The 114,570-nt window shown below is 68.0% G+C and carries 104 protein-coding genes, 1 tRNA gene and 1 other RNA gene (2 of these 106 running past the window's edge); 47 read left to right on the top strand and 59 right to left on the bottom strand.

Translation table 11 applies throughout. The features are described from left to right. From dxs to LKO27_RS05285, 5 genes are all read right to left on the bottom strand, one after another. Positions 1-1,024: the 5' portion of a 1-deoxy-D-xylulose-5-phosphate synthase gene (gene dxs / locus LKO27_RS05305; RefSeq protein WP_227735882.1), read on the bottom strand. Its footprint begins 938 nt before the window's first position; the window shows 1,024 of its 1,962 coding nt (coding positions 1-1,024); its start codon is at positions 1,022-1,024; its stop codon lies beyond the left edge, outside the window. Positions 1,025-1,057: 33 nt separating this feature from the next. Beyond that, on the bottom strand, positions 1,058-1,363 hold the full coding sequence (locus LKO27_RS05300; protein WP_227735880.1) for a hypothetical protein: 306 nt from the start codon (positions 1,361-1,363) through the stop codon (positions 1,058-1,060). A 169-nt stretch (positions 1,364-1,532) separates the two neighbouring features. Continuing rightward, complete coding sequence (locus LKO27_RS05295) at positions 1,533-4,361, bottom strand: aconitate hydratase (RefSeq protein ID WP_227735877.1); 2,829 nt, start codon at positions 4,359-4,361, stop codon at positions 1,533-1,535. Positions 4,362-4,452: 91 nt separating this feature from the next. Continuing rightward, positions 4,453-5,580, bottom strand: coding sequence for a class I SAM-dependent RNA methyltransferase (locus LKO27_RS05290; protein WP_227735875.1), 1,128 nt, complete (start codon positions 5,578-5,580; stop codon positions 4,453-4,455). Further along, a complete protein-coding gene (locus LKO27_RS05285) occupies positions 5,577-7,580 on the bottom strand; it encodes an APC family permease (RefSeq protein WP_227735874.1) in 2,004 nt (667 codons plus the stop codon). The genes LKO27_RS05290 and LKO27_RS05285 overlap by 4 nt, the downstream gene beginning before the upstream one ends. Before the next feature lie 169 nt (positions 7,581-7,749). Between LKO27_RS05285 and LKO27_RS05280 the strand changes: the two genes are divergently transcribed. Next, positions 7,750-8,397, top strand: coding sequence for a TrkA family potassium uptake protein (locus LKO27_RS05280; RefSeq protein ID WP_227737221.1), 648 nt, complete (start codon positions 7,750-7,752; stop codon positions 8,395-8,397). 8 nt (positions 8,398-8,405) lie between these two features. Then, positions 8,406-9,107 (top strand): TrkA family potassium uptake protein, encoded by a 702-nt coding sequence (locus LKO27_RS05275; protein WP_227735872.1) that lies wholly within the window; start codon positions 8,406-8,408, stop codon positions 9,105-9,107. Here the strand turns inward: LKO27_RS05275 and LKO27_RS05270 are convergent. From LKO27_RS05270 to LKO27_RS05255, 4 genes are read right to left on the bottom strand one after another with little or no spacing between them, the layout of a single operon-like run. Next, a complete protein-coding gene (locus LKO27_RS05270) occupies positions 9,077-9,448 on the bottom strand; it encodes a DNA-binding protein (RefSeq protein WP_227735870.1) in 372 nt (123 codons plus the stop codon). The two genes, LKO27_RS05275 and LKO27_RS05270, sit on opposite strands and share 31 nt — an antisense overlap. Then, positions 9,448-10,194: a DUF3710 domain-containing protein gene (locus LKO27_RS05265; protein ID WP_227735869.1), complete on the bottom strand. Its 747-nt coding sequence runs from the start codon at positions 10,192-10,194 to the stop codon at positions 9,448-9,450. Before LKO27_RS05265 ends, LKO27_RS05270 begins: the two co-directional genes overlap by 1 nt. Next, a complete protein-coding gene (dut, locus tag LKO27_RS05260; RefSeq protein WP_370629945.1) occupies positions 10,191-10,658 on the bottom strand; it encodes a dUTP diphosphatase in 468 nt (155 codons plus the stop codon). Before dut ends, LKO27_RS05265 begins: the two co-directional genes overlap by 4 nt. Beyond that, on the bottom strand, positions 10,655-11,110 hold the full coding sequence (locus tag LKO27_RS05255; RefSeq protein ID WP_227735867.1) for a DUF3093 domain-containing protein: 456 nt from the start codon (positions 11,108-11,110) through the stop codon (positions 10,655-10,657). Before LKO27_RS05255 ends, dut begins: the two co-directional genes overlap by 4 nt. A gap of 63 nt (positions 11,111-11,173) precedes the next feature. On the opposite strand from LKO27_RS05255, the gene LKO27_RS05250 reads away from it, so the two are divergent. Next, on the top strand, positions 11,174-11,476 hold the full coding sequence (locus tag LKO27_RS05250) for a DUF4235 domain-containing protein (protein ID WP_227735865.1): 303 nt from the start codon (positions 11,174-11,176) through the stop codon (positions 11,474-11,476). Positions 11,477-11,479: 3 nt separating this feature from the next. Here the strand turns inward: LKO27_RS05250 and LKO27_RS05245 are convergent, their stop codons facing one another. Then, entirely contained in the window at positions 11,480-11,776 is a 297-nt protein-coding gene (locus tag LKO27_RS05245) for a DUF4193 domain-containing protein (RefSeq protein WP_227735863.1), read from the bottom strand. A 76-nt stretch (positions 11,777-11,852) separates the two neighbouring features. Between LKO27_RS05245 and sepH the strand changes: the two genes are divergently transcribed. After that, positions 11,853-12,905, top strand: coding sequence for a septation protein SepH (gene sepH / locus LKO27_RS05240; RefSeq protein ID WP_227735861.1), 1,053 nt, complete (start codon positions 11,853-11,855; stop codon positions 12,903-12,905). 27 nt (positions 12,906-12,932) lie between these two features. On the opposite strand, the gene LKO27_RS05235 is transcribed toward sepH, so the two are convergent. From LKO27_RS05235 to LKO27_RS05220, 4 genes are read right to left on the bottom strand one after another with little or no spacing between them, the layout of a single operon-like run. Next, a complete protein-coding gene (locus LKO27_RS05235; protein ID WP_227735859.1) occupies positions 12,933-13,571 on the bottom strand; it encodes a thymidine kinase in 639 nt (212 codons plus the stop codon). Beyond that, the gene (locus LKO27_RS05230; protein ID WP_227735856.1) at positions 13,564-14,805 is read right to left on the bottom strand and encodes a glycosyltransferase; all 1,242 of its coding nucleotides are present in this window, start codon (positions 14,803-14,805) and stop codon (positions 13,564-13,566) included. Before LKO27_RS05230 ends, LKO27_RS05235 begins: the two co-directional genes overlap by 8 nt. Beyond that, positions 14,805-15,923, bottom strand: a complete 1,119-nt coding sequence (locus tag LKO27_RS05225) for an alkaline phosphatase family protein (RefSeq protein WP_227735854.1) — start codon at positions 15,921-15,923, stop codon at positions 14,805-14,807. Before LKO27_RS05225 ends, LKO27_RS05230 begins: the two co-directional genes overlap by 1 nt. Beyond that, on the bottom strand, positions 15,923-16,543 hold the full coding sequence (locus LKO27_RS05220) for a DUF5998 family protein (RefSeq protein WP_227735851.1): 621 nt from the start codon (positions 16,541-16,543) through the stop codon (positions 15,923-15,925). Before LKO27_RS05220 ends, LKO27_RS05225 begins: the two co-directional genes overlap by 1 nt. Here LKO27_RS05220 and LKO27_RS05215 point away from each other — a divergent pair. The 3 genes from LKO27_RS05215 to LKO27_RS05205 are packed head-to-tail and all read left to right on the top strand — an operon-like array spanning position 16,542 to position 20,582. After that, positions 16,542-17,570, top strand: coding sequence for an App1 family protein (locus tag LKO27_RS05215; RefSeq protein WP_227735849.1), 1,029 nt, complete (start codon positions 16,542-16,544; stop codon positions 17,568-17,570). The two genes, LKO27_RS05220 and LKO27_RS05215, sit on opposite strands and share 2 nt — an antisense overlap. Before the next feature lie 17 nt (positions 17,571-17,587). Then, a complete protein-coding gene (locus LKO27_RS05210) occupies positions 17,588-20,038 on the top strand; it encodes a DNA topoisomerase (ATP-hydrolyzing) subunit A (RefSeq protein ID WP_227735847.1) in 2,451 nt (816 codons plus the stop codon). A 52-nt stretch (positions 20,039-20,090) separates the two neighbouring features. Continuing rightward, a complete protein-coding gene (locus tag LKO27_RS05205) occupies positions 20,091-20,582 on the top strand; it encodes a carbonic anhydrase (protein WP_227735845.1) in 492 nt (163 codons plus the stop codon). Between the two features lie 19 nt (positions 20,583-20,601). On the opposite strand, the gene LKO27_RS05200 is transcribed toward LKO27_RS05205, so the two are convergent. Next, positions 20,602-22,692 carry a type IIA DNA topoisomerase subunit B gene (locus LKO27_RS05200; RefSeq protein ID WP_370629944.1) on the bottom strand — a complete coding sequence of 697 codons (2,091 nt, stop codon included), beginning with the start codon at positions 22,690-22,692 and terminating at the stop codon, positions 20,602-20,604. 165 nt (positions 22,693-22,857) lie between these two features. Between LKO27_RS05200 and LKO27_RS05195 the strand changes: the two genes are divergently transcribed. Next, positions 22,858-23,055, top strand: coding sequence for a hypothetical protein (locus LKO27_RS05195; RefSeq protein ID WP_227735842.1), 198 nt, complete (start codon positions 22,858-22,860; stop codon positions 23,053-23,055). 61 nt (positions 23,056-23,116) lie between these two features. Here the strand turns inward: LKO27_RS05195 and LKO27_RS15400 are convergent, their stop codons facing one another. The 7 genes from LKO27_RS15400 to LKO27_RS05155 form a co-directional block, all read right to left on the bottom strand. After that, entirely contained in the window at positions 23,117-24,649 is a 1,533-nt protein-coding gene (locus LKO27_RS15400) for a molybdopterin-dependent oxidoreductase (RefSeq protein WP_304650886.1), read from the bottom strand. A gap of 52 nt (positions 24,650-24,701) precedes the next feature. Continuing rightward, positions 24,702-25,493, bottom strand: coding sequence for an NAD(+) diphosphatase (gene nudC / locus LKO27_RS05180; protein WP_227735840.1), 792 nt, complete (start codon positions 25,491-25,493; stop codon positions 24,702-24,704). A 142-nt stretch (positions 25,494-25,635) separates the two neighbouring features. After that, positions 25,636-26,334 carry a DUF6320 domain-containing protein gene (locus tag LKO27_RS05175; protein WP_227735838.1) on the bottom strand — a complete coding sequence of 233 codons (699 nt, stop codon included), beginning with the start codon at positions 26,332-26,334 and terminating at the stop codon, positions 25,636-25,638. After that, entirely contained in the window at positions 26,331-27,716 is a 1,386-nt protein-coding gene (locus LKO27_RS05170; protein ID WP_227735836.1) for an alcohol acetyltransferase, read from the bottom strand. Before LKO27_RS05170 ends, LKO27_RS05175 begins: the two co-directional genes overlap by 4 nt. Then, positions 27,713-28,720 (bottom strand): alpha/beta hydrolase, encoded by a 1,008-nt coding sequence (locus tag LKO27_RS05165; RefSeq protein WP_227735835.1) that lies wholly within the window; start codon positions 28,718-28,720, stop codon positions 27,713-27,715. The genes LKO27_RS05170 and LKO27_RS05165 overlap by 4 nt, the downstream gene beginning before the upstream one ends. Positions 28,721-28,754: 34 nt before the next feature. Further along, a complete protein-coding gene (locus tag LKO27_RS05160; protein ID WP_227735833.1) occupies positions 28,755-31,901 on the bottom strand; it encodes an ATP-dependent DNA helicase in 3,147 nt (1,048 codons plus the stop codon). Further along, positions 31,898-35,011, bottom strand: a complete 3,114-nt coding sequence (locus LKO27_RS05155; protein WP_227735831.1) for an ATP-dependent DNA helicase — start codon at positions 35,009-35,011, stop codon at positions 31,898-31,900. Before LKO27_RS05155 ends, LKO27_RS05160 begins: the two co-directional genes overlap by 4 nt. Before the next feature lie 174 nt (positions 35,012-35,185). Between LKO27_RS05155 and LKO27_RS05150 the strand changes: the two genes are divergently transcribed. The 4 genes from LKO27_RS05150 (at position 35,186) to LKO27_RS05135 (ending at position 38,172) form a co-directional block, all read left to right on the top strand. Continuing rightward, a complete protein-coding gene (locus LKO27_RS05150; protein WP_227735829.1) occupies positions 35,186-35,392 on the top strand; it encodes a cold-shock protein in 207 nt (68 codons plus the stop codon). Between the two features lie 116 nt (positions 35,393-35,508). Next, positions 35,509-36,312, top strand: a complete 804-nt coding sequence (locus tag LKO27_RS05145) for a PP2C family serine/threonine-protein phosphatase (RefSeq protein ID WP_227735827.1) — start codon at positions 35,509-35,511, stop codon at positions 36,310-36,312. Positions 36,313-36,366: 54 nt separating this feature from the next. Beyond that, entirely contained in the window at positions 36,367-36,591 is a 225-nt protein-coding gene (locus LKO27_RS05140) for a DUF3107 domain-containing protein (protein WP_227735825.1), read from the top strand. Between the two features lie 207 nt (positions 36,592-36,798). Continuing rightward, positions 36,799-38,172, top strand: a complete 1,374-nt coding sequence (locus LKO27_RS05135; RefSeq protein ID WP_370629943.1) for a DEAD/DEAH box helicase — start codon at positions 36,799-36,801, stop codon at positions 38,170-38,172. Between the two features lie 31 nt (positions 38,173-38,203). Here the strand turns inward: LKO27_RS05135 and trpS are convergent, their stop codons facing one another. Continuing rightward, the gene (gene trpS / locus LKO27_RS05130) at positions 38,204-39,283 is read right to left on the bottom strand and encodes a tryptophan--tRNA ligase (RefSeq protein WP_227735824.1); all 1,080 of its coding nucleotides are present in this window, start codon (positions 39,281-39,283) and stop codon (positions 38,204-38,206) included. 32 nt (positions 39,284-39,315) lie between these two features. Beyond that, positions 39,316-40,170, bottom strand: a complete 855-nt coding sequence (locus tag LKO27_RS05125) for a PHP domain-containing protein (protein WP_227735822.1) — start codon at positions 40,168-40,170, stop codon at positions 39,316-39,318. Between the two features lie 28 nt (positions 40,171-40,198). Between LKO27_RS05125 and LKO27_RS05120 the strand changes: the two genes are divergently transcribed. Beyond that, on the top strand, positions 40,199-40,681 hold the full coding sequence (locus LKO27_RS05120) for a DUF2505 domain-containing protein (protein WP_227735820.1): 483 nt from the start codon (positions 40,199-40,201) through the stop codon (positions 40,679-40,681). Positions 40,682-40,728: 47 nt separating this feature from the next. Here LKO27_RS05120 and LKO27_RS05115 read toward each other — a convergent pair whose 3' ends face one another. Both LKO27_RS05115 and LKO27_RS05110 read right to left on the bottom strand, forming a co-directional pair. Next, a complete protein-coding gene (locus LKO27_RS05115; RefSeq protein WP_227735818.1) occupies positions 40,729-41,535 on the bottom strand; it encodes a Ku protein in 807 nt (268 codons plus the stop codon). Between the two features lie 93 nt (positions 41,536-41,628). After that, positions 41,629-42,111, bottom strand: a complete 483-nt coding sequence (locus tag LKO27_RS05110) for a hypothetical protein (RefSeq protein ID WP_227735816.1) — start codon at positions 42,109-42,111, stop codon at positions 41,629-41,631. 86 nt (positions 42,112-42,197) lie between these two features. On the opposite strand from LKO27_RS05110, the gene LKO27_RS05105 reads away from it, so the two are divergent. From LKO27_RS05105 to LKO27_RS05095, 3 genes are all read left to right on the top strand, one after another. Next, a complete protein-coding gene (locus tag LKO27_RS05105) occupies positions 42,198-42,539 on the top strand; it encodes a hypothetical protein (RefSeq protein WP_227735814.1) in 342 nt (113 codons plus the stop codon). Then, complete coding sequence (locus LKO27_RS05100; RefSeq protein WP_227735812.1) at positions 42,536-43,822, top strand: hypothetical protein; 1,287 nt, start codon at positions 42,536-42,538, stop codon at positions 43,820-43,822. The genes LKO27_RS05105 and LKO27_RS05100 overlap by 4 nt, the downstream gene beginning before the upstream one ends. 136 nt (positions 43,823-43,958) lie before the next feature. Next, on the top strand, positions 43,959-44,318 hold the full coding sequence (locus LKO27_RS05095; RefSeq protein WP_227735811.1) for an Rv3235 family protein: 360 nt from the start codon (positions 43,959-43,961) through the stop codon (positions 44,316-44,318). Here LKO27_RS05095 and secA read toward each other — a convergent pair whose 3' ends face one another. The 6 genes from secA to mtrA all read right to left on the bottom strand — a co-directional run bounded on the left by secA (position 44,319) and on the right by mtrA (position 52,613). Beyond that, positions 44,319-47,108, bottom strand: coding sequence for a preprotein translocase subunit SecA (gene secA / locus LKO27_RS05090; RefSeq protein WP_227737218.1), 2,790 nt, complete (start codon positions 47,106-47,108; stop codon positions 44,319-44,321). It lies immediately after the preceding gene. A gap of 128 nt (positions 47,109-47,236) precedes the next feature. Then, complete coding sequence (gene hpf, locus LKO27_RS05085; protein WP_227735809.1) at positions 47,237-47,842, bottom strand: ribosome hibernation-promoting factor, HPF/YfiA family; 606 nt, start codon at positions 47,840-47,842, stop codon at positions 47,237-47,239. A 117-nt stretch (positions 47,843-47,959) separates the two neighbouring features. Next, complete coding sequence (locus LKO27_RS15525) at positions 47,960-48,625, bottom strand: phosphoribosyltransferase family protein (protein WP_227735807.1); 666 nt, start codon at positions 48,623-48,625, stop codon at positions 47,960-47,962. A gap of 49 nt (positions 48,626-48,674) precedes the next feature. After that, on the bottom strand, positions 48,675-50,372 hold the full coding sequence (locus LKO27_RS05075; protein WP_227735805.1) for an LpqB family beta-propeller domain-containing protein: 1,698 nt from the start codon (positions 50,370-50,372) through the stop codon (positions 48,675-48,677). After that, on the bottom strand, positions 50,369-51,883 hold the full coding sequence (gene mtrB / locus LKO27_RS05070) for an MtrAB system histidine kinase MtrB (RefSeq protein ID WP_255622129.1): 1,515 nt from the start codon (positions 51,881-51,883) through the stop codon (positions 50,369-50,371). Before mtrB ends, LKO27_RS05075 begins: the two co-directional genes overlap by 4 nt. 25 nt (positions 51,884-51,908) lie before the next feature. After that, positions 51,909-52,613, bottom strand: a complete 705-nt coding sequence (gene mtrA / locus LKO27_RS05065; protein ID WP_227735802.1) for an MtrAB system response regulator MtrA — start codon at positions 52,611-52,613, stop codon at positions 51,909-51,911. An 82-nt stretch (positions 52,614-52,695) separates the two neighbouring features. Here mtrA and LKO27_RS05060 point away from each other — a divergent pair, with 82 nt between their 5' ends. The 4 genes from LKO27_RS05060 to LKO27_RS05045 are packed head-to-tail and all read left to right on the top strand — an operon-like array spanning position 52,696 to position 60,102. Then, positions 52,696-55,797 (top strand): ABC transporter permease, encoded by a 3,102-nt coding sequence (locus LKO27_RS05060; RefSeq protein ID WP_227735801.1) that lies wholly within the window; start codon positions 52,696-52,698, stop codon positions 55,795-55,797. Continuing rightward, the gene (locus LKO27_RS05055; RefSeq protein ID WP_227735798.1) at positions 55,794-58,469 is read left to right on the top strand and encodes an FtsX-like permease family protein; all 2,676 of its coding nucleotides are present in this window, start codon (positions 55,794-55,796) and stop codon (positions 58,467-58,469) included. Before LKO27_RS05060 ends, LKO27_RS05055 begins: the two co-directional genes overlap by 4 nt. Next, on the top strand, positions 58,466-59,416 hold the full coding sequence (locus LKO27_RS05050) for an ABC transporter ATP-binding protein (RefSeq protein WP_227735796.1): 951 nt from the start codon (positions 58,466-58,468) through the stop codon (positions 59,414-59,416). The genes LKO27_RS05055 and LKO27_RS05050 overlap by 4 nt, the downstream gene beginning before the upstream one ends. Further along, the gene (locus tag LKO27_RS05045) at positions 59,413-60,102 is read left to right on the top strand and encodes an ABC transporter ATP-binding protein (RefSeq protein WP_227735795.1); all 690 of its coding nucleotides are present in this window, start codon (positions 59,413-59,415) and stop codon (positions 60,100-60,102) included. Before LKO27_RS05050 ends, LKO27_RS05045 begins: the two co-directional genes overlap by 4 nt. Before the next feature lie 11 nt (positions 60,103-60,113). On the opposite strand, the gene LKO27_RS05040 is transcribed toward LKO27_RS05045, so the two are convergent. The 3 genes from LKO27_RS05040 to LKO27_RS05030 all read right to left on the bottom strand — a co-directional run bounded on the left by LKO27_RS05040 (position 60,114) and on the right by LKO27_RS05030 (position 61,890). After that, positions 60,114-60,677: a YqgE/AlgH family protein gene (locus LKO27_RS05040; RefSeq protein WP_227735793.1), complete on the bottom strand. Its 564-nt coding sequence runs from the start codon at positions 60,675-60,677 to the stop codon at positions 60,114-60,116. Between the two features lie 210 nt (positions 60,678-60,887). Next, positions 60,888-61,256, bottom strand: a transfer-messenger RNA (tmRNA) gene (ssrA, locus tag LKO27_RS05035). Between the two features lie 49 nt (positions 61,257-61,305). Then, on the bottom strand, positions 61,306-61,890 hold the full coding sequence (locus LKO27_RS05030) for a DUF1707 domain-containing protein (RefSeq protein WP_227735791.1): 585 nt from the start codon (positions 61,888-61,890) through the stop codon (positions 61,306-61,308). Positions 61,891-61,999: 109 nt separating this feature from the next. Between LKO27_RS05030 and LKO27_RS05025 the strand changes: the two genes are divergently transcribed. Continuing rightward, complete coding sequence (locus LKO27_RS05025) at positions 62,000-62,365, top strand: FKBP-type peptidyl-prolyl cis-trans isomerase (protein WP_227735789.1); 366 nt, start codon at positions 62,000-62,002, stop codon at positions 62,363-62,365. A 32-nt stretch (positions 62,366-62,397) separates the two neighbouring features. Here LKO27_RS05025 and smpB read toward each other — a convergent pair whose 3' ends face one another. The 5 genes from smpB to prfB all read right to left on the bottom strand — a co-directional run bounded on the left by smpB (position 62,398) and on the right by prfB (position 67,216). Further along, positions 62,398-62,874 carry an SsrA-binding protein SmpB gene (smpB, locus tag LKO27_RS05020; protein WP_227735788.1) on the bottom strand — a complete coding sequence of 159 codons (477 nt, stop codon included), beginning with the start codon at positions 62,872-62,874 and terminating at the stop codon, positions 62,398-62,400. Positions 62,875-62,894: 20 nt separating this feature from the next. Then, entirely contained in the window at positions 62,895-64,364 is a 1,470-nt protein-coding gene (locus LKO27_RS05015; RefSeq protein ID WP_227735785.1) for a M23 family metallopeptidase, read from the bottom strand. A gap of 21 nt (positions 64,365-64,385) precedes the next feature. Continuing rightward, complete coding sequence (ftsX, locus tag LKO27_RS05010; protein ID WP_227735783.1) at positions 64,386-65,288, bottom strand: permease-like cell division protein FtsX; 903 nt, start codon at positions 65,286-65,288, stop codon at positions 64,386-64,388. 15 nt (positions 65,289-65,303) lie between these two features. Continuing rightward, positions 65,304-65,990, bottom strand: a complete 687-nt coding sequence (ftsE, locus tag LKO27_RS05005) for a cell division ATP-binding protein FtsE (protein ID WP_227735781.1) — start codon at positions 65,988-65,990, stop codon at positions 65,304-65,306. 107 nt (positions 65,991-66,097) lie between these two features. Further along, positions 66,098-67,216, bottom strand: coding sequence for a peptide chain release factor 2 (gene prfB / locus LKO27_RS05000; RefSeq protein ID WP_227735779.1), 1,119 nt, complete (start codon positions 67,214-67,216; stop codon positions 66,098-66,100). A gap of 20 nt (positions 67,217-67,236) precedes the next feature. On the opposite strand from prfB, the gene LKO27_RS04995 reads away from it, so the two are divergent. From LKO27_RS04995 to LKO27_RS04985, 3 genes are all read left to right on the top strand, one after another. Beyond that, entirely contained in the window at positions 67,237-67,704 is a 468-nt protein-coding gene (locus tag LKO27_RS04995) for a GatB/YqeY domain-containing protein (protein WP_227735764.1), read from the top strand. 106 nt (positions 67,705-67,810) lie between these two features. Next, the gene (locus LKO27_RS04990) at positions 67,811-68,635 is read left to right on the top strand and encodes a hypothetical protein (RefSeq protein WP_227735763.1); all 825 of its coding nucleotides are present in this window, start codon (positions 67,811-67,813) and stop codon (positions 68,633-68,635) included. A gap of 21 nt (positions 68,636-68,656) precedes the next feature. Continuing rightward, positions 68,657-68,733, top strand: a tRNA-Val gene (locus LKO27_RS04985). A gap of 129 nt (positions 68,734-68,862) precedes the next feature. On the opposite strand, the gene LKO27_RS04980 is transcribed toward LKO27_RS04985, so the two are convergent. Beyond that, positions 68,863-69,402 carry a DUF1697 domain-containing protein gene (locus tag LKO27_RS04980; protein ID WP_227735762.1) on the bottom strand — a complete coding sequence of 180 codons (540 nt, stop codon included), beginning with the start codon at positions 69,400-69,402 and terminating at the stop codon, positions 68,863-68,865. Between the two features lie 86 nt (positions 69,403-69,488). Here LKO27_RS04980 and LKO27_RS04975 point away from each other — a divergent pair, with 86 nt between their 5' ends. The 3 genes from LKO27_RS04975 (at position 69,489) to LKO27_RS04965 (ending at position 72,686) form a co-directional block, all read left to right on the top strand. Continuing rightward, positions 69,489-69,749 carry a hypothetical protein gene (locus tag LKO27_RS04975; protein ID WP_227735761.1) on the top strand — a complete coding sequence of 87 codons (261 nt, stop codon included), beginning with the start codon at positions 69,489-69,491 and terminating at the stop codon, positions 69,747-69,749. A 247-nt stretch (positions 69,750-69,996) separates the two neighbouring features. Beyond that, positions 69,997-70,446, top strand: coding sequence for a hypothetical protein (locus LKO27_RS04970; protein ID WP_227735760.1), 450 nt, complete (start codon positions 69,997-69,999; stop codon positions 70,444-70,446). Beyond that, positions 70,443-72,686, top strand: a complete 2,244-nt coding sequence (locus LKO27_RS04965) for an MMPL family transporter (protein WP_227735759.1) — start codon at positions 70,443-70,445, stop codon at positions 72,684-72,686. Before LKO27_RS04970 ends, LKO27_RS04965 begins: the two co-directional genes overlap by 4 nt. A gap of 67 nt (positions 72,687-72,753) precedes the next feature. Here the strand turns inward: LKO27_RS04965 and LKO27_RS04960 are convergent, their stop codons facing one another. Further along, on the bottom strand, positions 72,754-73,641 hold the full coding sequence (locus tag LKO27_RS04960; RefSeq protein WP_227735758.1) for a trypsin-like serine protease: 888 nt from the start codon (positions 73,639-73,641) through the stop codon (positions 72,754-72,756). A 220-nt stretch (positions 73,642-73,861) separates the two neighbouring features. On the opposite strand from LKO27_RS04960, the gene LKO27_RS04955 reads away from it, so the two are divergent. The 3 genes from LKO27_RS04955 to LKO27_RS04945 all read left to right on the top strand — a co-directional run bounded on the left by LKO27_RS04955 (position 73,862) and on the right by LKO27_RS04945 (position 77,042). Further along, positions 73,862-74,866, top strand: coding sequence for a hypothetical protein (locus LKO27_RS04955; RefSeq protein WP_227735757.1), 1,005 nt, complete (start codon positions 73,862-73,864; stop codon positions 74,864-74,866). A 61-nt stretch (positions 74,867-74,927) separates the two neighbouring features. Next, positions 74,928-76,217, top strand: coding sequence for a sodium:proton antiporter (locus LKO27_RS04950; protein ID WP_227735756.1), 1,290 nt, complete (start codon positions 74,928-74,930; stop codon positions 76,215-76,217). A gap of 18 nt (positions 76,218-76,235) precedes the next feature. Next, on the top strand, positions 76,236-77,042 hold the full coding sequence (locus LKO27_RS04945) for a sugar phosphate nucleotidyltransferase (RefSeq protein ID WP_227735755.1): 807 nt from the start codon (positions 76,236-76,238) through the stop codon (positions 77,040-77,042). On the opposite strand, the gene LKO27_RS04940 is transcribed toward LKO27_RS04945, so the two are convergent. Continuing rightward, positions 76,996-78,171: an NAD(P)/FAD-dependent oxidoreductase gene (locus LKO27_RS04940; RefSeq protein WP_227735754.1), complete on the bottom strand. Its 1,176-nt coding sequence runs from the start codon at positions 78,169-78,171 to the stop codon at positions 76,996-76,998. The genes LKO27_RS04945 and LKO27_RS04940 overlap by 47 nt on opposite strands. 106 nt (positions 78,172-78,277) lie before the next feature. Between LKO27_RS04940 and LKO27_RS04935 the strand changes: the two genes are divergently transcribed. Further along, the gene (locus tag LKO27_RS04935) at positions 78,278-79,144 is read left to right on the top strand and encodes a hypothetical protein (protein ID WP_227735753.1); all 867 of its coding nucleotides are present in this window, start codon (positions 78,278-78,280) and stop codon (positions 79,142-79,144) included. Positions 79,145-79,201: 57 nt separating this feature from the next. Continuing rightward, positions 79,202-80,194, top strand: a complete 993-nt coding sequence (locus LKO27_RS04930) for a beta-propeller fold lactonase family protein (protein ID WP_227735752.1) — start codon at positions 79,202-79,204, stop codon at positions 80,192-80,194. On the opposite strand, the gene LKO27_RS04925 is transcribed toward LKO27_RS04930, so the two are convergent. From LKO27_RS04925 to aceE, 3 genes are all read right to left on the bottom strand, one after another. Further along, complete coding sequence (locus LKO27_RS04925) at positions 80,195-82,402, bottom strand: 6-phosphofructokinase (protein WP_227735751.1); 2,208 nt, start codon at positions 82,400-82,402, stop codon at positions 80,195-80,197. It abuts the gene before it with no gap. Positions 82,403-82,439: 37 nt separating this feature from the next. Next, positions 82,440-82,847, bottom strand: a complete 408-nt coding sequence (locus LKO27_RS04920; protein ID WP_370629985.1) for a DUF3052 family protein — start codon at positions 82,845-82,847, stop codon at positions 82,440-82,442. 163 nt (positions 82,848-83,010) lie between these two features. After that, complete coding sequence (aceE, locus tag LKO27_RS04915; protein WP_227735749.1) at positions 83,011-85,767, bottom strand: pyruvate dehydrogenase (acetyl-transferring), homodimeric type; 2,757 nt, start codon at positions 85,765-85,767, stop codon at positions 83,011-83,013. Between the two features lie 231 nt (positions 85,768-85,998). Between aceE and LKO27_RS04910 the strand changes: the two genes are divergently transcribed. The 10 genes from LKO27_RS04910 (at position 85,999) to LKO27_RS04865 (ending at position 95,273) form a co-directional block, all read left to right on the top strand. Next, positions 85,999-87,366 carry an ABC transporter substrate-binding protein gene (locus LKO27_RS04910; protein ID WP_227735748.1) on the top strand — a complete coding sequence of 456 codons (1,368 nt, stop codon included), beginning with the start codon at positions 85,999-86,001 and terminating at the stop codon, positions 87,364-87,366. A gap of 24 nt (positions 87,367-87,390) precedes the next feature. Next, complete coding sequence (locus LKO27_RS04905; protein ID WP_227735747.1) at positions 87,391-88,365, top strand: carbohydrate ABC transporter permease; 975 nt, start codon at positions 87,391-87,393, stop codon at positions 88,363-88,365. Next, positions 88,362-89,270 (top strand): carbohydrate ABC transporter permease, encoded by a 909-nt coding sequence (locus tag LKO27_RS04900; RefSeq protein ID WP_227735746.1) that lies wholly within the window; start codon positions 88,362-88,364, stop codon positions 89,268-89,270. The genes LKO27_RS04905 and LKO27_RS04900 overlap by 4 nt, the downstream gene beginning before the upstream one ends. After that, positions 89,271-89,780: a GNAT family N-acetyltransferase gene (locus tag LKO27_RS04895; RefSeq protein ID WP_227735745.1), complete on the top strand. Its 510-nt coding sequence runs from the start codon at positions 89,271-89,273 to the stop codon at positions 89,778-89,780. Between the two features lie 70 nt (positions 89,781-89,850). Further along, complete coding sequence (locus tag LKO27_RS04890) at positions 89,851-90,462, top strand: DUF1707 and DUF4870 domain-containing protein (RefSeq protein ID WP_227735744.1); 612 nt, start codon at positions 89,851-89,853, stop codon at positions 90,460-90,462. Positions 90,463-90,485: 23 nt separating this feature from the next. Beyond that, a complete protein-coding gene (locus LKO27_RS04885; protein ID WP_227735743.1) occupies positions 90,486-91,697 on the top strand; it encodes a CdaR family transcriptional regulator in 1,212 nt (403 codons plus the stop codon). 56 nt (positions 91,698-91,753) lie between these two features. Further along, a complete protein-coding gene (locus LKO27_RS04880) occupies positions 91,754-92,695 on the top strand; it encodes an ACP S-malonyltransferase (protein WP_227735742.1) in 942 nt (313 codons plus the stop codon). A gap of 10 nt (positions 92,696-92,705) precedes the next feature. Further along, entirely contained in the window at positions 92,706-93,695 is a 990-nt protein-coding gene (locus LKO27_RS04875; RefSeq protein WP_255621782.1) for a beta-ketoacyl-ACP synthase III, read from the top strand. A 33-nt stretch (positions 93,696-93,728) separates the two neighbouring features. Further along, positions 93,729-93,974 carry an acyl carrier protein gene (locus LKO27_RS04870; RefSeq protein ID WP_227735741.1) on the top strand — a complete coding sequence of 82 codons (246 nt, stop codon included), beginning with the start codon at positions 93,729-93,731 and terminating at the stop codon, positions 93,972-93,974. A 39-nt stretch (positions 93,975-94,013) separates the two neighbouring features. Further along, complete coding sequence (locus LKO27_RS04865; RefSeq protein ID WP_227735740.1) at positions 94,014-95,273, top strand: beta-ketoacyl synthase; 1,260 nt, start codon at positions 94,014-94,016, stop codon at positions 95,271-95,273. Between the two features lie 94 nt (positions 95,274-95,367). Here LKO27_RS04865 and LKO27_RS04860 read toward each other — a convergent pair whose 3' ends face one another. Together LKO27_RS04860 and LKO27_RS04855 are read right to left on the bottom strand one after the other, a co-directional pair. Further along, positions 95,368-95,562 carry a hypothetical protein gene (locus LKO27_RS04860; RefSeq protein ID WP_227735739.1) on the bottom strand — a complete coding sequence of 65 codons (195 nt, stop codon included), beginning with the start codon at positions 95,560-95,562 and terminating at the stop codon, positions 95,368-95,370. Between the two features lie 49 nt (positions 95,563-95,611). Then, positions 95,612-96,091: a DUF3145 domain-containing protein gene (locus tag LKO27_RS04855; RefSeq protein WP_255621781.1), complete on the bottom strand. Its 480-nt coding sequence runs from the start codon at positions 96,089-96,091 to the stop codon at positions 95,612-95,614. A 191-nt stretch (positions 96,092-96,282) separates the two neighbouring features. On the opposite strand from LKO27_RS04855, the gene LKO27_RS04850 reads away from it, so the two are divergent. Further along, the gene (locus LKO27_RS04850; RefSeq protein ID WP_227735738.1) at positions 96,283-98,130 is read left to right on the top strand and encodes a S9 family peptidase; all 1,848 of its coding nucleotides are present in this window, start codon (positions 96,283-96,285) and stop codon (positions 98,128-98,130) included. 13 nt (positions 98,131-98,143) lie between these two features. Here LKO27_RS04850 and LKO27_RS04845 read toward each other — a convergent pair whose 3' ends face one another. From LKO27_RS04845 to LKO27_RS04830, 4 genes are read right to left on the bottom strand one after another with little or no spacing between them, the layout of a single operon-like run. Next, the gene (locus tag LKO27_RS04845) at positions 98,144-99,103 is read right to left on the bottom strand and encodes a VWA domain-containing protein (RefSeq protein ID WP_370629942.1); all 960 of its coding nucleotides are present in this window, start codon (positions 99,101-99,103) and stop codon (positions 98,144-98,146) included. Then, positions 99,100-100,068 carry a VWA domain-containing protein gene (locus LKO27_RS04840; protein ID WP_370629984.1) on the bottom strand — a complete coding sequence of 323 codons (969 nt, stop codon included), beginning with the start codon at positions 100,066-100,068 and terminating at the stop codon, positions 99,100-99,102. The genes LKO27_RS04845 and LKO27_RS04840 overlap by 4 nt, the downstream gene beginning before the upstream one ends. Before the next feature lie 8 nt (positions 100,069-100,076). Then, positions 100,077-101,114 carry a DUF58 domain-containing protein gene (locus LKO27_RS04835; protein WP_227737213.1) on the bottom strand — a complete coding sequence of 346 codons (1,038 nt, stop codon included), beginning with the start codon at positions 101,112-101,114 and terminating at the stop codon, positions 100,077-100,079. 49 nt (positions 101,115-101,163) lie between these two features. Next, positions 101,164-102,225: a MoxR family ATPase gene (locus tag LKO27_RS04830; protein WP_227735736.1), complete on the bottom strand. Its 1,062-nt coding sequence runs from the start codon at positions 102,223-102,225 to the stop codon at positions 101,164-101,166. 103 nt (positions 102,226-102,328) lie between these two features. Between LKO27_RS04830 and LKO27_RS04825 the strand changes: the two genes are divergently transcribed. From LKO27_RS04825 to LKO27_RS04815, 3 genes are all read left to right on the top strand, one after another. Then, complete coding sequence (locus LKO27_RS04825; protein ID WP_227735735.1) at positions 102,329-103,204, top strand: hypothetical protein; 876 nt, start codon at positions 102,329-102,331, stop codon at positions 103,202-103,204. A 14-nt stretch (positions 103,205-103,218) separates the two neighbouring features. After that, positions 103,219-104,007, top strand: a complete 789-nt coding sequence (locus tag LKO27_RS04820; protein ID WP_227735734.1) for an HAD-IIB family hydrolase — start codon at positions 103,219-103,221, stop codon at positions 104,005-104,007. 146 nt (positions 104,008-104,153) lie between these two features. Beyond that, on the top strand, positions 104,154-104,876 hold the full coding sequence (locus LKO27_RS04815) for a hemerythrin domain-containing protein (RefSeq protein ID WP_227735733.1): 723 nt from the start codon (positions 104,154-104,156) through the stop codon (positions 104,874-104,876). Between the two features lie 7 nt (positions 104,877-104,883). On the opposite strand, the gene LKO27_RS04810 is transcribed toward LKO27_RS04815, so the two are convergent. From LKO27_RS04810 to eda, 7 genes are all read right to left on the bottom strand, one after another. Next, complete coding sequence (locus tag LKO27_RS04810) at positions 104,884-105,195, bottom strand: antibiotic biosynthesis monooxygenase (RefSeq protein ID WP_227735732.1); 312 nt, start codon at positions 105,193-105,195, stop codon at positions 104,884-104,886. A 16-nt stretch (positions 105,196-105,211) separates the two neighbouring features. Further along, positions 105,212-108,253 (bottom strand): glycine--tRNA ligase, encoded by a 3,042-nt coding sequence (locus LKO27_RS04805; RefSeq protein WP_227737212.1) that lies wholly within the window; start codon positions 108,251-108,253, stop codon positions 105,212-105,214. A gap of 39 nt (positions 108,254-108,292) precedes the next feature. Then, positions 108,293-109,870 carry an aspartate:alanine exchanger family transporter gene (locus LKO27_RS04800; protein WP_227735731.1) on the bottom strand — a complete coding sequence of 526 codons (1,578 nt, stop codon included), beginning with the start codon at positions 109,868-109,870 and terminating at the stop codon, positions 108,293-108,295. A 110-nt stretch (positions 109,871-109,980) separates the two neighbouring features. Next, complete coding sequence (locus LKO27_RS04795) at positions 109,981-111,171, bottom strand: TIGR04053 family radical SAM/SPASM domain-containing protein (RefSeq protein WP_227735730.1); 1,191 nt, start codon at positions 111,169-111,171, stop codon at positions 109,981-109,983. Between the two features lie 48 nt (positions 111,172-111,219). Next, complete coding sequence (locus LKO27_RS04790) at positions 111,220-112,719, bottom strand: altronate dehydratase family protein (protein WP_227735729.1); 1,500 nt, start codon at positions 112,717-112,719, stop codon at positions 111,220-111,222. Positions 112,720-112,736: 17 nt separating this feature from the next. Continuing rightward, positions 112,737-113,837 (bottom strand): sugar kinase, encoded by a 1,101-nt coding sequence (locus tag LKO27_RS04785; RefSeq protein WP_227735728.1) that lies wholly within the window; start codon positions 113,835-113,837, stop codon positions 112,737-112,739. Beyond that, positions 113,837-114,472: a bifunctional 4-hydroxy-2-oxoglutarate aldolase/2-dehydro-3-deoxy-phosphogluconate aldolase gene (gene eda, locus LKO27_RS04780; RefSeq protein ID WP_227735727.1), complete on the bottom strand. Its 636-nt coding sequence runs from the start codon at positions 114,470-114,472 to the stop codon at positions 113,837-113,839. The genes LKO27_RS04785 and eda overlap by 1 nt, the downstream gene beginning before the upstream one ends. 86 nt (positions 114,473-114,558) lie before the next feature. On the opposite strand from eda, the gene LKO27_RS04775 reads away from it, so the two are divergent. Then, positions 114,559-114,570, top strand: the 5' end (the start) of a protein-coding gene (locus LKO27_RS04775) for an IclR family transcriptional regulator (RefSeq protein WP_227735726.1). 762 nt of this gene lie beyond the right edge of the window; 12 of the gene's 774 nt are visible here — the first part of the coding sequence; it begins with the start codon at positions 114,559-114,561; its stop codon lies beyond the right edge, outside the window.

Here is a 114,570-nt window from a genome sequence, read left to right as displayed (position 1 = left end):
CGGTGATGGCCACGACGTCGGGGCGGCGCCGCCCGATCTGCACCATGGCCTCGGCGAAGGCGTCGGTCCAGGTGGCCTGTACCGCGGCCGACAGCGGCTCGCCCGTGAACTCGTTGATCTTGCCGACGGCGTGGAACCGGTCCTCCTCGTTCTCCTCGGCCGCCCGGAACCCCTTGCCCTTGCGCGTCATGGCATGGACGATCACTGGACCGCCGTACTGGCGCGCCGCCTCGAGATGGGAGATCACCGCGCCGATGTCGTGGCCGTCGATCGGTCCGGTGTACTTGATACCCAGGTCGGAGAACATGCCCTGCGGGGCGAGGACGTCCTTCACCCCTGTCTTGAAGCCGTGCAGCAGGTCATATACGGGGCGGCCCATCACCGGCATCCCGGTCACGCGCCGCTTGATGAAGCTGAGGGTGCGCTCGTAGCGCTTGTCGGTGCGCAACGCTGCGAGGTGCTTGGCCAGGCCGCCGACGGTTGGGGTGTAGGAGCGTCCGTTGTCGTTGACGACGATGACGATGCGCAGGTCGTCGCGGGTGGCGATGTTGTTGAGCGCCTCCCAGGCCATGCCGCCGGTCAGGGCGCCGTCACCCACCACCACGACGACCGTGCGGTCCTCGCCGCGGAGCTTGAACCCCTTGGCCAGTCCCTCTCCCCAGGAAAGCGAGGTGGAGGCATGGGAGTTCTCCACCCAGTCGTGCTCCGACTCCGCGCGGCTGGGGTATCCCGACAGACCGCCGCTCTGACGGAGACCGTCGAATCCACCGCTGCGGCCGGTGAGCAGCTTGTGGACGTAGCTCTGGTGACCGGTGTCGAAGATGATCGGGTCCTTGGGCGAATCGAAGACCCGGTGCAGGCCGATGGTGAGTTCCACGACGCCCAGATTGGGGCCCAGGTGGCCGCCGGTGCGGCTGACCTTGGTGACCAGGAATCCCCGGATCTCGTCCGCCAGAAGGATCAGCTGGCGCTTGGTCAGCGCTCGCAGGTCCTTCGGCGTGCGGATGGATTCCAGGAGTGACATGGACTCAATACTAGGGCGTCACCCACGAATGGCTCACAGCTTGGGCACGAAACGCACGTCCCGGAGGGCCTGCTCCACCAGTTCCACCGCCCGGGCGACACGCACCAGCCGAGCCTCCTCCTGCTGCAGCACCCCCACCACGGCGTCGGCTGTGGACGTGTCGACCAGCCCTGAGAGATCCGGACGGGACCCGGCGAGGTTGTCGCGCGTCGACGCCAATTGACCGGCCACGAACTGGCGGGCGAAGCGGGCCAGGACGACGGGGTGGCGCAGGACCACCGGGTAGCCGCGGTACTCGGCGGGACAGCAGTCGAGCAGGAATGCAGTGGCAGACTTCAACCATCCCGGAGCCCCCGGTGGCCGAACCGATGCAGGCCAGCCCGGTGGCACGTAGACGCGAATCACTTCATCTTCATCGAACATGTGTTCGATTAAACACCCGACGCTGGAAAGAGTCCAGCCCTGCGGCGGTTCGCCGCAGGGGCTGGTACTTCTCAAAGCGGAAGCGTCAGGCAGCCGCTGCGAGGTTGCGCAGGACGTACTGCATGATGCCGCCGTTGAGGTAGTAGTTCCGCTCCCCCGGCGTGTCGATCCGGACGACGGCGTCGAAGGAGACCTCGCTGCCGTCCTCCTTCCGAGCCGTCACCTTGACGGTCTTGGGCGTGCGGCCCTCATTCAGCTCGGAGATCCCGGATACCGAGAAAACCTCCTCGCCAGTGAGGCCGAGCGAGTCAGCGCTCTCCCCCTCGGGGAACTGCACCGGCAGGACGCCCATCCCGATGAGGTTGGAGCGGTGGATCCGCTCGTAGCTCTCTGCGATGACGAGCCGGACCCCGAGCAGCGAGGTGCCCTTGGCCGCCCAGTCGCGCGACGAGCCGGAGCCGTACTCCTTGCCCGCCAGGACCACCAGCGGCGTGCCCTGCCCGGCGTAGTTCATCGCCGCGTCGTAGACAGTGGTGACGGGTGCGTCGGCGACGGTGAAGTCCCGGGTGAAGCCGCCTTCGGTGCCCGGCGCCAGCTGGTTGCGCAGCCGGATGTTGGCGAACGTGCCGCGGATCATGACCTCGTGGTTGCCGCGCCGGGAGCCGTAGGAGTTGAAGTCCTTGCGCTCCACGCCGTGCTCGGTGAGGTACTTGCCTGCCGGCGAGTCGGCCTTGATGGCACCGGCCGGCGAGATGTGGTCGGTGGTCACGGAGTCCCCGAGCTTGAGGAGGACGCGCGCGCCGTCGATGTCACCGACGGGCTCCGGCTGGGCGGGCATGCCGTCGAAGTACGGAGGCTTGCGGACGTAGGTGGAGTCCTCCTCCCACTCGAAGGTGTCGCCCTCCGGCGTCGGCAGGGTCTGCCACCGCTCGTCCCCGGCAAACACGTCGGCGTACCGGGAGGTGAACATATCGGCGTTGATCGACGATGCCACGACCTCCTCGATCTCGGCCTGGGTGGGCCAGATGTCGCGCATGTAGACGTCGTTGCCCTCCTGGTCCTGCCCGATCGGGTCGTTGAAGAGATCGATGTCCATGGTCCCGGCCAGTGCGTAGACGATGACGAGCATCGGCGAGGCGAGGTAGTTCATCTTGACGTCGGGGTTGATGCGGCCCTCGAAGTTGCGGTTCCCGGACAGGACGGCCGAAACGGCCAGGTCGTTGTCATTGATCGCCTTGGAGACCTGCGGGATCAGCGGCCCGGAGTTGCCGATGCACGTGGTGCAGCCGTACCCGACGAGGTTGAAACCGATGGCGTCGAGGTACTCGGTGAGCCCGGCCTTCTCGTAGTAGTCGGTGACCACCTGGGAGCCCGGCGCGAGCGAGGTCTTGACCCACGGCTTGCGGTTCAGGCCCTTCTCGACCGCCTTCTTGGCCACGAGCGCGGCGCCGATCATGACGCTCGGGTTGGAGGTGTTGGTGCACGAGGTGATCGAGGCGATGGTGACGGCCCCGTGGTCCAGCTCGAACTTGCTGCCGTCGGGGAGCTCGACCGGCACGAGGTTGTGCACTCGGGACTTGAGTCCCGAGTGGCCCTGGTCCGCGGGTGCGGGCGAGTCGTCGCGCAGGTGCGGGTCCGGCCCCGTGGGATCGGAGGCAGGCATGGTGTCCTCGACGGCGGCGTCGTAGCCGTTGTACTCGCGCAGGTGGTGGTGGTCGGGCTCGCCGCAGTAGTCCGCGACGGCCTCCCGGAAGGCAACCCGGGACTCGTCGAGCCGGATGCGGTCCTGGGGACGCTTGGGGCCTGCGATGGAAGGCACGACGGTGGACAGGTCCAGTTCGATGTACTCGGAGTAGACCGGCTCCGTGCTCGGGTCGTGCCAGAGACCCTGCTCCTTGGCGTAAGCCTCGACGAGAGCCAGCTGGTCCTCGTCGCGGCCGGTGAGGCGCATGTAGTCGATGGTCAGCTGGTCGATCGGGAAGATGGCGATGGTGGAGCCGTACTCGGGGCTCATGTTGCCGATGGTGGCGCGGTTGGCCAGCGGCACCTGGGTGACGCCGTCGCCGTAGAACTCGACGAACTTGCCGACGACCTTGTGCTCTCGCAGCATCTCGGTGATGGTGAGGACCAGGTCCGTGGCCGTGGTGCCCTCGTTGAGCTTGCCGGTGAGCTTGAAGCCCACGACTCGCGGCAGGAGCATGGAGACGGGCTGGCCCAGCATGGCCGCCTCGGCCTCGATGCCGCCGACGCCCCACCCCACGACACCGAGGCCGTTGACCATGGTGGTGTGCGAGTCGGTGCCCACGCAGGTGTCCGGGTAGGCCTGCAGAGCGCCGTCGACCGTGCGCGTGTAGACCACGCGTGCGAGGTGCTCGATGTTGACCTGGTGCACGATGCCGGTGCCCGGGGGGACCACCTTGAAGTCGTCGAAGGCGGTCTGGCCCCAGCGCAGGAACTGGTAGCGCTCGCGGTTGCGCTCGTACTCGATATCCACGTTGGCCTCGAACGCGCCAGCGATGCCGAACACCTCGGTGATGACGGAGTGGTCGATCACCATCTCCGCCGGGGACAGCGGGTTGATCTTCGCCGGGTCTCCGCCCAGGTCGGCCATGGCCTCACGCATCGTCGCGAGGTCCACCACACAGGGCACGCCGGTGAAGTCCTGCATGATGACGCGCGCGGGGGTGAACTGGATCTCGTGGTCGGAGTCTCCCGTCGGGTCCCAGTTGCCGATGGCCGAGATGTCATCCGCGGTGATGTTGGAGCCATCCTCCGTTCGGAGCAGGTTCTCGAGGAGCACCTTCATACTGAAGGGCAACTTCTCGTGGCCGGGCACCGCGTCCACCCGGAAGATCTCGTAGGACGTGCCGTTGACGTCCAGGCCTGCTTTGGCTCCGAAGCTGTTGACGCTCATCGCTCTCCTCTGCTCACTTGTCTTGATATCAAGATATCACTAGTCCACCGTTACTGCCACCGTTGTCAAGCAGTCTAGGACCGCAGGCCCTTCAGCGTCGCAGGATGGCCACGCACTCGACGTGGTGCGTCATCGGGAAGAGGTCCCAGGCCTCGATGCTGTCGGGGTGATACCCCAACGCCGCGAACGTTGCGAGGTCGCGTGCCAGCGCGGCGGGGTCGCACGCGACGTAGGCGACCGCCCGCGCGCCGAGGCCGGCGATCGCCGTCACCACCTCCGAACCCGCTCCCTTGCGGGGCGGATCCAGGACGACGAGATCTGCCGCAGCCGGGAAGGCGTCGAGCGCCCCCGCGAGCGGGGCCGCCAGGAACCGGGCCTCGGGAACGTTGCGGCGGGCGTGGTTGATCGCCTCGCGGCTCAGTTCGATGCCCAGGACGTCGCAGCCGCGGTCGGCCAGGGCACCCGCGAACGGGCCCACTCCGCAGTAGAGGTCGAGCGCGGTCTCCCCCGGCCTCGGCCCAAGGCCTTCCAGGACGGCGCCGGTCAGCAGCTCCGCCGCGCTGGGATGGACCTGCCAGAAGCCCGACGCCGAGACCCGGTAGTCGCGCCCGCGTACCCGCTGGGTAACCGTCCGCGAGCCGACCACCGGCCGGCCGTCGGCCAGCACCGTCAGGCGGCCGTCGGCGTTCACCACCTGCAGTTCGCTCCTGCCAGCCCCGAGCCGGCGCAACTCTGCCGTGCGGGGTCCGTCGGCGGCCACCAGGCACCCCTGCTCGGGCAGCGCGACGACGTCATGACTGCGGCGGCCTCGCAGTCCCACCCGACCCTCTTCGTCGACGGCGTAGCGCATCCGCGTCCTGGAACCGACGGCGCTGCCGACCGACTGCACGCTTCCGTCCCAGGCGATTCCGGCCAGCCGCTCCAGTTGCTCGGCGACTACGGCCGTCTTGAGCTCGAGCTGGAGTTCGGGAGAGGCGTGCTGCCAGTCGCAGCCCCCGCATTCCTCGGCGATCGGGCAGGGCGGCACCACCCTCCCCGGAGACGGCCGCAGCACCTCGACCACGCGGGCACGGTCGAACCGCTTGGCGCGCGAGACCACCTCGGCGCGCACGAATTCACCAGGTAGGCCACCGGTTACGAAGACCACCTTCTCGTCGGCGCGCGCCACGACGAAGCCCCCATGGGCGACGCGTTCGAGTTCCAGTTCCAGCACGGTCAAGACGTGATCCCCCGGTTGCGCGGACGCGAGGCCTTGTTGACCCGCTCCTTCGCCAGCCCGGACGAGCGCAACTGGTAGGGGACGCTGATGACCATGACGCCCGGCATGAAGTGCAGCCTCGTCCGTATGAAGAAGGCCGTCTGGTTGTGCAGGATGGTCTCCCACCAGTGCCCCACGACGTACTCGGGGATGTAGACCGCCACGACGTCGCGGGGGTTGGAGGTGCGCAGGTCCGACACGTAGCGGATGAACGGGCCGGTGATCTCACGGTAGGGCGATGCAACCACCGTGAGCGGGATCCCGAAGTCCTCCGCATGCCAGGCATCGAGGATCCGCTGGGTCTCCTCCGGGTCGACGGCGACCATCACCGCCGCGATCGAGTTGTTCCGCCCGGCCTTGGCGAAGTTGACGGCCTTCATCGTCGGCAGGTTGACCTCCTGCACGAGGACGACGGCCCGCACGCGGCTGGGCAGGGCGCGGTCGGAGTCGTCGGTGAGCGCGACCTCACGCTCCACCGCCCGGTAGTGGCGGCTGATGAACGTCATCAGCAGGTACATGACGGCCATCGCCACCAGCGCCAGGTAGGCGCCGTGGGTGAACTTCGAAATCAGCACGATGACGAGCACGACGCCGGTGATGGCGGCGCCGACGGCGTTGACCAGCCGTGAGCGCTGCATCCGGCGACGTTCGCCACCGTCGGTGACCCCCACCAGTTCCCGGTTCCAGTGCCGGACCATCCCGGCCTGCCCGACGGTGAAGGAGATGAACACGCCGACGACGTAGAGCTGGATCAGCGCGGTGACCGAGGCGTCGAAGATCCACACCAGCGCGATCGCGCTGATCGAGAGGGTCACGATGCCGTTGGAGTAGGCGAGCCGGTCGCCACGGGAGTGGAGCTGGCGGGGCAGGAAGCCGTCCTTGGCCAGGATCGACGCCAGGCTGGGGAAGCCGTTGAACGCGGTGTTGGCGGCCAGGAAGAGGATCACCATCGTCGCGGTCAGCACGACGTAGAACGCCACGGGCAGCCAGTCTCCGAAGACCACGCGGGCAAGCTGGGCGATGACGGTCACCGCGGCGGTGTGGATCTCGTTGCCGGCCGGATCCACGTAGTGGGCGCCCGTCAGTTCATCGATCAGGTGCACGTTGGTCAGCTTGGCCAGCGCCATGATGCCGAGGATCATCGTGACCGCGAGGCCGCCGAGCAGGGCGAGCACCGTCGCGGCGTTGCGGCTCTTCGGGGGCCGGAAGGCGGGCACACCGTTGCTGATGGCCTCCACACCCGTCAGCGCTGCGCAACCGGAGGAGAAGGCCCGGGCCAGCACGGCCACCAGCACCCAGCCCACGGCTTCCCCGGACCCCTCGGGCGCAACCACTATCAGGTGGGCCGTCTCGCTCACGAGGTCGTGCCCGAGTACGAGGATGCGGAACAGGCCGATGCCGAGCATCAACAGCATCGAGGCCATGAACACATAGGTGGGGACGGCGAAGAACGTTCCCGACTCGCGGACGCCACGCAGGTTCATGACGGTGATCACGATGATCACGACAGCCGCCACCAGTGCCTCGCGCCCCTCGATCCAGCCGATCATCGCCTGCGCGTTGATGACCCCGGCGGACACCGAGACCGCAACGGTGAGGACGTAGTCCACCATCAGCGCGGATGCGACGGTCAGGGCCGCCGGGCGGCCGAGGTTGGCCGCGGCCACCTCGTAGTCGCCGCCCCCGGTGGGGTAGGCGCGCACCGTCTGCCGGTAGGACCACACGACCACGGCGACCACCACGGCAACCGCCACACCGATCTGCCACGAGAACAGGTAGCCCGCCATGCCCGCCAGCGAGAGGGTGATCAGGATCTCGTCCGGGGCATAGGCGACGGAACTGAGCGCGTCTGAGGCGAAGACCGGCAGCGCCAGTCGTTTCGGCAAGAGGGTCTCACCCAGTTGTTCGTTGGGAAGCCTGCGTCCGACGACAACGCGCTTGAACCCGGAGAGGATGGTCACTGACAAAAGGTAGTCCCGTCGCCAGTCCTGCGGAAATCCCCCGCTCACTGGCCGATCACCGCCGCGCCGGCGTCCTCCTCGGTCAACTTCGGTGGCCGGGGGCCCGGCTGGCTAGGATGGCGGCACGAACTGGTCGAACCCGGAGGAGACGGCAGTGCACATCGTCATCATGGGGTGCGGACGCGTGGGGGCGGGCCTGGCCCGCGGACTCGAGAAGCGCGGCCACAGCGTCGCCGTGATCGACGTCAACGTCGAGGCCTTCCGAAGGCTCGGCAGCGACTTCCAGGGAACCACCGTCAAGGGCGTCGGCTTCGACCGCGAGGTCCTTGAGGCCGCCGGGATCAGGCAGGCCGACGGTTTCGCCGCCGTCTCCAGCGGTGACAACTCCAACATCCTGGCCGCACGCGTGGTGCGGGAGGGTTACGCGATCGACAACGTCGTCGCGCGCATCTACGACCAAGGGCGGGCCCTGGTCTACGAACGGCTCGGGATCCCCACCGTCGCGACCGTGCGCTGGACCGTCGGGCAGGTGCTGCGCCGACTGCTGCCGGAGGGAAGCGAGCCGGTGTGGCGGGACCCGTCCGGTCAGGTCAGGCTCATCCAGGTCTTCGTCCACAGTGGCTGGGTGGGCAAACGGATTCGGGATCTCTCGGCGGCCGTGCACGCCCCCATCCCGTTCATCTCCCGCGTCGGGCGGGGCATGGTGCCGGACAGCGAGACGGTCTACCAGGACGGGGACATCATCTTCGTCGGGTGCGAGACCGAACGCACCTCCGACATCGAGACCACCTTCGCCGTTCCTCCCACGAAGCACTAGGAGTCCACATGCGCGTCGCAATCGCAGGGGCCGGCAACGTCGGGCGTTCCATCGCCCGGGAGCTAATCTCCAACGGCCATCAGGTCCTGCTCATCGACAGGGACCCGCACGCCATCAAGCCGGACTCGGTCCCCGGTGCGGAGTGGTTCCAGGCCGATGCCTGTGAGTTGCAGAGCCTGGAGGAGGCGGAACTGGAGAACTGCGACGTCGCGATCGCCGCAACCGGGGATGACAAGGCCAACCTGGTGCACTCCCTGCTCGCCAAGACCGAGTTCGGCGTACCCCGCACCGTCGGCCGGGTCAACCATCCCGGCAACGAGTGGATGTTCGACGAGGTCTGGGGGGTCGACGTCGCAGTCTCCACACCCCGCATCATGTCCGCCCTCGTGGAGGAGGCCGTCTCCACCGGTGACCTGGTGCGGCTGTTCACGTTCAACCAGTCGACGACGAACCTGTCCGAGATCAGACTGCCGGAGGGCAGCCCCTTCGTCGGCCGCCGTATCGGAGATCTCGACCTGCCCCGCGACGTCGCCCTCGTGGCCATCATTCGTGACGGCCTGCCGATGGTTCCCGAGCGCGAGGGTGCCCTCGAAGCCGCCGACGAGATGCTGTTCGTCGTCTCCCAGGACTCACAGGCCAGACTTGCCGCGATGTTCGAGCAGGGCGGGCCCGGCCACGACTACGACACCACCTCGAACTCCGGGTTGTAGATCACCCCGGCACCAGCGTCGCCCGCCAGCCTGCCGGAGACCAGCAGGTCCGAGCCTGGCACGACGCATTCGAGCCGGTGGTGACCCATCCAGACAAGCTTCACCGTGCCGGTCCCGTCGTTCAGGACCGCCTCCAGCCAGCCCGAGTCCGGCGCCGTCGTGATCGACGTGACCGTGCCCCGGAACTTCACCCTGGAGCGCGGAGCAGCGCCGGCGATGTGCTCGGCGCCGCTTTCCAGCGAGCGCTCCTCCAGGTCTTCCGCCTCCAGTTGCTCGGCGGTGGAGAAGAGCCTGCGCACCCGGTCACCGAAGGACCGATGGGCAGCGGATCTCTGAGACATCACTCCTCCGTCTGGTTCTCCGCAGTGGGCACCGACATGGGCAACAGGCTTCCGGGTGCGGCGGGCTTCGTGCCGCGTCGCACCACGAGGTTGCTGAAGAACTCGAACAAGGTGAGCTGGGCCTCCTCGTCCTTGGGGTTCAGGGCCGCTTTGCCCATCAGCACGCCACGCAGCACCCACCCGGGTCCGTCGACGAGCCAGGTGCGGGAGACGTGGATGGCCGGGTTGCCCTTCGGGTCCGTCACTGGGAGCCGTCGGCGCAGTTCCGCACCGAAGGGTCCCCTGACCACCTGGACCTGACCCTTCTCCCGCTCGGTGGCGGCGATGATCTCCTCGCGGATCTCCGGCAGCAGCGACGTCCGCACGGGACCGGCGAACACGGCCACCTCCAGCGCGGAGGCGCCATCGGCGACGAGGATGGCCTGGACCCTCTCCTTGGCCTTGTCCACCTGGAGCTGCATCGTCATCTTCTCGAAGGGGGTGACCACGAGGGTCCCGAGGTCCAGGCGCTTGACGTCGTCGGCCTCCAGGTCGACCTCCTCGAAGTCGAAGGGGCCCCACTCCCGATCGAAGGCGGCATCCATCTCGGCCCACGCGGAGGCATCATCCGACTCGCCGGAGTCCGCCACGGTCTGGCTGTCCGAGTCGTCGGCCTCGAGGGCCTCCTCCAGCACCGTGAGGTCCTCGGAGGCGTCCGCCTCGACGTCCGCTTCGACGGCCTCGTCGTTCTTGCGTCCGAAAATCACTGTTGCAGCCTCCCTGGCTTGACGGGGATTTGTCGCCCCACTCCTGTTGAACCATAACCACCCGCACCGCGCTCCGTCTCGTCGAGGCTGGCCACGGGTGAAAAGCTAGCGCTCACGAAGGGCACCACCACCAGTTGGGCGATCCGGTCCCCTGCCCGCAGTGTGATCGGCTCGCGCGGGTCGTGGTTGACCAGGCAGACCATCACCTCGCCGCGATACCCGGAGTCGATGACTCCCGGCGAGTTGACGATCCCCAACCCCTGGCGCGCCGCAAGACCTGATCTGGGTGTCACCAGCCCCACCGTGCCCTCCGGCAGCGCCAGTCGGACGCCGGTGCCCACGAGAACCCGCTCACCGGGCCCCAGCACGACGTCGGTGGTGCTTCGCAGGTCGGCTCCCGCATCCCCCGGACGGGCGTAGGCGGGCATCAGGTCAGGGGCATCAACCACCACCGGGATGTTCACGGACGCCCACCTCCAGCGATGGCACGGATGGCGCTGGCGAGTTCGTCGGGGTTGCGGGAGCTGACCAGCCAGTGCGGGTGCGGGTCCGCCGGATCCGCCAGGTCCACCCTGACCAGGTCCCGGACGTAGGGTCGGGTCTGGAGGAAGTCCCTCGTGTCCGCCTCGGGCCCCAGGGCTGCGACGGCCGCGTCGCCCTGGAGTGCCTCCGCACCCCGGATCCACTTCCCCTCCACGCTGAAGCGTCCGACACTGAGCCGGTCACCCGAGACGCTGACCGCGGCGTTGCCGTAGGAGTACGCCACCGCGCCCACCGCGAACGCGAACAGCACAACCACCGCGGTGGCCAACGGGACGGTCAGGTAGGCGAACAGGGCGACGGCGAGGCTGCCGACCGCTAGGAGGGCTACGAACCACCACCACCAGGGGACCCGCAGACGTTCTTGATAAGCCACACCCCAAATCTAGCCCGCGTTCTGCACCATAATGAACTGCAGTCAGGCTACGAAAGGAACACCATGGCCGTGTCCGAGAAGATCTTCTGGAAGATCTACGCCGGCGTGCTGGGGGCGACCACCACCCTCGTCGCGCAGAAGCTGGTCACCAAGATCTGGGAAGCCACCACGGGCGACGAGCCACCGGACCCCAACGATCCCGAGACCCCGCTGAGCAGCGCCCTGATCTGGGCGATCTCGAGCGGTCTGGGCGTCGGAGTCTCCCAGCTGGTGATGAACCGGTTCATCCAGCGCCGTTGGCTCCGCAACATGGGCCACAACGCACCGGGCCGGCTCATCAACAAGCTGGACCTTCCGAGGAGGTAGGACTCAGACGCAGTCGACGCAGTAAGGCAGGCCGTCCTTGGTCTCGGCGAGCTGACTCTGGGACTTCACCAGGAAGCAGGATGCGCACGTGAACTCGTTGGCCTGCCGGGGCAGGACCTTGACGGTCAGTTCTTCGTGCGACAGGTCCGCGCCGGGGAGTTCGAAGGACTCAGCGGCCTCCACCTCGTCCTCGTCGACCTTGCCGGAGTTCTTGTCGTTGCGTCGGGACTTCAGCTCCTCGATGGAGTCCTCGTTGAGTTCTTCGTCCGTCTTGCGAGGGGCGTCGTAATCTGTGGCCATTTGTCAGGTCCTTTCCCTGCGACGTCGGACCCAGCCGACGCGTAACGGCGACATGTGTACCACAAGTTCGCCCTGAATGGCGAAGAACGGCCCGCGCGGTTTCAGTTGGGCCGCCGTCCACGCTGATAGGTTGTCAGCCAACACACGTACAGGAGAGCCAATGGAGAGTGCACTCAGCCCACGCGAGATCCAGGCGCGCATCCGCAGCGGAGCCTCGATCGCCGAGGTGGCGGAGGCGGCTGGCGTGGACGTCGATCGCGTCGAGGGGTTCGCGGGCCCCGTCCTCGCCGAGCGGGAGCACATGGCCCGCACGGCGCTCGTCGCGACGGTGCGCCGTCGCGGGGACGGGACGGGGCATCGCAAGCTCGGCGACATCATCCGCGAGCGACTCCAGGCCCGCGGCATCGACGCGGACCTGGTCTCCTGGGACGCCTGGCGCCTGCCGGACCTGCGCTGGGCACTGATCGGCAGGCTTGAGGATGACGACGAAGCGGCCTCCCGCGAGGCGGAGTTCCTGTTCGACCCGAAGGGACGCTTCAACGTCGCGGTCAACGCCGATGCCCGCTGGATGATCGGCGAGCAGCTGCCCGGCGTCGAGAGCCCCGACAACGAGAACACCGTCGACTTCCAGGACGAGCTTGCGCTGGTGCGTGCAACGCAGGACCAGGCGAGCGTGCCCGGCGACGACGTCCCCAACCGCGACCCGCTCTACGACGACGCCAGGCAGACCTCCGAGCTCGACGACCTCTACGACATGATGAGCGGCATCAGCGAGGACTCGGTCCGCATCTACGTGGGCCTCTCGGAGGACTCCGATGCCGAAGGGGCTGGAGGATCCGAGAGCGGGGACACCCCGGCGCAGCAGCCGGCCGATCACCCGTCGGAAGGGGCCGCCGCCGGGGAGACCGGGGAGTCCGAGGAGGAGCCCGACGCTGGTGCCTACGAGATCCAGGAATCCCAGGTGACCCCCGATCCCGAGCCCGAGGTGCTGGAGCCGGAGCAGGACGCGCTCGTGGAGGTTCCCGAGGAGACCGCCCCGGAGTCCAGGCCGAAGAGCAGGCGGCGTAGCCGTGCGAAGATCCCCAGCTGGGACGAGATAATGTTCGGCGGCCCCACCAAGGAGACCTGAGCCGCCCCGCGCCGGCTGCGCGAACCGTCAGCCGAACGGCAGCGGGTCTGGTGACAGGGTCGCCTTCGCGCGCGTGGCCGTGACCCTCCGACGGTGGTGAGCCCTGCAGAGCACTTCGTAGCGCACCTCGGCGTCGCCCACGGTGTCACCCACCACCACCTGGGAGCCCTCGGTGACCATCTCGCCACCGACGGTGCGGGCGTTGTGGGTGCCCTTCTTGCCGCACCAGCACAGCGGCCCGATGGGCAGGGTCTCGACCCGGTCGGCCAGTTCCACCATCCGCTTGGAGCCGGGGAACAGCTGGGTCCGGAAGTCGGCCAGAATGCCGAACCCGTAGACGTCGAGTTGCAGTTCGTCGACCACCCGGGCCAGCTGGTCGATGTGCTCGGCGGTGTAGAACTGCACCTCGTCGCAGACCAGGTAGTCGACCCGCTTGCCAGTGGTGAGTTCGGAGATGATGTAGCGCCAGAAGTCGAAGTCGGCCACCACCTCGATTGCGTCGACCTCCAGACCAAGCCTCGAGGTGATGCGCGGGGTACCGGAGCGGTCCCTGCTCGTGAACACCCTGCCCGCCCGGCCATGGGTGGACTGGGTGTGGTTGAGCTGCAACGCAAGGGTCGACTTGCCGCAGTCCATCGGGCCCGTGTGGAACACCAGTTCAGCCAACGCTTCCAACCTCTCCTGCCAGCAGCGCCTCGTAGGCTGCCTCGTACGCCTCCCCCGTCCTGCGTGGCGCGAGCGCCGGGAGCAGGTCCGCGGTGGCCGCCGACATCCGGCGGCGCAGGTCCGGATCCATCATGCGGCGCATTCCAGCGGCCATCGCGGCCGCGCCCGGGCCGGTCAGCAGCGAAGTCTCCTCCGACAGGCCGACGGTCAGCCGGTCGTCACACAGGAGTACCGGCAGCCCCGCTGCCACCCCTTCGGCGATGACCAGCGCCTGGGAGTCGAAACGATAACTGCTGAGGGCCAGCACGTCGGCGTTGACGAGCTCATAGGCGATCGCGTCGAGCGAACTGAGGTGGCCACGCATGTCGATGTTGTCCGCCCCACGTGCAAGTGAGCGCAGGAGGTCGCGCTGGTCGCCGTCGCCGACGATGACGAGCTCCGCGTTGGGCAGGTCCGCCTGCCGGAAGGCGCGGATGAGGACGTCGAGCCGCTTCTCCTTCGCAAGGCGCCCCACGGAGAGGAACCGGACCACGTCGTCGGTGCGCTCCCGCTTGGCGTGCCTGATGGCCTCCAGCATGCCCCGGTTGACGCCGGTGGGCACCACGAATCCGCGCAGCTGCCTGCCTGCTGCCTCCGTGATGAGGTCATGCATGAAAGGCGACGGTACGGTGTAGCCGTCCACCTTGGCGGCGATGTCGGCGAAGGAAGCCCAATCCATCCTGGCCGCAACCCCGCCGGTCTCCCGATTGCGGTGCGGGAGCCTGGAGCGCGGCGTCGCCTTCCTGCTCGCGCGGGTCAGGAACGGGTTGATCAGCACCTGGTAGGACAGGGTCCCGAACACCGAGGCCACCGGGACGCTCTGGTGCGTGCCCGCGATGTTGGCGTGGAACGTGTGCAGGTGCGGGACGCCCTGCAGCCGTGCCAGCCGCGAGCCCAGCACGAGCGCACCCCTGTCGGTCTGGGTGTGGATGATGTCGAACTCGGCCTGACCCGCGATCAGTTGTGCGCGCCGCTCGGTGCAGTGCAGGACGCTCAGATGCGCCGGCAAGCCCTCCAGGTAGATGGTGGGACACTCGATGATGCGGCAGTGCCTGGGCTTCTCAAGGTGCCGGTCCGGTGCGATCAGGGTCACCTCGTGGCCCAGCGCGGTGAGTTCCTCCAACTGGGTCTGGACCGACCGCGAGATCCCGCCCGAGGACGGGAAGAAGTCGTCGATGAGGATGCCGATCCGCATCATCGGGGTCCGATCGCGAACAGGGGCACCAGCATCTCGGCGGCAGTCAGGGACCCGTGCATGCCGACCAGGCCGAACTCGCCCGGGTAGTCGGTGCTCATGATTGCCCAGTCGTCGTGCATCGCGACGAGGACGTCGCCGATGCGCGGCACGGCCACCGGGTCCGGGTCGGGACCGAACCAGCCCGCGGCGAGGGCATCCTCGCGGAGGACGACGCTCGCGCGGTCGCCGAGGAACCGCGACCACCCGGCGGCCACACGCGCCGCGTCGTCGGTGTACAGCTGCCGGAACCGCCCCTCCCCCGCGATGTGGCGGAACCCGGCGAGTTCCGGATGGTTCTCGGCGATGATCTTGCGCTCGACCGGTACGTTGACCATGCCGTGGTCTCCCGTGACGAGCAGGCAGACCCCGTCCGGCAGCTCTGCAGCGAGGTCCTTGACGAGGTCGTCGATACGGGCGAGCTCGTCCAGCCACTGCCAGGACCCGACGCCGTGCCCGTGACCATGGTGGTCCAGCAGCCTCTCGTAGCAGTAGATGACGTCGCTGTCCTCGAGGGCGCGTCCCACCAGTTCGACGAAGTGCTCCGGGTCCGACTCGAACTCCACCCCGTGGTGGTCCGTCCCCCCGAAAGCCATTCGCGTCAGCGCGCTCTCGGAGAAGCGCGTCAGGCTGACAGCCGCCGCCCCGTGCCCCTGTCTGCCGAGGCGCTCGAAGACGGTCTCGGTCAGGGTGAACGCGGCGACGTCGTCGGGACCGCCCTCCCAGCTCAGCGCGTTCAGCACGGAATCGGCCGCCGGATCCAGGAAGGTGTAGCCGACGACGCCGTGCCGGCCCGGCGGGACGCCGCAGCCCAGGCTGGTGAGCGAGGTGGCCGTCGTGGAGGGCACCGAGCAGGTCAGGCGACGCGCGCCGGGGAGCAGCCCGGAGAGGTACTCCGCGTGGTCTGCATGTGCGGCGAGCGGATGCCAGCCGAGGCCATCGACGAGGAAGACGACGTACTTGTGCGCCCTCGGGAGATCGAGCACCGGGTCCCCGCCGACCAGCCTGGCCTCGATGCTGGGCAGCAGGTTGGCCAGCGTCGCCCCGGCGTAGTCAGGCAGGATGAACTCCGCGCTCATCATCCGATCCGACGCTGCAACAGAGCCCCGAACTCGAGCAGGCGTCTGGTGTTGCTGTCACCGTCGCCGGCCGGGCTCATCCGCAGGGTCAGGTCGTTGGGGACGTCCATGCCGGTGAAACCGTGTTCCGCCTCGCACTCCGGGTCCTCACACGCGGCGGGACCCAGGTCCAGCCGCCTGGTGCCGCCCCACACCAACGTCAGCCAGGTCTCCACCAGCTGCGCCTCGGGTGCGGGGAAGACCTCCGGATGGGCGATCGAGCGCGTCACCACGACCGAGTCGATTGCGCGCAGTGCCACCACCTCGGAGGTGGTCAGGGCCCTTCCGGGGACGCCGTTGTCGCCGTCGTCGGTGTGGCAGATCAGCAACTGGTTGTGGGTCAGCACCAGCACCGTCATGTGCCGCTGCACCTCATGGCCGGCGAACGTGGCCTCGTGGTGCACCAAGTGGCCCTGCACCTGGGCGTCACCCAGGCCGCCGGCGATGGTGTCTGCCACCAACTGGGGGTAGAACCCGCACTCCGCGATCTCGGCCACCAGGTCCGCTGGCAGAGGGGTTCGGGTCAGGCTGGAGCGGGTCACCCGGCCATTGTTCCATGCCTTCGCTAAGTTGTGGTCCATGAAGTCCCGACCCTTCCTGGCCGCCCGGATCGAGGATCGCCTCAACCGGATGCTCAACAGACTGCTGATCCGGCTCGGCTGGCAGGAGTCGGTCGTCGCCTACACCGGATTCGGCACGCAGGAGCAGATCCGCGTCCTGGGCCGGGTGGTGCTGCGCCCACCGAGCCAGCTCGGCATCGTCCAGGCCGCCACCGAGATCATCAACCGGAGGGGCTGGCGCAACTTCATCGCCGCCCCCAAGGTCAACGCGGCGGCCACCGTCGTGATCGGCGAGGAACGGATCGGGATCGTCGCCGACCGGGGCGGCTACGTCGACGTGCGACTCCGCAACCCCGGTCTGCGTCCCGGCTGGCACAGCATCCAGATCGACGGTGCCGCCGGCGCGTCCACGCTCGCACCGGTCCAGGTCATCGACTCCGAGGAGACCTTCGGAATCGTCAGCGACATCGACGACACCATCATCTCGACGTGGCTGCCGCGGCCAATGGTGGCGGCGTGGAACTCCTTCGTGCTCACCGAGCAGGCCAGGCAGGCGGTTCCGGGCATGGCCCGGCTGTACCAGCAGTTGCTGGCAGAACACCCGGGCGCCCCCATCATCTTCGTCTCCACCGGCGCCTGGAACACCTACCCGATGGTGAGGCGGTTCTGCGCCCGTCACGGCATCCCCGACGGCGCCATGCTCCTGACGGACTGGGGCCCAACCAACACCGGCTGGTTCCGCAAGGGCCCGGAGCACAAGCGCACCTGCCTGCGGGAACTCGCCCGTGACCTGCCCAACATCAGATGGCTGCTGGTGGGTGACGACGGCCAGCACGACCCGAGCCTGTACGCCGAGTTCGCAACCCTTCAGCCCGACCACGTCCGCGCCCGGGCCATCCGCGAACTCAGCCCAGCGGAGCACGCACTGGCCCACGGCACGCTCACCGAGCAGGCCAGCGATGACCAGACGTGGAACCCCGACACGGCGCCGGAGGTTCGTGCACCCGACGGAGACGGTCTGGCCGATAAGCTGCGCAGGATCATCTGAAAGGAAACCCCTGCCACATGGCGACCAAGACGCCCGAGGACGACACCTTCACAGAGCACATCCTGGATGTGAACGTCACCGAGGAGATGGAGACGAGCTTCCTGGAGTACGCCTACTCCGTCATCTACTCCAGGGCGCTTCCCGACGCCCGCGACGGGCTGAAGCCCGTCCAGCGGCGCATCCTGTTCTCGATGGACGAGATGGGCATCCGCCCGGACCGCGGCCACGTGAAGTGTGCCCGCGTCGTAGGCCAGGTGATGGGTGTCCTCCACCCACACGGCGACACCGCCATCTACGACGCCCTCGTGCGGCTCGCCCAGCCCTGGGCCATGCGCCTGCCGCTGATCGACGGGCACGGCAACTTCGGCTCCCTCGACGCCGGCCCGGCCGCCATGCGCTACACCGAGTGCCGGATGGGCGCCGCGGCGCTGGCCATGACCCGCGGCCTGGACCAGGACACCGTCGACTTCAAGCCGAACTACGACGGCCGCGAGTCCGAGCCCTCCGTCCTGCCCGCAGCCTTCCCGAACCTGCTGGTCAACGGGGCCACCGGCATCGCCGTCGGCATGGCCACCAACATCGCACCGCACAACCTCGTCGAAGTGGTCGGGGCCCTCAAGCAACTGCTCAAGAAGCCCGACATCGGGCTCGACGAGCTGATGCGCTACATCCCCGGCCCCGACTTCCCCGGCGGCGGCAAGATCATCGGACTCGACGGCATCCGCGACGCCTACGAGACCGGCCGCGGCACCTTCCGGGTCCGCGCCACCGCTCGCATCGAGAAGGTCAGCGCCCGTCGGCAGGGCATCGTCGTCACCGAACTGCCCTACATGGTCGGGCCCGAGAAGATCATCGAGCAGATCCGCAAGGGCGTGCAGGACAAGAAGCTCACAGGAATCGCCGACGTCAAGGACCTCACGGACCTGGCCCACGGCACGCGGCTGCTGGTGGAGGTCAAGAACGGCATCAACCCCGAAGCGCTGCTGGAACAGCTCTACAAGCAGACCAAGCTCGAGGACACCTTCGCCATCAACGCCGTCGCGCTGGTCGAGGGCGAGCCCAGGACGCTGTCGCTGAAGGACCTGCTGCAGGTCTACCTGGCCCACCGCCTGGACGTCGTCCTGCGCCGCAGCCGTTTCCAGCTCGGCAAGGCCGCCGACAGGCTCCACCTGGTCCGGGGCCTGATCACGGCCATCGCCGACATCGACGACGTGATCGCCATCATCCGCACCTCCGACGACGCCGCCCAGGCTCGCACCCGCCTCATCGCCGCCTTCGACCTCGACGAGGTCCAGGCCAACTACATCCTCGACATGCAGCTGCGGCGGCTCACCAAGTACTCCACCATCGAGCTGGAGAAGGAGTCCGACGAGCTGGCCCAGACCATCGCGGGGCTGAAGGAGATCATCGAGGACCCGGCCGTCCTGCACCGGGTCGTCGGCTCCGAACTCGACGCCGTGGCCAAGGAGTTCGGCACTCCCCGGCGGACAGTCCTGCTGGCCTCGAGTGGCCAGGTCAGCGCCGTGTCGGCCCCGCTCGAGGTGCCTGACGAACCCTGCTGGGTGCTGTTGTCCGGCACCGGCCTCGTGGCCCGCACCGACGTCGCCACCCCGCTCCCCACGGGCGGCCGGGCCGCGCACGACGTCATCGTCTCGGCCACCCGCACCACGGCCCACTCGGAGTTCGGCATCATCACCAACCGTGGCCGGGTGGTCAAGGCTCGCGCCATCGAATTGCCGACGGTGCCGCTGACCGCCAGTGCCCCCTCGCTGCAGGGCGGCTCGCTGGCCAGCGAGCTGTGGCCGCTGGAACCCGGCGAGCGTCCCCTTTGCGTCACCACCCTGGACCCGTCCTCACCCGGCCTGGCGGTGGGGACCAGGGACGGCATCGTCAAGCGGGTGAAGGCCGAGATCATCTCCAAGGACTCCTGGGACGTCATCCGGCTCGACGACGGGGACGAGCTCGTCGGCGCCGTGGAGTTGTTCGACGAGGCCAGCCACCTTGCCTTCATCACCTCCGACGCCCAGCTCCTCCACTTCCCCGCCGCCGCGGTCAGGCCGCAGGGACGCACGGGCGGTGGTGTCGCCGGCGTCAAGCTGGCACCAGGCGCGAAGGTGGTCTGGTTCGGCACCGCCACGCCGGCCCACGACGAGGTGGTCACCATCTCCGGCAGCTCCTCGGCCCTGCCCGGGACCGAGCCCGGCTCGGTGAAGGTCACGCCGATGAGCGAGTACCCCGCCAAGGGCAGGGCCACCGGCGGCGTGCGCTGCCACCGCTTCCTGAAGGGCGAGGACACCCTGCTGCTGGCGGCCATCGGCAGGGCCCCGGTCGTGGCCTCGGCTGCCAGTGGTTCGCCCGTCGCGCTCCCTGAGCCCACCGGACGGCGGGACGGCTCGGGGGCCGCACTCCCCCAGCCGGTCACCTCCCTCGCGGGACGCCATGACGGTGGGGCGGCGGCGGGCAGCTGAGGTGGGGGCTCGGAACACTGCTGTAGCATCACGCCTCGAAGGAGAGTGATACATGAGCTTCGACGACCTGATTGCAGCCAACCGCGCCTACGCCGAGAACTTCCCACACGGGGGCTTCGACGGCATCGCCCACGCAGGGGTGCTGATCATCACCTGCATGGACTCCCGGATCGACCCGCTGGACATGGTAGGGCTGGGACACGGGGACGCGAAGATCCTGCGGACACCCGGAGGCGCGGTCTCCAGCACCACCCTCACCGGGTGCGTGCTGAGCGTTCAGCTGCTGAACGTCAAGCGAATCATGATCGTGCCGCACACCAAGTGTGCGATGGCGTCGGGAACCGACGCGGACATCCGCCAGGTCATCAACGAACGCAGCGGCCTGGACACCAGCTGGGTCAACTTCGGTGCGTCCCCTGACCAGCTGCAGCGCCTCAGGCGGGACTACGAGATGGTCACCAACCATCCGCTGATCAAGGACCGCGCGGAAGTGGGCGGATTCATGTACGACGTGGACACCGGCATGCTGGAGCAGCTCATCTGAGCGCTCCCGTCCCGGACTGCTACGCGTCGATCCGGTCGGCTTCCAGCGAGTAGGCACCGCGCACGATGAACTCCTTGCGCGGGGCCACGTCGTTGCCCATCAGCATCTCGAAGACGCCCTCGGCCTCCGCGGCGTCGTCGACGGTGAGCCTGCGCAAGGTACGGTGCCGCGGGTCCATCGTCGTCTCAGCCAACTGGTGGGCGTCCATCTCACCCAGGCCCTTGTAGCGCTGGGGTTCCTTGAAGTTGATGCCCTTCTTGGTGAGCTCGGCCGCCTTCCGCTGGTACTCGGCATCGGTGTAGGTGTAGATGTACTTCTCCATGCCGCGCTTCGGGTTGGTGAGCTCGAAGCGGTGCAGCGGCGGCACGGCGGAGAAGACCCGGCCCGCCTCCACCATCGGCCGCATGTAGCGGAAGAAGAGGGTGGCCAGCAGGCAACGGATGTGGGCGCCGTCTGAGTCCGCGTCGGCCATGAAGATGATCTTGCCGTAGCGGGCGTTGTCGACGTCGAACGTGCGGCCGGACCCCGCCCCAAGCACCTGGATGATGTTCGCGCATTCGACGTTCTTGAGCATGTCCCCGACGGAGGCTTTCTGCACGTTGAGGATCTTGCCGCGGATGGGCAGCAGCGCCTGGAACTCGGAGTTGCGTGCCACGTTGGCGGTGCCGAGTGCGGAGTCGCCCTCGACGATGAACAGTTCGGTGAGCTCACCGTCGGTGGAACGGCAGTCCTTCAGCTTGGCAGGCAGCGTCGAGGACTCCAGGGCGTTCTTGCGACGCTGGTTCTCCTTGTGGGCGCGGGCCTGCATACGGGTGCGGCCCGCGGCGACGACCTTCTCCATCAGCGTGCGGGCCACCGGCTTGATGGCGGCCTTGGAACTGGTCAGCCAGGCACCCAGTTCCTCCTCGACGATGCGCGTGACGAGTCGCTGCACCGGCGGGGTGCCGAGGACCTCCTTGGTCTGGCCCTCGAACTGCGGTTCCGCGAGCCGAACCGTCACGACGGCGGTCAGGCCCTCCATGCAGTCGTCGCGGATGACCTCGTCGCCGTTCTTCAGGATGCCCCGCGTGCCCTCCAGCGACTTGATGAAGGCCTTGGTCAGGCCACGCTCGAAGCCAGAGACGTGGGTGCCACCCTTCGGGGTGGCGATGATGTTGACGAACGACTTCAGGACAGTGTCGTACCCGGTGCCCCACCGTACGGCGATGTCCACCTCGAGCTCGCGCTCGACGTCGGTTGCCGTCATGGACCCGGATGAGTCGAGCATCGGGACCGTCTCGGTGAACTTGTCGCGCCCCTGCAGCCGGATGACGTCGGTCAGGGGGGCGTCAGGTGCCAGGTAGTCGGCGAACTCGGTGATGCCGCCGATGTGGAGGAACTCCTCCGAGGTCTCCTGCGCTGTGCGGCGGTCATGGACGACGATCTTCAGACCCGGGACGAGGAACGAGGTCTGCCGCGCCCGGTCGAGCAGGTGGGTGAGGGAGAGCTCGGCGTCCTTCAGGAAGATCTGGTCATCGGTCCAGTAGCGGACGCGCGTGCCCGTCCGCCCCTTGGGGACCTTGGCAACCTTGCGCAGGCCACTGGTCGGTGTGAAGGTCGCTGCGGGGCCGTCGCCGTCGAACACTCCGGGCACGCCGCGCTTGAAGCTCATCGCCCAAGTCGCGCCGTTGCGGTCCACCTCGACGTCGAGCCGGACCGAGAGGGCGTTCACCACCGAAGCGCCGACGCCATGGAGGCCACCGGTGGCGTTGTAGGAGGAGTTCCCGAACTTCCCGCCGGCGTGCAGCTTGGTGTAGACCACCTCGACGCCGCTCAGCCCGGTGCGTGGTTCCTTGTCGACGGGAATGCCACGGGCCTTGTCCACCACCAGCACCGAGCCGTCGCGGCCCAGAGTGATCTCGATCTCCTCACCGAAGCCGGAGAGGGCCTCGTCGACGGAGTTGTCGATGATCTCCCAGAGGCAGTGCATGAGTCCCCGGGTGTCCGTGGAACCGATGTACATCGCGGGGCGCTTGCGAACCGCCTCGAGGCCTTCGAGCACCAGCAGGTTCTTGGCCTCGTAGTCGCGTGGGGTGTGGGAGATGTTCTTCTGGGACTGCACCCGCCCCACGTTACCCGCAGCCGCCCCCGCAACCGTGCAGCGGCGCGGGTCCGGAGCGCAACCTGAGCGCGTTCGCCGCCCGCGAATAACACACCTGTCATCCAAGGCTTGGAACAATCCGGGAACCCGGTACGTTGTTAACTATCAAGAAGCATCCAAGAGAGCGAGGCGAGCATGACCGAGACCGCAATTGACCCCGCCCTGACCGCCCTGGACCGTTGTGACCGGTGCGGCGCCCAGGCGTACCTGCGAGTAATCCTTCCCAGCGGTGGCGAGCTCATGTTCTGCGCTCACCACGCCAACGCGCACCGGGACAAGCTGACCCAGGTCGCGGCACGGATCCAGGACGAGACCAACAAGCTGCAGGCCTGAGGGCCAGTAATAAACAGCGCAACAGGCCCCGGGGAAACCCGGGGCCCTGTCGTGCCCCGGCTCAATCCGTGACGGTCACCCTGATGGTGTGCCAGCCGGTGGCGCCGTCCGGGGCGGGGTCGGCAAGGGCCTCGGTCTGCACCTCGCCGAAACCGTCGGTGGCACGGACCGCGATCTCGTACTCGCCAGGGTCGGCCTGCCAGGTGAACATCCACTGCCGCCACGAGTCGATGGACGGCTCCGCCGCCAGCGTCGTCTCCTGCCACTGGCCCTCGCCGATGCGCACCTCCACGCGGCTGATGCCTCGGTGCTGCGCCCACGCCACTCCTGCCAGCACCACGGAACCGGCGCTCACGTTGCCGGACTTGGGAACGTCGATCCTGGCTGCCGTCTTCACCGGCCCCAGCGCCGACCAGCCGCGCGGTGTCCAGTAGCCCTCGTCTGCAGCAAAGGTGGTCACCTTCAGCTCGGTGACCCACTTGGTGGCCGAGACATACCCATAGAGTCCGGGCACCACGAGCCGTACCGGGAAGCCGTGCTGGGCAGGGAGTGCCTCGCCGTTCATGGCGACGGCCAGCAGCGCGTTGCGGTCATCCGTCATCGCCACCAGAGGCGTGCCGGCGGTGAATCCGTCGACGCTGGTGGAAAGCACCATGTCTGCCCCGTCCTCCACCCCCGCCCGGGCCAGCAGTTCGCGAACGGGTAGCCCAGTCCAGACGGCGTTGCCAACAAGGTCCCCTCCGACGTAGTTGGAGACGCAGGCGAGCGTCACGAGCGCTTCCACGAGTTCCTCGCCCAGCAGTTCGTCGAACGTGAACTCGATCTCACGCTCCACCATCCCGGTCACCCTCAGGCGCCAGGAGTCCGGATCCACTTGGGGCACCACGACCGCGGTGTCGATGCGGTAGAACGAGTCGTTCGGCGTGATGAAGTCCGCCTGTCCCGGGACCCCTTGAATGGCCGCAGCGGGAACGACCACAGGCTTGAGCACCCGCAGTCCCGTCAGTCGATCCCGGGCGGCCTCGACCACTTCCCGAGCCTGGCTGAGCGCCCGGCCGGCAAGGACGGCGGCCAGCCCGGCAACGGTCACCCCGCCGGCCCAGAGCAGTGCCGAGCGGCGGCTCACCCCGTCGGCCTGGTCCCGGACGGCCATTGCCGCGACGCCGCCCAGGCGAGCCAGGGCCCAGAGGCCGGCCAGCAGACCGGCCGCGGTCGGGACCGCTGCACCCCAACCGGTGTCAGGGCGGGTCAGGACGGCCGCCGTCCCCACCAGACCACCCAGGAGGAAGAGTCCGATCCCCATTGGCCGCGACTGGTGGTACAGCGTCCCCACCAGTGCGCAGCCGAGGACCAGCACCACGGCCATCCCGACGCCGAGCGCCAGCTTGTCGGCCGTGCCGAACGCTGCCACCGCGAAGTCCTTCAGCCAAGGCGGGGTCAGGTCGATGAAGGCGCTCGCCACCGCAACCAGAGGGGAAGCGCTCGTGGAGACGAGCCCCGCTCGGGCGAGGAGCGCTGCTCCCAGTTCTGCGACGCCCAGGGTCACGGCCCCGGCTGCGACGCCGGTGAGCGCTCCGGGCAGGCGGCTCGTCATCCACCAAGTCTGCCACCTGATGCCGAGCCACCCGTTCGGCGTGTCAGTGCTTTCAGCCGGCCTCTGGCCGCTGGAGTTCGCCTGAGAGCCAAGCGTCCACAAGCTGCCTGGCTATCGAAGCCCCGCCGGGCAGGGTCAGCTCCCCGGCTGCGACGGCTCGGGTGAGCTCGTCCCGCTCCCAGTAACGTGCCTCCACGATCTCGTCGCCGTCCGGCTGGAGCCGGGCGTCGGAAGCTGCCGCGACGAAGCCCAGCATGAGCGAGCGCGGCATCGGCCACGGCTGGGATGACACGTAACGCACCGCGGACAGTGCGACGCCCACCTCCTCAGCCACCTCACGCCACACCGCCTGTTCGAGCGACTCCCCCGCCTCCACGAACCCCGCGATCACCGAGACCCGGCTTTCGGGCCAGATCGACTGGCGGGCGAGGAGCAGCCGGTCGGAGGGGTCGAGGATGGCGACGATGACGGCGGGATCCTGCCGGGCGAAGGCCAGCGCCCCACACTCCGGGCACCGCCGTCTGGCGCCTCCCGAGTCCGGGATCGTCGGCTCGCCGCAGCGGTCGCAACGCGGCCGGGTGCCGTGCCAGCGGACGAGGGCGACGGCGGCCGCCGTCAGGTCCCAGTACCCGGGCCGGGTCTCACGCCACGGCGTCGGATCGCCTGCCGTCAGCTCCGTCGTCGGCCGGGCGAACCACGTCCGCCCACCGTGGTTGCCGAGCAGGATGTCGTCGGGCTGCAGCTCGCCGGGTTCCCGGAGAGGCACGGGTGCTCCCTGGTCGCCGGAGAACCGCCCGTCGCGGTCCACCTCGAGGACGAGCGCCTGCTGCCAGCTGGTAGCCACTGCTTCCCCGGACCGGGACAGCGCGACACGGTCCAGCGTTGAGGGTGCCGACCAATGGTTCAAGTTCTTCCTCCCGTGACAGCCCGCCCGAGGACGCCTGGAGCGAGGTGCCCGTCCTGACGCTACACGCTCTCCCGCCCGCTCAGACGTGCAGCCGACGGTGGAGGGCCTCGCCCAGTTCGCGTCGCTTGAGCCCCACCATCAGGCTCAGCAGCACCAGGCTGAAGCCAACGCAGACCACGGACGGCAGGACGGTGGTGACCCACCCCAGCGCCACGAAGAGGCCCGGCACCAGCCCGAACACCAGCACCAGCAACGCCTTGCCGAGGTGCTCCAGCGGCTCGAGGCGCACCACCCAGACCACGATCCCGAGCGCGACGTTGGCGAAGGTGCAGATGGCAGGGATGGCCCAGGTGGTGGCCCAGGACCCGCCACCGGAGACCTGCGCCCACGCGGCAGCCGCGGCGGACAGCAGCACCACGAGCCAGATGACAAGGCTCCCCACGTTGCGTCTGCGATACGCGGCGGCCAGCACCACCAGCCAGAGGGTGGCTACAGAGAGCCACACGGTGCGCACAGGGGCCATCAAGTTCGGCACCAGCAGCTGCGCGGCGAACGAGAGCACGACAGCCACCACTGACAGCGCGACCAGGACCCTCCTGACCTGACGCCTGTCGAACCGCAACGGTGGCGCCGGGTAGAGCTCCGCCTCCCCGGAGGCTGCTTCGGCTCGCTGCAGTGGGACCCGGCAGAGCGGGCAGTCCTCCCATCGACCCAGCACCTGGGCCCCGCAAGAGGGGCAGCGGCCGATGTGGTCCGTCGGGCCCGACGGCGCGGTCACGCGAGTTCCTCTGGCGTCACCCTGCTGACGTTGAGGGTCACCGGCACGCCCCGCTCGGTGAGGTGGCGGACGAACGCGGCGTGGTAGTCGGTCTCCACGAACGGGCTGGTGAAGGAGATCGTGAGTACGCCGTCGTGGCTCATCATGCAGAACTGGGGCCGGGCCGCAGAGACGTGGAACAGCAGTTCCCGCACGTGGGCCGCGACGGCGCCCGGCAGGTCCACCCGACCCAGGTTCGAGATCGCCGCCGTCAGGCCGCGGTTGTTGACCCAGTTCACGACGGCCAGTACCCGGTCCTTCAACGGGCGCGGGAACACCCGCAGCAGCGGGTTCCGCTCGAAGCGGACCAGCCTGTGGATCTTGCGAGCGAGGCGCTCGCGGGTGATCTGGGCGCCGAACTGCGCTGCGAGGTCGAGGCAGACGGCCTCCAGGGTGTCGCCCTCCGGGTTGTCCCCATAGCGGTGTGCCAGGCGGGTGGTGGCGAAGAAGTTGCGGCCCGACCCAGTCGGGAAGAACTGCCGGAGGTTGACCGGCACGGAGACTGTCATGATCCTGGCCCGGTGCGGGGTGGGCCGCACGGTCCTGACCGACTGGAAGAACAACGCGGTCATGAAGATCGTCAAGGACACGCCGGCGGCACGCGCCAGGGCCAGCGCTGGGCCCACGGGCATCGAGAGTTCCACCACCCGGGTGCGCAGGTCGGGAGTGGGGGTGCCAGAGATCTGCACGACGTCGCGGCCGGCGATGCGACGCGGACGGATCTCGGGGCGGTCATCGCTTCCGACGGAGGCCGGCAGCGCGGTGGACTCGACTGCGGAAGCGGCCTCGTCCTCGAACGGCACACGGCGCGTGCCCGCCCGGAACCAGTGGGTGAACGCGTCGATGTCAAGTGCCTGCTTCACTCCGCCCGTGGCGGGCGCCGGGGCGCTGAAGTCCTCGGGGTGCCGGAGCCCGACGTACTCGGTGAGGAGGTCCTGGAAGAACCAGAGGGCGCCGGTGCCGTCGGTGAGTGCATGGAAGATCTCCAGCGAGATGCGACGACCCCGGTGCAGAACCCGGAACAGCAGTTCCCGGCTGTCGTCGCGGTAGAGGTGCGTCACCGAGGGCGCATCGTCGGTGGTGACGGATGGGTGCAGCGCCGACTGCTGCAGGTAGTACCAGAACACCCCCCGCCGCAGGACCGCGCTGAACAGCGGGTACTGGGCGTAGACGCGGTCCAGTGCCTCCTGCAGCACCGCCGGATCGATCGTCTCGTCCAGGTCGGCCGAAAGCCTGAACACCTTGCTGTCCACCTCGTTGCGGGCGGCCAGGAAGATGCTCGCCGAATTGTCCAGCCGCACCCAACTGCGCCCCGTCGTCGGTTGCGGGTTCGCGAGCTTCACGACGGGCCCTCCATGGCGGGTCCCGCGGTCAGGTCACGGCTGTCTGTGAGGTCGCCGTCGAGGAAGGAACAGATGTGCTCATAGCCCCTGGTGGGTGCCCTCAGGAACCGTGGCAGGGCGATGAAGCCGTGCAGGGCCCCGTCCACGCGCTCAAGCCGGGTGGGGGTGCCAGCGGCGCGCAGGGCATGGGCGAAGGCCTCGCCCTCGTCGCGCAAGAGGTCGTACTCGGCCGTGACGACGAGGGTCCGGGGAAGCCCGGACAGATCGTCTGCGGCCAGTGGCGACACCAGCGGGGAGTCCCGCTGGGCGGGGTCCGGCTGGTACATGGAAAGGTAATCGCGGACCTCGCGCGCCGTCAGGCGCAGACCGGTGCCGTACTGCGCGACCGAGGCGAACGGTGAGGTTTCCGGGTCGTGGTCCCATTGGGTAACCGGATAAAGAAGTGTTTGTGTCCGTGGGAGAGGCCCGCCCTCCTCACGCAGCACCAGACACACCGCCGCCGCGAGGTTGGCACCCGCGGAGTCCCCGATCAGGTGGATGTCCGCCGCGGTCTCGAGTCCTACGAGCGACGGTTGCTCGAGCACGAGCTGCGCCACCCGTAGGCAGTCCCTCAGTCCCGCTGGGTACGGGTTCTCGGGGGCGAGCCGGTAGTCCACCGAGCACACCACCCGCCCCGTGACGTCAGCCATCGTCAGGCAGGTGCTGGTGTAGGTGTCGATGTCTCCTGTCACCCAGCCGCCCCCGTGGAAGAACAGCAGCACACCGGGACGCTCACCGGAGCGTGGCAGGAAGAGCCGGACCGGAATCCGCGTGCCGTCCTCTCCGAGTACGGTCTGGTCCAGGAGCCTGCTGGGGTCGTGCGGAGTCCAGGCCAGCGCCCGCTGCGCGCGACGAACCAGCTGGTAGTCGTCGCGCATGTTGATGCGAGGGGCGGCGAACAGGCTGAGGACGGCCTGGGCCAGCCGCCCTATCGGCGGACCCTCGGAGGCCTGGCTTCCCGTCATGGTCCCACCCTACGGGGAACAACCAGCCGCCCGATCAGCTGTCCCCCGCCGTCGCGAGCGCGTCGTCGATCAGCTTCGCGGGGGCATCGGAGACAACCAGGGTGTCGGAGAGCACATGGTAGAACGCCGCCCCGACGCGCTCGGGATCCAGCCCCTTGGAGCGGGCCCAGGCCTGCCGGTAGATGGCGAGTTGGAGTGGGTCGGCGGGACTGTTGGAGGTCTTCCAGTCCACGACGAGGTGGTCGTAGGCGTCCCCGTCCCACTGGTGCACGGCGTCGATCCGGCCACGCAGCACATGCCCACCCCATCGCAGCAGGAACGGCACCTCCACCTCCAGGGGCTGGCGGTGGGCGAACTGCCCCCGCTCGAAGGCTGCGACGAGCGCGTCGAACCCCGGCGGCTCGGCCCCCCGGGGGGCCTCCAATTCCTCGAAGGTCGGTGCGGAGGTGGCGAACCGCCGCTGGATCCAGTCGTGGAACCGCGTTCCCAGAGTGGCGGCAGCCGATGGTGGCCGGGGCATGGGCCGCAGCAGCCTCTCCGCGAATTCCTCGGGATCGGTGGCCATCGCCATCACGGCGGTTGCCGAGAGTCCCTCCGGGATGGCGACGTCGCGCGCCCGGCGCCTTCGATGCTGCTCCACCAGCAGCCGGGCATCCGAGTCCCAACCCGCAAGACGCTCGGCAGCTCCGACCTCCATGGTCCCGGAGGCCCACACCCACTCCTCGAGCGTCGCGTCGTCCGCGCCCGCCGCGACCAGCCGGGCAGCGTCTGCGACGAGACGGGCCGCGTCCCGGCGCGCGGAGAGCTCCGTTTCGTCCTGCGCTGCCGGCCAAGCGGCCACTACGTCGTCGTGCGGGTGTGGGTTCTCGGCGGAGGCCACCATCCCTGCCGCGTCGGCGCCTGCGGCCTCGGCGATCTGTTCGAAGTAGTCGGACACCCCTCGTGGGCGTTTCAAGCCAGGGGTCCACACGTGGCCGCTGGCCACCAGCAACTGCTTTGCCCGCGTGGCGGCGACGTAGGCCAGGCGGTCCTCGGATTTGCGGTGTTCCGCCTTCGTCTCGGCCTTGAAGGCTTCCATCCCCTTCTTCGAGTAGTCGCGCAGTTGCGGAATGCCGGACGCGTCGCCCCGCAGCGGCGAGGGCAGGCTGGCGGCCCTCGTCGGCCAGATGCCGCCGCGGTCCTCGGAGGGGAACGTGCGATCTGCCAGAGCCGGGATGAACACCGTGTGCCATTCCAACCCCTTGGCCCGGTGCATCGTCAGGAGCTTGACCGAGTCCGCCTCGCTGGGGACGGCCTGCTCAAGGCCCACCCCATGTCTGTCCTCTGCGTCCAGGTAGGCGAGGAAACCACCGAGGCTGCCGTCGCCGTCGACGTCCACGTACTCGCTGACCGCTGCGAGGAACCTGGAAAGCTGGGACGAGTCTCCGCCCGGCCTGGCCAACAGCTCGACCTCCAGGCCCAGCCTGCTGATCACCCGCCGCACCAGGTCGACCACCGGTTCGGCCACATGACGTCGTAGGTCGGCAAGTTCGGCCGCGAACTGCGCCACCCTGGACCTGCCCTCGTCGCTCAACGGTGCGTCCCCCGGATCCGTGACCGCATCCAGGAGGGAGACCACCTCGCCCGGGTCCGCATCCGTCACTACGTCCTCGAGCTGCTCCGACAACGTCGGGGGGGCCCCGCGGGGGTCCGACGCGGCACTGAGTTCTCGAGCCCGACGTCCGAGCACCTCGAGGTCCCGCAGCCCGACGCGCCACCTGCTGCTGGTGAGCAACGTGGCGACGTCCGGGTTGGCCGAGATGTCGTCCAGAACCCGCAGGGTGGCCACCACCGGCACCACTTCCGGCAGATGGATCAGCCCCCCGAGCCCGACGATCTCGGTCGGGACGTCACGGTCGCGCAGCACCTCGTAGACCTGGGCAAGGGTCGCGTTGCGGCGCACCAGCACGGCGATCTCCGGCCAGGGGGTTCCCCCCTCATGCTCCGCCACCACCCGCTCCGCCAGCGCGTCCAGTTCCTCGGCCAAGGTGTCGAACAGGGCGGCATCCACCGTGCCGGGCGGAGTCCCTTCCGGGGCGACCAGACGCACCCCCTCCACCTGCCGGGGAGTGGTCAGCGATTCGGCCAGCCTGTTTCCCACGTCCAGGATGCGCTGCCCGCTGCGACGGTTGATACGCAACGTGAGCTGGGGCGAGTCCGCGCCGTCGGGGCCCGGAAACAGCCGGGGGAAGTCAAGGATGTTGTTGGCCGCGGCGCCACGCCATCCGTAGATCGCCTGGTTCGGGTCGCCGACGGCGGTCACGGGAAACCCCTCCCCGAACAGGGTCCGCAGGAGGACTGCCTGCGCTGCGGAGGTGTCCTGGTACTCGTCGAGCAGGACCACCCGGAAGCGACGGCGCAGCGCGGCCGCCACGTCGGGGACGGCGCAGGCCAGTTGCACCGCGCGACGCAACTGGTCTGCGTACTCAACCAGTCCTAGACCGGCCTTGAGCCGCTGGTAGTCCCCGACGAGCTGCAGCAGCTCCAGCCGTTCGTCGAGGGCCGCCAGTGCGGCGGCCACGTCCTTCGTCGGCCCGCCACGGTACAAGGGCGCGTTCTCGAACCGCTCCCGCGCGGTGTGCGTCAGTTCGACCACCTGTTCCGGATCCACAAGATGGCTCTGCAACTGGGAGTCCAGTTCCAGCACCCGTTCGGGAATGGTCTGGTGAGACAACCGGCTGATGCTGGTGAAAGGGCCCGGTGCCGCGGCGACGGCTCGCGCGGCGAGCCTGAATCGCGACGCTCCCGTCAGCATGACCGGGTCCGAGTCGAGGCCGAGCAGCAGGCCGAACTCGGCGACCAGCCGGGCCGCGAAGGAATCGTAGGTCTGGATGACTTCGGCGCCCTCGGAATCGTCACCCGTGAGGACTCCCGCCCTCTCGAGGGCCGTAGCGACCCGCCCGGCGAGTTCCTGCGCGGCTTTCCGTGTGAAGGTGAGGCCCAGCACTTCCTCGGGACGCACCTGGCCGGTGCCTACGAGCCAGACCACTCGCGCAGCCATGACGGTCGTCTTGCCGGTGCCCGCCCCGGCGATGATCACGGCGGGAGCCAGCGGAGCTGTGATGGCCTCCAGTTGCTCCTCCGAGAACGGGACGCCCAGCGCGTCACACAGGTCCTGGCGAGTACGCAGCGCGGGACTCATGCGCCGATCTCCTTTCCGCTTGTGTGGAGGGCGGGACACGAGGCCGCGAACTGGCAGTAGTTGCAGGCGCTGCACTGGGTGGCGGGAAACTCCCCCGAGTCGATGATCGTGACGGCCCGCGCCAGCCTGTCGTGCACCCACGTCGGTCCGACCTGAAGCTCCTCGCCCTCGAGTGCGGCCTGGTCCTGGATGGATGGTTGTTCCACCAGTTCCGGCCAGACCTCACCGTGGCGCAGGAACAGCAGAGCCGGGGCAGCCACCTGGCGCACTCCGGGTGCGAACTCCTCGAACGCTCCCAGCGTGGCTGCGAGCTGGTACACGCCGAGTTGCGCGTGGTCGGCAACGTCTCGTTGCCGCAGCAGGCTCCTGCCGGTCTTGAGATCAACCACTTTCAACCGCCCTCCACTCAGTTGCAGGCGGTCCACGGTGCCGGAGAGCTCCACGCTGCGGCCCGCGACGTCCAGCGTCACCCTGAAGGGCACCTCGACCGCCACCACGTCGTCGACGGAGGCGTCGTGCCAGGCCGAGAAACGCTCGACGGCGGCCTCGATCTCGGCGCGCTCGGAGACCGACAGCCATTCCGCCTCGAACGGGATCCGATCCCAGACCCGCGCCAGCTCTTCCTTGAGTCGCTCGGCGTCCAGCCCGTCGGTCACTGCCCGCTGGGCGAGCAGGTGGACGACGTCGCCCACCGAGGCCCGCGACCTCCGGCCGGCTTCCGCCCCTGCCCGGCGGGAGAGGAACCACCGTCGCGGACAGCTCAGCAGCGTTTCCAGTTGCGAGCCGCTGATCCGGACGGTCCGGGGAGCCTCAGGCGGCCCGGAGGAGTCCTCACGCACCCCCCACCAGGTTCGCGGGTCCGCGGCGGAGAACGGCTGGTGCCCGTCCGCGTCGGTGACCGCGGCGAACTGCGCCAGGCGGAGAGCCGCGGCGCGGCGCAGACCCGCACCCACACCGGGATCACCGGCGACCGTGCGCAGCTCAGCCACCAGAGCAGCGGCGGTCAGCCGCTGGGCCGGCCTGCCGTGCACCCGCTCAGCCGGGACCCCCAGCTCGTCGAGGAACCGGGAGGGTCTTCCGGCCTCACCTTCGACACCCTGGGAGGCAGAGACGTGCAGTTCCTCAGCCGCCCGCCCGATGGCGACGTGGAAGAGCCGTCGCTCGTCCCCCAGCACCGTGGCAGGGCTGACGGCGTCGAGGTGGTCCGGCGCGAGCCGGTCAGGATCCAGCAGGAGACTGCGTCGGGCGAGCTGCGGCCACCGGCCCTCCTGCACCCCCACCACCCAGATGCGCCGCCACTGGTCGCTGGCTGCCCGGTGCGCCGTCAGCAGCCTGACCCCGCGTCCCACGAGTTCCAGTTCGCGTCCGGTGTCGGCCGGGATCTCCTGGCCAGAGACCTCGGTGATGAACGTCCGCGCCCCAGCGACCCCGACGAGGTCCTCACGACGTGCGGCGAGCTCGAAGAGCTCCACGATGGCGTCGAGATCATGGTTGGCGCGCCGCGACCCGGCCAGCGCCGCCTGCCTGAGGCTCCGCGGCCAGTTGGTTGCGTCCCACACCTGCCAGAGAGCCTCCCGCACGCTGCGCCCCTTGGCCAGCGCGTCCGCGGCGTCGTGGAGCAGCAGGGCCAGCCGTCTTGCCAGGTCAGCCTCCTCGCCGACCACCCCCTCCAGGAGGTCCGGCTCCACCAGACAGCGACCCAGCAGCTGTACTGAGTTGCCCGCCCCCGGGTGGGACTCGAGCAACTTGCGACCGAGCCTGCGTTGTCCGATGCTGTCGAGTCCGCTGAGCGGCGACGTGAACAGCCTGTTGGTCTCGTCCGCGTCGGGGCGACCGCCCCTGGCCGCCACGCCCAGAGCCAGGAGGAGCACCTGGACCGCCAACTGACCTGCCAGCGCGATCTCGTCGCCGGCCACCTCAACGGGAACCCCGTAGCGGCTGAGCTCGCGCGCCAGTGGCCCCAGCTGTGACCTGCCCGCGCGCACCACCACTGCCAGGTCCGACCACTGCAGCCCGTCACGCAGGACAGCCTGTCGCAGAAGCTGTGCCAGGTGGGCCTGCTCGGCTGCCTCGTCGTCGTAGACGCGCACGCTCACCCTGCCCACGGGCCCCGGGGCCGGCGACGGGGAGGGTGCGGCTCCCAGCGGCGATAGCCGCCGCCGCAGGCTGTCAAGGGAGGAGGCGACCGCGGCCGAGTTGCGGAAGCCTTCCGTCAGGTCGAACCGGAGCGCGTTCTGCTCGGCCAGCAACGTGGGAACTGCCTGGGCCGTGGCGCCCCTGAAACCGTGGATGCGTTGCTGCGGATCTCCGAAGGCGTGCAGGGCGATGCCCGAGCGGGCGCAGTCAACCAGAAGCGCGAGCTGTGCGGCGTCGAGGGACTGCACATCGTCGACGATGATCGCGTCAATCCGGGACGACAGACTGGCCGCGACCGCGGTGTCAGTCAACAGCAGCCTTGCCCGATAGACCAGCTCCGCGTAGTCGAGGGAGCCGTCGAAGTCACAGATGGTCAGGTACTCCTCGAAGAACTCGGCCACCCGCTCGAACAGCCGGTCCTGACCGTCCCCGGCGATCCGTGCCACGTCGGAAGGGTCCAACGAGAGTTGCCTCGCGCGCGCCAGGACCTCGCGCACCTGCCGTGCGAACGCCCGCGTGGGGACGGCCTCCCGAAGGTCCTCGGGCCAGAAGGCTGGGCCCAGCTGGTCCAGCAGCTCCCGGATCCGCAGTTCCTGCTCCGGTGCCCGCAGGAGCCGCCACGGCACGTCGCTGTCCCCCAGCTCCCGCAACCAGCCCAACGCGAGGCCATGCACCGTCGTGACACGGGCGGACACCTGGGCACCGCCGGTGCGCCGGACGATCTCCCGGCGGAGGCGCTGTGCGTCCGCACGGGAGGAGGCCAGGACCGCCATCCGCTCCAGCGATCCGCCGGTCTCGATCCGCGCCGCCACGCTCGAGACCAGCGCCAGCGTCTTGCCCGTTCCCGGCCCCCCGACGACCACCCGGATGCCGGGCCCGGGACTCGCCGCCAACTCTTGGGCAGGGGTCAGCGGAGGCACAGGGGGCGGGCTCTGGCGCACGAGGCGCCAGCCAGTCTCGGGTCGGGAGGTCACGTCACCATGCAAGCAGGTGCCTCCGACAAGTTCATCTCAGCGGGAGGATTTCTCGCGTTTCATTAGACCTGAACCCGATGCTGTGAAAGAGTGGACCCACCCAGCCGGTGGAGAACAGGCTGAGGGCCTGGGGCACGAGGTGTGCAACGGGAGTTTCAAAAGGAGAAGGCAGTAATGGCACAGGGAACCGTCAAGTGGTTCAACGCCGAGAAGGGCTACGGCTTCATCGCCGTCGATGGTGGCGAGAGCGAAGACGTATTCGTGCACTGGAAGTCCATTGAGGCAAGCGGCTTCCGCTCGCTGGAAGAGAACCAGCGCGTGGAGTTCGACATTGTCCAGGGTCAGAAGGGCATGCAGGCGGATCACGTTCAGGTGATCTGACCAAGTAACCAGACCAAACTTCAAGCACCACAGGGGCACCAGAGACCATCTGGCTGCCCCTGTGGCTTGTCCGGGGGTGCTTAATATGAGTCACAACCCGTACAGACGAGGAGAACATGACCCAGCCCACTCAGCCCACGAAGGGTGAGCGCAGTCACTACGTGCGCGTCCCTGCACCTTGGATCGCGGGATGCAGCGACGTCGGGTTGAAGCACAGGAGCAACCAGGACGCGTTCTGCCTCGCCGCGCGGCCGGGCGATGAGCGCACCGCCGTACTCGCCGTGGCCGACGGCGTGAGCACCGCCGCCGGATCCGAGCTGGCCTCCCTGGTGGCTTCTGAAGCTGCTTGCATGCACCTGGCCAATCGCATCGAGGAGGGCACCGCACCCAACCTCGCGTTCGTACAGGCCTTCGCGGAGGCGCAGGATGCCGTGCTTTCCGCCAGGCAGGGTGACGACGCCGCGGCCTGCACGCTGGTGGCCGGAATCATGACGCCCGACAGCATCGCGGTGGGCAACGTCGGTGACTCGCGGGCCTACTGGCTGGGAGACGACGGCCTCTGCCTCCTGCTCAGCACGGATGACTCCATGGCACAGGCCCGGATCATGCTCGGGATGTCGCGCGCGGAGGCGGAACAGTCGAACCAGGCCCACTCGATCACGAAGTGGCTCGGTCGGGACGCCGCGAACGTCACCCCATCGGTCATCACCCACCAGCCCACGACGAACGGCTGGCTCCTGCTGTGCACCGACGGATTGTGGAACTACGCCAGTTCTCCCGAGGAGATGCACCACCTGGTGAAGGGATTCGTGGAGCGTACCGCTTCCCCCGGGGCGATCGCCGAAGGACTCGTTGACTGGGCAAACAGCAAGGGCGGCCGGGACAACATCACGGTAGCGGTCGCCCGTTACGAGGCCTGATCCGGTTCTCCTGCCCGGGTAGGGTGGGAAACAACCAACGAATCTGGAGATCAAATGGAAGTGAAGATCGGCATCGCCGACGTACCCCGCGAACTCACCGTCCGGACCGAATCGGGGGCGGACGAACTCGTCGCCGCGCTGAGCAGCGCCGTGGCCGACAGCGGACTGTTCGAGCTGACCGACACCAAGGGCCGTCGCGTGGTGGTACCCGCGGCGAAGGTCGCCTACCTCGATCTCGGTGCCGTCGAGGAGCGCCCCGTCGGTTTCGGCGCCGTCTGAGCGCGCGGGTGGCGGTGCAGTAGAGTGGGGCTGGTAAATCCCCCACGGCGCTTGCGCGCCGCTCCCCGCCGCCTGCGAGGCCTCCGCCCCGGGCCGGCCCGAATGTAAGGTCTTACGCTGAGCGAACAAGAGCAGCCGGGCGAACAGACGTTCGCCGATCTGGGCATCAAGGAAGAAATCACCTCCGCACTCGCCGCCTCCGGCATCGTGCACCCGTTCCCCATCCAAACGCTGGCGGTCCCGCTGGCCATCGGCGGTGCTGACCTCATCGGTCAGGCCCGCACCGGCACCGGCAAGACGCTGGCTTTCGGCGTCAGCCTCCTGCACCGCCTGGAGATCCTGGCAGAAGCCGAAGGACAGCAACCGACCCACGGCAAACCCCGCGCCCTGGTCATCGCCCCCACCCGCGAACTCGCACTGCAGGTGGCCCGGGACCTTGCGCTGGCCGGGACCAACCTCAAGACCCGGGTCCTCACCATCTACGGCGGAACCAGCTACGACGAGCAACTCTCGTCCCTGGAGGAGGGCATCGACGTCGCCGTCGGCACCCCGGGCCGTCTGCTCGACCTGGCGAACCGCCGCGCCCTGGACCTCTCCGAGGTCCAGGTTCTCGTACTCGACGAGGCCGACGAGATGCTCGACCTCGGGTTCCTGCCTGACATCGAGCGAATCCTGGCCAAGGTCCCCAAGGGTCGGCAGACACTGCTGTTCTCAGCCACGATGCCGGCCCCCATCCTGGCACTGGCGCGGGCGACGCTGAACCGCCCGATCAACATCCGGGCCGAGGGTCACGACGCCAAGGCGACGGTTCCTGACATCGACCAGTTCGTCTACCAGGCGCACGACCTGGACAAGCCGGAGATGGTCGCACGCATCCTCCAGTCCACCGACGCCACGAAGGTCATGATCTTCTGCCGCACCAAGCGAGCGGCGCAACGGCTGGCCGACGAGCTGGTGGATCGTGGCTTCGCTGCCGCCCCCATCCACGGCGACCTGAACCAGGCGGCCCGCGAGCGTGCCCTCAAGAAGTTCCGGGCCGGCACGATCAACACCCTCGTGGCCACCGACGTCGCCGCCCGCGGCATCGACATCTCCGGTATCAGCCACGTCATCAACTACGAGTGCCCCGACACCGACGCCACCTACGTCCACCGCATCGGACGCACCGGTCGTGCCGGCAACGCCGGCGTGTCGGTGACCCTCGTGGACTGGGCCGACGTCACCCGCTGGAAGGTCATCGACAAGGAACTCGAGCTTGAGCTGGGCGTCCCGGCCGAGACCTACTCGTCGTCCCCCCACTTCTATGAAGAGCTGAACATCCCGGCGGGCACCAAGGGACGGCTCCCCGGGGCGAAGCCGGTGGAGCGGGAGCGTCCGAAGCGAACCGAATCCCATCGCGAACGCGACTCCGGAGACGCCTCACACCGTCGCCGTCGTCGCACGACCGAACCCGCGGGAGACCGGCCCCCGAAGGACGAGGCCGTCGCCTCCAAGCCGCGCAGGCGCAGGACGCGGCGCCGCGGTGGTGTCGAGCTGACCGGCGGCGGTTCCCAGACGGCCGCGGAGCCGGCGTCGGAGTAGGCTTCCACACCCCGGCGCCCGGGGCGAGCTCTCAGTAGGCCATGTTCATGGCCCGACGCACCTCGTCCAGGGTGGCCTCGGCCACCTCGCTGGCGCGGCGGTTTCCGTCGGCGAGGATCTGGCTGAGCGCGCCCGGGTCCGACATCAGCTCCGCCCTGCGTGCGCGGTGTCCGGCGAAGTGATCGTTGACGGCCTCAGTGACCAGCTTCTTCAAGCCGCCGCCGCCGGCGTCGCCCAGTTCGTCGGCGACGTCGACCGGGTCCCGGTCAAGGCACAAGGCGGCGATGTTGACCAGGTTGGAAACCTCGGGCCGGTTCACCGGGTCATAGGTGATGTGGCGCTCCGAGTCCGTCACCGCGCGCTTCAGCAGTTTCGCGGTCTCGTCCGCGGTCATGCCAAGTTCGATCGTGTTGTTCTTCGACTTGCTCATCTTCGTCCCGTCCAGGCCCAGGATGATGCCGCTGCGGCTCAACAGCGCGTCGGGCTCGGGAAACACCGGCCGCTCAGCGTCGGCACGTCCGTAGCGCTCGTCGAAGCGACGCGCGATCACGCGGGCCTGTTCGATGTGGGGCAGCTGGTCCTTGCCGACGGGCACGAGGTTGGCCTTGCAGAACAGGATGTCGGCGGCCTGGTGGACGGGGAAGGTCAGCATCAGTCCCGACATGGGGCGGCTGGAACCGGCGAGTTCGTCCTTGACCGTCGGGTTCCTGCGCAACTCGGCGTCAGTGACCAGCGCCAGGAACGGGAGCATCAGCTGGTTCAAGGCGGTCACCGTCGAGTGGGTGAAGATGACGGTGCGCTCGGGATCAATGCCGGCCGCCACGTAGTCGGCCAGCGCGTTGCGGACGTTGTCGGCCAGGTCGTCGAGCCCGTCACGGTCGTAGATGACCTGGTAGTCGGCGATCAGCAGGAACGTCTCGATCCCCAGGTTCTGCAAACGCACGCGGTTGGCAAGCGACCCGAAGTGATGGCCGATGTGGAGACGCCCCGTGGGCCGGTCCCCCGTCAGCATCCGGAATTGGGTCGGGTCCTTCGCCAGCTGGCTCTCGATCTCCTGGCTGCGGGCCGTGGCGGCGCGCAGTGAAGCGTCGGTGTCTGTGGTGGGTTCCATGCGGTTGCTCCTGATCTCGTGCGCCACCAACCCTATCGTCCGGCGCTCCGACGGGCACCCATGCGCCTCACCAGCTCGTTGAACGCCGATTCCCGGGTCAGGTTGGCGGCCAAGGGATTGTCCTTCTTCCCCGAGCCGTGGTAATCGCTCGACCCCGTGCGTACCAGGCCGAGCCGCGCTCCGAGTTCCGAGAGGAGTCCCCTGGTGTGCTGGTCGTGGTCGGGGTGCAGGACCTCGATGCCGTCGAGCCCGTGCTCGCGCACCAGTGACTCGATCACCTCCGCGGTGGCGACCCGCGCGTTGCCGCGACCCCACGGGTGGGCCAGGACCGCCACCCCCCGGGCGCCGTGCACCAGGTCGATTGCCCTTCCGACCTCAGTTGCGTACCGCCCGACGTACCCCGGACGATCCTCGGCGAGGTAGCGGCTGAACGCCTCGTCGCGGTCCTTCACGTAACCCTTCGCCACCATCGCATCGGCGAAATGCGGTCTACCGATGGACGGCGCGCCCTTCGCGGCAGCGAGTACCTCGTCCATCGTCACGCCCACCCCGGCCGCCTCCAGCCGGGCGCACATCTGCGGCAACCGTTCCGTGCGTCCCACGCGAACCCGGGTCAGTTCGGCCAGCAGGTCGTGGTCATGGGTGTCGCACCCGTACCCCAGCAGATGGACCGACCTCCCGTTCAGTTCGGTGGAGATCTCGATTCCCGCCACGACGCGGATCCCGAGCCTGCGTCCCGCCTCCTGCGCCTCGGCGACGCCGTCGAAGGTGTCATGGTCGGTCAGCGCGATGACGTCGAGTCCTGCCTCCGCCGCCTTCATCACCAGACCCGTCGGGGTGTCGGTTCCGTCGCTCACCCTGGAGTGGGTGTGGAGATCAATCCTCATGGCCGCAATCCTAGGTACATTGGGGGACATGCAGCTGACCTACCACCACACTTACAACGGCACGCCCGAGCAGGTCGTCGCCCTGATGCGCAACAAGGACTTCATCGCGGATGTGGCCAAGCACGCCGGGGCGACCAGCCACGAGGTCACAGTCGAGGGCACTGTGGTGACCTTGCGGATGTCGCTTCCGGTCCCGGGAGAAGTAGCCCGGTTCGTCGGCAAGGACGTCAACATGGTGCAGCGGTTCGAGTGGGGTTCGCCCCAGGCCGACGGGACGAGCCGCGGGAACGTGGACGTCGACGTCAAGGGGATGCCCATCAACGTCGCAGCCGTGGCGGTGCTCAAGCCGCTGGGCGAGGCCACGGCCGGGGACTACTCCGGGGACCTCAATGTCAAGCTCCCGCTCGTCGGAGGCAAGGTCGAGAAGATGGTGGCTCCCTTCATCGAGAAGGCCTTCGCAGGCATCGAGCGGCGCGCCCAGGAGTGGCTCGCGCGCGACCAGCAGGGCTGACCGGCCAGTACCCAGAGCGCCTCCTGACGGCTTCCGGATCGGAAGGGTCAGGAGGCCTTCTTCTTGCCCTCCGCACGTCGCTTCTTCGCGGCCTCGACCGACGCCTTGAGCGTTGCCATGAGGTCCACCACCTCACCGCTGGGCTCCTGGTCCCCGGACGGCTCCGGAAGGGGCGTGCCCGCCAGTTTCGCCTCCACAACCTCGGTGACCGCTTCCCGATAGGAGTCCGTGAAGGCCTCCGGGTCGAAGCTTCCCTCGAGTTGCGCGATCAGGAGGTTCGCCATCTCCAGTTCCGCCGTGGAGACCTTCACTTCCTCGGAGGGGCGCGCGAACTCTCCGTCGCGCAGTTCGTCCGGCCAGAACATCGTGTGCATCACCAGCAGGTCGTCCTTGGGCCGGATCAGGGCCAGCGACTCCCGATTGCGCAGCGCCACCTTCACCACCGCCACCTTGTCCTGCTTGGCCAGCGCGTCCCGGAGCAGGACGTATGGCTTCTGCCCCATGTTCTGGGGCTCAAGGAAGTAGGACTTCTGCAGGTAGGACTCGTCGATCTCGGACTCGTCGACGAACTGCACCACGTCGACGGTCTTGAGCGTGCTCAGCGGCAGGGCGTTGAAGTCCTCGTCGGTCAGGATGGCCATGCGGCCGTCGGACGACTCGAAGCCCTTGGCGATGTCGCCCCATTGCAGCACCTCGCCGCACTTCTCGCACACGCGCTGGTAACGCACGCGGCCACCATCTGCTGCATGGACCTGGCGGAAGCTCACGTCCTTGTCCTCGGTGGCCCCGTACAGCTTCACCGGGATGGTCACCAGCCCGAATGAGATCGAGCCGTTCCAGATCGCTCTGGGCATGGCGTTCCTCCTTGCTCACCACGACGTGGGCGACAGCCGCACCAGACAATGATTACACCCGGGAGCCGACCGGGACGTCCATCGATGAAGTTCCTAGTGGCCGGAGGCCGCTTGTCTGCGGTACTCCTCGACGTCGTTCCAGAGCAGATCGTGGTCGTGCAGCAGGTCCTGAACCTCAGTGAAGTCCCAGGCGGTGTCGATGTCGAGGCCAGAGGCTGCCGCGGCCGCATCAGCGACGTCAACGCCGTCGGCCTCCGAGAACCAGCAGGTCATGGAGGTGGGCGGCACCTCGGCCACGACGCAGCCCCCGTTGGCCGGATCCTCACCCGGCAGGATGGATGAGGCGTCCAGCTCGGCCACCAGTACGAGCCTTCGGCCGTATCGCGCCAGCGCCGCAACCGAGGCGATGACCAGTGCCGCGTACTCCGCGTCCTCCAGCTGCTCCGACGTGTACCCGAGGGCCGCGAGCAGCTCAGGGGTGACCGTGTGCGCTTCCCGCCCTGCCAGGCTCGTCCCGCCTTCGATGGCGTCGAGTTCGTTGCTGGGCACGGGGATGAATACGAGTTGGCGTTCCACGCCCCCAGCCTAGGGCTGCGGCCCGGCCGTTGGCGGTAGGTTGACTGGGGAGTCCCACAGGCCAACCGGAAGGAACAGATACCGCGATGTACACCGCCGCCCGATGCCTGGCACTGGCCGTGTTCGCCCTGATGGCCCTGGTCGGTTGCGGCACGGCCGCCGAAGCCGAACCAGTGAGCCTGCGACTGGTCGTCACCTCTGCCGTCCCCGACGACGTCCTCAGGTGGGAGGTGCCCTTGGGGTCGGAGGTGACGATCGAGATCTCATCCGAGGTCAGTGAGGAACTGCACCTGCACGGCTACGAACTGACCGCCGACCTGCAGCCTGGCAGCACCACGACCATGGAGTTCACCACGGACATGACGGGCGCGTTCGAGATCGAAACCCATGGCGACCAGGTCATCTGGGCGAAGCTGGTGGTGCAATGATCCCGCTGCACGGGATCGCCACCCGGGAAGACCTGCCCCTTCCATTCCCCCTCGTGGTCGCCGCGGCCGCCGCAGTTCTGGTCGTCACGTTCTGGATCCTCCTGTTCGCCTGGCGGGAGCCCCGCTACCGGAGGAGAACCGGTCGGGAACTGCCTCGGCTCGGGAAGTTCATCGACTCCCCCGCGTTCTCCCGGCCGCTGCGGATGGCGGCCGGAGCGGTCTGGCTCGTGGCCGCCGTCGCGCTGGCGCTCGGAGCGGACAGGATCGACAATCCCGTGTTCGGTTTCGTCTTCGTATGGCTTTGGGTGGGGCTGGTGCCCGTCGCCTTGCTGTTCGGCGCCGTCTACCGGCGCACGAACCCCGCGCGACTCCTCCTGAGGCTCACGGGCACCACCGACGCCCCAGCAAGGCAGAACCTAGATTCAAGGCTCCCGGCTGCTCTGGCATTGCTCGTGTTCCTCTACGCGGAACTTGTGGAGCCCCTCTCCCTGACCCTGCCGGTGCTGCGCGGCTTTGCCGCATTGTGGCTCGCGTGGGCGCTCCTGGGCACAATGGCCACCTCACGTGAATGGATCGAGCGGGCGGATCCCTTCGAGAGCTTCGCCACCACCGTGGCGCAGCTGTCACCGTGGAGTCGGTCGGCCTCGGGCACCCTCATGATCATCAATCCGTTGCGCAATCTGGCCGCCTGGCAGGCCCCGAAGCATCAGACGGCCTTGGCGGTGGTCCTGCTGTCTGGAACCCTGTTCGACGCCGTGGCCGCCTCTGCGTGGTGGGTGAAGTTGACCCAGGCAAGTGACATCTCACCGCGCGTCCTCGGCAGCCTCGGGCTCTTGGGGACGGTGGCGGTGATCGGAGGGCTGTTCCTCCTCTGCGCTCTCCCCCTGCGCCCGCCGGAGCGTGGCCTGCTGCCGACGGCGGACAGGCTGGCACCCAGCCTGGTGCCGCTGATCGCTGGTTACTTCCTGGCCCACTACGCCACGATGCTCTACCTGGAGGGGCAGCGCACTGCCATCAGGTTCGCGGACCCGCTCGGTCTGGGATGGGACCTGTTCGGTCTGGCCGAGTCTGGCCCCGACACGACGCTGCTGGCCTACCCGATGCTGGTCGCCGTGGTGCAGGTGCTCCTGATCGTCGGTGGTCACGTGGCAGCGGCGCTGGTGTGCCACGACATCGCGCTGAGGGGAGCCCACGCGGCCAGCGCCGTGCTTCGGCAGACCCCGATGTTGGTCTTCATGGTGGGGCTAACCATTGCGGGCATGCTGCTGATGTTCGGGCAGTGAGCCGATCCCGACTTGTTGTCCGGGCCGGGGGCGGTGTTGTCACCCGAACCGAATGTGTTGTCACTCCCCTGATCGGTGTTGCCGCGAACCGAGGCTTTGGCCGGTTGTGCGCCGTGAAGACCATAGCGTCCACGTCATGACCGCCACGCAGATCAGATTCTCTCGCAGCAACGCGCCAACCCAGCGAGTCCCCCAGCAAGCGCTCGGGATAGTGATCGCCACCATGGAAGCCCTTCGCGGGCGCCGGGCGCTCCACCAGGTTCGCCCCCGGATGACCCGTCCGGCCTTTGAATCGCTCGTGGCGGCACTGGACGACGCTCGACTCGCAATCGCGTCAGTCGGGCGCATCACCACCCAGATGCCCACGCCCTACGCCGTGGAGGCCACCGTCAGTATCCACGTCCGCGGCCGCTGGCTGGCCTGCGCCTTGCGCGTCGACGGCACCCGGTCGGGACATTGGACGTGCTCAGAGGTTGCCGTCGTTGGCCTGAGTTGATCAGGAAGCAGTCACGGCCTTGCCGTGGCAGGCCTTGTACTTCTTTCCGGAGCCGCAGTAGCAGGGCTGGTTGCGGCCAGGCCGCTGCGGAGCCGCCGCCTGTGCCGTGGCCGTGGACTGCGCCTCGCCAGTCTCGTCGGGCGCCGTGTAGGAGAGGTTCTCCTGCTCGCGCGCCTCGAGCCCCTTCGCGAGGGGGGTGCGCGGCGTCGGCTCGTCAGCAGGGGCGCCGTCGACATCCTCGCCCGCGCCTCGGGACACCTTGCCCAGCACGTCCACCGGCGCGCCCTCGCCATCGGTCACGAGCCCGACGCTGACCGCCGGTTCCGGCTTGTTGACCTCGAGGTTGAACAGCAGCCCCACAACCTGCTCGAAGGAGGCTTCACGCATGGCGATGAACATGTCGCCGCCCTCGCGCTGGTACTCCACCAGCGGGTCTCGTTGCGCCATGGCGCGCAGGCCGATGCCCTCGCGGAGATAGTCCATCTCGTAGAGGTGTTCCCGCCAGTTACGGTCAACCACCGACAGCAGCACCTGACGCTCGAGCTCGCGCATGGTCTCGGCGCCGAGCTCTTCCTCGCGCTGGTCGTAGGCGCGCTTGACGTCCTCGGTGAACAGTTCGATGAGTTCGGACTGGCTCGGCAGATCCTCGGGCAGGTCCTCGTGGGCGATCCCGACGGGGTAGAGCGTGCGCAGTTCGTTCAGGAGCATGTCGATGTCCCAGTCCTCCGGAACCCCTACCGTGTGGGTGCGTACCACCTGGGCCACCACGGACTCGGCCCGTTCGCGCAACTGTTCCTCCAGATCGGCGCCGTCCAGGACGCGACGGCGGTCACGGTAGACGACGTGCCGCTGACGGTTCATGACGTCGTCGTACTTCAGGACGTTCTTGCGCATCTCGAAGTTGCGGGCTTCCATCTCCTTCTGCGCGGACTCGATGGTGTTGCTCACGGACTTGTTGTCTATCGGCACGTCATCCGGGACCTTCAGCATCAGCAGCGCACGCTCGAGCAACTCGGGTCGGAACAACCGCATCAGGTCGTCGGACAGGGAGAGATAGAAGCGGCTCTCCCCCGGGTCGCCCTGACGACCGGAACGGCCTCGCAACTGATTGTCGATACGGCGCGACTCATGGCGCTCGGACCCGACGACGTACAGGCCGCCGGCGGCCACGACCTCCTCGTGCTCGGCCTTGACCTGGTCCTCCAGCGTACGCAGCGTGTCAGGCCACTGCGCCTCGTACTCCTCGGGGGTCTCCACCGGATCGAGTCCCTGCTTGCGCAACTGGAGGTCGGCGAGGAACTCGGGGTTGCCGCCGAGCATGATGTCGGTGCCACGACCCGCCATGTTCGTGGAAACTGTGACCGCGCCCTTCCGGCCGGCCTGCGCCACTATCTCGGCTTCCTTCTGGTGCTGCTTGGCGTTCAGCACATTGTGCGGGATGCCTGCCTGCTTCAGGAGCTTTGAGAGGATCTCGGACTTGGCCACCGAAGCGGTTCCGATGAGGACCGGCTGACCGGCGGCGTGCCGCTCCACGACGTCGGCGATGATGGCCTGGTACTTGGCTTCCTCAGTCCGGTAGATCAGGTCCCGCTGGTCGATGCGGATCATCGGACGGTTCGTGGGGATCGAGATCACGCCGAGCCCGTAGATCTTCTGGAACTCCGACTCCTCGGTCTTGGCCGTGCCCGTCATGCCCGCGAGCTTCTCGTACATGCGGAAGTAGTTCTGCAGCGTGACGGTGGCCAAGGTCTGGTACTCGTCGCGGATCTGGACGCCCTCCTTGGCCTCCAGCGCCTGGTGCAGCCCCTCGTTGTAGCGGCGTCCGGCCAGGGATCGGCCGGTGTGCTCGTCGACGATCAGGATCTCGCCGTCGATGACGACGTAGTCCTTGTCCTTCTTGAACAGTTCCTTGGCCTTGATGGCGTTGTTCAGGTAGCTGATCAACGGAGTGTTGGCCGACTCATACAAATTGTCGATCCCGAGGCGGTCCTCGACGTGCTCGATGCCCGAGGCGTTGATGGCCACGGTGCGCTTCTTCTCGTCGACCTCGTAGTCCTCGTCCCGGGCGAGCTGGCGAACCAGCTTGGCGAAGACCGGGTACCACTCGTGGGTGTCCTGGGCCGGCCCGGAGATGATCAAGGGGGTGCGGGCCTCGTCGACGAGGATGGAGTCCACCTCGTCGACAATCGCGAAGTGGTGTCCCCGCTGGACGAGGTCCTCCTTCTTGAGCGCCATGTTGTCGCGCAGGTAGTCGAACCCGAACTCGTTGTTGGTGCCGTAGGTGATGTCGGCGTTGTAGGCCACGCGGCGCTCCGCCGGGGTCATCTTGGACAGGATGACCCCCACGTCCAGTCCGAGGAAGTGGTGGATGCGGCCCATCTGCTCGGACTGGTACTGCGCGAGGTAGTCGTTGGTGGTGACGACGTGTACGCCCTTGCCAGTCAGCGCATTCAGGTACGACGGCAGGGTGGCGACGTGGGTCTTGCCCTCACCGGTCTTCATCTCGGCGATGTTGCCCCAGTGCAGCGCGGCCCCGCCCATGAGCTGGACGTCGAAGAGGCGCTTGTTGACGACCCGGACCGTGGCCTCCCGGACGACGGCGAAGGCCTCCGGCATGATCTTGTCGAGGTCCTCACCGTCAGCGAGCCGCTGCCTGAACTCGTCGGTCATGGCACGCAGTTCGGCGTCCGACATCGCCTGGAAGTCCTCCTCGATGAGGTTGACCTGGTTGGCGATCTTCTCAAGCTTCTTCAACTGCGATCCTGAACCAATGTTGGTCAGGAAGTCCATGAATCCCACGTCGTCGGTCCTTTGGTTGACGTCATCTCAGCGCATGAAAGCACCAAGGGTGGCCGCGCGCCGCTGACCATCCTAGCCAGCAGCGGCGAACCACCCAAGGTGCGTGTCGAGGTTGCGCGTCAGTCTTCGACGTCCAGATGGATCACACCGTAGTTGTAGGCCTTTCGCCGGTAGACCACCGACGGTCTGCCGGTGGCCGCGTCCTGGTACAGGAAGAAGTCATGGCCGACGAGTTCCATCTCGTCAAGGGCCTGTGCGAGGGTCAGCGGTGCGGCTTGGAAGACCTTCTCGCGCACTACGAGAGGACCGTCCCCGGTGACAACCAGACCGGCCACCTCGTGGGTCTGGTCGTCGGAGGTCTCCTGTTCCACCGGCGGCATGAGTCCGGCGTCCTGGCTCGTGTTCGAGGACCTGAGTCCACGATGGGTCTTGCGTCGATCAGCCGCCTTTCGCAGTTGTGCCTTCAACCGGTCGAAGGCGGATTCGAAGGCGAGCGTCTTGTCGTTGGCCCTGGCCTCGGCACGGATCACGGGACCTTTGCTCCGCAAGGTGATCTGCACGGCGATGGCGTCTGAGGGGTTCTTGGTGCCGTCGGTGGCGGAGAACTCCACCTCACCACGAATGACACGATCCTTCAGCTTCTCCACAGACGTCAGACGGTCATTCACCAAGCCCTTCAGCTCGGGTCCGACCGTGCAGTGCCTGCCGGTGACGACGATGTCCATCGTTCCTCCTATCGGCGCCGAAGCGCTTTGTCCAGAAACACAAGCGCCCCCGAACCGGCCTGGAATCCAGGGCCTGCGTTCGAAGGCGTCTCCATTCCCCAACGTTACCCACTCCAGTCAACCATTGGGGGATTTGGTACCAGCCGATTTTCGTGGCCGGTCCGCGTCCCCCACCACGGCTGCACCCAGCACCTCATTGCCTGCAGCGCGGAGCGCCCGCACTGCCTCCGCAAGCGACGAACCGGTTGTCACCACGTCGTCGCACACCACCACGGGACCTGCCAATGAACGGGCCCGCATCGAGCCTGCTACGTTGCGGCGCCTGTCGCCCCGAGACAGCACTCGCTGGTCACCGCCCGGTCCAGTCCTCGTCAGAATTGGCCGCCAACCCAGCCCCAGCCGTCGTGCCGTGGCTGCAGCCAGACGACGCCCATGGTCATACCCACGGGCCCTGACCGCCGACCGGAGCGACGGCACTGGCACCAGCACCACATCCGGCTCCGGGAGCAGTTCGGCGACGGAGACCGCAAGTCTTGCAGCGAGATCGTCCACGAGGTGCAGGGCCCCGTCATCCTTCATCGCCGGCACCAGCCGCTCCAGCAGCGGACGGTAATCGTTCGCGGCCACGAGCGGCACGTCGAGCATCGGGCGCGACGCGATGTGTGGGGCTTCCTGGGACAGCGCCAGCCTGCAGGACGTGCACAATGCCAGGGCTGGCGAGTGACAGCCCGGACACGCGGCCCCCAGGAACAGGTGTGCCGCCGCGTCGATGAGGTTCTTCACGCACCTCCACTCTGGTCGCCTGCCAGGCTCGACCACCAGATTCCACAGGTCAGCCGGGATAGCTCACCGACGACAACTCGATCCCCAGCGGGGACCACCGCGTACGGACCTCGTAGCGCCGGACGGCGTCGGCCTCACTGCGGATGGTGACGGCGTCACCTCCGATGCGCGGCAGCGCGGTGATCTGTACCGGAACCTCGCCCACGGGACCCAGATGCTCCACGAGCGAGCCGTCGACGTGTACGAGGTAGACCGAAGGGTTCTCCTCCGCCCTGGCAATCAGGGCGATCTCCGTCTCACCGCTCCAGCTCAGATCCTCGAACCCGCTCAGGACGACGTTCGACTCGTCGGCCAGCAGCAGTTCGGAGTAGCTCTCGATCCTGGGCTGGGGACCGGTGGCCAGCGCCGCCATCCCGAAGGTCCGACCGCCACCACGAGTTGTGACGAGCGCGATCCGGGCACCGACCTGCGAGATCGAGAACTCGACGATGGGTCCGCCTGCGCCCGAGGTGTCGACGATCGTGATACGCCCCTGGGAGTCGATCTGCATCAACTGGGTTGCGCCCTGCGGCGAGTCGGCAAGCACCCAGAGGCTTCCGAGGACGAACTGGGCCGAACGGATGTTGCCGGACTCCGGGACGACTGCGGTCAGTTGACCCCCCATGGGGCCTATCAGCACCAGGCTGCGGGACTCGTCGACGAACGCCACGAGAGAGGCGTCGATGGAGACCGCCACCTCCGCCACCCGCTCGCTGGCGGACTCCATGGCCACGAAGGCGCCCGTGGTGGACAATCGCCCCGCCACTCCCCTGCGCACCCCGAACAGGTCAGGAGTGGTTGCCCGCGAGAGCACCTGGTAGCCCTGCTGGGATGCCAGCTCCAGCACACCGTCGGCCCCCTGTCCCGGAAGAGCCAGCGGTGTCGAGCCGTTCAAGACCTGGAGGCCGCTCATACGCGGGATCGCCGTCAGCGACCAGACCAGTTGCGCCCCCAGCTCGCGCCTTCGGTGTTCGCTGAGCTCCTGCGGCAGCCCGACGAGCGAGACCCGCGCGGTACCATCGGCGTCCAGACTCGCTCCCTCGGGGCCAAGACGGGTACCGGCCGGGATCGCGTTGCGGACCACCCTCGCCACTGCGGGGCTCGGGCCGGCCAGCTGCGCCTCCACCACACGGCTGGGCGTGAGCTGGGCCTCGGGCAGGTGGATCACGTCGGGCACCACGTGGTTTCCGGAGCGGGCCATGAAGTAGGTGGTCACGTGTGCGTAGTAGCGCTCGAAGATGAACCTTGAGATCAGCAGCCCCTGAGGGGGGCGGCTGATTCGCCATTCGCCGCCTTCCTGGACCAACTGGAACGGGAAGCTCAGCGGAGTCCTGGTCGGGGTGAATCGTCCCAGCTCGTCGAGGGTCCCCGTTGCGGTGCCCACCGCAGCAAAGGCGCCATCGGCCTCGCTGACGAATCCGTCGTAGACCACGGCCCCGGACTCCGGCTGCCAGGACTCTGCCGCGTCCACCGACAGGTACTGGCGGGCCACCTCGTAGTCCGCCTCAGGGTCCGCCATAGCTTGCAGGAAGCCGTCGATGAGTCTGGCTCGGCTGACACCCGGCTGTGGCGGTTCCGGTGCGATCTCGACGCCGCGTGGTGGCGCGCTGACCGGGACGCTCTCCACCGGACCAGCCGTGGGAACCGTCGTGCAGCCGACGCACAACAGAATGAGGCCGATCACGGCTAGGCGGAGTCGAGAACTCACTGGGTCCTCCTCGCGGTGATGTCGGTCGGGATCACGGGCAGCGGCGAGCTGGTCAACTGGTGGTCCGGTTCCCTGGGCAGGGTCAGACGGAACTGGGCGCCGCGTCCCGGGCGGCCCCAAGCGCTCAGCCAGCCCTTGTGCAGGCGGGCGTCCTCCATGGAGATCGCCAGCCCAAGACCGGTCCCGCCCACCACGCGAGTCCTTGAAGGATCCGCCCGCCAGAACCGCTCGAACACGTGTGAGGCGTGCGCAGCGGGGAATCCGACCCCCCGGTCACGGACGGTCACAGCCACGGCGTCGTCGTCGGCGGCCACTGTGACGTCGACGGGCCTGCCCTCGCCGTGCTCGATGGCATTCACGAGCAGGTTACGCAGGATGCGCCGGATCCTGCGGGAGTCCATCATGGCTGTTTCATCACCGGCGGTGCTGAACCGGATGGTGGTGCCCTCCCTCTCGGCCAGTGCCTTGTGTGCCTCCACCTCTGACCTGACCAGTTCTGAGAAGTTCACTTCGTCCAGGGTGAGCACCGCCGCGCCGGCATCGAAGCGAGATATCTCGAGCAGGTCCTGCAGCATGGAGTCGAAGCGCTCGATCTCGGAGTACATCAGTTCGGCAGCACGTGCCGGCTGCGGCGGGAACGCCCCCCTGGCGTCGTGAATCACCTCGGCGGCCATCCGCATGGTGGTCAGCGGTGTTCGGAGCTCGTGGGAGACGTCGCTGACGAACCGGCGCTGCACTGCGGAGAGGGTCTCCAGTTCGCGGATGCGCTGCTGCAGGTCGTCGGCCATCTCGTTCATCGACTCGGCCAGGGAAGCGATGTCGTCGGTGCCCCGGACCACCATGCGTTCGTCCAGATTCCCCGATGCCAGCCGCAGGGCCGTCTGACTGGCCTTGCGCACCGGCCTCACGACGGTGACCGTCACCAGGTACGCGATGCCCGCGAGCGCCCCGAGGAGCGCCAGTCCAGTGCTGACCACCGCCCCCTGCAGCGCCTGGATCGTGGAGACCTCGCTGGTCATCGGGAAGATGTAGTAGACCGGGAACCGTTCCCCGCTGCTGTCCACCAGGACGGTGCCGACGGCCCAGCCCGGCTCGGAGGGCCTTGCCTCATCGGTGAAGACCACCCGGGTGGGTGTGACGAACATGCCGGTTCCAGCCTCCACAGCGGACACCAGCGAGGGCGGCACCGATTCCGAGCGGATGTCGGCCGACACGAGCACCGACGCAGGTCCCTGGATGACCACCTTGTAGCGGCCTGATTGTGCGCCGGCGAGATCCGCGAGCCGGCTCAGTTGCTCGTAGACGGCGACATTGCGGGACTCAGGGAGCCGGAGTTGCTGCTGCATGAAGGCGTGGATGCCGGTGGCCTCCGCGACCGATGCGTCCTTCTTCGTCTCCACGATGCCCGCCGTGGCCTGGTTCAGCAGTAGCAGGCCGGCCAGGACGAGCACGATGAAGGAGGACCCGAGAGTGAGGAACAGGACCCGCAGCGGGAGGGAACTGCCCCACAGGTTTCGGATACCTGAGTGGCTGCGTTCAGGACGCCTGTGTCGCTTCACCGGCTCGATACCCGATCCCCCGGACTGTCACGATGATCTCCGGATGTTCGGGGTCCTTCTCCACCTTGGAGCGGAGCCGTTGGACGTGCACGTTCACCAGTCTGGTGTCGGCCGCATTCCGGTAGCCCCACACCTCGTCGAGGAGAGCTTCCCTGCTGAAAACGGTGGTCGGGCGCTTGGCCAGCGCCAGTAGGAGGTCGAACTCAAGTGGCGTCAACTGCAACTGGGTGGTGCCCCGCTTGACGGTGTGGGCCGCGACCGAGATGCTCAGGTCCCCGATGCTCAGTTCGTCGGCGCCCGGGTCCGCACTGATGCGCCGCAGTCGGGTCCGGATCCTGGCCACCAGTTCCTTGGACTTGAACGGCTTGGCGATGTAGTCGTCGGCCCCCGCTTCGAGTCCGGCCACCACGTCGGAGGTGTCCGACTTGGCGGTCAGCATCACGATTGGTACGTCGGACTCGGCCCGGATGTCCTTGCACACGGAGACGCCGTCGCGGCCCGGGAGCATGAGGTCCAGTAGGACGAGGTCGGGCCTGCTCTCCCTGAGGACACCCAGCGCGCTGCTGCCTGAGGCGCAGTGCACGGTCTCGAAGCCCTCCTGACCCAGCACTATCTGCAGCATTTCAGACAGCGCCGCATCGTCGTCGACGATCAGGATGCGGCCGCGGGTCCTTTCCGTCACAGTCCCTCCCTGGTTCACCTGTGGCCACACTCTAGCCCCTCGCCCGAACAGGACGTATCCAGCTGGGATAGGCTCACGGGCCATGACGACGTGGTCCCGGTGGTTGACACGTCGTGCGCGCGCCTCCGGAGTACTGATCCTCACCCAGCTGGTGCTCGTGGTGGTCACGACCGCCCTCGTGGCCGGAGCCATGGGCTGGTCTGATGCGACGGCTACCACGGCGGCTCGCTCCGCCCTGGCCGCCGGAAGTGACTCCGAGGCCACGGTCGTCCAGGTCAGGATGCGACGCGGGGATGATCCCCGGGCCCAGGACCACCTCGCCCGGGAACGCCTTGCCCAAGGCTTCGCGCCGGCACCTGTGTCGATCTTCACGCGCGAGGAACCTGACCCGAGGGGTGGCACGGGTTTCGTCGTGTGGGTCGTGGCGCCCGACGTGGGATCGATCCTCCCCGGCCACCTCGGCGCCCTTGCCGACGGCGCCGCCGAGGCCACCCGCGTGGCCGTGGCCGCGGACCTGACTGGCCGGGGGGTCACGGTCGAAGGGGACCTGGCGCCCATCGCTCGCGCGGCGGCCGCCAGATGGGCGTCGGCACGCGCCTTGGCCTGGGTGCCGCTCGGCGTGCTCTTCGTAATAACGGTGATCGCGGTGGCCCAAGTGGCTGCCCTGTTGGCGGCGGCGCGGGAGCGGGAGGTCCACCTCCTGCTTGCCCGCGGCGCCCGCCCTGCCCAGCTGCTGTGGGCGGAGGCGGCAGAGTCCACGGCCGTGACCGGGGCGGGCACCCTGGTGGGGCTCCTCGCCGCGTTGGCGGTGGTGCGGGTCGTCAGCGGCGCCGTCAATGACGTCACACCGATCATCGCGGGAGCCCTCGGCACCGGTGCGCTCATCGTCATCACCCTGGCGATCAGCACCGAACTCCAGATCCGGCGCACCACCAACCCGGCCACCCGTCCCGACCGGGTCCCCGCGATCGCCGGTGCAGCGTCAGCGCTCGCGGTGGCCACCGGTGCGGCGGTGTCCCTGTGGCAACTCAACAGCACCGGCTCCGTCGTGGTCGCGGGACCCGACGGCGAACGCTCACCCGACCTGGTGGCCGCGATGGCCCCCGCCCTCCTCCTCCTTGCGGCCGCGGTACTCGGGATGGTGCTGCTGGGTCCCCTGACGCGCCTCGTCGAACGCCTGGCGCACTCCGTCGGCTCGGCCGCGTTTCCGCTGGCTGCCTCCCAATTGAGTCGTCAGCTCGCCCACCAGGCCGTCTCGGTGGTGCTCACGATTCTGGCCGTGGGCACCATCACGCTGGCCTCCCTCTTCGCCGGCAGCGCATCGGAGCTGGAGCAGGACCACCGCACACTCCTCGCCGCCACCGACGTGCGGGCGTCGATCTCACCGCCGCCCAAAGCTCCCGTCGCGCCCAGGTCGGTTCCGCAGATCGTCGGCCACGGCGGCGTGACGGCGTCGGTCCCCGTATGGCTCGATGAGACGGCGGGGATCGGAGACATGACCCTGAAAGCCGTAGCCGCACCTCTCGCAGCCCTGGCGCAGGTGGCCACCCTTCCCCAGGACTACGCCGTACCGTCCCTGTCACCCGAAGCGCCCACCGTCGGCGCCCCCGGCCCGATCGAGGTACCGGCGAGGACGTCGACGCTGAGGCTGGAGCTGAAGGCCACCGTTTCGTTCGACGAGTGGCAGTCGGAGGCCATCCGCCTGGGCTACGAATACGGCGAAGCCCAGGCCCTTGCCGAGGCCGAGGGCCAGGAGCCCTCGGAAGATGAGCTCCGCGTCATGGCCGTCCAGTTCGCCAGCCACCTCTGGGATGCCGCGGCCGCGCCGCTCGAACTCGAACCCGCCCTGCTGGTGCGCGATCTGGAATCCGGGCAGGCAGAACTGGTGAGGGGCGACACGCTCACCCTGCAGCCGGGTTTGGAGGTCGACGAGGCAGACCTGCGCAATCCCAAACCGGTTGCGGACTCAGGAACGGCCGTCCTGGAGGTGCCACTGGACCCGACGAGAAGAATCGCCGTCGACGCGGTCCACGTCACGCTCGCTGACGGGGGTGACCCGGGGTCCAGGACGCTTGGGTTCAACATCGGGCTGAGCGTCGACAGCGGCGATCCCCTGGATGCCGATGCCGGGTGGAGTTCCAACTACGCCGTCCCAGCCGACCTCGCCCGTCCCTATGAGGACCAGCGGTCCGCCGCACTGCCCGCGAGCGTCACCGTGGATACCTGGGACTTCCACGGGTTCGCCAGAGTGGACCTGAAGTCGAACAAACCGGACCTTCCCGCCGTCCTTGAGGTCACGGACACCGGGTTCGCATGGCGCGGCGACACCCTCGGCACCGAGCAGCTGCGCCTTGCAGCGGGCCAGCCACTCCTCGGTCGGGATCCGCTCGCGGTGACGGCCGAGCGCGAGGTACCGGTGCCAACCCCGGTACCTGTCGGACTGACCAGGGCAGCCGCCGATGCCGCACAGCTCGACGTCGGGGACACCTTCCAGCTGCAGGTGCTGGAGCGTGCCGTGCCGGCGGTCCTGCAGCAGCTGGTGGAGGTGGTGCCCGGGGTGGACAGCCCCAGAGCGGCGATCCTGGACTCCTCCTTGCTCGCAGCGCACCGCTCCCTCAGCTCCGGCACGTTGCCGTGGCCCCAGGAGGTCTGGGCCAGTGCCCCCGATCCGGTCGCCGCTGCCCGCGCGCTGGAGAAACTGGACGGCGTGGAGCACGTGAGCTTCACCGACGACGCCCCCGATGGGAGTGCGGCGACGGACACCGCCACCACGTTCTGGGTGGCCGCTGGTGGTGCAGTGTTGCTCATGCTCGTCGGGGTGGGCGGTGCAGCCTCCACGGCGCTGGAGCACCGCCGCCCCGAGGTTGCCGTCCTGCGTGCCCTTGGCATGGGGACGGACGCCCAGGCGCTCAGTCGGTCCCTGGAAGTGGCCCTCGCCCTATGGCCCGCTGCGCTGTTCGGGATGGTCGGCGGCTGGCTCGTCGGCCGTCTTGTGGTCGTTGAGCTGGCATCCTCGGCCGTTCCGGAAGCCGGGGCGCTGGTTCCCAGTCTTGAGCTGTCCTGGACGCCCCTGGCGCTCTTGCTCACTGCCGTCGTCATTGGTCTGGGTCTGGTCAACTTCGCGGTGGGCGCGCTCGTCGCGCGCCAGGCGCGGGACAAGACCTACCGGGAGGAGGTGCGATGAGCCCCGCACGGCTGCTGTGGCGCCAGTTCAGGTCGAACTCCACTGGGCTGGTCCTGGTGTCCCTGATGGTCACATTGATGGCAGGCCTCCTCGTTGCCGGGCCCCGTTACGCGGCCAACCTCGCGGATGCGCAGTTGGGGCATCGTCTGCAAGCGCTGTCGGCGGAGCAGGGGGACGTTGCCTCGTCGTGGCAGTCCACCGTGTCGTCTTCGACCATCGAGGCCTACGAGAACCCTTGGGAGCCTTACCGGCTCGCGGCGGAGGCCATCCGGCAGTCCCAGCCCGAACCGCTCCGCTCGATTCTCCAGCCGGCACAGTTTCGAGCCACCACCTCACAGGTGAGCAGGTTCACTCCCCCTCTGCAGACCGGGTATTTCGAGGTGACTCTCGAGGCCGAGATCGACCCGCAGTTGCGCGAGCACGCCGAGCTCGTGGCGGGCGAGTGGCCGCAGCCGGCCCGGCTGGCACCCGGCGAGGGCCTTGAGAACGTCGAGGTCACCGTCGTGGAAGACGTGGCCCGCGCGCTCTCGTGGGAGGTCGGACAACAGATTCCGGCAGGACCAACGGTGACCGGGATCCACCGCCCGATCGACGTGGAGGACTCACGCTGGCAGCACATCCCGGGCGGTGTCGGCTACACCGAACTGGTCAGTTCCGACCGCGGGGTCGCGTTGCTCGGGAGCGTCTTCCTGAGCCCCGAGAGCAGCGGGCACTTCTTCCCCGGCCAGCCCGAGTCCCAGCAGGTGGACCTGTGGTTCGGTGTCGACCTTGGTCTCGCGTCGGCGGTTGATGTCAGTGTCCTGGGCAGCCAGCTGACTGGCCTGTTGGCGCGGCAGTACCCCGTGCCTTCGCCACAACCTTCGGGCGAGGCTGGCGTCGTTGAGATCGACCTGCAGTCTGAGCTGGGCGGCGCTCTGGCGGAGGTGGCCGTCCAGCAGCGCACCACCAGCTCGTTGTTCTTGGTCATGGCGGCTGGTCCGTCCGCGACCGGGCTGGTGCTGCTGGGGCTGTCCGCCCGGTTCGTGACGCACCGTAGGGTCCCCACTCTTCGATTGGCGCACGCGCGGGGCGCCTCGCTGCCACAACTGCGGCTGCTCGCAGGACTGGAGGGACTCGTACTCACGCTGCCAGCAGCAGCGTTCGGCCACGCCATGGGCTCGACGCTGGTTGCTGGAACCGAGCGCTGGTGGGAATGGCTGCCCACACTCCTTCTCGCAGGACTCGCGAGTGGACTGCTGGCGCTGGGGGCCGGTGCCCGTCCGCCCGACGGCTCCCGGGCCGACCTGGGTCCCGGAGGCGGCCGGTTGCGGATCGCAGCTGAGGCCGTGCTGCTCGCGGTTGGGGTCGCGGCGCTCTGGCGACTCTCACTGGGACAACGCGACATCGCATGGGATGCCTCAGCCGGCCCAGACCTCCTTGCCCTCGCGGCGCCCCTGCTCGTCGCCATCGCTGGGTGCGCGTTTGCCATGCGGCTCTACCCGTTGCCCCTGCGAGCGCTGCTCGCCGCGTTCCGACGCGGCCGCGGACTCGTCGGCTTCCTCGGCACGGCACGCGCACTTCGCGGACCCGCCGGAGGCTTGGTGCCAGTATTTGCGGTTGTGCTGGGCACGACGGTGGCTTCTCTGGGAACCGTTCTTCTCAGCACCGTGACCGTGGGGCTGGAGGAGGCCGCCTGGGACCGCAACGGCGCCGACGTGAACCTGAGCGGACCCGCCGTCACTGACGACCTGCTCACCGATCTGCGGTCCCTCGACGGCGTTGCCAGCGTTTCCCGGCTCTTCGACACGAGGGAGCGGCGCCGGCTCACAAGCGCCGACGGTGAAACCGCCGTGACCGTGTGGGTGGCCGAGCCCAGCCTCACCGATGTCTACGGCTCGGCGACGGCGGGGTTGCCGGTGCTCCCGGAGGGCTTCTTCAACGACTCCAAGCCGCCCGTGGTCGTGGCCGGAGGGTCGCTCCCCCATGCCGCAACGGCGGTGCTGGCAGGGGTCGGCACGGTGGAAGTGGGCGCCCACTGGGGGTCCCTGCCGGGTTCTCCGGCCCGGGGCGACTGGATACTGATCGACGCCGGACACTGGCTCGCGCTCGGCGGCGACGTCGGGCTCTCCCGACTGGCACTGGTGGACGTCAGCGACGGGGCCGATCCGACGGCGGTCGCCGAGGCCGTCACGGTCACGGCGGGTGGCGGACTGGTGACCACCGCGAAGGACCAGCTGGATGCTGCCCGCAGCCAGCCGGTGGTGGTCAACCTGGGCCGAGTTGTGACGGTGGTCTCGGGGCTCGCGGTGGCGGCGTTGGCAGGAGCGGTAGTGGTTTCACACGGCATGGGCAATCGTGAACGGGCGCAGCTGGCGCGGATTCTGGGAGTGCTTGGGGCGCCGCCCCGGGCCACGGGTGCGATGGCCGCGTGGGAACTCATCCCCGTCGTCGCAGTGTCCTTGGTCACCGGGCTCACGTTCGGCATCGCCATCGCGGCCATCTTGCTGACGTCCTTGGACTTCAGCAGCCTGACCGGGGGCCTGGGCAATCCGGTGATGGTGTTGAACGGGCCCTGGCTGGGTCTGGTGGCAGCCGTCGTGGCAGCAGTGACCACAGCAGCGGTGGGCGTGACTTCTTGGTCGGCGGCACGCGCCGGCCTCGCGGTGGTAACGAGGACCGGGGAGGACAAATGACGCAATCATCGCCGCGTCGGGGGCGAGCACTATTCGCCCGCGAGCACTCAGGGCCCGACATCTGGTGCGAGGACCTGGTGCGGATCTACTCGACCGAGGGCGTTGAGGTTCAGGCTCTGCAAGGGCTCGGCCTGGTCGTCGATCCCGGCGAGATCGTGGCGATCGTCGGAGCCTCCGGCTCTGGGAAGTCAACCCTGCTGAACATCCTCTCGGGGCTCGACCGTCCCACGGGAGGTCGGGCACGTGTCGCTGGGCACGACCTGGCTACGATGAACAGCCGCCAGCGCGTCGACTACCGCCGCCACACCGTGGGATTCGTCTGGCAGCAGACGTCCAGGAATCTGGTGGGATTCCTCACCGCCGAGGAGAACGTCGCCCTGCCGATGCTCGTGACGAACCGGCCGGACAGGAACTCCAGGCCCCGAGAGCTGCTGGAGCTGCTCGGGGTGGCCGACTGCGCAGGACGCCGACCACATGAACTCTCCGGCGGGCAACAGCAGCGGGTGGCGATCGCGATCGCGCTCGCCAACAACCCCGTGGTTCTGCTCGCGGACGAGCCCACCGGTGAACTGGATGAGGACAGCTCCATACAGGTTCTCGATGCGATGCGCAGCGCGGCCACTGAGCTCGGCGCCACCATGCTCGTGGTCACGCACAACCCGATGGTGGGCGAGCACGTCCAGCGCACGATCCAGATCCGCGACGGCCGCACCTCCACCGAGGTGCTGCGCAACCGCTACGTCGACGCAGAAGGCAATGTCAGGGTCGAGTCCACGGAGTACACAGTGTTGGACAGCAACGGCCGACTCCAACTGCCGCGTGCACACGTCGAGGAACTGGGTCTGGAGAACCGGGTACGCATCTCCAGGCACAGCAACCACGTCTCCGTCTGGCCTGACGACGCGGCCGCGCGTCGCGCGACTTCAGCAGAAGGAGAACCCAGGTGAACCGAGGAGCGATCGCGCTGCGTGGCAGGAACCTCCACCGCACCTTCGGCAGCGGCCAGACTGCGGTCCGGGCCCTGAGGGGAGTCGAAATCGACGTCACCCACGGCCAGTTGACAGTCGTCACCGGCCCTTCCGGGGCGGGCAAGACCACTCTGCTCAATCTGTTGTGCGGTCTGGACCTGCCCGACGTCGGAGAGGTCACCCTCGCCGACGGACAGAGCCTCTCGGCCATGCCGGAGGCGGACCGACTCGCCCTGCGCAGGCAGCGGTTCGGCTACGTGTTCCAGTCGTTCGGGCTGATCCCGGTCCTTTCGGCGGCCGAGAACGTCGAGGTACCGCTGCGCCTGCAGAGGATCTCCCCGGCCGAGCGGGGCCGCCGCGTCAGTGCGCACCTGGAGCGCGTCGGTCTCGCCCGTCATGCGAAGCAACGTCCGGGTGAACTGTCCGGCGGTCAGCAGCAACGCGTCGGAATTGCCCGGGCGCTCGTGACCGACCCCGACGTCCTTGTCGCCGATGAACCAACCGGGCAGCTCGACTCCGACACTGCGACCGCGGTGATGCAGTTGATCGTCGAGCTCACCCACGAGCGTGGGCTGGCTGCGGTTGTGTCCACACACGACCCAGTGATGCTGTCGCTGGCAGACCGCCGCGTCGCTCTGCTCGACGGCGCGGTGGCCACTGCCTGAGCGCCACCGTCTCAGTTCAGTTCTGGCGTCTCGGTCCAGGTTGACCATCTCCCCACGGCGCCTCCGACCCGCCGCAGGGTCCTGCGCCAAAGGTCTTCCGGAGTGCCGAAGATTTCCTCGGCCCGCGCGGGTGCACGGAACCAGGAACCACGGATCAGCTCACCCTCGAGCTGCCCGGCCTCCCAGCCCGACAACCCCACGAAGATCCGCAGGTGGGAGAAGGCCCCCGACACCAGTTCGATGGGCGTTTCCAGGTCCAGGATCCCGATGTCGTCGTAGACCCGTCGCCAACCGGGAGGCTCCTCCCATGGGTTCGCAACCTTGGCGAGCGAAACCGCAGCCTGCTGGGACACCGGCCCACCCTCGAACAGAATCGCAGGCGGCGAGAGGTACTGCGTGAAGTGCGCCAGCGGCTCCACCATCTCCAGTTCGGCAACCTTGTGAAGGCAGACGCCTAGAGAACCAGACTCGTTGTGGTCCAGCAGCAGCACGACGCTGCGGTCGAAGTAGCCACCCTTGCCTGGTTCGGTGGCAATCAGGACCTGACCTGCCGCTGGTGGGCTACCGCTGCGCATGAACCCATTCTGGCACGGGGCCGTCGCCGAGCCCGGGACTCAGCGGAGCGCCTGAAGAATTTCCCCCAGCCAACTGGCAGGGCCGAACCCCGAAAGTGGGTCTGTGATCCGTAGTCCCTAGGGACCCAGTTGTGCCCGGACGCACAAGACCCCCAGATCCGCGAGCGGAATCTGGGGGTCGATGTGCGACAACCTGAACAGGTTTGGCAGGGGTGGAGGTGGCGGGAATTGAACCCGCGTCCTTGAAAGGCGAACCAGGTCTTCTCCGGGCGCAGCCGACTAGGCGTTCTACTTGGCTCCTGCACTCACGTCGGCATGTCGCAGACGAGCCCAGTTCCTGTTGAGTCCCGAGCAGCCCCAGAAACCAAAGCTACTCAGCAAGCCTTCTAAATGAGGCCAGGGAACGGGCGGAAGGCGCGCCCGTGCTGACCCTTCGGTCGCTGATCAGGCAGCGAGAGCGAAGTCAGTGCGGTTGTTGTTGGCACTTATTGGTTTCCATGCAGCGTTTGACGAGATGAGCATGGATCCTCGGCCCGCTTCTCCTGGGACTACCGTCCCAAGTCGAAACCAGTCACCCCCTGTTGAGTTGTTCAGCATCCATCGTATCACCCGCGAACGGACCGACTGGTCAGCGTCGCGGTGGCGCCTTGGGCCCGAAGAGCATGAGGTGGCCCAGCCTGCCGGTGCTGTCCTCGCCGTTGAACGCTCGGACGGAGAACACCACCGTGCCGACGAACCAGGCGAGACCGGCGAGGAAGATCGGGGCCGCCATGTCGAGCACGATCGATCCGATCACGACGGCGATGAAGCCGAGCAGGGACGAGATCTGCCAACTCATGGCTCTGCTGGCCTCCCACCACAGGCGCGAACCAGGGGTGGCGGCAGCCTTCACGATGGCGGGTCCGATGAAGCCGGTGGGAAGTCCGGCGAGATGGACCAGGCCGGAGCCGACGTTCTGAACACCCACCGGCACCGGCGGCATGGCTACGGGAGCGGGTGCCATGGCCATCGAGGGGGTCTCCGCAATCCGGGCGATACCCCGCAATGAGGAGTTGAGTTCGCTCCGGGTGCTGGCTGTCAGGGCTTGGGAGAGCCTTTCGTCAAACTCCTCGGCCTCGAGGGCTCCGTTGGCGTAGGCACGCTGGAGGTAGTCGACGGCTCGGTCGCGCTGGGCGTCAGTCACGAGGTTGGGGCGCATCGACTCACTCATCATGGAGCCAAGTGTGCCCCCCGCCGGGCGCCTACGAAATTGGGGTTAGCCCTGAGCTTTCCCCAGATCGAGGCTGGACGCTGGACCGAGCAGACCGGCTAGGGTTGCGGGCATGGAAAAGCCAAACATTGATGTACCCGCCGGCGACGCGCCGACCGAACTCGTGATCGAGGACCTCACCGTCGGCGACGGCGCCGAGGTCACTCCTGGTGACCTCGCCGACGTCCACTACGTAGGAGTCGCCTACAGCACGGGCAAGGAGTTCGACAGCTCCTGGGGACGCGGTCCGCTGCAGTTCCGGCCCGGAACCGGCCAGGTCATCCGCGGCTGGGACGAGGGCCTGATCGGCATGAAGGTGGGCGGCCGTCGCAAGCTCACCATTCCCCCGCACCTGGCCTACGGCGACAGGGGCGCCGGTGGCGTGATCGCTCCCGGCGAGACGCTGATCTTCGTGTGCGACCTCGTCGCCGTCAACTGACCCGAAACCAACTGACCGCCTGCCCGCTGATCTCAGCGGCGCAGGCGGTTTCTCGTCGCCAGCGCCCGCTGGGCCTCGCGATCAGCGTCGCGCTGTGCGATGGTCTGCCTCTTGTCCCAGTCCTTCTTGCCGGTGGCGACGGCGATCTCCACCTTGGCGTAGCCGTCGGAGAAGTACAGGGACAACGGGACGATGGTCTTGCCCGAGTCGCCAACTTCCTTGGCGAGCTTGTCGATCTCCTTGCGGTTCAGCAGGAGCTTCCGGGTGCGCCGCGTCGCGTGGTTCTTCCAGGTGCCGAACGCATACTCCGGGATGTGGGCGTTGAGCAGCCACACCTCCCCGGCCTCGATGGTGGCGTAGGCCTCCGCAAGGCTGGCACGGCCCAGCCGCAGGCTCTTGACCTCCGTGCCGGTCAGCACCAGACCGGCCTCGAACACGTCACCGATGTGGTAATCGTGCCGGGCCTTCTTGTTCTGAGCGACGAGCTTTCGTCCGGTCTCCCTGGGCATCCGTCAATGATGCCACAGGCTCACTTGAACCACTTCGCCATGGGGTTGGTGACCGAGCCGTTCTGCCACACCATCAGGTGGAGGTGGCAGCCGGTGGAGTAGCCGGTGGTGCCGACGTACCCGATGACCTGTCCGGCGCTCACCCATTGCCCGACGCCGACGACGTACTTCGAGGCGTGGTTGTAGCCGGTGGTCACGTAGGTGCCGTTGACGCGACCGTGGTCGATCATGAGGCGGTTGCCGTACCCGGCGTTGTAATAGCGCTCCGCCACTCGGCCGGAGTAGGCGGCCTTGATCGGCGTGCCACATGCGGCCGCGAAGTCAGTGCCGTCGTGCAGCTTGCGGTAACCGAGCACGGGGTGCAGCCGCATTCCGTAGCGAGAGCTGAGACGGCCGTTGACGGGTCGGATGAAGCCGGTCGAACTGGCCGCCGGCTTCGCAGCGGCCTTCGGCTTGGCCGCGGGCTTGGGTGCGGCTGCCTGCGGCTTCGCTGCCGGCGCCGGCTTGGCTGCTGCCTTCTTGGCTGCCGCTGCCCGGTTCGCCGCGGCCTGGGCTGCCGCCCTGTCCGCAGCTGCCTTTTCCGCAGCCTTACGGGCGGCCGCCTCACGGGCGGCCTTCTCCGCTGCGGCCTTCCTCGCCGCTTCCTCGCGCGCGATTCGCTCGGCAATACGGCGATCCACGTCGACGGCCTCCTGCTCGAGCGCTGCCTGCCGTGCGGTCTCTGCCTTGAGTTGCTCCTCAGCGGCAGCGCGGGCCTGGTCGCGCGCCGCGACCTTTGCCGCGACGTCGGTGCGCAGCGCCTCGGCTTCAGCCTCGCGCGCCACGGTCTCCTCCAACTGCTTGGCCGCTGCCTCGCGTGCGCTCTGCGCTGCGTTGCGCGCCTCGTCAGCCGCTGCCTTGGCGGCGTCAAGCTTGAACCGGCGCTCCAGCAGTTCGTCGAGTTCCAGGGCTGACGCGTCGAACAGCGTCTCGCCGAGCTGTGCCCGCTGGTTCAGGTCGGACATGCTGACGTCGGTGAACAGCAGTGCCAGGTCCACCAGCGGCCCGCTCTGCTGCGTGATGACCGTGATCTCCTCCGTGGTGCGGGCGTCGACGGAGTCGTAGGCGGCCTGCGCCGCAGCGACGTCGGCTTCGGCCTGCTTCACCTTGTGTTCAGCGTCGGCCAGTTCATCAGCACGCTGCTTGTCGAGGGCACGCGCTTTATCGGTGGCCTCCTCTGCTGCCTTCAGCGCACTTTCGGCCGATTCGAGCTCGGACTGAGCGGCCTCATAGGCAGCGACTGCGGCCTGGACGTCGGTCGAGGCGCCGTCGACGGCGGCCTTGGCCTGCGCGATCTCCGTCTTCAGTTCGTCCCGGCGCTCGTCCAGATCATCAGCGCGGGCGCCGGCGGCACCCATGGAGACAGCCAGCGCCAGCACCACTGCGGCGACGATGCCACGGACGGTGTGTCGGCTGGAGTTCTCGGGCAGAGGGGGAAGGTCCCGATTCACGTTTGTTCTCCTAGTGGCTTCCTAGATGCGGAGGTACTTCCTGGTTGCCAGCAACGTCGGGATGATCGCGAGTGCGATGCCCACCGCTGTCATGGCAAGAATGGCAGTTGTGACGTGGGACCAGTCAATCCAGGGTAAAGCCTGGATTGAGGTCTTGGCGTTGCGCTCGATGACCAGGTAGTACCCGGTGGCGAGCGTGACGCTGGCGGCCAGCACACCTATCAGACCTGCAATGAGGCTCTCGAGCAGGAACGGCAGGACGATGTAGAAGTTGGATGCGCCGACGAGTCGCATGATGCCGATTTCGCGGCGGCGGGTGAATGCGGCCATGCGGATGGTGTTGGCGATCTGGAGGGACGCAGCGAGCAGCAGCAGGACGCTCATCCCTATGGTTGCCCACTGCAGGGCGTTGAGCCAGCTGAACATCGGGTCAAGGACCCGGTGGAGATCCTGGACGTTCTGGACGCCCTGCAATCCTTGGGCCTCGCTCACGACGCCGGAATAGTTCTCCGGGTTCTCGAGCTTCAGGCGGAATGAGTCCTGCATCTGGTCCACCGTGCGGGAACCAAGGATGGGCGAGTCGGCGAAGACGCGCTGGAACTCCTCGAAGGCAGCCTCCTTGGACTCGTAGAACACTTCCGCGACCTCGGGGTTTGCCTCCAAGGTCTGGCGGATGCTCTCCCGCTGGGCCGCGGTGGTCGCCTTGCCCTCCTCGCACATGCCGCCCTGCGTGTGCTCGGTGCAGAGGAAGACCGAGATCTCGATCCTGTCGTACCAGCGACCCTTGACCAGGTCCACCTCCATCGAGGTGAGCAGCCCAGCCCCGAACAGGGAAAGGGAGACGCCCATGGTCACGATGACGGCAATCGTCATCGCAAGGTTCCGCCGGAGGCCGGACCAGGTTTCCCGGAGTGTGTGTCGCATTCGTTCCTCTCGATCTCAGGCGGTGCCGTAGACGCCCTTGGTCTGGTCGCGCACAAGTTCTCCTTGGCGCAACTCCAGAACGCGACGGCGCATCTGATCCACGATCGAGGAGTCGTGGGTTGCCATGATGACGGTGGTGTCAGTCCGGTTGATCCGGTCAAGCAGTTTCATGATTCCCACCGAAGTCTCCGGATCCAGGTTGCCGGTGGGCTCGTCCGCTATGAGGATCTTGGGCCGGTTCACGAAGGCACGGGCGATCGCGACCCGCTGCTGCTCTCCCCCGGAGAGCTCCTCGTTCTGCCGGTTCTCCTTTCCAGCCAGGCCCACCATCTCCAACGTCTCCGGAACCAGCCTGCGGATCTCCTTCTGCGGCTTGCCGATCACCTGCAGCGCGAAGGCCACGTTCTCGAAGACAGTCTTGCCGGGCAGCAGGCGGAAGTCCTGGAACACGGTTCCGATCTGGCGACGCAGGGCCGGCACCTTCCACTGGTTCATCGTGGTCAGGTTCTTGCCTGCGACGTAGAGCGTGCCCTTGGTTGGCCGGTACTCCCGCAGGATCAGGCGGAGGAAGGTGGACTTGCCCGAGCCTGACTGACCGACGAGGAAGACGAATTCTCCCTTGGCGATCTCCAGGTTGATGTTACGAAGCGCAGCCCGGTCCTGACCGGGATAGAACTTCGTGACGTCTTCGAACGTGATCAATGCCAGACTCCGACCGTACGGGGAAGTTTCTGAGGAATTCTCAGTTGGTCACTCGCGAGTCTAGGTCAGAACTCAACTGGTCACCGTTTCAACACGCCGCGACGGGCTCACTGGGAGGCGGCGGTCTCCGACTGCTTGCGCCAGCGGATGCCGGCATCGATGAAGCCGTCGATCTCCCCGTCGAAGACCGCCTCCGGATTACCCACCTCGTAATCGGTGCGCAGATCCTTGACCATCTGGTACGGGTTCATGACGTAGGAGCGCATCTGGGCACCCCAGGAGTTGCCGCCGTCGCCCTTGAGCGCGTTCATTTCCTTCTCGCGGTCCTGGCGAGCACGCTCCAGCAGCCTCGACTGCAGCACCCGGAGCGCGGCGGCCTTGTTCTGGATCTGCGACTTCTCGTTCTGGCAGCTGACGACGATGCCGGAGGGCAGGTGCGTGATGCGCACCGCGGAGTCCGTGGTGTTGACCGACTGGCCACCCGGACCCGAGGAGCGGAAAACGTCCACCCTGATGTCGGACTCGGGGATGTCGACGTGGTCGGTCTCCTCAGTGACGGGCAGCACCTCCACACCGGCGAACGAGGTCTGACGGCGGCCCTGGTTGTCGAACGGCGAGATCCTGACCAGCCGGTGGGTGCCCTGCTCGACCGAGAGGGTGCCGTAGGCGTACGGAGCCTTGACCGCGAAGGTGACGGACTTGAGTCCCGCCTCTTCGGCGAAGGAGGTGTCGTAGACCTCGACGCCGTAGCCGTGACGCTCCGCCCAGCGCAGGTACATGCGCATCAGCTTCTCGGTGAAGTCGGCCGCGTCGACGCCGCCCGCCTCCGCGCGAATGGTGATCAGTGCGTCACGGGGGTCGTAGTCGCCGGACAGCAGGGTGCGCACCTCGAGGGCCGCGATCTCCTTGCCGAGGCCGCGCAACTCGTTCGCGACCTCGTCGTGCACCGACTTGTCGCCCTCCTCGTCTGCCATCTCGAGCATCAGAGCGGCGTCGTCCAGGCGTGAGCGCAGCTTCTCGAGCCGCTCCACCTCGGCCTGCTTGACAGACAGTTGCGACGTGACGCGCTGGGCGTTGTCCTGGTCGTCCCAAAGATCCGGTGCCGCGACCTCCTGCTCAAGGACGGAGATCTCCGAACGCAGTTTCGGCAGGTCGGCAACAGCCTCGATCGAGGTCAGGGACCGGTCGAGGTCGGCGATGGTTTGGGAGAGATCTTCAGCAGCCACAATGTGACATGCTACCAACCATGGGAGCTTCCAAGGAACGACTCAGGACTGACCTGGCCGCCGCACTGCGCGCCAAGGATGAACTGGCCAAGACCAACATCCGCGCACTTCTTGCGGCGATCGGCCACGAGGAAGTGGCCGGGGACGTGGCCCGCGAACTGAGCGACGAGGAGGAGTTGGCTGTCATCACCCGCGAGCAGCGCAAGCGCCGCGACTCCGCCCAGACCTACGCCGATGCCGGCCGCAAGGACCTCGCGGACAACGAGACGGCGGAGGCCGAGTTCATCGCGCGCTACCTCCCCCAGCCCCTGACCGACGCTGAACTCCAGGCGCTGGTCGATGAGGAGGTCCAAGCTCTACGGGATGGGGGTGACTCCCCCACCATGAAGCAGATGGGCAGCATCGTGAAGGCGGTCAATGTGAGGGCGGCGGGCCGGGCCGACGGCGCCACCGTCGCCAGACTCGTGAGGGCGGCACTAGGCGCCTGACCAGCGCGGGAACCCTAAAGCTGAGGTTTCGTTCTGTGTGCCAGCAGCGCTGGTGATGCCTAGAGTGCAGAGCACCCCCGAAGTCTCAACCCCCCGGAGTGAAAACGTGCGCGGCTCTTCCCGATTCATCCGCATTCTCCTGGTTCTGGCCGTTGGCCTCGCCTGGACGCTGTCCCTGACCCCACAGCAGGCCGCCGCTGAAACCAAGGTGGCCAAGTCCGCCCAGCAGGTCTACACCGAGACCGGCACCTGGGCCTACAACGGCCGTACCTGGGTGACGAACTGCACCAAGTACTCGACCACCGTGGACCGGTGCGAGACCAAGATCTGGGGAACGCAGGTCACCTACGCCAACGGAAAGTTCACGCAGAAGAGCCAGTGGGTCTTCAACAACCTCACCTACCTCACCAGCCCTCGCTCCACCTGGGAGACGTGGAATCCGCTGGTGACGCCGGGCGAGCACACCATCAATGGCCGCAAGTGGCGCACGCAGTGCGACACCCCTTGGACTGGCCGCAACGGCTGCCGCTCCGAGATCTGGGCGACCATCGCGGGCGTGAAGGACGGGAAGTTCCAGAACCTCAACCAGTGGGTCTTCAACAACATCGTCCACGTGACCCCCGTCTCCTGCCCCGTCAGACAGGACACCATCCGCGACATCATCGCCGACCAGAGCATCGTGACCGACTCCTGCCTCCAGTCGAAGGTCGACCCGAACTGGTTGGCCGTGCAGTACGTCGTCACCGCCAAGGACAGGGATGGGAACAAGGACCTGTTCATGGAGACGGCCTTCTTCAACAAGAAGCCCGCCGGCTGGGGCTTCGGTGGCCGCGGCGGCCTCCATGCGGCCTCCATCTGCACCTATTACGAGGACGCGGGCGTGCCGCACGACCTTGCCGACACGGTCAGCTACTGCTTCCCCAACGGCTGATCTGCCACAATGGTGGGCGCGGGGCGCATAGCTCAGTTGGTTAGAGCGCTTGCCTTACAAGCAAGATGTCGGGGGTTCGAGTCCCTCTGCGCCCACCACGACTGCTGGTCATTTCTTGACGTTGCCACCTGCGACCCGTGGGTCTAGCCGCGCCGGCTCGCCGCGCTCGTCAGGTGCCCTCGCTTGGGATTGAGGGGTCCTGCCCGGCAATCCTGGCCCTGCCGCCCCTACTTCGCTGTCCCGATGAGGATGGTCAGCCGCGCGACGAGTCGCAGCATCGTGCGGATCCCCCGGCAGGTGACCGGGACGCCGACCAGCCGTGTCAGTACCGGTCCGGCGGAGATCCCAGCGCCGGTGGCACTCGTGACCGCGTGGGCGCAGGTGAGTGCGTGCACCACGAGTTCGCCGGTAGCAGCGCGTTCGACGTGAGGCAGCACGAGTTCCGGGAGCAGGATGGCGTCGAAGAGGGCAACTTCCCCCGCGGGTACTTCAGGGTCAAGGTGTCCGAGTGTGTCGATGAGCCAGTCGGCGGAGCGGACCACGACAAGGTCGGTGTAGCCCGTGGCTGCTGTGAGGCGGTTCACGACGGATTCCGCGAGTGCAGCTGGTTGCTCGCCGGTGAAGATCACGGTGCCGTTGGTCTGGAAGTTCACTGCACTGCTCGCCCCGGCGGCTGCGAAGGCATCGAGAAGCTCGGAGCTGCGCGGGGATCGGCTCCGCGCCTGGCCGAGGTTCATGTTCCGGAAGAACGCCACCTGGTAACTCACGTTCCGATCGTCCCATGGCAGCACCCGTCGAATATCCGCTTCTGCGGAGTCTGGCGCCTCGCGTCGGTATGACTGACAATTGCCGGATGAGCATCGACGCGTGGTGGCCGAAGCTGCGCCAGCAGTCCCGTGACTACCTGATAGCCAACAACGGTGATGAGGTCCCGCCCGACCTCGTCGAAGAAATAGCCGAAGCCGGCGGCACCATCGGCATTGATCCCCGGTGGGTCGGCAAGAGCGGACCGGCTGGCCTCTTCCTGTCGGACGAGGCGGTCGACTGGATTGAAGCGGTCGCCAACGGCGAAACGCCTGAACCCCTCACAGATGACCGGACCCCAACCTCCTGATCTGCCGTCTTCCGGGGGTTCTTGAGGCGAAGTCTCTGCACAGATCCCTGTGAGCCCTTTGCTGCTGGTCCCCGCCCCTGCATGCTGGCGTCCGCTCATGAGTGATGCCGAGATGGCAGCAGGCCCTGCGTGGCGGGACATCGACCGATCCTGTAGCGAATATCGGCGCGACTCGCCCCTGACCAATACCATCTCAGTACTGCTGTGCCCCACGTGGCCAAGGGAGGCCACTCCACGAGGAGGTTCGATGACAGTCGGCGAGCACCGGAGCGGCGGAACTTTCAGTGGTTGGCTGATGCTTCTGATCGGGCTCCTGGTCGGCATTGCGTTGGCCGTGGCTGCCGGAGTCTTCCTCCTCGGCGTCGGGTGGGCCACCCCGATGGAGGCGCAGTCCGTGATCAGCGCCAGCGCGAGCCCGTCGCCGACGCCGGAGCGCACGACCACGGAGACGGGAGACGTTTCAGATGCGTGCGTGCGGGCGGCCGAGTACAACCTCGTCGTCGACCAGGGCATCGATGACCTGGCCAAGGGCGCGGAGGCACAGGATGCGCGTGCCCTGCAGGAGACCCTCGACCGTCTCCAGGACGCCCGTGAGACGGCAGACGGGGCGTCCGAGGAATGCCTTGCCCAAGCCGGGAAGGCCCCCGAGACCACTGAGTCCGCCTCTGCGGAGCCCAGCCCCAGCGGCACGCCATGAGTGCAGCGCCTGCGTCGGTGGAGGCGGAGCCCCGCCGCGGCCTGATGGCCAAACTCTGGTACGGCTACGCCCGGGCGATGGTCGCGTTGCGCTGGTTCATCGTCCTCGGATGGGTGGCCGCGGCTGTCGCAGCGACGTTGTTCCTGCCCCCTATGCAGGGTTCTGCCAATGACATCGAGGCGCTCGGGGCCGACGATTCCAGCTTCGCGGCCGAGCAGCGGTCGTTGGAGCTTTTTGGATTTCCCCTCCTGAGCCGGGCGGCGATCGTGCAGCGCAATCCTGATGGCCTGCCCCCACTGGTTCAGGCCGAAGCGGTCATGCGTGGCATCGCCATCAACCAGGGTCAGTACGACACTGAGCTACTCGGTGCAATTCCGGTGCCAAATGCCGAGGGAGCGTTCCCCGGCGCCGCCGAGACGAACACGACAGTGGTCACCTTCCTTTTCGCGGACCCCACGCTGAACTTCTTCGAGCAGAGCCAGATCGCCGAGGACTTCGCAGCCGAACAGCTCACGGACGCTTCCGACGGCTATGTGGGCGTCACCGGCTCCATCCCGGCGCGCGCCGCCCAGGGCAGGGTCCTGACCTCCTACGTCCACATCGTCGAGGTGGTGACCGTCCTTGCGGTGCTCACCATCGTGGCCCTCACGTTCGGCTCGCTGGTGGCGCCGGCCCTGACGCTGATCTCCGTGGGGGCTGCAGTGTTCGTCACCCTCGGCGTGTCCGGCTGGGCCGCGACGATGATGGATGTGTCGATCCCGGCCGACCTGCGGCCCCTGATCGTCGCACTCCTCCTCGGCATCGTCACCGACTACTGCATCTTCTACATCTCCGGTCTGCGCGCCCGGCTCAGGGAGGGCCACGAACGCCTCGAGGCGGCCCGTCTCGCCACCGCTTCCGTCACACCGATCGTCACTGTCGCGGGCGTAACGGTCGCAGCGGGAACGGCCTCGCTCCTCGTCGCCGAGTCCCCGCTCTTCAGCGGGTTCGGGCCCGCCCTCGCGCTCACGGTCCTGACCGGACTCGTGGTGGCAGTCACGCTCGTGCCAGCCTTGCTCGCCATCTTCGGCCGAGCCGTGTTCTGGCCTCGGAATCTCGTGGCGCAACCCGCGAAGGCGCGCCAGCGGCCTTCCCTCCTCACCCGAGCCGTCGCGCACCGCGGCTCCGCCTTCGTCCTGGTACTGCTGTGCGTGGCCGGCTTGGGGACGGCGGCCTACCAGGCACGCAACCTCGACCTCGGCCTTGGATTCGTCCAGTCCCTGCCCGAAAACACGGGCGTGCAGCGCGCCGCAGACGCCGCCGGGAAGGGCTTCGCCCCGGGCATCGTCTCCCCCACTGAGATCGTGCTCGAAGCACCGGGAATCGGGGAAAGGACCGATGAGCTCGCCAAGTTCGGCGAGGTCCTCAAAGCCCAACCGGGAGTGGCGGGCCTGATTGGTCCGGGCGACCTCCGCGCGGCAGACGACGTCGGCGCCTTCACCGCGAAATCGGGCGACGCCGTCCGCTTCCTTGTCGTCCTCAGCAACACACCCCTCGAGTCGACGGCGATCGCTTCGCTCGGGCGCGTCGAAGGGGCACTTCCGCAGTTCGCCGCAGACGCGGGTCTGGGCGAGGTCACCGCCTACGTCGCCGGCGACACCGCACTCGCCGCGGGCATCATCGCGGACACCACCAACGACCTCCTGCGGATCGGGCTCGTCGCGCTGGCCGTGAACCTACTTCTACTCGTCATCTTCCTCCGGGCGCTGGTCGCCCCCTTGTACCTCCTCGCGTCGAGCGTGCTCGCGCTCGGCGCCACTCTGGGTCTGTCAGTGCTGTTCTTCCAGGGCTACCTCGGGCACGACGGGCTCACGTTCTACGTCCCGTTTGCGGGGTCGGTGCTCCTTTTGTCCCTCGGGTCCGACTACAACATCTTCGCCGTCGGCCACGTCTGGCAGAAGGCCCGCAACCTCTCGATGCGGGATGCCCTCCTCGTCGCCACCCCGGAATCGACCCGAGCGATCACCTCGGCTGGCCTGGCGCTGGCCGCCAGCTTCGGGCTCCTCGCCCTGGTCCCGCTTGGGCCGTTTCACGAACTTGGCTTCCTGCTCGGGGTCGGCATCCTGATCGACGTGTTCATCGTTCGAGCGCTGCTCGTGCCATCACTGATCACGCTGGTGGGTCCGCTGAGCAGTTGGCCGTCGGGCATCCTGCAGCGGGAGAGGCGCACCCGCGTCAGGAAAGCGCGGGTGAATCCCTGAGCGGAAGACGGACCTCTCCTCCTTTGGAGGGGACTCCAGGCCTCCGTCTTCCGCTCCTGGACTGGACTCAGACGATGACGATGAGCTCTGCCTCGTCGGCTGCCGAGGAGGCTGCCACCGTGTCCAGGATCCACTGCTGGGCCGCCACAGTGTCGACGCGGTAGGCGAAGTCGACTCCACGACAGTAGGAGTTCAGCCCGAACGACGTCACAGCCACGATCAGGTTGGACTCGTAACCGCCGAGGAAGATCGGACCACCGGAGTCACCCGAGCAGGTGCCGCCCCGGCCCTTGCCCTTGCCGACCGTCTGGACGTTGAACCCGGCATTGTTCTGGCTTTCAAGGTTGACGATCTTGCCCTCCGCCATCAGGCGGCTGCGGAACGACTCGACCGCGACGGGGCTGCTGTAGGACAGCCCGTACCCGCTGGCGGTCACGGTGAGATCCTGGCCTCCCCTGGCGGTGGCAAGGGGGTCCAGAGTTCCTGCTTCCGCCAGCTGACCGTACTCGCTCACTGTGATCGGCTGGTCGAGGATCACCAGACCCAGGTCCTTGGTGTCGGGGAACGTGGCGAAGTCGTCGAACCCCCAGTTGTAGAGCTCGTCCGACGTCGCACACATGATTCCCAACGTCCCCTGGGCGCAGCCGTCGGGGTACCCGCTGCTCGCAGGGGCGCCAGTCTCCGGGTCGTAGTCGGCACCGGCGTCCTGCTGGAACCACACCACCGCGGTGGCTGCCCCGTCGGTGCAGTGGCCGGCTGTCAGGAAGACGCTGGGTGACAGCAGCGAGCCAGAGCAGCGCCCCGCGAACTCCCCGTTTTCGTCATAGAACGCAACGAGTCCAACGAAAGGGTGCTCGTCGTCGGCGACGTAGTTGCCGGTGATGGCATGGCTGGGCGTGATCGTGGCGGCGAGCAGGGCAAGGGCCCCGACCAGGCTCGTCAGTATTCTTCGCATTCTTCGCCTCTCCTGTGGGGAGCGCTTTGGAGGGCTCCCGGTGGTATGGAGTGAGGGTAGGCGGTCGCCCCGCCATCGGCTGCCGAATCGCGAAGTCGGTCCGCACGCCTACGCAGACGGGTGATGTGCGTTACTGAACTTCTGCACGACTTCGGCAGATCTGGCCCCGCCGAATCCTTCGACGCTTAGTGTGTGTCCACTCATCGTAGAAGGGGGAACCATGGGCACCAATCTTTCGCGACGTCTCGGCGTCGCCCTGTCGGCTGGCGTGCTGCTGGCAGGAGTCGCAGGCGCGCCGACCGCGTCCGCGGCTCGTAGCGAACACATCGTGAACACCATCAGTGACGTCTCGTGCGTCTTCGAGACGGCCGAGACGGACCTGGTCTACTTCGGCGCTTCGACGTCCTCCGATACAGGCGAATCGGGATCGTTCATGTTCGTCGAAACCCTTGATTATCAGATGGTCCTGGACAGCCTCGACGGGACAGCCGTCTTCGGCGTGGACGGCACTCTGTCGGCCGAGGTGGAGCTGGTCGACGTCAGCACCGGCGAACCGGTGGGCACCGCCACCGTGGAAGCCGTGCGCACCGTAGTAGGTGAACCGGTCGTGGATGAGGTGCGAGACCGCCCCGGCAACAGCTGGGAGGAGAAGGGCACCGTCACCACCACCGAATACCAGGTGGACGTGATCTCGGTCACCGTCCCGGGCTACGACGTGCTGATCGGGCAGGACGACTGCACCTCACAGGACCTGGCCTTCGACGTCAGGACCACCAACCCGGAGGGAGCGGTCTTCCGCGACACCGGATTCGAGTCCGACATCTGCCCACTGGAGGGTCTGGACTTCGGGGCTGTGAGGTTGAGCGGCACGCTCAAGGAGCCGGTGTTCGAAGTGGTCATCGACGACGGCGCCAACCCACAGATGGCCGAGGGCACCATTCGGATGCGGGGCAGCTCGGGTGAGGCGACGGCGCAGTTGATCGACCTCGTCACCGGCGACCCAGTAGGCGACCTGACGATCTCGGTCGACCTTGCCAGGGACGGCACCCGGGAGATCGAGACCGAGTCCTTCGATGGCGTCACGGTCCGGATGGCCAGGACCAGTTTCGTGGCCGACATATCCGTCTCCACCACGGATAGCCGCAGCGGGACCGCCGAGTGCCTTGCCGTGGAGTTCACCGAGACCATCATCATCCGGCCCGGATCTGGCGACGACGGACACTGAACCAACACCGAGCGACGACGGGTTTCGCTCAGGTTTCCGAAGAGTGGGATAGAGGATGCGCATGACGGCTGACGCGGTGTACCTCGTGGCCGGGATTGCGCTCTTCATCGCCGTCGTCGCGCCGGTTCTGGTCAGATCGGTGGCACTCTCGGCGCCGCTCATATTGCTGGTGCTAGGCCTGCTGATCGGCCTGTTTCCGATGCCCGAGGGGTGGTCACTGGACCCGGTCGGCGGCCGTAAGGTGATCGAGCACGTCACGGAGGTAGCCGTGCTGGTGGCGCTCATGGGCGTCGGCCTGGCCCTGGACCGCCCGCTGAACCGGAGCACCTGGCGGTCATGGTCACCCACCTGGCGGCTGCTGATTGTGGCGATGCCGCTCACGATCGCGGCCGTTTTCCTTCTCGGCTGGAGCGCCCTTGGCCTCGCCGCGCCGGTCGCCCTGTTGCTGGGTGCCTGTCTGGCCCCAACCGATCCGGTGCTCGCAGGCGATGTGCAGGTGGACGGGCCGAAGACGGCCGGCTCGCCGGAGGAGGCCGAACCCGAGGAACGCGACGAGGTGAGGTTCTCGCTCACGTCGGAGGCAGGTCTCAACGACGGCTTGGCCTTCCCGTTCGTCTACGCCGCCGTCTACCTCGCTTCTCGAGGTCCGGTGGCGCAATGGGGCGGAGCGTGGATCGCCTGGGACCTGCTGGGGAAGATCGCAGTCGGTGTCCTGGTAGGAGCCCTCGTGGGGTGGGGTCTGGGACGCTTTTCCTTTCGAGCGGCGGACCACCGGCTCCGTCTGGCAGAGCGTGGCGAGCCTCTCCTCGCGGTCGCCGCGCTGGTGCTGTCCTACGGCGCCACGGAGGTCGTCGGTGGCTACGGGTTCCTCGGAGTGTTCGCCTGCGGGGTGGCGCTCCGCAGCGTCGAGCGCCATCATGACCACCATCGGGCCATGCACCAAGTGATCGGTTACCTGGAACGGCTGCTCATCCTCGTCATCCTGTTGTTCCTCGGGATGGCGCTGACCCGCACACTGCTTGCGGGACTCGACTGGCGCGCCGGAGTCATAGCCGTTGTTCTCGTGTTCGTGATCCGACCGGCAGCGGCTTGGGTCTCGCTCACGGTTGCGGCCCGGGACCAGACGCTGCCCGGCGGCCTGACGCCTGCTGAACGCGCTGTCACAGCCTTCTTCGGCGTTCGAGGCGTCGGATCGCTGTACTACCTCGCCTATGCAGGCGGCCTTGCCACCCTCCCCGACGAGTCCTGGCTGTGGTCGACGGTTGCATTCACCATCCTGCTGTCGGTTCTGGTCCACGGGATGGCATCCACTCCGGTCCTGCGGCGACTGTCGCAGCGAAGCCCATCCTGAGCCCGGTACCATGCGCCCGTGACTGACGAACCATCCCCAGGGCGAGGACGAGGTCTGGCGTGTCTGGTGCTGGCCGCGGGATTCGGTACCCGGATGCGCCCGTTCACGGACAAAGTGCCCAAGCCGCTGCTCACCGTCGACAACGAGGAAATCCTTGCGCGGGCGCTCCATCACGGGGGTCGGCTGGCGAGCAGGAGCATCGTCAACGCCCATTATCTGGCGCGCCAGATCGAGGAGTTCGTGCCTCCGCTGGACGTCGAGGTGTCGAGGGAGCCTGGGGTGCTGGGGACCGCCGGGGCGGTAGGGCGGATCCGTGACTGGCTCGGCGATGACGACCTCCTGATCCTCAACGGTGACACGTGGATCGGAGAGATCGGCCATTCCTTCGTCCAGGACTGGGACCGCGAACGCCCGCGACTCCTCGTCCAGGACACCGGCCGCGAGGCCGACTTCGGAACCGGCCGCTTCATCGGCGCCAGCCTGCTGCCAAATGGGGCGGCAAGAAGGCTGGAGGAACGCGAATCGGGCCTGTACGAGGAGGTCTGGAGGTCAGCCCCCTCCTTGGACCTCGTCGCTACGAATACGCCGGCCTTCGACTGCGGCACGCCCGAGGAGTTCCTGGCGGCCAACCTGAGCGTCAGCGGGAAGCCCGCGGTCATCCACCCGACGGCCCGGCCCGGCGGGCCGGTGATCCGGTCGGTGTTGCTGCGGGAAGCGAGCACGGAGCCCGGCAGCACCTGCATCGGGGAGATCCGCGACGGCTACGGGCACCGCTACGTCAGCCGAGCCCTCCAGCAGGGACCGGTCCGCCCACCAGTTCCCTGATCCTGTCGATGGCGTCCCAGTCGTTGAGGTGCATCCCCGCCAGCACCTTCTGGTCCCGGATCCAGTACGCGGTCAGACCATCGGCCGGTTCGCCCTTGAGCACCACCTCGTCATAACCTTCGCCGCCGACGTGGCCGACGTACTCCATCCCCCAGTCGTACTGGTCGGTGAAGAAGTAGGGCTGCACCTCGTACGGTTGCTGCGAACCAAGCATCGCGCGGGCCGCGTGCTTGCCTTGGTTGATGGCCACGTCCCAGTGCTCCACCCTGATCCTGCCGAGCAGCGGGTGGTCATGGTTTGCGATGTCACCGGCCGCCCACACGTGCGGATCGCTCGTGCGCAACGTCGCATCCACGAGTACGCCGTTGTCCACCTCAAGCCCTGCGGCCTCGGCGAGACTGACGTCGGGAACCACACCCACCCCGACCACGACCAGGTCCACCTCGAGGGTCTGCCCATCGGACAGGCGAACCCGGGTCACACCGTCGTCGTGAGTGATGCCCTCCACGCCGCTGCCGAGCCTCAGGTCGACGCCGTGGTCGCGGTGGAGCCCGGCGAACACCTCGCCCAGTTCATCACCCAGGACCTTCTGCAGCGGCACGTCCGCGGGGTCCACGACGGTGACCTCGGCCCCGGCCTGACGAGCTGCCGAGGCCACCTCCAACCCGATCCAGCCGGCCCCGATGATCAGCACATGTCCCGAGAGCCGTTCGCGCAGCGACAGGGAGTCCTCGAACGTCCGCATGTAGGCGACGGGGGCGCCCGAGTCGTCGGCCATCCGGAGCTTCCTCGGGATCGCCCCCGTGGCCAGCAGGAGCCGGTCGTACCCAAGCGTCCTCGCCCCGACGGTCACCGTCTGGTCCACGGTGTCGATCGCGGACGCCGCAGTTCCCAGGACGAGCTCCACGTCGTGCTCCTCGTACCACTCTGCCGTGTGGACGAACACACTCTCGGGCGGATCGTTTCCCAGGAGGACCGACTTCGACAGGGGCGGCCGCTCGTAGGGCACGTGCTGCTCGGAACCCACGAGCGTCACGGACCCTGTGAACCCACGTTCACGCAACTCCTCGACGGCGTTGGCCGCTGCCAGCCCGCCTCCCACAATGACGATGCGCTCCACCTCGTCCATCGGTCCTCCTCGGCTGATCAGGTCCTCGTGGCACAACCGTAGTGCCGGATGGCTGCGGGTAGGCTCGGTCATCGGAAGTAGCAGTCGGTGAGTGGAGGAGCGCGTCATGGGCACCAAGCCGCGCCGGGCACTCCCACCCGAACCCGACGAGCGCGATCAGCGCGGCAGGCCGCGAGCCTTCCTGCTGGCAACTTCCGTCGTCGCGCTGCTGACCGTGATGGTCGCGTACCTGGTGTTCGGGCCACGGCCGAGCACGACCACGCAGCCGAGCCCGCTACCGCCACAGCAGACGACGTCCAGCCCGAGCCAGACGAGTCCCACGCCTTCCCCGGCTGTGTCCCAGTCTCCAATCCCGGCGACGTCGAACCCTCCGCTTCCCGCTCCGGACCCCAGCGCACCGGCTGAATCACCCACGCCAGGCACGACGTCAAATGCGAGCGCCACCCCCTCTTCCGCAGGCGCCGAGTCCCCGCCCGCTTCCACCGCGCCGCCCGCGGGTTCCGTCGTCCTCAACGACACCCAGTTCACGGCCCCGGAGGGCTGGGTTCTATACGGAGACGAGTTCATCGAGGAGGATCGACGCGTTGTCCGGCTCAGCGACACGCGAACCGATGCCAGGCTGCAGGCACTTACCCTGCTGCAGGACCAGGACCTGACCGCATCCTGCGCCGCGCTCATCGCGGCACAGAAGGTGCAGTTCGCCGTCACGAGCGAGCAGTTGGCCCGCCCGGTCGGCGTCGCTCCAGAGTCAGGCGAGGGCGTCACATGCGGCTTCGCCGGAGTCCGGACCAGCGATGGTGTCGCCAACGCCGTCTCCTTCACCCTGCTGAGGCGGGCTGCCGACGCCCATGTGCTGGTGCTGCGGACCACGATTCCGGAGTCCGTACCCGTTGGCGACCGCGCCCGGAGCGACCTCTCCGGCATGATGTGCCAGGCCAGCGTCGGGTTCGGGGTGGCTCTGCCCCTGTGCTGAGCTCCCCTGGCCACGCGGCACCCGCACTTGTCAGCGACGGCGGCTAGGCTCAGTCGCATGAGCTACCTCGTACTCGTTGCCAATGCAGGTGATGGATCCATCTCGACGCTCCGCCAGGACGGCGAGACGCTGGAGCGGCTGACTGACTCCCCCGTCGGCAACGGTTGCAACGCCTTCGCGTTCGACGCCGACCGGAACCTGGTCCACGTCGCCACCGAGGACGCCGTCGTGACCCTCAGCCTCGACCGGGAGACAGGGAGACTCTCAGAGGTCTCCCGTCGGCATGACGCGGGCGCCATGGTCTACCTTGCTCTCGCCCATGGCGGCACGGTCCTGGCCGGCGCGTCGTACCACGAGGGTTACGCCACGGCGTGGCCGGTCATCGACGGCGTGCTCGGCGACGCGCCGAGCCGACACGAACTCGCCAACGCGCACTGCGTCGTGGCTGAGGGCGACGTGGCCTACGTCGCATCCCTTGGCCAAGACGTCGTCGCGCAGTTCCGGCTCGGTCCGGAAGCCACGCTTACCCCGCTGGACCCTCCCAGCGTCGCCGCACCCGACGGCAGTGGGCCCCGCCACCTCGTGCTGTCCGAGCATGGCGCCTACCTGGTGACCGAGTTCTCCGCGGAGGCCATCCGCTTCGACGTCGCCGCCGACGCCACCCTTAGCCGCGCCGAGGCGGTCCGCTTCGACGACCCGGACGCGAACCTGGCCCACAGCCGCTATGGCGCCGACCCTCGGGCAGAACACCTCCGCTGGGGAGCCGACGTGCACGTCGCGGGCAACTGGCTGCTGTGCTCCGAGCGGACGGCCTCCACGATCGCGTCGGTGCGCATCGGGCGCGACGGTCGGCTCGGCGAGGTCGGCGCCATCACCAAGGTGCCCGAGCAGCCCCGCGGTTTCGGCGTCTCCCCGGACCAGGCCCTGGTGGTCGCCGTCGGCGAACGCTCGCCAGATGCGGTGCTCTACCGAGTTTCTGAGGACGGTTCGCTGGTGGAACTGGACCGGACCACCGTGGGAGCCAAGGCCCGCTGGGCGCGTTTCGTCTGATCAGTCCTGGCCGGGGCGGCGGCTCAACTGCTCGAACACGGGGCGCAGCCCCAGCCACCACTGCTCGTAGGGGCGCTGCCTTTCCCAGTCCATGCCGTCGGTGATGTCACGCAACGGAGCGAAGTAGCCCTCGGCGTCCACCGAGGCCGCAAAGTACCCGGCGCGGCCGGCCTTGAACTGCTTGTCGAGGTGCTGGATCGCACTCCACGCCAGCCGGGTCGCGTTGATCCGGTCGAAGGGGGACGGGGCCCCACCCTGCTGCACGTGGCCCACCACGCTGTCCCGGACGGTGAACTTGCCTTTGCCCTCGGCCTCGAAAAGGCGGCGCAGCACGTCAGTGGTGTAGTACTCGCTGGCGCCCTCCCCCACTACCGCGAGGTAGAAGCTGCGGCCGGTGTCGAAGGCGTCGACGAGTGCCGCGATGTCCTGCTCCAATTCGCTCAGGGTGATGCCCAGTTCGGGCAGGTAGGCCTTCTCCGCACCCCCCGCGATGCCGCCGAGCAACGGCAGGAATCCGCAGCCGCGGCCCATGGTCTCGACGATGAAGGCCCGCAGGGACGCCGACGCCGACATCCGCACCATGTCGATCGAGCGCACGACGGTGTTGAGTGCTGTGTCCGCACCGACCGCCATGGTCCACCCGGGGAGATTGTTGTCTATGCTCGCCGGGACCACGACGATGGGGATGTCGAAGGCGGGGTAGCGCCGCTTCTCGCGCTCGAGCATGTCCACGGTCGCGTAGGCGTGGAACCCGCCCACGACGAGCATCGCGTCGATCCGGTGCTCCTCGATCTGCCGAGCGATGGCGTACAGGTCCTTCTCGTCGGGGACGTAGCGGCGGGTTCCCAGATCGGCTCCTCCGGTGTGTGCCATTCCCTCGACGTCGGCCCAGGCCAGGTCGGACACGTTCCCCGCGATGAGCCCGGGCACGCCTCCGTGCACGGCCATCATGTGGTAGCCCAGGTCGATGCCGGTGCGCACGGCGACACGTGCGAGCGGATTCATGCCGGGCGCCAGCGCTCCTGCGTTCATCACGGCGATCCGGCGCGAGACCTGCGGATCCACCACTGTTGGCCGGGCCTCGGTGATGGTGCGGTAGATCTGGATCATCGTCTGGAAGCCATGGCCCCGGGCCCCGACGGCGGCGTCGTAGTCCCCGTCCTCGATGTGGTCGGCGACCGCGCGGGTGGCTGCAACCGCCTCGATGAGCGGGACGGCGCGCACGGCGTCGCGGTGCATGCCCACGAGCACGGGCTCATCTCCGGGCTGGGCGGCCAGCACCTGTCGTACCGCCTCCACCCCGCAGACCGTCGCCATCCAGCGGTCGTAGGCGCTCGGCACCCCGCCGCGCTGCACATGTCCCAGAATGGTGATGCGGGCGTCCTCGCCCGCGCGCTCGGCGAGGATCTGCTTGATCCGCTCCGCGGTGATGGGATGGCCCTCCCTGTCCGCAGCTCCCTCGGCGACGATGAGGATGGAGTCGCGCCGCCCGGCCTCTCGTCCGTGGCGGAGGACCTCCACCATCCGGTCCTCCCAACCCTCGCGGGGCGGGGACTCGGGCAGGAAGGTGTAGTCGGCGCCGCCGGCGATGGCACTCATCAGCGCCAGGTAACCGCAACGCCGTCCCATCACCTCGACGATGAACGTGCGCTGATGGGACTCGGCGGTGGAGCTGATGGCGTCCAGCGCCTCGGTTATCCGGTGGAGGGCGGAATCGGTTCCGATGGTCATGTCGGTTCCGACCATGTCGTTGTCGATGCTGCCGACGAGGCCGACCACACGCAGGGCCGGGTACGCTTCCGCCTGCGACTGGGTCAACTCCCCGGAGGCCACCAACTCTGCGAGCAGGTCCGTCCAACCCAGGCTGAGTTCACGGGTGCCGGTGAGGGAGCCGTCGCCGCCGATCACGATGAGCCGGTCGATGCCGCTCTCCACCAGATGCTTGACAGCCGTTCGCTGACCGTCCCGGTTGCGGAACTCCGACGACCGGGCGGTCCCGATGACCGTGCCGCCCTTGCTCAGGATCCCGGACACGTCACTCCAGCCCAGCCGGACGATGTGGTCGCCACCGGAGACGGCACCCTGCCAGCCCTCGCGAATGGCGTAGACCTCGGCGTCATCGTGGATGGCCGCCCGGGTGATGGCGCGCACGGCGGCGTTCATACCGGGTGCGTCACCTCCTGAAGTGAGCACTCCGATACGAGGCAAGTGACGCTCCTGGCTGTTCAGCTGTGGATGGGACTGGTCAACGACGCGCTGTCTTCGGCGGAACCACCTTGTGCGCCTGCCAGTCAGGACTGACGTTGGCGGTGCGGGTCAGTTGCAGCCCGGCAGTGGTGGTGGCCTCGGCGATGGCGGCCGGCTCGATGAACTGCGGACGCCCCACCTTGGGCGTCAGCAGCCAGATGTAGCCATCACGAGCCAGGTCCGTTCGGGCATCGACCAGCCCGTCGACCACGTCACCGTCGTCCTCTCGCCACCACAGGAGGACCACGTCGACTGCCTCGACGGCTTCCTCGACCATGTCGCCGTCGATGATGTCCATGATGTCGTCCCGCAGATCCGCGTCGACGTCGTCGTCCCAGCCGATCTCCTGGACGATCTGCCCGGGTACCAGCCCCAGGAGGTCAGCCCCATCGTGACCCTCAGCCACGCTCACCGTTCATTCCCTTCAAAGATGCTTACCACGAGCCCAAGCCTGCCAGATGGGAACCGCAAGTGCACCACCGGCCCCAACATCTCCCCCGGCGGAGATGAGAACGGGGGCCGGGTGGGTACCCGGCCCCCGCGTTGCGCGTCGACGGCGCCGCATCCGCTCAGGCGTCGCCGCCAGCGTTCCCGGAGGTCCCGGCGGTCACGTCGTCGATGCGGTACTTGGCCGCCGCCTCGGTTGCCCATTCCTTCGGGACCTCTCCGTTGCGGGCGAGGCGCTGCAGCACCGCGACAGCGATGGACGGTCCGTCGATGTTGTAGAACCGGCGAGCCGCGGCGCGGGTGTCGGAGAAGCCGAAGCCGTCGGCACCCAGCGTGGTGTAGTCGCCCGGAACCCACTGCCGGATCTGGTCTGGCACCGCCCGCATGTAGTCGGACACCGCGACGACAGGGCCGTCGGCCTCTCCCAGCTTGGCCTCCACCCAGGTGGGGCCGTGGTCGGAGAACGGATCGCGGAACAGTTCCTCGTCGCGTTCCAGGCCTTCGCGTCGGAGTTCGCCCCAGGAGGTGACGCTCCAGAGGTCGGCGACGATCCCGTAGTCCGCCTTGAGCAGTTCCTGCGCCTCGAGGGCCCACGGCACCGCGACGCCGGACGCCAGGATCTGCGCGCGCCTGGCATCCTCACCAACGCCTTCGAAGGATCCGGGCTTGAGCAGGTACATGCCCCGCAGGATGCCCTCGACGTCGACTCCCTCAGGCTCGGCCGGCTGCACGATCGGCTCGTTGTACACCGTGAGGTAGTACATGATGTCCTCCGGCTGCTCCCCGTACATGCGGCGCAGACCGTCGCGGACGATGTGCGCGATCTCGTAGCTGTAGGCCGGGTCGTAGGACACGACGGCGGTGTTGGTCGACGCCAGCACCGGCGAGTGGCCGTCCATGTGCTGCGTGCCCTCACCGGTCAGGGTCGTGCGACCCGCGGTTGCGCCGATGAGGAAACCGCGCGCGAGCTGGTCGGCCGCCGCCCAGATGAAGTCACCGGTGCGCTGGAACCCGAACATCGAGTAGAAGACGTAGATCGGGACCATGGGGATGCCGTGCGTCGCGTACGACGTGCCGGCGGCGGTGAAGGCGGCGACGGACCCGGCCTCATTGATGCCGGTGTGCTGGATCTGCCCGTTCTTGGCCTCCCGGTAGCTGAGGAACAGCTCGTTGTCCACGGGGGTGTAGTTCTGGCCGTGCGGGTTGTAGATCTTGATCGTGGGGAAGAAGGCGTCCATGCCGAACGTGCGCGCCTCGTCGGGGATGATCGGCACCACGTGCGGGGCGAACTCCTTGTCCCGCATCAGGTCCTTCAGGAGCCGCACGAAGGCCATCGTCGTGGCGATCTGCTGGTTGCCTGAACCCTTGCGCACCGAGGCGTAGCTCTTCTCCGACGGCAGCGAGATGAACTTGCGGTCCCCCCGACGTTCGGGAAGGTAGCCACCGAGCTCCCGGCGGCGCTCGTGCAGGTACTGGATGCGAGGGTCGTCGTCGGCGGGCTTGAAGTACGGCGGACGGTACGGGTCGGCTTCCAGCACCTTGTCGTCGATGGGAACGTTGACCCGGTCGCGGAACACCTTAAGGTCCTCCAGCGCGAGCTTCTTCATCTGGTGGGTGGCGTTGCGGCCCGCGAAGTGCTTGCCCAGGAAGTAGCCCTTGATGGTGTGGGCCAGCACGACGGTGGGGGCGCCGGTGAACTGGGTGGCGGCCTTGTAGGCGGAGTACACCTTGCGGTAGTCGTGGCCACCGCGGGTGAGCCGCCAGATCTCGTCGTCGGACCAGTCCTTGACCATGGCGGCGGTGCGCGGGTCGCGCTCGAAGAAGTGCTTGCGCACGTAGGCGCCGTCGTTGGCCTTGAAGGTCTGGTAGTCGCCGTCGCTGGTGGCGTTCATCAGGTTCACCAGCGCGCCGTCGGTGTCATTTGCCAGCAGGGGGTCCCAGCCGCGGCCCCAGACGACCTTGATCACGTTCCAGCCGGCCCCCCGGAAGAAGGCCTCCAGCTCCTGCATGATCTTTCCGTTGCCTCGTACGGGACCGTCGAGGCGCTGCAGGTTGCAGTTCACCACGAAGGTCAGGTTGTCGAGTTCCTCGTTGGCCGCCACCTGCAGGAGGCCCCGCGACTCCGGCTCGTCCATCTCTCCGTCGCCGAGGAACGCCCAGACGTGCTGGTCGGAGGTGTCCTTGATGCCCCGGTTGTGCAGGTAACGGTTGAACTGCGCCTGGTAGATGGCGTTCATCGGACCGATGCCCATGGACACCGTCGGGAACTCCCAGAACTTCGGCATCTGGCGCGGGTGCGGGTACGACGGCAGCGCCCTGAGGTCGCCGTCGACGTAGTGGCTGTGCTCCTGCCGGAAGCCGTCCAGGTCGTTCTCGTCGAGCCGGCCCTCGAGGAAGGCGCGGGCATACATGCCCGGCGACGCGTGGCCCTGGAAGTAGATCTGGTCTCCACCACCGGGGTGGTCCTTGCCTCGGAAGAAGTGGTTGAAGCCCACCTCGTACAGCGTCGCGGAGGACGCGTAGGAGGCGATGTGTCCACCCACCCCGATGCCCGGACGCTGGGCGCGATGCACGGTGATCGCGGCGTTCCAGCGCAGCATCCTGCGGATCTGGCGCTCCATGTCCTCGTCACCGGGGAAGTTCGGTTCCTCGGAAGCCGGGATGGTGTTGACGTAGTCGGTACCGGTCAGCGACGGGACGCCGATGTGGCGTTCCCTGGCCCGCTCCAGCAACTTCAACATCACGTAGCGAGCCCGGTTCAGTCCACCCTGCTCGATGACCCCATCGAGCGACTCCAGCCACTCGGCGGTCTCGTCTGGGTCGCTGTCGGGAAGATTGGTGGGGAGCCCGTTGAGGATCGGCCCGGCCTCTTCAGTCACGTGAGTCCTCTCATCTTTCGTCCTCGCGCCTTCGCGCGCGTTGGCACCACCCAAACTTAGCGCCACGGTCCATGTGCCAAAGACAGTGCCACAAGAACGCGCTCTCCTCGCCTGCAAACTTGCAGAGAATTCGTTACGAGATCGTGACCCCAATCCATCGATGGAACTCTTGCCAGTGAGCCCGCTTGCGGCTTGCATGGGTCTATCAAACTCGTATGGGAAGGGACAAGGATGTTCAACCAGAAGAAGCGACTGGCGGCTGCCGCCGCCGCGGGACTCTCGCTGCTCCTCATGGCGGCTTGCAGCGGAGACACCGAGCCGGGAGCCACCGAGGAACCCACTGGTGGCGACACCGACTGCGCCGCCTTCGAGGAGTACGGCGACCTCTCCGGCAAGGAGATCAGCGTCTACACCTCGATCGTCAGCCCCGAGGACCAGCCCCACATCGACTCCTACAAGCTTTTCGAGGAGTGCACGGGTGCGACGGTGAACTACGAGGGGTCGCGCGAGTTCGAGGCCCAGCTGCCCGTGAAGATCGAGGCCGGTTCGCCGCCCGACATCGCCTACATCCCCCAGCCCGGCCTGCTCGCCACCCTCGTGGACAGGTTCCCCGACGCGGTGCAGCCGGTCTCGGAGGCCGCCGCGGCCAACGTCGACCAGTACTTCAACGAGGCCTGGAAGGGCTACGGCACAGTCGACGGCACTTACTACGCGGTGCCCGTGGGCGCCAACGCGAAGTCCTTCGTGTGGTACTCCCCCAGCGCGTTCGAGGAGAACGGCTACGAGATCCCGGAGACCTGGGATGACCTGCTGGCCCTCACCGAGCAGATGATCCAGGACAACCCCGACGTGAAGCCCTGGTGTGCCGGTATCGAGTCAGGCGGCGCCACTGGCTGGCCCGCGACGGACTGGCTCGAGGACATGATGCTGCGCACCGTGACCCCGGAGGAGTACGACCAGTGGGTCAGCGGTGAACTGCCGTTCAACGACCCGAAGGTCCTCGAGGCCCTTGAGATGGCCGGCTCCATCCTCAAGAACGACGCCTACGTCAACGGTGGCTTCGGCAACGTGGCGAGCATCGCGACGACGCCCTTCGGCGACGCCGGCCTGCCCATCCTGGACGGCACCTGCTTCCTGCACCGCCAGGCGTCCTTCTACCAGGCCAACTGGCCCGAGGGCACCGAGGTGGCAGAGGACGGGGACGTCTTCGCCTTCTACCTCCCGGGCACCAGCGCTGACACCAAGCCCATGCTGGGTGGTGGCGAGTTCGCGACGGCCTTCAGCGATCGTGAAGAGGTGGCCGCGTTCCAGGCCTACCTGACCTCCCCCGAGTGGTCCAACGAGAAGGCCCGCGTCTCCACCCCCGGATGGCTGTCGGCCAACAACGAACTGGACCCGGCCAACCTGAAGTCCCCCATCGACCAGCTCGCCTTCGAACTGCTCACCGATGAGTCGACCGTCTTCCGCTTCGACGCCTCGGACCTCATGCCGGGCGCGGTGGGTTCGGGCTCGTTCTGGACCGGGATGACCGACTGGATCGCACTCGACAAGGACGGCCAGGCGGTTCTCGACGACATCGCAGCCAGCTGGCCGAACTGATCCACGGCCCTCTCGAGCAATCCCATGGATTGGTTGCTGAACGCGTCATCACCCGCTGAGAAGATCCTCGTGATGGTTTTCGCCATCGCCCTCTTCTCAGCGGTGATGGCGGCCGTTCTGTTTCTCTCGGACAGACTGCCCAAGTGGTTGCCGGCCATCGGCTTCCTCCTGCCCACAGTGCTGATGCTCACCTTCGGCCTGCTGTGGCCTGCCATCAAGACCATCTACGACTCCTTCCTCGACGCGGCCAGTCGGGAGTCCGTCGGGTTCGACAACTACACGGAGGTCCTGACCGAGCCCAACTTCCAGGTCATCCTCGTCAACACGCTGGTGTGGACCATCTCGGTCCCGCTGTTCTCGACGGTGTTCGGACTGCTCTACGCCGTCCTGGTGGACCGGACGCGCTTCGAGAAGTTCGCCAAGACGCTGATCTTCCTGCCCATGGCCATCTCGATGGTGGGCGCGTCGATCATCTGGAAGTTCATGTACGAGTACCGGCCGGCCAACGTCGGACAGACCGGACTGATAAACCAGTTCCTCGTCTGGCTGGGCCTTGAGCCCTACCAGTTCCTGTTGAACCCGCCGTGGAACACTGGCTTCCTCATCGTCATCATGATCTGGATCCAGACCGGTTTCGCCATGACCATCCTGTCGGCCTCCATCAAGGCGGTGCCCGACGAGATCAACGAGGCGGCCTCCATCGACGGCGCCACAGGCCTGAACACCTTCTTCTTCGTGACCGTGCCGTCCATTCGGCCGGCCCTGATCGTGGTCATCACCACCATCGCGATGGCCACCCTGAAGGTGTTCGACATCGTGCGAACAGCCACCGGCGGCAACTTCCAGACCTCGGTCATAGCCAACGAGTTCTACAGCCAGAAGTTCTCACAGAACAACAACGGCATCTCTGCCGCCCTCGCGGTGATCCTGTTCGTCCTGGTGATCCCGATCGTGGTCTACAACGTCCGCCAGATGAGAATTTCGGAGACCGAGCGATGACCGCCGCCGTGGAGACCAAGAAGGACCGCAAGCTCACCCGGGTGGAGAAGCGAGCCATCGAGGCCAAGGGCAAGCTGTCCTCGCCCTGGGCGTCGGCGTTCGCCCTCATCCTGGCCCTGCTCTGGACGGTCCCGACGTTCGGGCTCTTCCTGACGTCGTTCCGCCCTGAGCGTTCGATCCGCACAACGGGCTGGTGGACCTGGTTCACCAATCCGGAACTCACGCTGGCCAACTACGAGGAGACGATGTTCGGGTCGAGCACCGACCTGAGCACCTTCTTCCTGAACTCGTTCGTCGTGACCATCCCGGCCGTGATCATCCCGATCACCATCGCACTGGTCGCTGCCTATGCGTTCGCCTGGATCGAGTTCCCGGGCCGCGACATCCTGTTCGTCGCGGTGTTCGCCCTCCAGGTGGTGCCCATCCAGGTCACGCTGGTCCCCCTGCTGACGCAGTACGTCAACTGGGGTCTGGCGGGTTCGTTCTGGACGGTCTGGTTGTCGCACTCGATCTTCGCGCTGCCACTGGCCATCTTCCTGCTGCACAACTTCATGAAGGAGATCCCGCGGTCGCTGATCGAAGCGGCGCGGGTCGACGGTGCCGGACACGTCCGCATCTTCTTCACAGTGCTCATGCCCCTGCTGGTTCCCGCGATCGCTTCCTTCGGGATCTACCAGTTCCTGTGGGTGTGGAACGACCTCCTGGTGTCACTGACCTTCGCAGGTGGCAGCAAGGACGTCGCTCCGCTGACGGTTCGGGTCGCCGAACTTGCCGGCTCCAGGGGCTCCGCGTGGCACCTCCTGAGTTCCGGTGCGTTCATCTCGATGATCGTTCCCGCGATCGTCTTCCTCGCGCTGCAGCGGTACTTCGTCCGCGGGATGCTGAGCGGGGCGGTCAAGGGCTGAATGGCAGTCACCCTCCGTCAGGCCCGCCCCGAGGAGTGGGAACAGGCGCGTCGCCTGCGTCTTGAGATGCTGGGCGACGCGCCTCACTCGTTCAACGATCGACTCGCGGACGCCGAGGGCTGGGACGACGCGCGGTGGCGCTCCCGGCTCTCCTCGGCCGTCCTGGATGACTCCGTCCTGTTCGTCGCCGTCGACGCCGCAGGGGACTGGCAGGCGCAGATGGGCGCCCGTGAGTACCTCAACCACCAGCCGGCAAGGGTCTGGCTGCTGGAGGTCTACGTCTCGCCCGCGCATCGTGGCACGGGCGTCGCCGCGGAGCTGCTGGCAGCCGTGGAACGCTGGGCCGTGACACGCGGCCACGCGCGGCTGTACCTCGACGTCCATGAGGATGCCGAACCTGCCAGACGCTTCTACCGCCGGGCGGGATTCGTCGAGACCGGAACCAGACGGCCCTACCCCAACGACCCCCGCAAACAGGAGCTGGAGATGGTCAAGGAACTCTCCCGGTAGGGGGCGGCTCCGGGGCAGCTCAGGGGTAAACCCAATGGTGACCGGGTCCCCCCGGGAGGACCATCAGTGCATGACCACTTCCGCAGCCCATTTTCGCGTGTCCGACCAGGAACGCAACGGTGCCATCGCGGCCATCCAGGCTGCATACGCCGACGGCCGGCTCGACGAGTCCAACCTTGAACGCCGCCTCGACCTCGCCTTCTCCGCGCGAACCCGTCTCGAGCTCAACCAATCCCTCGACGGGCTGGTTCGGCCGCAGTTCCAGAGCCCGTTCTCGTCCCCCGGCATGCCGGTGGTCCATCCTGGGTTCGCCAGCTCGGCCATCCAGCACACGCGTCAGTCCGAGGGCGCCGCATCGGGGTTGACCCACCTGTCAGCGCTCCCGTTCGGCCCCTTCGGCCCCGGCGCCGTGTGGCTGTTCTCGACCAAGGGATCCGCGGTGAATCGTCAGGCCGCCAAGGCCCTGAACTTCCAGGTGATCGCCGCCGTCGTCGGGATCGTCCTCGGGATCGTCACTGGCATCTTCAACATCGGCTTCATCGCCGGTCTCTGGGGGATGACCTGGTTCGTGCTGACCGTGATCTCCGGGGTCAAGGCGTGGAAGGGCGAGGACTGGGAGAACCCGGTCACCGCGATCGTTGACAAGCGCCTTGTCGACGAGGGTCGCCCGACCAGCCGGTGATCGGCAACCACTAGTCTGGGCGGATGGACTCAACTCAGCGTGTCAGGGCCGGCACCCTGCCGGCTCAGGTGGGCTCGGCGCGCACCCGCGCCGCCATCCTGAAGCGACTCCGGGCCGCCACCGCCACCATGAACACCGCCACCCTGGCGGCGATGGAGTCCCGCCACAAGTGGTTCCCGAAGCTCGACGCAGAGTCCCGCTCCTGGATCAGCGTCCTTGCCCGCAGCGGCATCGACGGCTTCGTCACGTGGCTCTCCGGTGAGGACTTCGAGCCTGAGTCGGTCTTCGCCGCAGCCCCCCGTGCCATGGCAGGACGGATCACATTGCGCCAGACCGTCGACCTGGTCCGGACGACCACCGAGGTGGTCGAGGAACAGATCCAGCACCTGCTCCCACGCGGTGACCGGCAAGCCCTCCTGCTCGGGATCGTGCACTACTCCCGGGAGATCGCCTTCGGCGCGGCGGCCATCTACGCGAAGGCCGCCGAGGCGCGCGGGGCCTGGGACTCGCGCATCGAGGCCACTGTCGTCGACGCCGTCGTGCGGGCCGAGACCGACGAATCCGTGCTCTCTCGGGCATCGACGCTGGGCTGGCCGACCAACTCGAAGGTCGCCGTCGCGATTGCGGCCACCCCCAAGGAAGCAGGCATCGACGAGCTCCGCCGCGCAGCCCGGCACCTCGGGTTGGAGATGCTGGCCGCACCCCAGGGCGACCGGCTGGTGTGCATCTTCGGCGGCGACGGTGTCACCGACCCCGTCGCAACCTGCGACCTGATCTCTCAACTCGAGGTCCACTTCGCCGACGGTCCAGTCGTGGTCGGCCCCATCGCGGACAGCCTCTCCGGGGCTCCCGCCTCTGCACGGGCAGCCGCCTCCGGGTACCGCGCCGCCAAGGCTTGGCCCGAAGGACCACGCACGATGCTTTCGGTCGACCTGCTGCCGGAGCGGGCCCTCTCCGGCGACGGGCACGCGCGCCGCACGCTTGCGCACGACATCTACGGATCCCTGCGGGGGTCCAAGGAATTGTTGGAAACCTGCGTGGGCTTCCTGGACTCCGGATCCTCCACCGAGGCCACTGCCCGGGCCCTGTTCATCCACCCCAACACCGTGCGCTACCGCGTGAAACGCATCCAGGACGTCACCGGCTACAACCCCTCCGACGCCCGCGAGGCCTACATCCTGCGGATGGCGATCACCCTTGGCCGGCTTGTGGAGACCCCACAAACCGCCCCCTGAGAAATTCGTCGCATCCGGTCCGGCACTCCTGGCACCTCAGGGGGCAGAGTAGGAACGTGCTTGCAATCGTCGCCCCGGGACAGGGTGCCCAGACCCCCGGCTTCCTCTCCGCCTGGCTCGCTGAACCCCAGTTCGCGGAGAAACTCACCGAGTTGGGCGAGGCAGCCGAACTGGACCTTGCGCGCTACGGCACCGAGGCCGATGCCGAGACCATCCGGGACACCGCCGTCGCGCAACCGCTCCTGGTGGCCGCCGGCATCATCACCGCACTGCCGCTGACCGACGCTGGCGCCTTCCGCCCTGAGACCGTACTGGCGGGCCACTCCGTCGGAGAACTGACCGTGGCCGCGTTGAGCGGAGTGGTTTCCGAGTCCCAGGCGATGGTGCTGGTGCGCGAACGCGGCAGGGCGATGGCAGAGGCCTCAGCCCTGCGCCCGACCTCCATGACCGCCGTCGTCGGCGGCGAGGTCGAGGATGTGCTGGCCGCGTTGGAGCGAGCCGGCCTGACACCTGCCAACAACAACGGGCGCGGCCAGATCGTCGCGGCCGGCACCGTCGAGCAGCTCGAGGCGCTGGCCGCCGATGCCCCCCGCCGTGCCCGGCTGGTCCCGCTCAGCGTCGCGGGCGCCTTCCACACGGTTCACATGGAGCCGGCCGTCGCACGTCTGCGAGCCCTGGTTTCGGGCACCACTCCCGGGGAACCGAGGACCAGACTGCTCAGCAACGCCGACGGCGCCGTCGTGACCAGCGGGCGGGAGGTCCTGGACCGGATCGTCGCCCAGGTGGCCAACCCCGTCCGCTGGGACCTGTGCATGGCGACGATGGCCGACCTCGGCGTGACCGGTCTGCTGGAGCTCACGCCGTCGGGTACGCTCACGGGGATCGCCAAGCGCAACCTGCAGGGCGTGGAGTTGTTCTCCCTGAACACACCGGACCAGATCGACGACGCTCGGACCTTCGTGGACAACCACGCCGGCTCGTCCGCAGCGAACGCCTGAGGAGGCTGACTTGACCATCACACCGTCGCAGGGTGCCCAGTACGCACGCATCATGTCGGTTGGGGGCGCCCGCGGGAGCCGCGTCGTCGACAACGAGGAGATGTGCACCATGATCGACTCGACCGACGAGTGGATCACGCAGCGCACCGGCATCAAGGAACGCCGCTGGGCCACCGAGGACGAGACGGCCACCTCCCTGTCAGTGGCGGCCGCGCGCAAGGCCATCGAGCGCGCCGGGCTGGAACTCGCCGACATCGACGCCGTCGTGGTCAGCACCGTGTCGCACTTCCAGCAGACCCCCTCGCTCGCCGCGATCGTCGCATCCGAGCTCGGCCTTCCCAGCAACCCGGCCGCCTACGACATTTCCGCCGCCTGCGCAGGCTTCAGCTACGGCGTCGCCTCCGGGGAGGCGATGGTGCGCACCGGACAGGCCAAGCACGTCCTGGTGATCGGGGTCGAGCTGCTCTCGCGGTTCATCGACATCAAGGACCGCTCCACCGCCTTCCTGTTCTCCGACGGCGCGGGCGCGGCCATCATCGGCCCCAGCGACACCCCGGCGATCGGACCCGTGGTGTGGGGCTCCAATCCTGACCAGCACGAGATCATCACCATCGATGACTGGCGCGAGGACCGGGGCGGCGAGCCGCCCTACATCCACATGGAGGGCCGCACGGTCTTCAAGTGGGCAACCACCTACATCGCCACCAAGGCGCTGGAAGCGCTCGAGGTCGCCGGACTCGAACCCGAGGACCTCGACGTCTTCATCCCCCACCAGGCCAACAACCGGATCACCGATTCGATGTTGCGCCACCTCAAGCTGCCCGAGGGCGTTGTCGTCGCGCGCGACATCGTGAACATGGGCAATTCGTCTGCGGCCTCCGTTCCGCTGGCGATGGAGGCACTGCTCGAAACGGGCGAGGCCACCAGCGGTCAGACCGCACTGATCATAGGGTTCGGCGCTGGACTGGTCTTCGCGGGCCAGACCGTCATCCTGCCCTGATCACAACCACCACCACCTGAAAAGGAGCCACCAATGGCAAGCACCGAGGAAATCCGCACCGACCTGGCCGAGATCGTCAACGACGTTGCCGGCGTCGCACCCGAGGACGTCCAGCTGGACAAGTCCTTCGTCGACGATCTGGGCGTCGACTCGCTGTCGATGGTCGAGATCATCTACGCCTGCGAGGACAAGTTCGGCGTCTCCATCCCCGACGAGGACTCCAAGAACCTCAAGACGGTCGGCGACGCCGTCGCCTACATCGAGCGCGCAGCCAACTGAGCCCTTGAGCCCCCAGCCGTTCAAGACCAGGAGCACAACATGCCAGCGACCACCGTTGTAATCACGGGTTTCGGTGCTACCACCCCTTTGGGTGGGACCGCCCCTGACACCTGGGAGGGCCTGCTCGCAGGCCGCTCCGGCGTGAAGGCCCTCACCCAGGACTGGGTTTCGGACCTGCCGGTGAGCATCGCGGCGAGCGCGGCGGTGGAGCCCACCGAGGTGATCGACCGCGTCGAGGCCCGCCGCCTCGACCGTGCCTCGCAGCTCGCGCTCGTGGCCGGGCTCGAGGCCTGGCGCGACGCCGGTTTCGGTCTCGGCGAGGAGAACCCGGTCGAACGCGACCGGCTGGGGGTGGCCTGCGCCACCGGAATCGGCGGCCTGCAGTCGCTGCTCGGACAGTGGGACGTCCAGAAGGAGAAGGGCTCCCGGCGGGTCTCACCCTTCACCATCCCGATGCTGATGGCCAACGCCCCGGCCGCCAACATCGGCCTCAAGCTCGGCGCCCGCGCCGGGATCCACACCCCCGTCTCAGCTTGTGCGTCCTCCAACGAGGCGATCTCGCTGGGACTCGACATGTTGCGCCTGGGGCGTGCGGACGTCGCAGTCGTGGGTGGCACCGAAGCGGTCATCCACCCGCTGCCCATCGCATCGTTCGCCAACATGCAGGCGCTTTCACGCCGCAACGACGACCCCGAGCGCGCGTCGCGTCCCTGGGACGTCAACCGGGACGGGTTCGTCCTTGGTGAGGGTGCCGTCCTGATGGTGATCGAGACCCTCGAGCACGCACAGGCTCGCGGCGCACGCATCTACGGCACGCTGGCCGGCGCCGGGATCTCCGCGGACTCCCACGACATGGTCCAGCCCGACCCGATCGGCTACGGACAGTCCCTGGCCATGAAGCGCGCTCTCACCGAGGCCGGATTGGACGCCACCGACATCGTCCACATCAACGCGCACGCGACCTCCACGCCGCAGGGCGACGTGACGGAGGCCGGCTCCATCCGCAAGGCCCTCGGGGACCATGCGGCGAAGGTCATCGTCAACGGCACCAAGTCCATGACCGGACACCTGCTGGGTGGCGCCGGCGCACTGGAGACGTTCGCAACCGTCATGGCGCTGCACGAGCGGGTAGTGCCCGGCACCATCAACGTGGACGAACTCGAACCGGACCTGGGCATCGACGTCGCCACCGAGAACCGCCAGTTGCCCGACGGCGACCTCGCGGCGATCAACAACTCGTTCGGCTTCGGCGGTCACAACGTCGCCATCGCGGTCACCAACGAGAACATCACAGCCTGAACAACCGACGGCCGTCCAGCTGCGCCTCCCACGACATGATGTCGTGGGAGGCGCTTCGTCATGGAGGAACACTCTGGGGTGAACTGGCCGACGCTCAGCCTCTCTGATTGATGCGGAAGAGCCGCTGCGCCACCACCCACCATCCGATGGCGGCCACCATGAGGGTGACGACCATGCCCAGTCGCCCGATGTAGTCGCCCAGCAGCAGGCCCACGACGATGAACGTCACGACCACCAGCACCGTGGTGAACAGCGTCGCCATCAGGATGCGCACGATCGGTGAGTCCATCGAGCCAGCCTAGTGGGCGGCCCGTCCCCTGTCGTCCGGGGACAACCGCTCACACCACTTGGTGCAGCCAGCGCACCGGCACGTCGTCGCTTGCATAGCGGAACACGTCGAGTTCGTCGTCCCATGGAATCCCAAGCAGCTTCTCAAGCGCCTGATGGATGCTCTCTCCTCCGAGCGCATCGTTCGCCACGGCCCGCTTGATGCGGTCCTCGCCGACGAGGATGTCGCCGTGAACCCCGACGGTCGCGCTGAACGCACCGAGGGAGGGGGTGTAGCTGAACCTCTGGCCGTCGGCACCCGGAGACGGGTCCTCGGTCACCTCGAAGCGGAGGCGCTGGAAACCGGCCAACTTGCTGGCCAGCTCCGCGCCGGCGCCGGCGCGCCCCACCCACGAGACCTCGGCGCGACGGGAGCCGCGCTCGGCCGGCTGTTCGGACCAGTCGAAATTGATCTGGCAATCCAGAATGGCGCCAACTGCCCATTCAACATGAGGGCACAGCGCAGCCGGCGTCGAGTGGATGAACAGCATCCCTCGCGCCTTTGGCTGACTCACAGCAGTCATGCGTGCGGCCATGTTCAGTTTCCTCCTGGTGTCGGCGGGATTGCCTTCCCCTGCGATCCATCCGTACCAGTTATTGCCCATCTTGCCCCACCGCCGCCGCGCTTACAACCGTGGGGTTTCCTGCTGTCCCGTGACCTCCTGATGGTCTTGGGGTATACATGAGGACCGTGACCCCACACATCTCGCTCGACGACGCCCTCACCGGGACGGACCAGATCCGCCAGGTCCGCGCCACCGGTTCCGGCATCCACTGGCTCGCCAGCATCGCTGCCGAGGACAAGCGCACCACCATCAGGCGGCTGCGGGACGGTGAGGTCGTGGATCTCACTCCAGGGGCCAGCGTAAGGTCTCGGGTGATGGAGTACGGCGGCGGCGCCTACGACGCGGCCGACGACCTGGTCGCCTACGTCGACGACCTCTCCAGGCAGCTGTGGCTGATCGACGGCGAGGACCACCGCCCGATCACGCCACCACAGGAGCGCTATCGGTACGGGGGGCTGCACCTGGCCCCGCACCGCCGAATCCTGGTCGCCGTCCGGGAGGATCACGCCGTCTCACCGGAACCCCGCACGGAGATCGTCTCGCTGGACCTGGACGGCGACAACGGCGACGGCGGCACCGTGCTGGTGACGGGCGCGGACTTCTACGCGGGTCCCCAGGTGAGGGGCGACGAGCTTGCCTGGTTCCAGTGGATGCACCCGGACATGAGCTGGGACTCCTCGGAGGTCATGCTCGGTTCCCTCGACGACACCCAGGACCTCCGCGTCGTCGCCGGGGGTCACGGCGTGAGTGCGCAGCACCCGCTCTGGCTTGGCAACGCGCTGGCCTGGTGTTCCGACGAGTCGGGGTACTGGAACTGGTACCACGGGGACGGCGAGCAGCGGACACAACTTGCGCTGGAGCGTGACTGTGACATCCCGACGTGGGTGCTGGACTCCCCGCCGGCGTGCGTGGTCAACGACGACCTGATCGCCACCGTCGAGATCGGCGACGGCGCGGGCGCACTCACCCTCTGGCAGCCGAGCACCGGCGGTATCACCCGTCTCTTGCCCGGCACCTCGTTCGTGGAATCCATCTCCGCTCTCGGTGAGGACATCTACGTCATCGCGGCCTGGCCGGACCGCCCCGAGACCCTCGTCCACATCTCCCCAGGCGGGACCGTCGCTGAGGTCGTCGGCGGTGCCGCGCTGCCCGATCCGGTCGCACCCGAGGCCCGCTGGGCCGACGGCGACGCCGGGGCCGTCCAGTCCTGGTTCTATGCTCCTCCCGCAGTGGAGAACCCACCCCTGCTCGTCCGGACCCACGGTGGACCGACCAGCGCCAGCCTGTCGGCCTACGACCGCGAGTTCCAGTTCTGGGTCTCCCGCGGCTTCGCGGTCCTGGACGTCAACTACTCGGGCTCGACCGGGTTCGGACGCGCGTACCGGGACCGCCTCAAGGGTCGGTGGGGCCTGTTGGACGTGTCCGACGTCGTCGCGGCGGTCGGGGAGGTCACGGGCTCCGGGTTGGCCGATCCTGCTCGCGTAGCCATCATGGGAGGCAGCGCCGGTGGCTACACGACGCTGCAGGCCCTGGTGACCACCGACGTCTTCGCCGCCGGGATCAGCTCCTACGGGATCGCCGACCTGCGAACGCTCGCAACCGACACCCACAAGGCCGAATCCCACTACACCGACTCGCTCGTCGGACCGTGGCCGGAGGCCGAGCAGACCTACTTGGAGCGCTCCCCCATCACGCAACTGGAGCACCTGGCCACGCCGATGCTGATCCTGCAGGGGCTGGACGACAAGGTGGTCCCGCCCAACCAGGCCTTCGACATGGCCGAGGCGGTCCGCGCCAAAGGCCAGCCGCTGGCCCTCATCACGTTCGACGGCGAGGGCCACGGCTTCCGCTCGATGGCCGCCCGGCGGCAGGCGCTGGAAGCCAAGGTCTCGTTCCTGCAGCAGGTCTTCGGGATGGAGCACAGCTCCGACGTGCCGGTGCTCCCGATCGAGAACCTGGCCTGACCGCAGACCCGGATCAGGGCCAGCGGGCCCCGAGCGAGATCACGCCCAGCGCGGCGGCGATCGCGAAGATGATGGCCAGGCCGGCGTAGCGGTCGGTCACCTCCATCGGGACCTTCTCGTACCCGATGTCGGAGCGGATGGCCTCGTAGATCTCCCGCAGCTGACTCGCGGTCTCCGCCGAGAACTTCTTGCCGCCCGAGCGCTTGGCGATCTCGGAGAGTTCGTAATGGTCCACCGCGACTCGCTGCCGCTGGCCGTTGGACTCCACCCACCCGTCCTGTGTGCCATAGGCGATGGTGTAGATGGGGACGCCTTGCTGTTTGGCCTGCTCGGCCGCACCCGCGGACGCGCGGCCCATGTTCGTCGCGCCGTCGGCGAGCAGGACGATCGCAGCCGGCGGCACCGAGTCCGGGTCGTCGGGGTTGGGCGGCACCATCTTGAGTGCTTCGAGACTCGCGTAGATGCCCTCCCCTGTCGCGGTCGACGGGGCCATCTGCAGCGCCTCGATGGCTCTGGTGACGGCACCACGGTCGGTGGTCGGCGGCACCGCCACGTTCGCCGTCCCCGCGAACGAGACCAGTGCCACGTTGAAGCGCTCCGGCAGGTTCATCACGAACTGCTTGGCCGAGTCCTTGGCCGCCAGCAGCCGGTTTGGTTCGACGTCGGTGGCCTCCATGGACCAGGAGACGTCGATGACGACCACCACCGAGGCCCGGTCCCGGGGGACGTTGGCGTAGTCCTTGGGCATGGCCCAGGCGAGGATCAAGGACGCCAGGCTCAGCAGCGCCAGCAGGACGGCGCCGTGGCGCTTCCAGGCGGCGTCCTTGGGGATCACGAGCTTGAGGCGGTTGGAGACGTTGGCCTTGGTCCGCCTGCCGGACAGGAAGACGTAGAGCACGGCGATGGCGGGGATCACCAGCAGTGCCCACAACCTCCCGGGTGCCAGGAACTCCAGGGCGAGCGGCAGCATCATCGCGGCCACCTCGCAGCCATCATCACTGCGCCCAGCGCAGCCACGATCGCGAACCCCAGCGCCCCGAACGCGTACTGGGCCGTGATCGGCTTGGACACCTCTTCGTAACCGACGGAGGAGCCGATCTCCTTGTAGGCGTCGGCGAGCGAGTCCGCACTGTCAGCCGTCACCGCCTCACCCCCCGTCTCCTCGGCGATCGCCTTGAGCGTCGCGACGTCGGGGGCCACGTTCTCACGCTGGCCGTCGACGTCGACGTAACCATTCTGCGTCCCGTAGGCAATTGTGAAGATGGGGATCTCGGCCTCGGCGGCCTGGTTGGCGGGTGCCTGCGGTCCGCCACCGACGGTGTTGGTCCCGTCTGAGAGCATGACGATCATCGCCGGCGGCGCCTCCTCGCCCTCGCCCACGGGGGCCTGGTCGATGGCGTCCAGGGACACCTTGATGGCTTCACCCAGCGCCGTGCCCTCCTCCAGCTTCAATGCCATGAGGGCGCGTTCGAAGGCACCTCGGTCTATGGAGGGCGGCATCTTGATCGACGGGGTCCCGCTGAGCGAGACGAGCGCGACGTTGTAGCCGTCCGGCAGGCCGTTGACGAACGCCATGGCGCTCTCCTTGGCCGCGGTCAACCGGTCAGGAGGCACGTCCTCGGCCTGCATGGACAGCGAGGTGTCAACCACCATCACGACCGTGGCCCGCTCCCGCGGCACGCGTTCGGTGCCCAGTGGTTGGGCCCAGGCCAGCCCGAGTGCCACCAGCGAGCACAACGACATCGCGACGGCGAGGTGGCGCGTCCACCGTCGCTGCGAACCCACCACGGACCCGAGCACGCCCGTGTTGGTGAAGCGGAGCGAGACCCTGCCCTTGAGCCGCATCAGCAGGAGGTAGAGCAGCACCAGAACGGGCAGCGCCAACAGCACCCAGAGCCGCTCGGGCGACTTGAACTCCGGCAGGAGCAGCGGAACCAGCAGGCCGGTCACTTGCTCACTCCCTGCGGGGGCTGGTGCAGCATGCTGGCCACGCGGCGGTAGTTCAGCACGAACCGCGCGATGTCGGCCACCCAGTCGCGGTCGGTGCGCAGCTGGATGTGACCGGCACCCGCACGGCGGATGGCGACCTTCACCCGCTCGCGCTGGGCCCTGGTGGCCGCGTCCATGCGGGCGCGCGCCTCGGCGTCGGAGGTGTTGATGTAGCGGCGAAACGAGGTCTCCGGGTCCCGGATGAGCATCTCGCCCACATCAGGGAACTCCATCTCGTGGCGGTCGATGACCTCGACGCACAGCACCTGGTTGCGCACCGCGAGGCGCCGGATGGCGCGCTCCCAGGAGGGCTCGACGTCGGGGTTGAGCTCGTGGTCGCCCGCGGTCAGGAAGTCCGAGACCACCACCCGCATGCCGCGGCGCCGCTGGGAGCGGGCCAGTTGCTCGATCCCGTCGGCGAGTTCCAGCTGGCCGGGAGCGTTGTCCGGGACGATCGGCTCGGTCAGGAGCTTGCGCAGCAGCCCGTAGAGCGCGTTGCGGCCGGACCTCGCGGGGAGGCGCTTCACCTTGTCGGGCAGCATCATCATGCCGCCGAAGCGGTCCCCCATCCGCTGGCTGAGGAAGCCGACGGTGGCGATGGCCGCGATCCCCAGGTCCCGCTTGGTGATGCCCTCGGTTCCCCAGTTCATCGACGGCGTGACGTCCAGGAGCGCCCAGATCTCCAGCTCCCGGTCCGCCATCGTGTCGCGCACATGGGGCACGGTGGTGCGGGCAGTCACAGCCCAGTCGATCTTGCGGACGTCGTCCTGGCCGGGCTGGTAGACGCGGGCGTCGTTGGTGTCCGACCCTGGCCCGGGCAGCAGGCCGAGGTGGTCACCGTGCAGGAAACCCTCGAGCCGGCGCACGACGGTCAGCTCCAGGCGGCGCAGCGCGGCCTCGGGCGCCAGTCGGTTCAGGGGGATGGTGGGCCCCACCGGGACCTTGAGGACCGACGTCGCGGCGCCCGGATCCGTCCGGGAGGGAACCGCCAGCATCGGTGCACCCGTGGGGGGTGTGAAGGAGACCTGCGCCAAGACAGACCCCTTACCTGCGGACAGGCTGGTGGGCGTGTTGCTGGTGGCTGGCCTGGCGCTGCTCGGAGTTCCACACCGGAGTCGGGGCGGGCACCATCGCGAGGATTCTCTCGACGACGTCGGCGGTGCTGATGTTGTCGGCCACCGCGTCGAAGCCCAGGGTGATGCGGTGGGCCATGACGTCGCGGGCGACAGCCTGGACGTCGGTTGGCAGGACGTAGTCCCGGCCATTGATGAGGGCAAGCGCCCTGGAGGCGGCCACCAGCCCCAGCGTCGCGCGCGGTGAGCAGCCGATCTGGATGACGGACTCAAGGTCCGGCATGCCGAACTCCGTCGGCGTGCGCGAGGCCAGCACAAGGCGCACGATGTACTCGGCCACCAGGTTGTGCACGAAGACGTTTGAGGCCATGTCCTGCAGGTGGCGCACCAGGTCAGGGTTCAGGACCGGCTCGGCCACCGGGGGCTTGACGCTCATGCGCCGCAGGATCTCGAACTCCTCGTTCCCGCGCGGGTAGGGCACGTCCACCTTCAGCAGGAACCGGTCACGCTGCGCCTCGGGCAGCGGGTAGACGCCCTCCGACTCGACTGGGTTCTGGGTGGCGATCACGATGAAGGGGTCCGGCGCGGGGTAGGTCTTGCCGCCGATCGACACCTGCTTCTCGGCCATGATCTCCAGCATCGCGGACTGCACCTTGGCGGGTGCGCGGTTGATCTCGTCGGCCAGGACGAAGTTCACGAACACCGGTCCCAGTTCGATCTCGAACGTCTCGCCCTTGGCGGAGTAGATCCGGGTACCGACGATGTCGGAGGGCACCAGGTCCGGGGTGAACTGCACGCGTGCGAAGTCCCCACCGACCACCGTTGCGAAGGACCGCACGGCCAACGTCTTGGCGACGCCGGGGACACCCTCGAGCAGGCAGTGGCCCTTCGCGAGCAGGGACACCATCAGTTGCTGCACCATGTGCTCCTGGCCGACGATGACGCGCTGGACCATGCTGATGGAAGTTCCCAGCAGCTTGGCTGCATCGGCGACGTTGGCCGGAAGTGCCGGACTGACGGCTGGTGTGCTCACTACTTGACTCCTGTGGTGCCTCGCGGACGGGATCCCTGTTCCCGCAGCCACCTTACAGCCCGCGCAATCCACGTGGCTGCGCAATGTGGTGTCATAGGGGGTGATGAGCCAGCCATCCGAACCCCAACCGCCCGCCGACCCCCTGTCGGGGCTCGCGGACCATTACCCCTTGTCGCCGGAGGACCCCGTCAGGATCGGGGACTACTGGCTGGACTCCCGCTTAACGGCGACGCGCGCCGGTATGGCGTTCTCCGCCCATGAGAACGACGGCGACTCCGTCATGGTCGTCCTGCTGGCCGAAGGCGCTGCCGGGGACCCGGCGGCGCGGGCCCGGTTCTCGGGCGAGATCAATGCCATGCACATCGACACCGTCGTGGCCCGGGGCGGTGAGGGCCAGGACGACGGCCGCACGGCCGTGCGCTTCCGCGACGAGTCCGACGACCCGCTCGTCGCCGAGCACGAGCCGCTGGCGCCCTGGGTGGCGCTGGCCTTCGACGGCACCGTCCGCGCGGTGCGGGAAGCCGAGCGCGTGCTGCACGCCGTCGACCTAGAACGCACGGCGCCGCTTGGCCGGCCCGCGGGGCCCGACTACAAGCTCCACTGGGCGGAGAACACCGCGCACGGCACCACCCGGGTGTGGCCGCTTCCGTGGCCGGGCCGCGCGGACCGTGCCGGCTGGATCAGCGTGCTGGTCTCATGGCTGCTGATGATGCTGATCGCCGCCGTCGCGGTGCTCCTGGCAATCCTGGTGTTCCAGAACCAGCCGCCCGTCAGCCCACCGCCGCCGATCCCCAGCGAGGGCTCCGGTTCGCCGCAATCAGCAGAACCCACCAGCGGTCAGCCCACCGACAGCCAGTCCCCCAGCGGGTCGCCGACGCAATCAGGCAACCAACCGCCGCCGTCGGACAACCCGTCGATGCAGCAGCCCTCGGGCGACGAGTCCGGCCCGGGTGACCCGTCGCCGAACAAGAAGCTGTAGGTAGGCTTCAGGGCATGAGACCCCTGCTTGTGGCCACCGATCTCGACGGCACCTTCCTCGGCGCCGAGGGGATGGTCCATCCCGGGAACCTGGAGGCGGCACGCGAGGTGCACGCCGCCGGAATCGAGCTGGTGATCGCCACCGGACGTCCCCGTCGCAACCTTGCGGCGCTCTCTCCCCTGCTGGACATTGACCCCATCCTGATCGCCAGCAACGGCGCCTCCATCGGGCGGTTGGGGGCACAGGAGCCCGACATCATCCACCCGATGGACGCCGACACCGTCCTGGAGTTCGCACGCGGCCTGCCAGCGGACCTGGAGGCCGTTTTCGGGGTGGAGTACGTCCACGACTGGGGCGTGGAGGAACATTTCCCCCACATCCCGGACCGGCAGCCCATCGTCGCGACCTTGGAGGAGTTGGTGGCACGGGAGCCGATCATCAAGTTTCTGGTCCACACCAGGCGCGCCAACACCGAGGAACTGGCCGAGGTGGTGTTCGAGGCCGCCGGCGAGGGCCTCACCCCGACGTTCTCCTGGGCAGCCGACCACGGCACCGTCGAGATCAGCGCTCCCGGAGTCACCAAGGGCGCGGCGCTGGCCGAGGTGATCGCCGAACTGGGCATCGATCCCGCAGATTGTGCGGCTTTCGGCGACATGCCGAACGACCTCGAGATGTTGCGCCTTGTGGGCGGCCCGTTCGTGATGGCCAACGCCCACCCCAGCATGTTCGAGCACGGTTTCACCGTCATCGGCCCCCACCACGAGGGCGCCGTCGGTCAGCAGTGGCGCAGCTACCTCGTCTGACGCCGAACCCGTTCGGCCGGTAGCCGACGGCGCGCGGCGGCGCGCGGGCCAACTATTGCGCGTCGCGTCGTCGAGACGCAGAATTTTCCCACAGGTGCGACGTCAATCGGGGGATTGCTCCGCTCGCGCGAAGGGGGCTGGATCAGATGGTCGACTTCTACAGTGCCGCGCCGGGCGAGACCGCGCCGCCCGTCCCACCGGGACCAGCGCTGTGCGATTCGGGTGAGATGCGGATAGTGCACAACATGTTCCTGTTCGTGTTCTCGGAGGCACCCGGCCTGATCCGCCAGACGGCCGACTGGGACCGGGAGCGGGCGGACTTCGTCGGTGCCTGGCTGGCCGACTGGCACGCCTCGCTCCACACCCACCACGAGCACGAGGACGCGAGTCTGTGGTCACGGCTGGAGGAGCGGGCGCCGGGTTGCGCGCTCCACGTCGGCCAGATGCGCGCCCACCACGCCAAGGTTGTCGAACTGCTGGACATGATCGATCCCGAGCTGGATTCCTGGCGCATGGACGGCAATCCCGAGGTCAGGGACCGCCTCGCTGTCGCATACGACGAACTGTTGGACGTTCTCAAGCTGCACCTGCGGCGCGAGGTGGTCGAGGTCATGCCGGTGGCGGAGAAGGTGATCACCGCCGAGGAGTGGAATGCGATGGCCGCTGCCAGCCAGGGCGCCATCCCGATGAAGCGGATGCTCCCGCTGATGGGGTACTTCATCTCAAGTTCGCCCCGCGAACTCGTGGCTCCGATCATGAGGGAGCTTCCAGCGCCGCTGAAGCTGCTCTACCGGTTCGTGGGCAAACGGCAGTTCGAACGCCAGTTCCGCGAACTGTTCCCGGGCAGGCCGGTACCGACGACCCTCTGACGGAGTGTCACCACTCGGTGGCTGCCACAGGTGCCAGAGGGGTGTACCCGACGCCGACGCGCGGCTCGGCCATCATCGGCGCGACGGTCTCCCGCCAGCGCAGGTAGTGCGCGGTGTGCTTGTGCGCGTCGGCGGCGGCCTGCGACGCGTAGACCTCATACAGCATGAACTCGGCCTCGTCCTGCGTCGACGACAGGACGTCGAAGCGGAGGTTGCCGGGCTCCTGGACGGAGTTGCGGTGGTTCTCGAGCGTCGCCTCGACGAACTCGTCCACCGAATCGGGATTGACCTTCACGTGAACAGCGGTGACCACGACCATGCGGCCAGCCTAGGCCTCAGTTGGTCGCCGCGTCGACGGCTGCCCAGTCGAGTCCCTGCGGGGCCTTGGCGAGGATCGTCGCGAGCAGACCCAGCCGGGCCGCGCGGACGTCCGGGTCCTCCGCCATGACCAGGGTCTCGTCGAAGAACTTCGCGATGGGAGCGACCAGTGACTGCCCGCCGCCGGCGAAGGCCCGCAGGTCGGTGCTGGCCCCAAGGCCTGCGACGGCGTCGTGCAGCTCACGCTCGGCGGGCTCCGTGAGGCGCGTCTCGTCGTAGCCCGGGGCAGTCCCCTTCGGGACGATCCGAGAGATCCGTACCACGCCCTCCACCAGGGCACGGAAGCCCTCCTCGCGGGCAAGTTCCACCAGGGCCTTTGCCTGGGCGTCGGCCACGCCGGGCCTGCCGGCGCATGGCGCGACGGCGTTGACGACGTCGGCAGAGAGGCCCTCGTCGCGCTGGAACTGGGCGAAACGACCGATGGTGAACTCCTCGGCGGCGTCGAGCGACTCCTCACCGACCTCGATCCCCTGCTGCCGGAGCCGTTCGGCAGCCGCCTCCAGCCCGGAGCGGATGGTGACTTCCGACAGTTCGGGAAGCTCACGCAGGATACGGACCACGCCCAGGGCGGCGCGGCGCAGGCCGTACGGATCGGAGGACCCGCTCGGCTTGGCGCCAAGGCCGAACATGGCCGCGAGCAGATCGAACCGGTCGGCCAGCGCGAGCAGCGCCCCCGGCGGCGAGGACGGGACGGCACCGGCCGTGGTGTGGGGCTGTTCCATCTCGTAGAGAGCCTCGGCCACCGCTTTCGGCTCGCCCTTGCGGACGGCGTACTCGCGTGCGACGAACCCGGCCAGGCTGGTCATCTCCGTCACCAGTGCGGTGGCGAGGTCGAATTTCGCCAGCTTCCCGGCACGGGTCAGGGTGGCGCGGTCGTCGTCGGAGATCCCGACGGCGTCGGCGAGGCTGGCCGCGACGTCGGCGATTCGTCGCGCGCGCTCCCCCACGGAACCGAGGCGGTTCTCGAAGGTGAGCTGCTCGAGCCCGGGCACGAAGCTCTCGACGGATTCGGCCTGGAGGTCCTGGTTCCAGAAGAACAGCGCGTCCTCGTAGCGTGCGCGCAGCACGGACTCGTTGCCCGCGCGCACCACGTCGTCGACGCAGTGGCCGTTGGCCATGGTCACGAAGTACGGCATCAACGTGCCGTCGGCCGAGCGGACGGGCAGGTAGCGCTGGTGCTTTGCCATCACCGAGGTCAGGATCCGGTCGGGCAGGTCAAGGTAGCGCTGGTCGAAGCCGCCGAGGACACCGTGCGGCTCCTCCACGAGGTTGGTGATCTCGTCGACGAGTCCCGAGTTGGATTCGACGTCGATGCTGCCGCCAACTCCCTCAGCCAGCCTCGTGGCCTGCTCGACGACGCTGGCGCGGCGACGCTCGGTGAAGGCGTGGATGCGCCCGGACTGGAGCACGTCGAGGTACTCGGAGGCGGAGGCTACCTCGCGGAATCCCACGAGCGTGCCGTCGGGGCGTGCCTCCGGGGAGGCCCCGGTACCGCGCTGCAGGTAGGTCCGGCGGCCGGTCCGGAGGCTGGAGACTTTGGCCGGCACCACGCTGCTCCCCCACAGGGCGAGCACCCAGCGGATGGCGCGGCTGAAGGACAGGCTGGCGTCCGACCAGCGCATGTTCTTCTCGGCGCGCAGGCCGGTGATGGTGGCCTCGACGATGCCGGCGAGTACCTCGTGGACCCCGCGGCCGGGCGCGGGTACCCGCACGCAGGCGTGTTCGTTGCCGCCGACCTCTGCCTTGACGACGGCGTCGAGCGCCACCCCCTGGCCCCGCATGAAGCCCAGGAGGGGCTTGGTGGGGTTGCCGTCGGCGTCGAAGGCGGCAGACCACTTTGGTCCCTTGCGCAGGGACTCGGCGTCGGGCTCGCGGGCGGCCACGCCTTCGACCACGACGAAGACGCGGCGCGGGGTGCCGTCGACGGTGATGGCGCCGTGCTCGAGGCGGGAGGCCGCTAGTCCTGACGTCACGGCCTCGCGGACCGCGTCGACGGTCTGGGGCAGCACGTGGGGCGGCAGTTCCTCGACGCCGATCTCGAAGGCGAACGTCTCGCTCCCCTGGTGCCCTGCGTCCGTCGAAGGGGCGGGGGTGGTCTGCGGCTCGGGCTCGGCGACGTCGTCGTCCTTGAGCAGCGGGAAGCCGAGCTCCTCACGGCGTTCGATCCACAGAGCCGCGGTCTCGCGCATCAGGCGCCGCATGGTGCCGAAGGCCTTTGCGCGTTCGGTGGTGGAGATGGCGCCGCGGGCGTCCAGGACGTTGAAGGCGTGGGAAGACTTGAGGATGTACTGGTGTGCGGGGACGGGCAGCCGCGCCTCCACCATTCGCGTGGCCTCGGAGACGTAGGCGTCGTAGAGCTTCTGGTTGACCTCGACGTCGGCGTCGTCGAGGTAGTAGCGGCTCATCTCGTACTCCTGCTGGCCGAAGGCCTCGCCGTAGGAGATGACGGTGCCGTCAGGCTTGCGCGAGTAGGCGATGTCTCGGAAGTGGGTTACGCCCTGCAGTGCCATCAGGATGCGCTCGACGCCGTAGGTGAGTTCCACCGGAATCGGGTCCAGGTCCTGGCCACCCACCTGCTGGAAGTAGGTGAACTGGGTGATCTCCATGCCGTCGAGCCAGACCTCCCAGCCAAGACCCCAGGCACCGATGGCCGGCTGTGCCCAGTTGTCCTCGACGAAGCGCACGTCGTGGGCGTCGAGATCGATCCCGAGCGCCTCCAGTGAGCCGAGGTAGAGCTCCTGCGGATTGCCGGGCTCGGGCTTGAGGATCACCTGGAACTGCGTGTGCATCTGCAGCCGGTTGGGGTTCTCGCCGTAGCGCGAGTCATCCGGGCGGACCGACGGCTCCACGTAGGCGACGTCCCACGGTTCCGGACCCAACACCCGCAGCACGGTGGCAGGGTTCATCGTTCCGGCGCCGACCTCGGTGTTGAAGGGCTGCCAGGTGAGGCACCCGCGGGAGGTCCAGTAGTCGGAGAGAGTACGGAGGGCATCTTGCATCGTCAGCACGGGCGTGAGTCTAGCCCTCCAGCGGCGGGCTTAGCCCGTCAGGACGGCCGCGATCACCTGCACCGCCAGGATCTTCACGATGATGCCCAGCGCGAACAGGGCCGCGTAGCCGGCCTCGACCCGCTCGTCGTCCACCCGGGAGGTGGCGAAGGTCAGGATGGCCGGCTGGCCGATGAAGCCGGCGAACCCGCCGGCGGCCCGCGGTGCGCTCAGGCCGAGCAGCCGGGCGCCCGTGAGGAAGGCCACCGCAGCGGAGGCGAGAACGACGACGGCCAGGGCCCCCACCTTCAGGCCGGTGAGGCTGAAGGCCTGCGATGCGAACATGGGGCCGGAGGCGAGCCCGACGGTGGCCAGGAACAGCAGGAGGCCCAGTTGGCGGATGGTGAGGTTGGCCGAATGCGGGATGTCCCAGTTGAGCGGGCCCGTGCGGTGCACTGCCCCGAGCACCATGCCGACGACGAGTGGCCCGGCCGCGGCGCCCAGCGAGAACTCGATGCCCCCGGGGAGCTGGATGGTGACGGTGCCCAGCAATAGGCCCAGGGTGACACCCAGGCCCATGGCAAGGGCGTCGACCTCTGAGACCTTGCGTTCGGAGTCGCCGAAGAACTTGCTGACGTTCGGCAGTTCGCGCTGCGGCACGACGGCGAGCACCCGGTCGCCCAGCTGGAGGACCAGTTCGTCGCGGGCCAGCAGGTCGACGTCGCCGCGGCGCACGCGGGTGAGGACGCCACCGAACCGGCTGGGGAGGTTCAGCTGGGACACCGTGCGGCCCGCCACCGACGGGTCCGACAGCACGAAGCGCTTGAAGTCGACGTTGGCGCGGTCGTCGGTGAGCTCCTTGTCCAGCTGCGTGCCCAGGTAGGCGATGGCCTCCTCGACGGCGGCCTTGGAGCCGACCACGAGGACCTTGTCCCCCGGCTCGAGATCCTCCCCTGGAGCGACGACGCGGGTGCGGTCGTCGCGGATCAGGTAGCTGAACTTGATGGTCTGCTCCGGCCAACCGGGGACTGCCCGCAGCGACGTCGGGCGGTCCACCTGGACGGACTCGGCCACGATCCCCTCGCTGGCCGGCGAGGCTGGGTCCTTGGGGGCAGGCCACTTGCGCTGTGCCACGACGGCCACTGCCAGGATGGCGAGCACCACGCCCACGGGGTAACCCATGGAGTAGCCGACGGCGGCCTCGGGGCTGCCGGTGGCCGACGTCGCGGCGGCCAGTGCGGGTGTGGAGGTGAGCGCCCCGGCGAGGGTGCCGGCGATCAGTCCCTCGCCCAGCCCGAGCGCCAGGCCCACGACGACCGCCAGCACGGCCACCGTCGTGATCACCGCGATCCCGAGGCCCATGAGGGGAAGCTGCCGGCGCAGGTCGGAGAAGAAGGTCTCCCCCGCCGCCACCCCGACGGTGTAGACGAACAATGCCAAGCCCAACGACTGCACCAGTCCCAGGCCCTCGCCGAGCGCAGGGTCGAGGGCGCCGACGGCGAGGCCGACGAAGAGCGCACCCGCGGCTCCGAAGCGCAGCGGCCCGAACGGGATGACGCCCACTGCGGCACCCAGCGCAACGACGAGCATGATCGTCAGGAGCGGGGAGGCCGCGAGCAGTTCGAGCATGACCCAACGGTAGTGGCGCCCTGTGACAAGCTCAGGGAAACGGCCACCCCCCGCCGTGCTGAACCTGCTCTTGCGTCGCGCAGACCTTGCCCCAGCACGCGCCCCCGGGCTCAGGGCGACGGGACGGCGAGCGCCTCCGGTTGCCAGCTGCACGTCGGGTCGCTGGCCAGGGGGTCGCCCAGCATGGCGTGGGCACGGGCGCGGGATCCGCCGCAGACCCAGTTGAACTCGCAGACGCCGCACTTCCCGGAGTAGCCCGACGGGTCCCGCAACGCCTTCATCATGGGGGCCTGCGCGTAGATGGTGCTGAACGGCTCGTCCTTCACCGAACCACAGCGGTGCGGCAGGAAACCGGAGGGGTAGACGTCGCCGACGTGGTCGACGAAGGCAAAGCCGCGCCCGGAGTTGACCCCGATCGGCGGACGCGCCGGCCGCCGCTCGAGCACCGGCCCGAGGAGATGCTCGGTCTCGGCCGTCAGCCGGGCATGGAGTTCACCGGTGGGCGGCATGGGGAGCCCTGCCGTGCGGGCGTCGTCGCGCTGGATGGCTACGCGGCGGTAGTTGGGGGCCTCCGTGACCTTGATGGCGATCCGGTCGGAGACGTCGTGGAGCCAGTGCAGCACGTCCTCCATCTCGTCGGCGTCGAGGCTCTCCAGGTTGGAGCCCCGGCCCATTGGCACGAGGAACAGCAGGTACCACATGTTCGCGCCCATCCGCATGACGGTCTGCAGGATGCGGGGCAGCTCATGGAGGTTGTTGCGGCAGATCGTCGTGTTCACCTGGAACCGGAAACCGTGCTTGACCACCAACTCCGCGGCTTTGAGCGAATCCTCGAACGTGCCGTCGATGCCCCGGAAGGAGTCGTGGGTGGCGGCGGTGGCGCCATCGAGCGAGATGGAGAACGCCTTGACGCCGGCCTCACGGACCGAGGCCAGCCGCTGGTCGGTCAGCAGCGGCGTGACCGACGGCGACAGCGCGATGGGCAGCCCGAGCGAGGTGCCGTAGGCGATGAGCTCCTCGAGGTCGGGCCTTTCGAAGGCGTCCCCGCCGGAGAGGATCACGATGGGGCGCGGGGTGCCGTAGGAGGCGAAGTCATCGAGCAGGGCCTTGCCCTCGGCCGTGGTGAGCTGGCGCGGGTCGGGCTTGGTGAAGGCGTCGGCGCGGCAGTGCAGACATGCGAGCTGGCAGGCGCGCGTGACCTCCCACACGACGACGTGGGGGCGCTCGCCCGGGTCGTGGTGGAGGGTCCGGACCACGCCCTTTCGTGCGGTGTGCGGGTGGGCGGCGGGGTGGGAATCCATGGCCCGCACACTACAAACGGCCGTTGTGGACGATTCGCCCGGGGTCGGTCAGAGCACGGGGCCCTGCAGCCAGGGCACGAACTCCTGGCTGCCGTAGCCGAGGTCCTCGCTCGCGGTGCGCTGGCCGGAGGCGACGTCGAGGATCCGCTCGTAGATCTCTTCACCCTTGGACTCGACGCTGACGCCGTCGGTGATCATGTCTCCCGCGTTGAGGTCCATGTCGTCGCGCATCCGCTCGTAGAGCGGTGTGTTGGTGGAGACCTTGATCACTGGCGCGAGCGCGTAGCCCAGCGCCGAGCCTCTTCCAGTGGTGAACACGACGACGTTCGCGCCCCCCGCTATCAGTCCTGTGACCGAGACGGGGTCGTAGCCGGGGGTGTCCATGAAGCCCAAACCGGGGACATCGATGGCTTGGGCGTACTCGTAGACGGCCGCCAGCGGCGCATGCCCGGACTTCGAGGCGGCACCGAGGGACTTCTCGAGGATGGTGGTGATGCCACCGGCCTTGTTGCCCGGCGACGGATTGTTGTCCAGGCTGTCCCCTGAGGCTGCGACGTCGCGCTCCCAGCGCGTGATGAGGGACTGGAATTTCTCGGCCACCTGAGGGTTCACGGCGCGCTCCAGCAGCAGGTCCTCGGCTCCGTAGATCTCGGGCGTCTCCGCCAGCACGGATCGGCCACCGGCCGCCACCAGCAGGTCCGAGGCGTGCCCCAGCGCAGGGTTGGCCGTGATGCCGGACCAGCCGTCGGAGCCGCCGCAGTTGAGCCCGAGTACGAGTTCGCTGACGTCGATCGGCTCGCGGGCCACGTCGCGCAGCTGCTCGGCCACCTCCCGCACGGCAGCGACGCCGGCCGCGACCGTGCTGCGGGTGCCACCCTGGTCCTGGATGGCCAGCTGGACGATGGGCAGGTCGTCGCGGCGCGGGACCTGCGCCATGAAGTCGACCATCTGGTTCACCTCGCAGCCCAGCGCGACGACCACGAGTCCCCCGACGTTGGCGTGGCCTGCATAGCCTGCCAGGGTGCGGCGGAGGCGATCCAGGTTGCCGCCGTCGGAGGAGAGCCCGCAGCCGCTGGTGTGGGTGACCGGCACGACGGCGTCGACGGTCGGGAACTCATCGAGCAGCCCCTCGCGCTCGACGGCGGAGCTGATCTGCTGGCAGACCGTGGCCGAGCAGTTCACCGTCGAGACCACTGCGATCACGTTCCGCGTGGCCGCGCGGCCGTCGCTGCGCCGGATGCCCATGAACGTGCGGCGCCCGGGCATAGGAAGTTCGGCGGGAGCGGTCCGCTGGTCCGCCGGCTCGCCACCGTCGGGATCTGCGTGCTCGCCGAAGACCAGGTTGTGGGAGTGGACGTGGTCCCCCGGGGCGATGTCCTGGGTTGCCCAGCCGATGACGTGCCCGTACTTGCGCACCGGCTGGCCCTTGGCAACGGCCCGGACCGCCACCTTGTGGCCGATCGGGACCGCGCCGCCGTCCGCGACGACCACCCCGACGTCGTCGCCGGGGCCCAGGACGTGCAGGCCTTCCATGGCTGTGCTCGACACTTGGTTCCTCCTGTGGCTCAGCGGTCCACCCGGGCGCTGCCGCCGGCGGCGAGCTGGACCACGTCGGAGGCGGTCACCATCGACGTGTCGCCGGGCGTGGTCATCGCCAGGGCACCGTGTGCCGCACCGTACTCCACTGCCGTCTGGAGGGACTCGCCGGTGATCAGTCCGTAGATGAGGCCGGAGGCGAAGGAGTCGCCGCCGCCGACGCGGTCCAGGATCTCGACGTCCTTGCGGTCAGCAGCCTGCACGACCCCTTCCTCCGCGGACCAGGCGATGGCGCTCCAGTCGTTGACGGAGGCGCTGGTGACGGCCCGCAGCGTGGTGCCGATCACCTGGAAGTTGTCGAACTCCGCCGATACGTCCTGAATCATGCGCTTGAAGCCCTCGATCGGGAGTTCGGTGAGGTGCTCGTCGACCCCCTCGATCTCGAAGCCGAGCGCGGCGGTGAAGTCCTCCTCGTTGCCAAGCATCACGTCGACGTGGCGCGCCAGCTCCCGGTTCACCTCCCGTGCCCGTTCCTGGCCGCCGATGGAGTTCCACAGGCTTGGGCGGTAGTTGAGGTCGTAGGAAACGACGGTGCCGTGGCGCTTGGCGGCCTTCACTGCGGCCAGCGCGGTCTCGGCGGCCTGCTCGGACAGCGCGGCGTAGATGCCGCCGGTGTGGAGCCAGCGGACACCGAGTTCGCCGAAGATGTGGTCGAAGTCGACGTCGTCGGGGCGCAACTGGGAGATGGCGGTGTGGCCGCGGTCAGAGACACCCTTGGCCTTGCGCAGGCCGTAGCCACGTTCGGTGAAGTTGAGTCCGTTGCGGACGGTGCGGCCGATGCCGTCGCTCTTGACCCACTTGAGGTGCGACGTGTCGACGCCGCCGGCGAGCATCATGCCCTCGACGAGGTGTCCCACCTCGTCGTCGACGAACGCCGAGATGGCCGCAGCCCGAAGCCCGAACACGCGCGACAGGCCGCGCACGACGTTGTACTCGCCGCCGCCCTCCCACGCCTCGAAGCGTCGGGCCGTGCGGATGCGGAAGTCTCCCGGGTCCAGCCGAAGCATGATCTCGCCCAGGGAGACGGCGTCGTAGCGGCACTCGGAGGCCGGCCTCAGGTCGAGGGTCATCACTTCTCCTTCACGGACTTCGCGGCCGCGACGGCCGCCCGGGACAGTTCGGTGACGGCCGAGAAGTCGCCGTCGGCGAACAGCGACGGCTTCACCATCCAGGAGCCGCCCGCCGCCACGACGTTGGACAGCGACAGGTAGTCCGCGAGATTCTCCGCGGAGACGCCGCCCGTGGGGATGAAGCTGACCTGGCGGAACGGGGCGCCGAGGGCCTTGATGGCGGCAGCACCCCCGAAGACGTCGGCAGGGAAGAACTTCAGGGTGTCCAGTCCGAGGCTGAGTGCGGTCATGATCTCCGACGGCGTCACCGCCCCGGGGACGATGACCACTCCGCGCTCCTTGGCCCGCTTCACAACCTCCGGCAGCAGGCCCGGGCTCACGATGAACCTGGCACCCGCGTCGACGGCGCGGTCCACCTGTTCGGAGCTGATGACCGTGCCGGCGCCCACCAGCAGGTCCGACCTGCCCGCCAGCGCCCGGATCGCGTCGGGTGCTGCGGCTGTCCGGAAGGTCACTTCCGCGACCGGAATCCCACCGGCCACCAGTGCGTCGCCGAGCGGCGAGGCGTCGTCACTCCGCTCCAGGACCACCACGGGTACCAGCCGCGCGGTCACCATCTCCTCGAGAACGCCCATCCTTGGACTCCGTTTCACTGATTGAAATGCCACTTTTCGTTAGCTGCAACCTAGCATGACGCAGGGCCGGGTGCCAGACTGGGGGGATGAGCGAGCCC

The organism is Tessaracoccus sp. OS52 (assembly GCF_020687685.1).
Classification (GTDB): Bacteria; Actinomycetota; Actinomycetes; order Propionibacteriales; family Propionibacteriaceae; genus Arachnia.
The sequence above is the reverse complement of the archived record's forward strand: the minus strand, read 5'-3'. Positions and strand labels throughout refer to the sequence as shown.

Bases quoted from the DNA above. Each gene is read 5' to 3' on its own strand.
- LKO27_RS05295 (WP_227735877.1), bottom strand. From the start codon at position 4,361: ATGAGCGTCAACAGCTTCGGAGCCAAAGCAGGCCTGGACGTCAACGGC.
- LKO27_RS05280 (WP_227737221.1), top strand. From the start codon at position 7,750: ATGGGGTGCGGACGCGTGGGGGCGGGCCTGGCCCGCGGACTCGAGAAG.
- LKO27_RS05275 (WP_227735872.1), top strand. From the start codon at position 8,406: ATGCGCGTCGCAATCGCAGGGGCCGGCAACGTCGGGCGTTCCATCGCC.
- LKO27_RS05270 (WP_227735870.1), bottom strand. From the start codon at position 9,448: ATGTCTCAGAGATCCGCTGCCCATCGGTCCTTCGGTGACCGGGTGCGC.
- LKO27_RS05250 (WP_227735865.1), top strand. From the start codon at position 11,174: ATGGCCGTGTCCGAGAAGATCTTCTGGAAGATCTACGCCGGCGTGCTG.
- LKO27_RS05245 (WP_227735863.1), bottom strand. From the start codon at position 11,776: ATGGCCACAGATTACGACGCCCCTCGCAAGACGGACGAAGAACTCAAC.
- sepH (WP_227735861.1), top strand. From the start codon at position 11,853: ATGGCGAAGAACGGCCCGCGCGGTTTCAGTTGGGCCGCCGTCCACGCT.
- LKO27_RS05230 (WP_227735856.1), bottom strand. From the start codon at position 14,805: ATGCGGATCGGCATCCTCATCGACGACTTCTTCCCGTCCTCGGGCGGG.
- LKO27_RS05225 (WP_227735854.1), bottom strand. From the start codon at position 15,923: ATGAGCGCGGAGTTCATCCTGCCTGACTACGCCGGGGCGACGCTGGCC.
- LKO27_RS05215 (WP_227735849.1), top strand. From the start codon at position 16,542: ATGAAGTCCCGACCCTTCCTGGCCGCCCGGATCGAGGATCGCCTCAAC.
- LKO27_RS05220 (WP_227735851.1), bottom strand. From the start codon at position 16,543: ATGGACCACAACTTAGCGAAGGCATGGAACAATGGCCGGGTGACCCGC.
- LKO27_RS05210 (WP_227735847.1), top strand. From the start codon at position 17,588: ATGGCGACCAAGACGCCCGAGGACGACACCTTCACAGAGCACATCCTG.
- LKO27_RS05205 (WP_227735845.1), top strand. From the start codon at position 20,091: ATGAGCTTCGACGACCTGATTGCAGCCAACCGCGCCTACGCCGAGAAC.
- LKO27_RS05195 (WP_227735842.1), top strand. From the start codon at position 22,858: ATGACCGAGACCGCAATTGACCCCGCCCTGACCGCCCTGGACCGTTGT.
- LKO27_RS15400 (WP_304650886.1), bottom strand. From the start codon at position 24,649: ATGACGAGCCGCCTGCCCGGAGCGCTCACCGGCGTCGCAGCCGGGGCC.
- LKO27_RS05165 (WP_227735835.1), bottom strand. From the start codon at position 28,720: ATGACGGGAAGCCAGGCCTCCGAGGGTCCGCCGATAGGGCGGCTGGCC.
- LKO27_RS05160 (WP_227735833.1), bottom strand. From the start codon at position 31,901: ATGAGTCCCGCGCTGCGTACTCGCCAGGACCTGTGTGACGCGCTGGGC.
- LKO27_RS05150 (WP_227735829.1), top strand. From the start codon at position 35,186: ATGGCACAGGGAACCGTCAAGTGGTTCAACGCCGAGAAGGGCTACGGC.
- LKO27_RS05145 (WP_227735827.1), top strand. From the start codon at position 35,509: ATGACCCAGCCCACTCAGCCCACGAAGGGTGAGCGCAGTCACTACGTG.
- LKO27_RS05140 (WP_227735825.1), top strand. From the start codon at position 36,367: ATGGAAGTGAAGATCGGCATCGCCGACGTACCCCGCGAACTCACCGTC.
- trpS (WP_227735824.1), bottom strand. From the start codon at position 39,283: ATGGAACCCACCACAGACACCGACGCTTCACTGCGCGCCGCCACGGCC.
- LKO27_RS05125 (WP_227735822.1), bottom strand. From the start codon at position 40,170: ATGAGGATTGATCTCCACACCCACTCCAGGGTGAGCGACGGAACCGAC.
- LKO27_RS05120 (WP_227735820.1), top strand. From the start codon at position 40,199: ATGCAGCTGACCTACCACCACACTTACAACGGCACGCCCGAGCAGGTC.
- LKO27_RS05115 (WP_227735818.1), bottom strand. From the start codon at position 41,535: ATGCCCAGAGCGATCTGGAACGGCTCGATCTCATTCGGGCTGGTGACC.
- LKO27_RS05105 (WP_227735814.1), top strand. From the start codon at position 42,198: ATGTACACCGCCGCCCGATGCCTGGCACTGGCCGTGTTCGCCCTGATG.
- LKO27_RS05100 (WP_227735812.1), top strand. From the start codon at position 42,536: ATGATCCCGCTGCACGGGATCGCCACCCGGGAAGACCTGCCCCTTCCA.
- LKO27_RS05095 (WP_227735811.1), top strand. From the start codon at position 43,959: ATGACCGCCACGCAGATCAGATTCTCTCGCAGCAACGCGCCAACCCAG.
- secA (WP_227737218.1), bottom strand. From the start codon at position 47,108: ATGGACTTCCTGACCAACATTGGTTCAGGATCGCAGTTGAAGAAGCTT.
- hpf (WP_227735809.1), bottom strand. From the start codon at position 47,842: ATGGACATCGTCGTCACCGGCAGGCACTGCACGGTCGGACCCGAGCTG.
- LKO27_RS05060 (WP_227735801.1), top strand. From the start codon at position 52,696: ATGACGACGTGGTCCCGGTGGTTGACACGTCGTGCGCGCGCCTCCGGA.
- LKO27_RS05055 (WP_227735798.1), top strand. From the start codon at position 55,794: ATGAGCCCCGCACGGCTGCTGTGGCGCCAGTTCAGGTCGAACTCCACT.
- LKO27_RS05050 (WP_227735796.1), top strand. From the start codon at position 58,466: ATGACGCAATCATCGCCGCGTCGGGGGCGAGCACTATTCGCCCGCGAG.
- LKO27_RS05040 (WP_227735793.1), bottom strand. From the start codon at position 60,677: ATGCGCAGCGGTAGCCCACCAGCGGCAGGTCAGGTCCTGATTGCCACC.
- LKO27_RS05030 (WP_227735791.1), bottom strand. From the start codon at position 61,890: ATGATGAGTGAGTCGATGCGCCCCAACCTCGTGACTGACGCCCAGCGC.
- LKO27_RS05025 (WP_227735789.1), top strand. From the start codon at position 62,000: ATGGAAAAGCCAAACATTGATGTACCCGCCGGCGACGCGCCGACCGAA.
- smpB (WP_227735788.1), bottom strand. From the start codon at position 62,874: ATGCCCAGGGAGACCGGACGAAAGCTCGTCGCTCAGAACAAGAAGGCC.
- ftsX (WP_227735783.1), bottom strand. From the start codon at position 65,288: ATGCGACACACACTCCGGGAAACCTGGTCCGGCCTCCGGCGGAACCTT.
- LKO27_RS04995 (WP_227735764.1), top strand. From the start codon at position 67,237: ATGGGAGCTTCCAAGGAACGACTCAGGACTGACCTGGCCGCCGCACTG.
- LKO27_RS04975 (WP_227735761.1), top strand. From the start codon at position 69,489: ATGAGCATCGACGCGTGGTGGCCGAAGCTGCGCCAGCAGTCCCGTGAC.
- LKO27_RS04970 (WP_227735760.1), top strand. From the start codon at position 69,997: ATGACAGTCGGCGAGCACCGGAGCGGCGGAACTTTCAGTGGTTGGCTG.
- LKO27_RS04965 (WP_227735759.1), top strand. From the start codon at position 70,443: ATGAGTGCAGCGCCTGCGTCGGTGGAGGCGGAGCCCCGCCGCGGCCTG.
- LKO27_RS04960 (WP_227735758.1), bottom strand. From the start codon at position 73,641: ATGCGAAGAATACTGACGAGCCTGGTCGGGGCCCTTGCCCTGCTCGCC.
- LKO27_RS04955 (WP_227735757.1), top strand. From the start codon at position 73,862: ATGGGCACCAATCTTTCGCGACGTCTCGGCGTCGCCCTGTCGGCTGGC.
- LKO27_RS04950 (WP_227735756.1), top strand. From the start codon at position 74,928: ATGACGGCTGACGCGGTGTACCTCGTGGCCGGGATTGCGCTCTTCATC.
- LKO27_RS04940 (WP_227735754.1), bottom strand. From the start codon at position 78,171: ATGGACGAGGTGGAGCGCATCGTCATTGTGGGAGGCGGGCTGGCAGCG.
- LKO27_RS04935 (WP_227735753.1), top strand. From the start codon at position 78,278: ATGGGCACCAAGCCGCGCCGGGCACTCCCACCCGAACCCGACGAGCGC.
- LKO27_RS04930 (WP_227735752.1), top strand. From the start codon at position 79,202: ATGAGCTACCTCGTACTCGTTGCCAATGCAGGTGATGGATCCATCTCG.
- LKO27_RS04910 (WP_227735748.1), top strand. From the start codon at position 85,999: ATGTTCAACCAGAAGAAGCGACTGGCGGCTGCCGCCGCCGCGGGACTC.
- LKO27_RS04905 (WP_227735747.1), top strand. From the start codon at position 87,391: ATGGATTGGTTGCTGAACGCGTCATCACCCGCTGAGAAGATCCTCGTG.
- LKO27_RS04900 (WP_227735746.1), top strand. From the start codon at position 88,362: ATGACCGCCGCCGTGGAGACCAAGAAGGACCGCAAGCTCACCCGGGTG.
- LKO27_RS04895 (WP_227735745.1), top strand. From the start codon at position 89,271: ATGGCAGTCACCCTCCGTCAGGCCCGCCCCGAGGAGTGGGAACAGGCG.
- LKO27_RS04890 (WP_227735744.1), top strand. From the start codon at position 89,851: ATGACCACTTCCGCAGCCCATTTTCGCGTGTCCGACCAGGAACGCAAC.
- LKO27_RS04885 (WP_227735743.1), top strand. From the start codon at position 90,486: ATGGACTCAACTCAGCGTGTCAGGGCCGGCACCCTGCCGGCTCAGGTG.
- LKO27_RS04870 (WP_227735741.1), top strand. From the start codon at position 93,729: ATGGCAAGCACCGAGGAAATCCGCACCGACCTGGCCGAGATCGTCAAC.
- LKO27_RS04865 (WP_227735740.1), top strand. From the start codon at position 94,014: ATGCCAGCGACCACCGTTGTAATCACGGGTTTCGGTGCTACCACCCCT.
- LKO27_RS04860 (WP_227735739.1), bottom strand. From the start codon at position 95,562: ATGGACTCACCGATCGTGCGCATCCTGATGGCGACGCTGTTCACCACG.
- LKO27_RS04855 (WP_255621781.1), bottom strand. From the start codon at position 96,091: ATGCTGTTCATCCACTCGACGCCGGCTGCGCTGTGCCCTCATGTTGAA.
- LKO27_RS04850 (WP_227735738.1), top strand. From the start codon at position 96,283: ATGAGGACCGTGACCCCACACATCTCGCTCGACGACGCCCTCACCGGG.
- LKO27_RS04845 (WP_370629942.1), bottom strand. From the start codon at position 99,103: ATGATGCTGCCGCTCGCCCTGGAGTTCCTGGCACCCGGGAGGTTGTGG.
- LKO27_RS04835 (WP_227737213.1), bottom strand. From the start codon at position 101,114: ATGCTGGCGGTTCCCTCCCGGACGGATCCGGGCGCCGCGACGTCGGTC.
- LKO27_RS04825 (WP_227735735.1), top strand. From the start codon at position 102,329: ATGAGCCAGCCATCCGAACCCCAACCGCCCGCCGACCCCCTGTCGGGG.
- LKO27_RS04820 (WP_227735734.1), top strand. From the start codon at position 103,219: ATGAGACCCCTGCTTGTGGCCACCGATCTCGACGGCACCTTCCTCGGC.
- LKO27_RS04815 (WP_227735733.1), top strand. From the start codon at position 104,154: ATGGTCGACTTCTACAGTGCCGCGCCGGGCGAGACCGCGCCGCCCGTC.
- LKO27_RS04810 (WP_227735732.1), bottom strand. From the start codon at position 105,195: ATGGTCGTGGTCACCGCTGTTCACGTGAAGGTCAATCCCGATTCGGTG.
- LKO27_RS04805 (WP_227737212.1), bottom strand. From the start codon at position 108,253: ATGCAAGATGCCCTCCGTACTCTCTCCGACTACTGGACCTCCCGCGGG.
- LKO27_RS04800 (WP_227735731.1), bottom strand. From the start codon at position 109,870: ATGCTCGAACTGCTCGCGGCCTCCCCGCTCCTGACGATCATGCTCGTC.
- LKO27_RS04795 (WP_227735730.1), bottom strand. From the start codon at position 111,171: ATGGATTCCCACCCCGCCGCCCACCCGCACACCGCACGAAAGGGCGTG.
- LKO27_RS04785 (WP_227735728.1), bottom strand. From the start codon at position 113,837: ATGACCCTCGACCTGAGGCCGGCCTCCGAGTGCCGCTACGACGCCGTC.
- eda (WP_227735727.1), bottom strand. From the start codon at position 114,472: ATGGGCGTTCTCGAGGAGATGGTGACCGCGCGGCTGGTACCCGTGGTG.